The organism is Flavobacterium sp. DSR3-2 (assembly GCF_049896525.1).
In the GTDB taxonomy this organism is placed as follows: Bacteria; Bacteroidota; Bacteroidia; order Flavobacteriales; family Flavobacteriaceae; genus Flavobacterium.
In genome coordinates this window covers 1-115,343 of record NZ_JAFCUM010000001.1, presented here as the reverse complement: position 1 = coordinate 115,343, position 115,343 = coordinate 1, and the positions used below count along the sequence as shown (strand labels likewise).

The window sequence follows — 115,343 nt, the reverse complement described above, 5'->3', positions numbered from 1 at the left end:
GCAGTCGTTGAAAAACACAAATCAGTACACGGTTTTGAATGCCGACAGACAGTCCAGAAGCATGCAGATTGATTTGTATGATTTTGCAACATTAAAAAAAGTAGCTACACTGATAGATACAAAATCCCACAAGGATTTATCAAACGGGATTGACAGTTACACTTTTGACGCTGCGGAGAAAATGATTCTATTGGCTTGCAACACCAATCAAATCTTCCGTCACTCGTTTACTGCTGATTATTACTTGTATGATATTGCCAGAAAAAAACTAAAAAAGTTGTTTGATTTTCAGGTTCAGGAACCTACTTTTTCACCCGATGGAAAAAAGATGGCGTACGCCAAAGAAAATAATCTGTATGTATATGATTTAGCTTCTAATAAATCAACTCCAATTACTACAGATGGAAAGAAAAACAGCATTATAAACGGTATTACGGATTGGGTTTACGAAGAAGAATTTGCTTTTGTGAAAGCTTTCGATTGGAGCGCAGACAGCAAAAAGGTGGCATACATTCGTTTTGACGAAAGTCAAGTTCCGGAATTTTCGATGTCAATGTTTGGAAAAGAGTTATATCCAACAATGCAAACGTTTAAATATCCAAAAGCCGGTGAGAAGAATGCGTTGGTTTCCTTACATATTTATGATGTAAATTCAAATGGGGTTAAAAATATAAATCTCGGTAATTACAACGATTTTTATATTGCCAGAATGAAATGGACAAATGATGCGAATACATTGTCTGCGCAGGTGTTGAATCGCCATCAAAATAATTTAGATTTATTGTTTATCGATGGTAATTCAGGATCTGCAAAAGTAGTTTTGAACGAAAAAGATAAAGCATATGTTGATGTTACGGATAACTTGACTTTTTTGAAAGACAACAGTTTTATTTGGACAAGCGAAAAAGATGGTTTCAATCATATTTATTTATATGATAAAAACGGAAAATTGAAAAATCAACTGACCAAAGGAAAATGGGAAGTGACGAATTATTATGGTTTAGACGAAAAGACGAATACTGTTTTTTATCAGTCGGTGGAGAATGGATCTATCAACAGAGACGTTTACAAAATAGGTCTTGACGGAAAAAACAAAGTGCGTTTATCTCAATATACAGGAACGAATTCGGCAACATTCAGCCCAAATTTTCAACACTATATTAACACGTTTTCAAGTGCGGCTCAACCAACAACATATACGTTGAACGATGCTAAATTTGGAAAACAGGTTCAAGTTATTGAAAATAATGAATCATTGGCTTCAAAACTAAAAAACTATAATTTACCGGCGAAAGAGTTTTTTGTTTTGAAAACGGCAAAAGGGAATGAGTTAAATGCTTGGATGATTAAACCGAAATATTTTGATCCGGCAAAAAAATATCCTGTTTTCATGTACCAATATTCTGGTCCAGGTTCACAACAAGTAAACAATGAGTGGAATAGCACCGATGATTACTGGTTTATGATGTTGTCACAACAAGGGTACATTGTTGCTTGTATTGACGGACGCGGAACTGGTTTTAAAGGAGCTGATTTCAAAAAAGTGACTCAATTGCAATTAGGAAAGTACGAAGTGGAAGACCAAATTGACGCTGCTAAAGTGATAGGAAATTACGCATTTGTGGATAAAGCTAGAATTGGTATATTTGGCTGGTCGTATGGTGGATTTATGTCTTCTAATTGTATTTTGAAAGGAAATGATGTTTTCAAGATGGCAATTGCTGTAGCTCCAGTAACGAACTGGCGTTTTTATGACAGCGTGTACACGGAACGTTACATGCAGACACCACAGGAAAATGCAAGTGGGTACGATGATAATTCACCAATAAATCACGTGGACAAATTAAAAGGAAAATTCCTTTTGATTCACGGTTCAGGAGATGACAATGTGCATGTTCAGAACTCGATGCAAATGATGGAAGCTTTGATTCAGGCTAATAAACAATTTGATTCCCAAATTTACCCGGACAATAATCACGGGATTTACGGTGGAAAAACCAGAATTCAATTGTATACAAAAATGACTAATTTTATCAAAGAAAATTTATAACAGCGCTTTATGACAAACGACGCATTGAACAAGGAAGAATTTTTTGGACATCCAAAAGCGCTTTTTATATTGTTTTTTACCGAAATGTGGGAACGGTTTTCGTTTTATGGAATGAAAGCTTTGTTGATTTTTTATCTGACAAAGTACCATTTGTTTTCGGATACTTCAGGGAATTTACTGATTGGAAGTTACGCTGCTCTCGTATATGCAGTGCCAGTTTTAGGCGGCTTTATTGCGGATCGTTATTTAGGATTTAGAAAAGCGATTGTTTTTGGAGGTATTATGTTGGTGCTGGGTCATATAGGAATGGCTTATGAAGGGAATGCCGCAACAGAATCCATTACTGGAGAAATTACTCGGGACGAAACCGCCTTACAAATATTTTACTTTTCATTATCGTTAATTATTGTCGGAGTTGGTTTTTTGAAAGCCAATATCTCTTCATTAGTGGGAGAATTGTATGAAAAAGGAGATAAAAGAAGAGATTCTGGGTTTACATTGTTTTATATGGGAATCAACTTAGGGTCTTTTATGGCTACGCTGATATGTGTTTGGCTTGGCGAAAAATACGGTTGGAGTTATGGTTTCGGTGCAGCTGGAGTTGGAATGTTTTTTGGATTATTAACTTTTATTTCCGGAAGAAAATTATTGATGGGAAAAGGAGAATCGAAAAACCCATCTTTCTTAGAGAAAAAATCGTTTGGACTTAAAAATGAATGGTTGATTTACATCGGAAGTGTTTTGTCAACGTTATTGTTTTGGCAAATGGTCCAAAATCACGATGCAGTTTCATGGGCTTTAAAAATTGCGGGTGGAATTTCTTTTATTTATATCGTTTATTATGCTGTTACGCAACTCGATGGTAAAGCACGTCACCAATTGATTGCTTTAACTATTCTGATTGTATTTACGATTGTCTTCTGGGCATTGTTTGAGCAAGCGTACACCTCCATGAATTTATTTGCCGACAGAATTTTAGACCGAACTATATTTGGTTACGAAGTATCTGCGGGACAATTCTTAAGTCTTAATGCGTTGTTTATAATTTTATTAGCTCCGGTTTTTGCATGGATATGGCCAAATTTAGGAAAATACAATCCTAATACAGCCGTGAAATTTGCTTTTGCATTAGCTTTCGTTGGTTTAGGCTTTGGAGCATTAGTTATGGGGATAAATCTTTCTGGCGCAGGAAAAGTAGCGGCGATCTGGCTAGTATTAGCTTATTTTTTACATACTTGTGGGGAATTGAGTTTATCACCGGTAGGACTTTCTGCAGTGACAAAGTTATCTCCGGCAAAAATCGTCGGGTTCATGATGGGCGTTTGGTTCTTGGCAACAGCCAGTTCTGAATTTATAGCTTCTATTTTAGCGAATATTGCTTCTGTTGACACTTCAAATGGTACAGCACCGGATTTAAATTTGGCTAAACAGAGTTATTTAGTACTTTTTGAATACTTATTTTACACAGGACTTGGTTTTGGATTGCTACTATTAGTACTTTCGCCACTCATAAAAAAATTAATGCACGGAGTAGATAACGAATTAAACAATTAATAATATGACTCAAAATACTACAGATCAATTTTTTAAAAGCACCGTTTTAGGGCATCCTGCGGGACTATTCGTTTTGTTTTTCACAGAGATGTGGGAGCGTTTCTCATTCTACGGAATGCGTTCTTTATTAATATTATTTTTAACTGCGTCCTTTACAGATGGCGGTTGGGAATGGACTCGTGAAAATGCTTCTGCATTATTTGGTTCGTACGTAGGTTTAGTTTATTTATCAACCATGTTAGGAGGTTATTTTGCCGATAAAGTAATTGGTTTCAGATGGGCTGTTGTTGTTGGAGCCTCTTTAATGACTTTAGGACATGCTTCTATGGCCGTTGAAACTGAATTTTCAATTTATTTAGGATTGGTATTGTTGGTTTTTGGAAATGGTTTCTTTAAACCAAACATGACTTCCATCGTATCTGAAATGTACAAAGACCGTCCTGAAAAGAAAGATGGTGCATATACTTTGTTTTACATGGGTGTAAATGCCGGAGCGTTCTTCGGGATTTTACTTTGTGGTTATTTAGGTGAAAAAGTAGGTTGGACCTACGGATTTGGTTTAGCCGGAATCTTCATGTTCTTCGGAATGTTACAGTTTTGGTTGTCTCAAGATATCTTTGGGGATATTGGTTTGAAACCAAGTAAAGAAAGCAAAGCAAAAGCGGAAGCTTTGGACACTGATAAAAGAAATCCTTTTACTCCAATACAATTAGCAGCAATTGCTTTCTCTTCTATTTTAGCGTTATTGTGGCTTGTAAATGATCCTGCTTCTAAAATATCAGGTGGTAAAGTAAACGTTTTTTCTTTCCTTGGACCGAGTGGAAATGCTATTGCAATTGTCTCAGCATTAGTTGTATTTATCATATTATTGGTTTACAGATTTACTCAATATTCTAAAATTACTAAGGAGAAATTAATTGCAGTTACATTTTTTGCGTTTTTGACTATTTTCTTTTGGGCAATATTTGAACAATCACCAAACAGTTTAACTATTTTCGCCAGTGACTATACGGATCGTGTTTTAACCGGCAATTGGAGCGTAGTGTTTTTAGTCATGAATTCATTGATTACTATTTTACCTTTAGTAATTATTACTTGGGTTTTATTCTTATTATTCAAACAAACATTCAAGTTGTATGCTGTTGCAAATATTATTCTAAGCATCAGTTTTATCATTATCTGGGCAATAGCAATCTGGATGTTGACTAAAGATTATTACACCGCAGGATATTTATCCTTATCAGATGAAACCTTGCAAGCATTGAAAATTGACAAAGTAACCACGGCATTAACGGAAGTTCCTGCTACATGGTTTTCTACTTTAAACTCCTTGTTTATTATTTCATTAGCACCGTTGTTTTCTAAATGGTGGGAAAGTAAATACAATCCTTCTGCGAATTTAAAATACGGAATTGGAATGGGATTATTAGCGCTTGGAATGGCTTGTGTAGCTTTTGGCGCAAGCGGAATTGAAGCAGGTGCCAAAACAGCTTCAGTAAGTATGATTTGGTTGATTTTAGTGTATCTTTTCCATACCATGGCTGAATTGTGCATCTCTCCTGTTGGATTGTCTTATGTGAGTAAATTAGTTCCGGCTCGTATGATTGCTTTCATGTTTGGTGTTTGGTACTTGGCGGTAGCAATTGGTATGAAAGGTGCGGGTATGTTTGGAGAAAACATTGATAAAATCGCCAATGAACACGGATTGAGTTACTTCTTTTGGATGTTGACTAGCATTTCCATCGTGGTTGCTTTATTCTCTGTAGCGATGACTCCGGTTATTAAAAAACTAATGCACGGTGTTCGTTAAACTTTAGGCATCATTTTTGATTTTAAACCAATAAAATTATAAACATGAAGAAAATTATAGTTGCTTTATTACTGTTTGCCGGCTCATTTGCAGCCGATGCTCAAGAACTAGTTTGGGAAACCAATGTCACCAAGGCGATGGAAATTTCGAAGGAAACCAAGAAACCATTATTGTTGTTTTTCACCGGAAGTGATTGGTGCGGATGGTGTATTCGTTTGCAAAAAGAAGTTTTGAAAACACCTGAATTCGCGGTTTGGGCCAAGGAAAATGTAGTTTTAGTCGAATTGGATTATCCAAGGAAAGCGCCGCAGACACCTGACATTAAAAAACAAAATAGTGAATTACAAATGGCTTTTGGAATTCAAGGGTTCCCAACCATTGTACTTGCAAATGCCATCACAAAAGACGGTAAAGTTAATTTTGAAGGTATAGGAAGTACAGGTTATGTAGCCGGCGGACCTTCAGCTTGGTTAGCTGTAGCAAATGGTTTTCTGAAAAAATAAAAATTTTTAATTCAATTTATAAAATCCCTTTTCGGCAGTTGCGTGAAAAGGGATTTTCTGTTTTTTACAACTAGCTTTCCATAGTTTTTGAATGTTTTTAAAGTTTGACGCATCAGCTATAACTAATTTGGGTTTCATTATTTGAATCAAACGGTCTGCGTTTATTTTTGCCGATTGTGTCAATACGACAATATCCGGATTGATGTTTTTTGGATAAATTCCCGAGCTGTCTAACACAAAAATCTTTTTCCCATTAAAGAAGATGAAATTTTGAAGTCGCTTTTTCTGTTGTAAAGTGCTAAAGTTTTCAATGCGATAGGATTTTAATAGATTGTTTCGCTGGGCGGTTTTCAAAATACTGTCATTGGCATAAATTAAAATGTTTTCACCATTTCTCTCCGCAATCAGGGTGCTTTTTCTGCTGTTGAAAACGATAAATTCCTCTTCGGTTTGAATTTTATACGCTATTGTAAAATATGAAAATTGTACAATGAGGATGGAAATCAAGACCATGGCCAATTTATTAAAACTTGGTTTTTTGAACCAAATGATTAACGCAAACAATAGTAAATAAGCGCTAAGCAAAAGATAAAAGTGAAGTGGAATATCCTCAATAATGAACTGTTCCAAGGAGGCAATTGCGTTGATGATTTTATTTAAATAATAAATACTCCATTCCAGCAGTTGAGACAGGAATAAGGGAATTATGTTGAACGCTGCTAAAAGCATTACCAAAACACCTAAAATCATAATGATGCTTAGTATCGGAATAATGATCAGATTAGTGACAAAGAATAAACCGGGAAATTGATGGAAATAATAAATGCTCAGAGGTAAAGTGCCTATTTGTGCCGCAAAAGAAACGGTAAGGATATCCCAAATATATTTAGAAACTTTGTATTTTGGTTTCCAAATGGAAGATAAAAGTGGCTGCAGCCAAATGATAAAAAACAGAGCGATATAACTTAATTGAAAACCAACATCAAACAGGAAAGAAGGTTCGAAAAGTAGAATCAACAATATAGAAACTAATAATGTGTGATAAATATTCACACTTCTCCGAAGATGATTTCCAATCGCTACAAACGAAAACATAGTTACGGAACGAACCACTGAAGGTGCTAAACCGGCAATGATCCCGAACATGGATAATGAGATAAGAATAGTGATTAACTTTATAAAAGAACCTCGCTTGGTATTGGGAATTGGTTTTAGAATAAAGGTTACAAAAAGCAGAATGAATCCAATATGCAATCCAGAAACGGATAAAATATGTACTGCTCCGGCATATTGATAATCCCGAATTATGTCTGGTGAAATATCTTGTTGTTGTCCCATTATTAAAGCAATGGCGACATTCAACTCGGTTTTGTTGAAGTCGTTTTTTTCTAAATTGCGAATAATTCGGGTTCTCAATTTAGAAGAATAATACCAAATGTTTTTTTCTATTTCAGTTCCAATTTTTATTTCGTCAACATCAGCATACAGCTGCGCATAGATTTGTTTGTTTTCAAGATATTTGCTGTAATCAAATTGGTTTGGGTTATTTGGCGGTTTGTTTTTTGTTAAAGTGCCTTTTATCAAAAAAGAATTCCCAACTTCAAGAACGTGATGCAAACTGTCATTTTGAATGTTTAATATGATTCTTCCTGTTTTTTCTTTCTGGTCGATATGATTAATAATGGCTAAATAACGATCGCTAAACGTTGAACTTTTCAGCTTTTCTCTGGTCGTTAGTGAAATGATATGCGGTTGTTCAAAAATTTTCTTGTTGTGAGTGTAGTTGTTTTTTTTGAAAAGATCGGTATGAATGATTTGCGTTGAAAGACCAATAATAACGGAAAGAAAATAAGTTCCGATTCCAAAATAAAGCGAGAATTTACTGTTTTTTTTGGATAAAAAATACAGCATTACAAAAACACTGATGAATATGAAAAGTACAATGAACAGTGCCTTGATTGAGAGCTGGAAATAATGTCCAAAAAGCAAACCGATAACAAACCCGAATGTAATTCTTGCTAGTGGGAATTGTAGTACTTTCATAACTCTAAAGTACACATTTTTAGTAAGAAACAGATATAATTATTTCTAGATTTTTTATAATTTAAAAACTAAATTCTTTCCCAAAAGAGAACTAATTAAAGAACACGGTTGATTTGGACGAAGGTTTTTTTGTAGTAAGGTTCTTTGGTCGAGGAGATAATTACTCCTTTTGAAGTGGAGGAGTGAATGAATTTTATTTCTTCATCGGTTGCTTCAATCACGATTCCAACATGATTAATTTCTTTGTTTTTATTCGTTTTAAAAAAAATTAAATCGCCTTTTTGGGCTTGTTCTTTTTTTGGATTTAAAACAATGCCAATTTTTGATTGTTGAAAGGAATTCCGTGGAAGACTAATATTTTCCGAATTAAAAATGGTGTACATTAAACCCGAACAGTCAAAACCAGCTTTTGTTGTGCCAGCATATTTGTATTTTACACCCAAATTTTCAATAGCTGCATCGATTAATTGTTCGGCTAGTTGATTTGCTTTTCTCCTTTCGGATCGAGTTAATTTCTCTTTTGACTCTCTTTCTTTTGAAGTTACAATGGAGGATGTCGATTTACAAGCGGTAAAAAAGATGCCAAGGCACAGAAGGTATAGTAATCTTTTCAAAAGAGTTTTTTTAGATGATTTTAAAATTTGGAAATAAATTACAGATTATTTTAAATCATTTACAATCAATGCAGCCGTTTTTTCACTGGCTCCAATTCCGCCTAATTGCTCTTCTAGTAACGCATATTTTTTTAAAAGCGTATCGCGATGGTCCGTTTTTAATATTTTTTCGAGTTCTTCCCTAATGCGTTTTGTAGTGCATTCGTCTTGAATTAATTCGGTCACCACTTCTTCATCCATAATCAAATTCACTAATGAAATGTATTTGAGTGTAATAATTCGTTTCGCAATTTGGTACGAAGCCCAACTGCCTTTATAACAAACTACTTCAGGAACTTTAAACAGCGCCGTTTCCAGTGTTGCAGTTCCTGATGTGACTAAGGCTGCAGTTGCATTTCGCAATAAATCATAGGTTTTGTTTGAGGTGAATTTTATGTTTTCCTGCGTGATAAAATTTTGGTAAAAAGAAAATTCCTGACTTGGAGCACCTGCAATTACAAATTGATAGTCCGGAAAATCTTTGACCACACTGAGCATTACAGATAGCATTTTAGTAATTTCCTGCTTTCTGCTGCCGGGTAAAATGGCGATAATTGGTTTGTCGTTTAATTGGTTTTCTTTCCTGAAAAGAACGGGATCAACTGATGAATGATCGTGAATGGCATCAATTAGTGGATGACCAACAAATTCGACTGGAAAATGATGTTTGTCCTCATAAAACTTTTTTTCAAAAGGTAAAATCACATACATTTTATCAATATCGCGCTTGATATCTGTAATTCTGCTTTCTTTCCATGCCCAGATTTGCGGAGAGATATAGTAATGGGTTTTCATTCCCAATGCTTTTGCCCATTTGGCAATTCGCAAATTAAATCCGGGATAATCGATGAATATAAGTACGTCAGGCTGAAATTTAAGAATGTCTTTTTTACAGATATTTATGTTGTTCAGAATTGTTTTTAGATTAAAAATCACTTCGATAAATCCCATAAACGCTAATTCACGATAGTGTTTCACTAATATACCGCCAACATTTTTCATTAAATCACCGCCCCAAAACCGAATGTCAGCATTAGGATCTTTTTTGTATAGCTCTTTCATCAAATTAGAACCATGCAAATCACCTGAGGCTTCTCCTGCGATTATATAATATTTCATGTTTTTTCGATTTGGAATTTTTAAAATCAAACAGACAAAATCATTTTTGCTGCAATCATTTTATTCTGCTGCAAAGATAAACTTAAATAAATAAAGTGAGAATCGCCAAGGCAATGACTGCCAAAACAACACCACGCGCCATCATTTCTTTATTCATTTTGAGTAAAATTCCAAATGTTATCAGCGTCATAATTGATCCCAAAGTGATTATTTTACCTAGGTTTCCCTGTGATTTCATGATTTGAATTCCTGCGATGAATTTGAATTCCGTAAAAATGGTGATAAAAATATAAGATCCAAGCAGCGTAGTTGCAAACCCTAATAAAAATCCAAATAATAAGTCTTTTTTATTCATTCCATTTCCAAGTATTAAGTTGTTGTATGGCGTGGTGTGCGGTCAAGTCAAATTGTACAGGAACGACTGACACAAACCCATTTTCCAAGGCCCATTCATCCGTGTCTTCTCCTTTATCTTGGTTTACAAATTCGCCTGCCAGCCAGTAATAGTCTCTTCCCTGCGGCGTTTTTCTTTTATCGAATTTCTCTACCCAAATTGCTTTCGCTTGACGACAAACCCTAATTCCTTTGATGTCTTTTTGTTCTAATTTAGGAAAATTAACATTCAAAACTACGCCTTCCGGAAGTCCATTTTCAAGAACTTCTACAGATATTTTGCGGATAAATGATTTTATATTCTCAAAATTGGCGTTCCAGTCGTAATCCAATAATGAGAATCCAATAGCGGGAATTCCTTCTATTCCCGCTTCAACGGCGGCGCTCATTGTGCCGGAATAAATCACATTTATCGAAGAATTTGAACCGTGATTAACGCCAGAAACGCACAAGTCAGGTTTTCGTTTCAAAATTTCGTTTACAGCCAGTTTGACACAATCAACTGGTGTTCCAGAGCAACTGTATTCTAAAAAAGGATCTGTGTCTTTTGAAATTTTATTCAAATATAACGTGCTGTTGATGGTAATGGAATGACCCGTGGCGCTTTGTGGTGTATCTGGAGCGACCACAACTATTTCTCCCAATTCTGCCATAACCGAAATTAGGGCTCTGATGCCTGGCGCTGTAATGCCATCGTCATTCGTTATTAAAATTAAAGGTCTTGTTTTTTTCATTATTATTTTGGTAAAAAAAGGTTTGTTTTTATGATTTTAATGGCAAATGTAATTACACAAAATGGGATTAAGTAAAAAAAAGATAAAAATATGTTATCTTGATTCATTTAAGTTAATAAAAAAAAACATTTTTATATCTTTAACAAAAATTTATGGGAGCCCTGCTGACGTTGGCATAGTTTTTACCGTAACTTAGAATAAAAATTGATGAATACTACTCTTAACTTTATGAAAAGAAATTATAAAATTATCCTTGTTGTCGTATTTCTTTCGCTAACATTATTTGCCTTTAAAATGAATGTGTCTAAAGCAGATGATCCTGAAAAGGACAAGCTGCTCTTGGAGTTATTAACTTTTGTAATTGAAAAAGGCCATTATAGTCCAGCGAAAATCGACGATACTTTTTCGAAGGGGATTTACAAAGATTATATTGAAGCTTTGGATCCATCGAAACGATTCTTTTTGCAATCTGATATTGATGAATTTTCAAAATTCGAATTGCAACTAGATGACCAGCTGTTGAATAAAGATTTGTCTTTCTTTAATTTGACTTATGAGCGTTTGATGAAAAGAATGAACGAAAGTACTAAAATCTACAAAGATGTTTTGAGCAAACCTTTTGATTATACTATTGATGAAAGTTTCAATATTGATTACGAAAAAGCGCCATACCCTAAAAACGATGCTGAACTTAATGATAAATGGCGCAAACAAATTAAATTGTCTGCACTTTCGTCTTTAATTGACAAACAAAAATTAGAGGAGGATAAAAAGAAAAATGATGCAAATTATGTTGTTAAATCTTTTAATGTTTTAGAAAAAGAAACTAGAGAAAATTCGGTAAAATCGCTTGATGAGTATTTTGGATTTATAAAAGATTTGGACAGAAACGATTGGTTTTCTGTATACATCAATTCCATTACAGCACGTTTTGATCCACATACAAATTATTTTGCAGCTGAAGAAAAAGAGCGTTTTGATGTAAGCATAAGCGGGAAGTTAGAAGGAATTGGGGCACGCCTTCAAAAGAAAAATGATTTAACGGAAATTTCAGAGCTTATTTCTGGCGGTCCTGCTTGGAGAGGAAAACAATTAGAAGCAGGGGATTTAATAATGAAAGTTGCGCAAGGAAATGGCGAAGCGGTTGATGTAGTCGGAATGCGTCTTGATGATGTAGTGAAGAAAATAAAAGGTCCTAAAGGTTCGGAAGTACGCCTTACTGTAAAAAAAGTAGATGGGACAATTAAGATTATTTCTATTGTAAGAGATATTGTTGAAATAGAAGAAACCTATGCGAAGTCCAGTATCGTAAACAAAAACGGGCTGAAATATGGAGTAATCTATTTGCCAAAATTTTATATTGATTTCGAAAACGCAGATGGTAGAGATGCCGGAAAAGATATTGCTTTAGAAGTGGATCGATTGAAGAAAGCAGGAGTAAACGGAATTGTTTTGGATGTTCGTGATGACGGTGGAGGATCTTTGTCAACGGTTGTTGACATTGCGGGATTATTTATAGAACAAGGGCCAATCGTTCAGATAAAATCTGCGGGTAGAAAAAAAGAAGTGTTGTACGACAGAGATGCAAAAATTGAATGGGACGGACCGTTGGTAATTATGGTGAATAGTTTCTCCGCATCTGCTTCTGAAATTTTAGCGGCAGCAATACAAGATTATAAAAGAGGAATTATTATTGGAAGCAAACAAACCTATGGTAAAGGAACTGTCCAAAATGTAATTGATTTGAACCAATTCGTGCGCAGTAGTTCTGTTGGGGATTTAGGAGCTATCAAAACAACAACGCAGAAGTTTTACAGAATAAATGGAGGTTCTACTCAGTTAGAAGGAGTAAGCAGCGATGTTGTGATGCCGGACCGATATGCTTATCTAAAAATGGGAGAGCGTGATGTTGACAATGCGATGCCTTGGGATAAAATAGATAAAGCTGATTATCAAATATGGAATAATAATTCCAACTTTAATCAAGCAATTACAAATAGTAAAAATAGAATCGCTCAAAACGCACAATTTCAATTAATTGAAGAGAATGCGAAATGGATTGACAGCAGAAGTGAAGAGAATGTGTACAGTTTAAATATTGAAAAATTTAAAATTGCTCAATCAGAGATAGAGGAGAAAGCTAAAAAATACAAACCAATTGTAGATTATAAAAATTCATTCATATTTACTTCGTTGCCTTATGAAACGGATGCCATGAGTAAAGATGTTACTTTAAAAGATAAAAGAGAGAGATGGCATGATGAGTTATCCAAAGATATTTATGTTGAAGAAGCACTTAATGTATTAGATGATTTACAATCTAAAGTAGTTTCTAGAAAGAATATACCAGTAAAAATTAAAAAAGCTAAATTAGCTAAATCGTAAGAATAAGGTTTTCGAACAATAATAAGTAAAACGCCCTATAAATCTAAAAGATTTACAGGGCGTTTTTATTTTGATAACCATCGTTTTCGTTTAAATATAACTTTTGGAGATAATTAAGTAAATTTTAATCAATGTTCTTTGTGTATCATTCAGAGTAATTTAATTTGCCGAAATACATGCAATTAATGAACGGATTTTTGTCAAAGTGCTGTCCGAACTTTCGATTAAGAATTCAGAGCTGTAGGATTTAGTTGAACAGTTAATAGGATAAATACCTTTTTATAATCTTGCTCTATGATCAAAAACTCATAGTTATATTTAACACTTTGGTTGTAATGGATTTCCTTGGCTTAAAGCTGTCAAATTACCATTCGTTCACTTTATTCGCATCCATTTTTATGAATATAAACAATAAGATAGTGAATCCCCAAAGCCCAGAACCTCCGTATGAAAAGAATGGAAGCGGAACCCCAATTGTTGGAAAAATACCTACCACCATCGCAATATTTACAAAGAAGTGTGTGAATAAGATTCCTGCAACACAATATCCATAAACTCTGCTGAATTTTGTTTTTTGTCTTTCGGCTAAGTAAATTATTCTTAGGAATAGACCTGTAAAAAGGGCTATTACGACCAAAGAACCGGCAAATCCCCATTCTTCGCCTACAGTAGTGAAAATGTAATCCGTATGTTGTTCTGGAACAAAGCCACCTTTTGTTTGAGTGCCTTCAAGAAATCCTTTTCCTAACCAACCTCCAGATCCTATAGCAATTTCGGATTGATTGGTATTATATCCAATGCCTTTCAAGTCAACTGTTTTCCCTAAAAGGATATTAAAACGATCCCTGTGGTGTTGTTTAAATACATTGTCAAAAACATAGTCCACAGATAAAACAAATCCTGATAGCAACACAAAAAGAATACTGCTCAAAATGATATTCCTATCGGCTAATCTAGATTTAAAGTGTATGATTAATAGCGCCAACAATCCGATTAGGATTACATATTGAGGTTCTAATACCAGCGTTAATACAAACAGAAGAATGGTTATAAAACCGGTCCATACATACCAAGCCGGAAGTCCTTCGCGGTACAAGACAATGATGAATATGCTGTAAATCAATGCACTTCCAGGATCGGGCTGTGGTAAAATGAGCAGCACGGGTAAAATTATTATCGCAAGTGCCTGCCATTGGCGGGTCACATCTTTTAGATTAATTTGAGTGTCGCTCAGATATTTTGCCAAAGCTAAAGCTGTTGCTGCTTTTGCAAACTCAGAAGGTTGAATGGTAAAACTTCCTACGGCATACCAACAACGTTGACCCGCTATTGTTTTTCCAAATAAAAACAATCCTGCCAACGATAATAGTGAAATTCCAAAAATAATACTAGCGTATTTTTCATAAAATTTCCCATCAACGGAGAGTATTACGAAAATTAAAGGAATAGTTAATACTATAAATATCAACTGCTTCTCGTAAGTATCTTCCATAGAAGATAACGAGGAGGAATAGATGTTAAGCCAGCCCAAAATAACCAATAACGCATAGATGATTATGCTTATCCAGTCAATATTATTTGTTACGCTTTGGTTTTTCATCGGAATTAAATAGCTTGTTTGGTCTCTTTGATAGTGTCAACTTTTGCTTTTACAGTTGAAGGCTTCATTGTTTTCTTTTTCAGAAGAGAATCACTAATTCGTAATTGTAATTTTACTTCTTCAGAGAGGCCACCTAATTTAGCGTATCTACTTTGTAAGCTGGTTGCAAGTATCCTTTTCTCTAAATCAAGTCTTGTGATTTTTTGTCGAAGGTATTTTTCGATCATCAAGCTGGCAATTGGCCCCGCTATTGTTGCGCCATAGCCACCATTTTCCACCATAACTGCAATTGCAATTTTAGGATTGTCTTTTGGTGCAAAAGCAACAAATATGGAATGATCTTCTAGTTTTACTCGTATCCCACCAATTTTCGCAAAATTTTCTGCAGTACCCGTCTTACCGCAAATATCGATTCCTTCCACCTTTAAAGCACTTGCTGTCCCCAGGTTATACACGTCAAATAAGCCACTGATCATCGGTTTGAAGTGTCTTTTGTCAATTGTGGTTACATGTTTGGTAGTGAACTTTTTGTCAATAGTGTGACCTTTAATTCTTTTGATGATATGAGGTGTGTAATAATAACCTTCATTTGCCACTGTTGCCATCATATTAGCCAGTTGTATTGGTGTCATTAAAACTTCTCCTTGACCAATCGAATTAGACACAATAGTGGTACTTCTCCAACCGCCGTTCGGATAAATGCGTTTATACGTTTTTGAATCTGGAACTTTACCTTTTTTACCAATGGGTAAATCGTAACCCATGAATTGTCCAAGGCCAAAGCTTTTTACGTGATTACTCCAAACATCAACCGCTTGAGCTGGTTTGGCATATTTATTTATCGTTTTCATATACGCCGTCGCAAAATAAGAATTACAAGACTCAAAGATACCTCTATGTAACTGAAGTGCACCTCCATGACAGTGACACCCCATAAAACGACCTCTTGCATAACTAAATCCTCGATTACAAAAAACAGTCGTATTTTCATCAATAACACCCTCTTGAAGTGCGACAAGACCAGTCAAAATTTTGAAAGGAGATCCAGGAGGATATTCTGCCAATAAACCTCGATCGTAAAGCGGTTTGGCGATTGAATCGCGATAAAGTTTAGTGTAATTTTTTGATCGTTGCCTTCCAACTAATATTGAAGGGTCATAGGAAGGTGCTGTTACCAATGCTAAAATTTCTCCCGTGCTGGGTTCAATTGCAACAATTCCACCTCTTTTGTTGATCATTAATTCTTCTCCATATTTTTGGATTTCAGCATCTATGGTAAGATTTATATCTTCTCCCTGGACAGCAATAGTATCATATTTTCCATCTTTATACGAACCAATTTCACGGTTGTATTTGTCTTTCTGAAAATATTTTACGCCTTTTACTCCTCGCAAAAGATCTTCGTAGCTTTCTTCAACTCCCTGTCGGCCTATCAAATCGCCACTGTTGTAATATGGATTTTTTTCTACTAGCTTCTCATTTACCTGAGTGATAGACCCGAAAACGTTAGCGCCAAAAGTCACTTCATAATCACGAAGAGAACGCTTTTGAAAATAAAAACCTTCGTATTTTCGTATTTTCTCTTGGAAAGCGGCAAATTCACTTTTATTCAGTTGCGATAAAAAAACAGAGGGCAATCTAGGACTGTATATTTTAGCCTTTTCAATTTTTTTAATAAAATCTTCTTTGGTGATATTCAGTAATTGACAAAATTCTAAGGTATCGGTTTTTTTTACTTCACGAGGTATTACCATGATGTCATAGGATGCCTGATTGGCCACTAATAACTTTCCTTTTCGATCGTAGATGTAGCCTCTTTCAGGATATTCGTATTTTTTTTTAATCGCATTATTTTCAGATTTCAACTTTAATGTATCATCAACAACCTGCAAATAAAATATTCGCATCACGAGTAAAAAAGTAGCAAGAATAATTAAGGAAGGCAACAAGACTTTTCTCATCTTTTGTTTGGCTTAATAAGATAGATTATGATAATGCAAATAATGATTGTAAATATGGTGCTTAATACTATTGTAATCAACGTGTCCAAAATAAAACTTAACTGAAATGCCTCCAATAAAAATAACGTAAAGTGATGAATCACAACGGACAATAATATAAAAGAAAATCGTTGTGGCGTTAAAACATCATTAATTTTTATGGTTTGATATTCATAACTTAAACCAAATGCAAATTTAAAAATAGAAGGTCTGAAATATGCTAAAACTAAACACGCCGTAGCGTGTGTCCCGCCAGAGTTGCTAAACAAGTCCATTATAATTCCAAGTAAAAAACTGGTAACCACAAGTGCTGATTTGTTTCCATTTACGGGATACAAAATTATAAATAAGATGTAAGGAAATGGACTGATGTAGCCCAGAAAATTCATATTATTGAATATTATAATTTGAATGGCCAACAACAGAATAAATCGGAAAATATTGACTAACAAGGCGCTATTCATCTTTTTCTCTTTTTTCTAAATTTATAATTTCTTCACGATCTTTACTTTTTATGATATAAACATGGCCTAAATTAGTCATATCGTTAAAAAGTTTGACATCAAGGGTGTAATAGTTGGTTAGCTTATCTCTGTAAATTTTAGCGATTGTTCCAATGTTGATGTTTTCAGGGAAAATAACCGACTGTCCGCCTGTAACAATAGTGTCACCAATTTTTATTAATGCTAATCGTGGAAGATCTGTTAATTGCACAAAACCAGTACTTTTTCCGTTCCAATTTAGCGAACCGAAATGATTTGATTTTTTAATTTTAGCGTTAATTTGCGATCTTTTGTTCAGAATACTGATTACAGTTGAATAGTTTTTGGAAGTATTCTCAATGATTCCTACAATACCTAAACTGTTGATTACTCCCATGTCGGGTTTTACGCCGTCTAATTCACCTGAATTTAAAGTCAGGTAATTTTCATACATGTTATAGGAGTTTTTAATGACTTTTGAAACAAGTATATCATCAGGTTTAACCCCTTTCAGACTGTCTAGTTTTTTAACAGCAGTTGTATCTTCACGATTAAATAAAAGGCTTTTTAATTTAGCATTTTCAAGTGCAAGTGCGTCGTTGTGAGTTTTTAAGTTTAAATACTCATTTAGATTGTTTACCTTTTCATAAACACCACCACTCAAAAAGTTTGCAGAACTAATTATTTTGCTTCTGTGGAAGGAATGGGATTGAATCGTAAGTGTTAACGATATACCCAAAAGCAGCAAAAACAGTATTCTGTTACTGTTTTTAAAAATAAAATTAAATATTTGCTGCATTGTTTAAAATTGAATATTTAAATAAATCAAAAATCAAATTCTAAATCCCATTTCACTGACAACTTGTAATGAAAAGTAGAATTTAGAATTCATTTTTTTGTTATTTTATAAGGATACTTTTAAATTTAACGATATTTTTAAGCGCCATACCTGTTCCCCTAACAACTGCTCTTAAAGGATCTTCAGCAATGTAAACAGGTAAATCTGTTTTTTGCGAAATTCTTTTGTCAAGACCTCTTAACATTGATCCTCCACCTGCAAGGTAAATACCGGTATTGTAAATATCAGCAGCTAATTCTGGAGGTGTTTGAGATAAAGTTTCCATTACCGCATCTTCGATACGTTGTATGGATTTGTCTAATGCTTTTGCAATTTCTCTATAAGAAACTTCAACTTGTTTTGGTTTACCTGTTAGTAAATCTCTACCTTGAACAGACATGTCTTCTGGAGGAGTTTCTAAATCTTCGATAGCGGCACCAATTTGAATTTTTATTTTTTCAGCAGTAGTTTCTCCAACAAAAAGATTATGTTGGGTACGCATATAATATACAATATCATTCGTAAATACATCACCAGCAATTTTCACTGATTTGTCACATACGATTCCACCTAATGCAATCACAGCAATTTCAGTTGTTCCACCGCCTATATCAACAATCATGTTTCCTTTAGGTTGCATAATGTCTATTCCAATACCGATTGCAGCGGCCATAGGTTCGTGTATCAAATAAACTTCTTTACCATTAACTCTTTCGCATGATTCTTTTACCGCCCTCATTTCCACTTCAGTAATGCCGGAAGGAATACAAACAACCATTCTTAATGCTGGTGTAAACATTCTTTTCTTTAATGCTGGAATGCTTTTTATAAACAAGCTTATCATTTTTTCGGAAGCATCAAAATCAGCAATTACACCATCCTTCAAAGGCCTAATTGTTTTAATGTTTTCATGTGTCTTACCCTGCATCATGCTGGCTTCTTTACCTACAGCAATTATTTTACCAGATATTCTATCGCGGGCAACTATTGATGGGCTGTCAATTACTACTTTATCATTATGTATGATTAAAGTGTTAGCGGTACCAAGGTCTATCGCAATATCCTCGGTCATGAAATCAAAAAATCCCATAAGTTTTTTAAGGGTTAAAATGTTATAAATTTGAAACGAACAAAGTTAAACAAATTAATGTTTAAAATGACGCGTTCCCGTAAATACCATTGCAACTTTATTTTCATTGCAATAATTGATACTTAATTCGTCTTTAATAGACCCACCAGGCTGGATTACGGCCGTAATTCCTGCTTTTTTAGCTATTTCCACACAATCCGGAAAAGGGAAAAAAGCATCACTTGCCATTGAGGCTCCATGCAAATCAAAACCGAAATTTTTAGCTTTTTCAATGGCTTGAAGCAAGGCATCAACTCGTGATGTTTGTCCTGTCCCGGAAGCAAGAAGTGTGCCGTTTTTGGCAAAAACAATCGTGTTTGATTTTGTGTTTTTGCAAATTTTAGAAGCAAATATCAAATCTTGAATTTCTTGTTCTGATGGCGTGTTTATAGTAACGGTTCTTAATGCTTCTTTAGTATCTGTGATGTTATTTCTTTCCTGAACTAAAATTCCGTTTAAGCATGTTCGTACGAGTTTTTGTGGTAATTCAACCTCGTTTTGAACTAATATAATTCGGTTTTTCTTTTCTTGTAAAATGGCTGAAGCTTCTGTATCAAATTCCGGAGCAATAACCACTTCGCAAAACAATTTATTGATTTCGACAGCAGTTGCAACATCAATTTTAGTATTGGAAATCAAAACGCCTCCAAAAGCTGATGTTGGGTCGCAGGCCAATGCGGTTAAATATGCTTCGTTTACTGTTGTTCTAGTGGCTAAACCACAAGCATTATTATGTTTTAATATGGCAAATGTAGGTCCGTCATTTTTGAATTCATTAATCAAATTTACAGCAGCATCTACATCTAATAAATTGTTGTATGATAATTCTTTTCCGTGAACTTTCTTGAACATAGCGTCAAAATCACCAAAGAAAAATCCTTTTTGATGTGGGTTTTCGCCGTATCTTAAGGCTTGGCCATTTGCAATACTTTGTTTATATATTGTTTCATCAGTATTGAAATAGTTGAAAATTGCAGTGTCATAATGGGAAGAAACATGAAATGCTTTTGTCGCCAATAATTTTCTGTCTTCCAGTGTTGTTCCACCGTTTTTTTCTGTAATCATGGCCAGAAGTAAACTATATTGCTCAACCGAAGCAACGATTACAGTATCCTTAAAGTTTTTTGCGGCAGCACGAATTAAAGAAATACCGCCAATATCTATTTTTTCAATGATGTCAGCTTCACTTGCCCCTGATGCAACTGTTTTTTCAAAAGGGTACAAGTCCACGATTACCAAATCAATTTGGGGGATATTGAATTCTTGCATTTGTTGCACATCGCTCTCGTTGTCTTGGCGATTTAATATTCCTCCAAAAACTTTTGGGTGAAGTGTTTTAACTCTTCCGCCCAAAATAGAAGGGTAGGAGGTCACATCTTCTACGGGTATTACGGGAATCCCTAAGTTTTTTATGAAATCCTCTGTACCACCAGTAGAATAAAGTGTAACATTTTGACTATTTAGTTGTCTTACTATCGGTTCCAATCCTTCTTTTGAAAAGACAGAGATTAAAGCAGATTGAATTGTTTTAGTTGTACTCATTGTGTAGTTATAGTTATAAAATGCAAAAATAGTTTTTTAATGTTAAAATAAAGCCATTTGAAATTGAGATAATTGTAATTTTTAATGCTGTTTCATTGGCGGACATAAAATAATGGAGTAGCGCGGCAACGAAATGATTTTTCGTTAGGTTTTTGAATAATATTTATAGAATTTTACTTTAACACAAAACAGATTGTATGTTAGTTTATCTTCGATTATTAAAAGAGAGTTTAGGGTTTGCAATGAATGCATTGCGCAACAATAAGTTACGGACTTTGCTTTCTTTGCTAGGAGTGACGATCGGTATTTTTTCTATCATTGCTGTACTGGCTGCTGTAGATTCTTTGGATAAAAAAATAAAAAAAGATTTGAGCAGTTTGGATAAAAATACTATTTATTTAATGCGATTTTCTTTTGGTCCTTCCGAAATTCCGCAGTGGAAAAGGGAACAGTTTCCGGATGTCAAATATGATGAATATGAATATCTGAAAAGCTCAATGAACAATTTAGATCAAATGGCGTATCAGTTTTTTGTGGGTAGAGAAAGTCTTAAATTCGAATCGGAATCCGTAAGTGATGTGAACGTTGTTCCAGTTTCTCACGAATTTATAGAAATTCAAGGGCTTGAGTTTGAAAAGGGAAGATTTTATAATGAATCTGAATCTAATTCTGGAGCTCCTGTAATCGTTTTAGGATATGATATTGCGAAGAGTCTTTTTGGCGAAAGCGAACCAATCGGGAAAAATATGCGTTTGTATGGGCAGCGTTTCACCGTTATAGGGATGTTGAAAAAACAAGGTGCAGGAATGTTTGGCGATAGTAATGATACGTCAGCATTCATTCCGGTTAATTTTTTAAGGAAGTTGTACGGGGACAATAATGATGCGTTGACGCCGGTAATTCTGGTCAAGCCTGAAAAAGGGGTTGATATGGATGCGTTCAAAGCAGAACTGGCTCAAAAACTACGAAATTATCGAGGTATGAAAATAGATGAAATCGATAATTTTTTCATCAATGTTCTTTCCGGATTTACAGATTTATTAGATGGAATTATTAGTGCCATGCGTGGAGGCGGAATTTTGATTAGTGTTTTTTCGTTTTTAGTTGGTGGATTTGGAGTGGCTAACATAATGTTCGTTTCTGTAAAAGAGCGTACCAATTTAATTGGGATTCAAAAATCGTTAGGAGCAAAAAATAGATTTATACTTTTTCAATTTTTATTTGAAGCCATTATTTTATGCGTTATTGGTGGAGCAATTGGTTTATTGATAGTTTGGTTGTTATCCGTACTTTTAACCAGTGTGTTGGATTTTGAATTCGTTTTGAGTTTTTGGAATATATTGATTGGTTCAGGATTGTCAATTATTGTAGGTGTGATTTCTGGAATTCTTCCAGCTATTTCTGCTTCTAAATTAGATCCTGTTGAGGCAATTAGAACCGGAATGTAAATAAATGTAATTCACTTTCTGGAACGAACTTGCATTCCTTTTTTAGAAATAGATTGTATAGAAATGCAAAAAAAGCAGCTTCCGATATTTTTGGAAGCTGCTTTTTTTGTGTTTAATCTAAAAAAAATTATAAATCAAAAAAACCAATTGCACGGGTTTTCATTTATCGGATAGGATTATTTTGGATCAAATCGATATACAAGTTAATCTTGTCTTTCAATTCTTTTCTTGGCGTGATAAAGTCTAAGAAACCATGTTCAAGGAGAAACTCAGCAGTTTGAAAACCTTCCGGTAAATCTTTACCTGTTGTGTCTCTTACAACTCTTGGTCCTGCAAATCCAATTAATGCGCCGGGTTCAGATATGTTGATGTCACCCAACATCGCGTATGAAGCAGTTGTCCCTCCAGTTGTTGGGTCTGTACATAACGAAATATAAGGCAATTTTGCTTCAGCAAGCTGAGCCAGTTTTACGGATGTTTTAGCTAATTGCATTAATGAATAAGCGGCTTCCATCATTCTTGCTCCACCGGATTTAGAAATCATTACAAATGGCATGTTGTTTTTGATTGCGTGATCAATTCCTCTCGCAATTTTTTCACCTACAACTGCACCCATAGAACCACCAATGAAGGCAAAATCCATACAGCAAATAACTAAATCTTTACCTTTTGATTTCCCAACTCCCGTGCGCACCGCATCCTTGAGTTTGGTTTTTTCCATTACATCTTTCAAACGATCTGCATATTTTTTGGTGTCAACAAAATTCAAAGGATCTTTGGAAGTCATGTTTTTATCTAATTCAACAAATTCATTGTTGTCAAATAAAATGTGAAAATATTCTGTACTTCCAATTCTAACGTGAAAACCATCCTCAGGACTTACGAATAAGTTACGAGCTAGTTCATCGGCATCAATAATTTTTCCAGTTGGAGATTTATACCAAAGTCCTTTTGGAATGTCCATTTTGTCTTCGGTAGCAGTAGTAATCCCTTTTTCTTTTCTTTTAAACCAAGCCATTTCTTTAGTGTTCAGTGTTCAGTAATCAGGTATTCATTGTTTTGTAACCAGTTTTAGTGTTCCATTATCAGCATTTGAGAACTGAACACTAAAAACTGACCACTATTTTTATAATGTATTCACGTTGTTCAAGTCAGCAAATGCTTGTTCAAGTCTTGTGTTGAAAGTAACTTCGCTTTCACGCAACCATTTTCTTGGATCGTAATATTTTTTGTTTGGAGCATCAGCACCTTCTGGATTTCCAATTTGAGTTTTCAAATAGTCGATGTTTTTTACCATGTAATCACGAATACCTTCGGTAAATGCAAATTGTAAATCAGTATCGATATTCATTTTTATTACACCGTAGCTAATACCTTCTCTTATTTCTTCCAATGTAGAACCGGAACCACCATGAAAAACAAAATCTACTGGGTTGTGTCCTGTATTAAATTTGTTTTGAACAAAATCCTGAGAGTTTTTTAAGATTTTTGGAGTCAATTTCACATTTCCAGGTTTGTAAACGCCATGAACATTTCCAAAAGCAGCAGCAATGGTAAATCTTGGACTTATTTTAGAAAGTTCTTCATATGCATATGCAACTTCTTCAGGTTGTGTATATAATTTAGAACTATCCACATCTGAGTTGTCCACACCATCTTCTTCACCACCAGTAATTCCAAGTTCGATTTCCAATGTCATTCCCATTTTGCTCATTCGTTCTAAATAGCCTTTGCAAATTTCGATGTTTTCTTCGATTGGCTCCTCAGATAAATCAATCATGTGAGACGAATATAAAGGTTTTCCAGTTTTAGCAAAATGTACTTCCGAAGCATCTAACAAACCGTCAATCCAAGGCAATAATTTTTTTGCACAGTGGTCAGTATGTAAAATTACAGTAGCTCCATAAGCTTCCGCCAAAGTGTGAATATGTAATGCACCAGCTATGCCACCGGCGATTGCAGCTTTTTCTCCTACATTCGAAAGTCCTTTTCCAGCGTTAAATTGTGCTCCTCCGTTAGAAAATTGAATAATAACAGGAGCATTCAGTTTTGCTGCAGTTTCAAGAACACCATTGATCGTATTTGACCCCGTAACATTTACTGCCGGAAGTGCAAATCCTTTTTCTTTAGCATAATTAAAAATTTCCTGAACCTGATCTCCTGTAGCTACGCCTGGTTTTATGTTGTGTGTCATTGTACTTTTTTTAGTTGTTTTTTTTTAGTTTTTAGTTTTGCAAAAATAAGAATTAATTAGCATTAGAATGGATAATTTATTCCAAAATTTAAAACGGAGTTCGCAAAGTTGTATTCTCTAAACCATCTTTTGTTGGTTTCATTGGCGGGATTGTAGGTTTTAAATCCTAGATCAAAACGAATTACAAAAAAATTCAAGTCGTACCTGATTCCAAATCCTGTGCCCAATGCGATGTCTTTTAGATCGCTGATGTTGGTAAAGGTAGATTTCTCATCCACGACATTATCCAGTACGTTCCAAATATTCCCAGCATCAGCAAAAACAGCTCCTTTCAAACTACCCAAAAGTTTAAATCGAAATTCTCCACTGATGGCAATTTTCATGTTAGCTTCATTAAAATCGTCTAAAGCTCCGCTGCTCCCTGGTCCTAAACCATATGGTTGCCAAGCTCTGTTGTCATTCGATCCGCCTGAAAAGTAACTTCGGGAAAAAGGAATGTAATTTGAATTTCCAAACGGAATGGCGATTCCAAAAAAGGTTCGGAATGCAAAGATTTTTTCTTTCGATAAATCCCAATGTTTGATGTAATCGAATTCTGTTTTTATATATTCAGAATATTCCAGATTGAATATTTCATAATTCCCATTGATATTTTTTTTCTGATTGGTAGTCTTAGCAAAAGCGGATAAAATCGTTCCCGCAGATTCTATTTTCGTTTTGAAAAGGTAAAAATTATTGTCGGCTAAATCGTTTTTAGTTGTTTTTGAAAAAGTAAAACTGGTTGCTAAAATAAAGTCGTTTTCCGTAAGTCTCAATCGTCGCTCTTCAATACTTCTTACCGCCTCAATATCGGCAGGTTTTAATGGTTTTAAAAAGTTGGCGTTACCTGTAAGAACATCATTTGTAAAACCGGCTGTTCCTTGTTCAATCAGCAAATCTTTGTCTATGTAATTGTTATAATAGGAAGAATTTGTGTTATATTCTTTGCTGAGGTCATTTAAAGCATTGTAAGAAGAACCGTAAACATTAAAATAGTTTTTAGGATTTAAATTTCGAACAAACTGAGTGCTGAAAAGATCAAATTTAGCCGTGTGATTTATTTTTGGAGTCCAATTATAAGAAAGCGCGCCGGTAAAATTCTCTTTGTCCAATCCTATGTTTCTTTGTTTTGCAAAACCTACGGTAATTAGAGTAGATGGAATCATGCTTTTGGCAATGATTTTATCGGTATTAAACGGCATGAAAATTCGTGGGATATTTAGTTTTAAATCCAATCCATATTCTGAAACATTGAAAAAATTATTTTTTGGATTCGCTAAATCTTTTGACGCTCCTATGTTTCCACGTGCTGCAATTTCAAGTGTTTCTGCGCCATTGAATACGTTTCTGATTGTTTCAGAAACACTTAAACCAATGCCAAAATCCTGAATGTTAGAATGGGTCACATCCAATGTAGTTCCAAAACTATATTTTTTTCTTGGAGTCAAATATACTTTCGCAATCAATGACTGCGCAGTTGTATCTCTTTTATCAACTTCATATTGTATCGAAGGATAATTGAAAATCTTAAGATTGTTCAAATACCGCGTGGTCAAAACGGTTTTATTATCAGCATACAGGCCTCCTTTTGTAATAAAAATAGCGTTGGTAATTGCTTTTGGTTTGTATTTTAATTTTTCCTGACTGTATAGATTAAAGTTTTTATACGTGGTGCTATCTGTAATGTTTAGCGCGTTATTACTTGGAGAATAATCAGTGTAGATATTTACATCGCTTATTTTATAAATTTTGAAAGGTTCAATTCTAGTTGAATCCCCTTCTTGATAGGAATAATTATTGACGATCAAATTAATGTTTGCCAGATTCACTTTTTTAATGGTGTCAATGTCGAAAGTCACATAATTGGGCTGAAAATAATATACTCCATTGTTTCTGAAATGAGTGGTGATGCGGTTTTTTTCATTTTCAAAATCATCTGTTTTGTATTGATTCCCGGATTTAATGTACGTGTTAGATTTGTTGGTTTGGTACAACGAATCTAAAGCTGGTGTTGCAATAGTAGTCCTTAAAGAATCCAGAAAGTAAGCTTTTCCGGAAGTCACTGCATATTTTATCTTGGCTTTTTTTAGAGCCAACGTATCTATTTTGTAAGCGGCATTTACATTAAAAAATCCATTATTGAAATAGTAATATTTCAAACGCAACAATGATTTGTCGGCTCTGTCTTTATCAATAATTACAGGAGGTTCACCGGTTCTTTTCAAGAAATCATGTATTCCGTGATACCAGAAAGATTTTCCCAGACGGTTCACTTGTTTTTCTGACAACCATTTTGATTTTCGTCTGAATTTTTCCGGATTGTTGGTGAATTTGGCTTGGTATGTTGAATCTGGATTTAGGTTTGCTAAATTGTAAAGATTCAATCGCAATCGGTATCCCAGTAAAGTGCTGTTTGGTTTTTGATACAGTTGATTAAAAACATTTTCATCCTTAATTGTCTTATCATTTACGGTAATTTCGTTTTTCGTAAGCAGCAGTTTTCCGTCTGCAACTCTTTTTACAGCGTTACATGCGGAAATTAGTATTGCAATTACAATAAATGCAGTTATTTTTGTGGAAATTTTTTTCAAGTGTCCTAAAATATTTAATTCAAAAGTACATTATTTTATGGTTAGTAAAAACCAAATAAAGCTTATAACGAGTTTGCAGCAAAAAAAATATAGAATAGCCAATAAATTATTTTTTGCCGAAGGTGTGAAAGGGATTCAGGAACTCTTGGATTCTGATTTTGTATTGGAGCATTTGTATACCACCCAAAATGATTTTGACGCGGTTTCCATGGAAAAAAAAACCATTGTTTCGGAAAGTGATTTAAAAAAATTAACGGCATTGGCTACGCCGAATTCTTGTTTAGCTGTTTTTAAAATGCCACCAGAAAAACCAATTATAGAGACCGGTTTGATTGTTGTGCTCGATTCTATACGGGATCCGGGAAATTTAGGGACTATATTGCGGTTGTGTGATTGGTTTGGAATACAACAAGTTTTGTGTTCAAAGGAAACGGTTGATGTGTATAATCCTAAAGTGGTGCAGGCTACAATGGGTTCTGTAGCGAGGGTCAATATCAATTATATAGATTTAAACGCTTTTGTGGCAACGACTAAATTACCGGTTTTCGGTACGTTTATGGATGGCACGAATATTTATAAATCGGTGTTGCCCAAAGAGGGAATAATTATTATGGGGAACGAAGCGAACGGAATTTCAACCGAACTCGAAAAGTTGGTAACCAGCCGACTCGCAATTCCTCGTTTTGGAAATCTTCAAAAAACAGAAAGCTTGAATGTAGCGACGGCGACTGCTATTTTTTTAAGTGAGTTTCGTCGAGGTTAGTATTCAGTTTTTAGTCATAAATTACAATGAGAACTGAATATTGCAAATGAGAACTGAAAACTATTCGTTAATGGAAAGAAAAGTTGATAAATACAGCTCTAGTTTTTAGAGATTCAATATTTCCTGTCCAAGGGCTGTTTGGATCGTTGTCTCGAATTAATTCATCGTTAATTCCAAAAACACCTCTTATTGATGGTGAAAATATAAAATATTCTGAAAATAGATCAATCCCAAAACCCAATTCGTAGTTTGTAGTCCACGATTTTACACGGAAGCGTTGCTGTAAATTATCATCTATCAGTTTTGAATTACTGGATAAGTTTAAAGTAGCCGATAATCCTCCCAAAGCATAAGGGCGAATATTGCCGGTTCTTAGCGAAGATAACTTTAGTAATAGCGGGAAATGAATGTAAGTACTGTTTACTTCTCTTAACGCATCGCCGCTGTTACTGAAATTCGGATAATATAAATCCCTTTTTGTGTAATAAAGTCCCGGTTCAAAACGCAAGTTGATGTATTCCTGAAGTTTTAAATCACCTATAATTCCCACATTAAAACCTGTGGTTTTATTTACGAGAATGTCTGGTGTTTCCGTTTTGTAATCTATTTTAAAATCGTAAGAATTAAAACCTAAGTAAAAGCCATAATAGACTCTTTTTTTTTGAAAATTTTCTAAATTAACAATAGGGTCTCTGCTAAATATGTTTTTAGATCTTTGAGCATATCCGTTTAGAATAAAAGCAAAAAACAGCAAGACAATTATTTTTTTCATATTATTTTTTAGAAGCTGAATAAATGGTAGCTACACCAAAAGTTTGCGGCAAAGCTACAACATCTATAAACCCAGTTTTTCTCAAAATATTGTTTAACGCTTCGCCATACGGAAATGCGGCAGCTGATTCCGATAAATAACCATAAGCCACGTTATCCTTAGAGAATATTTTTCCTATCAAAGGCAATATGTTTTTGCTGTAAAAATTATATCCTTGTTTATAAGGTGTTTTATCAGGAACGGAGGTTTCTAAAATCACAAAAATGCCATTTGGCTTCAAGACTCTCAAGATTTCAGCTAATCCCTTTTCTAATGTTTCAAAATTACGTACGCCAAAAGCTACGGTAATTGCGTCAAAATAATTGTCTTCAAAAGGCATGTTTTCAGAGTCTCCTAAAATCATTTCAATGGTAGAAGAAAGATTTTTATCGGCAATTTTTTTTTCTCCAACTTTTAGCATTCCAGCAGAAATATCTAAACCAATAATTTTTTCAGCATTAGTTTGCGCCATCAATATGGCTAAATCTCCTGTTCCTGTTGCAATATCCAATATGAGTTTCGGATTGGATTTGGCAACCATTTGCAATACTTTTTTTCGCCATTTTATATCTATACCGAAAGAAATGACACGATTTAGATTGTCATAATTTCCTGAAATAGTGTCAAACATTTGCGCAACTTGTTCTTTTTTGCCTAAGGCAGAATCTTTATAAGGGGTTATCTTTTCTGACATTTTTTTAATTTTTACAAATATATGACAAACTTGATGAACTTAAAATGAGTTTGAGGAATTTGAATTAAGTTTTATTGTAACCCAAATGTCTTTTACTAAATGGACTTAAAACAAGAAAATAAAAAAAAATCATTTTTTTTGAAATATCACTAAAAGTGGGTATTGCATCTCTAAATTTTATTGTACAAATTTGTTCTTTAAGAAATAACCATATTAAATGATTAAAAGAGAGTCAGTGAACCAAATCAAATGGATATTTTTTGCGTTAGTTATCTCATTTGTTCTTGTTAGCTGTTTTGAAAGTGCTGTTTCACAAAGCAGTACCTTAGTTAAAACGCAACATACGTTCTTAGGATTAAATTTGTTTTTGGAAATTTTAATTTTTTTCGTCTTTAGTACCTTCGTGGTATTTGGTATTAAAGGCTTTTTTGAGATGTATTCTCAAAAAATTTCAAATATTATAATCTCCGTATCTGGAGTATTATTATTGTTTGTAATTTTTATTTTATGTTATCAAATACTCTTTCAAGAGTAGTTCATTTCTCTTAATCAATGGTTAAAAAAAAACATCCTGAAAAGGATGTTTTTTTGTTTTATCTTCTAATGTATGTCTGATACGAATAATCGTAGCGATGCTTTTCATCTTTTTCATTAAACTCTGCGTCTGTCATTTCCCATTCATCTTCATTGATCTTAGGGAAATGCGCATCGCCTTCAAAGTTGTGATGTACTCGCGTGATTTCTAACTTATCTGTGTAAGGAAGTCCTAATGCATAAATTTCACCACCGCCAATTATATAGGAATCCTCATCTTTTGGGCAAATTTCAAGTGCTTTTTCTATACTGTCCACAACGATGCAGCCTTCAGCATGATATTCTTTTTGTCGAGTGATAATAACGTGAGTTCTATTTGGTAACGGTTTTACTAAACTTTCAAATGTCTTTCTTCCCATTATAATATGATGTCCTGATGTAAGGGACTTAAATCGTTGGAAATCATTTGGTAAATGCCAAACCATCTCGTTGTTTTTACCAAGCGTATTGTTTTCGGCAGCAGCCGCGATTATTATTATCATAATTTTTTAGCTATTGTTTAAGTTCGTCGTTCGATACTTGTGTTTGCAATTGGTCTAATTTCTTTTTTTGCAAAGCCACAAGGCGATCTATTTGCTCTCTTTCCCAATCTTTATTCATAAAACGATCTGTAATAAAAATTTTTATAAAATGCAATATAAAGAGGAACAACCAAATGATAATAATCCAAAGGTACCAATTGGACACTACGGTGCTATCAAGAAAATTATGTGCCATAAATAGCAGTAAACTCCCTAAAACGAAAACAACAAAATGAAAATACAACCCCTTCTTTTGCTTTATTCTTCTTCTCGCATACTCATATTGTTCGTGCAATTCTTTTTCCATCGATCCGGTTTTAGCTTATAAAGATAAAATTTATTTTGGAAAGTCAGTATTGTGGTTCAGAATTATTCCCTGAGAATACGTTTTCTTTTTTTTTATAGTAAATTTAGCTTTGTTTAAATTGTTAAATTATTTATCGATTAACATATTTTGTGGTTTTTAATTAAATCTTTTAAAGCCTTATTAAAAGTCTGAAATATTTAAGTTGCATTATAACATTAGTTTGTAAATAAACAAGTTATGGAAATGAAACAGCGATTTGCGAAACAAAACCAGTTTGTAAGATTACTTTTTCTGAAGCTGCAAAAAAAGCAAGTCAAGCTTATGTTGTTGGCGATTTCAAAAATCGGAATGTTGCTGAATGTGCTTTTAGTAAATTGAAAAATAGTACTTTCAAAGTTGCGTTCGTTGTCAATAAAGATGCGACTTAGTATTTTAATACGTGATTGACGGTTTATCTGTCAATGAACCGGAAACTACTTTTCTCGAATGGAACGAGTTTGTACGAATTGAAAACAATGTTTTAGCGGGCAGACGAAAAATCCGTTTTGTATTTCATTAAACCGCAACACTTCCTTTTATCAGTGGATGCGGTTCGTAACCTTCAAGGGTAAAATCGTTAAAATCAAATGCGAAGATGTCTTTTATTTCGGGATTCAAAATCATATTTGGCAATGGTTTTGGTTCACGGGACAATTGCAATTCGAGTTGTTCAAAATGATTATTATAAATGTGTGCATCTCCAAAAGTGTGAATAAATTCTCCTGGCTGTAAGTCGCAAACTTGAGCTATCATCATCGTGAGTAATGCGTAAGAAGCAATGTTAAAAGGAACACCTAAGAAAATATCTGCGCTTCGCTGGTACAATTGACACGATAACTTGCCATCAGAAACATAAAACTGAAAGAAGGCGTGACAAGGAGGCAAAGCGGCTTTATTGTCGGCTACATTTTCGTTAAATGATTTTGTAGTGTCTGGTAAAACCGAAGGATTCCATGCTGAAACCAACATTCTGCGACTGTTAGGATTGGTTTTTAATTCTTTTATCAATTCCGAGATTTGATCAATTTCTTCACTATTCCAGTTGCGCCATTGATGCCCGTAAACAGGTCCTAAATCGCCATTGGCGTCAGCCCAAGCATCCCAAATTTTAACGCCGTTTTCTTGAAGGTATTTGATATTGGTATCGCCTTTTAAAAACCAAAGCAATTCATAAATAATAGATTTTAAATGCAGTTTTTTGGTGGTAACCATTGGGAAACCTTCATTCAAGTCGAAACGCATTTGGTATCCAAAGACACTTTTTGTTCCTGTTCCTGTTCGGTCTCCTTTTTGACAACCGTTTTCCATCACGTGTCGCACTAAATCTAAATATTGCTTCATTGTGTCTCTATTCTATTTTGCTGTAAGCCGGTTTAGTTTTTGTATATTTTTCCATCTTTCATTACAAATACAACTTTTTCCAGCGTCTTGATAGTGTTTAAAGGACTTTCATCAACTGCAATAATGTCTGCAAAAAAGTTTTCTTTTATTTGACCTACTTCATTTCCTATGCCTAATAACATGGCATTCGTTATTGTTGCAGATTGAATAGCGGCTAATGCAGGCATTCCGGCTTCAACCATATAGCCAAATTCTTTTGCATTTGTACCGTGGGCAAATACACCTGCATCAGTTCCAAAAGCAATTTTGACTCCTTTTTTGTATGCTTTTGCAAAAGTAGCTTTTAGTTGTGGACCAACTTCTCTGGCCTTTGGAACTACGATGTCAGGATAAAAACCAGTAATTTCTGCATTTTTTTCTACTTCTTTTCCAGCCGTTAAGGTGGGAACTAAATAAGCATCATATTTTTTCATTAATTCCATTGTCTCTTCACTCATAAAGGTGCCATGTTCAATGGTTTTTATACCACCCAATATAGCTCGTTGCATACCTTCATCGCCATGGGCATGAGCGGCAGTGAGCATATTGTAATCTTTGGCAGTTGTTGTGATAGCTTTGATTTCTTCTAAAGAAAACTGAGGATTTTTACCGCTTTTGGCAACACTTAAAACACCGCCAGTAGCTGTGATTTTAATAACATCGGCACCTTCTTTATAACGTTCTCTTACTGCTTTTACTGCCTCTTCAGGAGAATTAATTACGCCTTCATGTGGACCTGGATCGCCTACAAGTTTTCGATTGCTTCCGTTTGTCGGATCAGCATGACCACCTGTTGTGGCGATCGATTTTCCTGCGGTATATATTCTTGGACCTTTTACAATTCCTTTATTAATAGCATTTCTAATGGAGATGTTAACGCCTGTTCCTCCTAAATCACGTACGGTGGTAAATCCGGCCAGTAGGGTAATTTCTGCACAACGTACAGCTTGAAATGCGATGTCAGCCTCGTTGTCTAAATATTTCGACATGTAACTTTTAGTGTCGTGTTCTCCTTCAATATGTACATGTAAATCGATAAGACCTGGTAATACATATTTGTTTTTTAGGTCTATTATAATATCCTCTGGGTTGGATTTAGATACAAACCCATCTTGTATTTTCGTGATTTTGTTTTTAGAAACAACTATGGTTTGGTTGGATAGCTCTTTGCCAGATTGAGTGTTTAGAATTTTTCCGCAGTGTAAATAATAATCTTGAGAAAATACGACTGTAGAAATGAATAAGGTTACGGCAATAAGGACAAATTTTGTTTTCATAGATTAGTTTATAACAGATGTCAATAAAAATATATATTGGAGCGCAGCATTAATTGCAACTGCATTTTTTATGTGGTTAACCGTTTATTTATCAATTAAAGCAACAATGAATATCATAATTAAAGTTATCTTTTAGAGATTTCGTCTCTAATTTTAGCTGCTTTTTCATAATCTTCATGTGAAACTGCTTGATCTAATAATTCATTTAACTCCTGTAAACTATGTTTAGCATAGGTTTCTCCAGATTGATTGCTTTCTTCTGCGCGTCCAAAAGTATCTGGATTAGAAAGCACATCGTCAATTTCTTGAGAGTCTTTATCAGAATCTAAAGGATTTGACTTTAAGTAAATTCCGGCTTTGTCCAAGATGTTTTTATAAGTAAAAATTGGCGCGTTAAAACGTAATGCTAATGCAATTGCATCTGAAGTTCTGGCATCAATAATTTCTTCAATTTTATCTCTTTCGCAAATAATACTTGAATAAAAAACACCATCGACTAATTTGTGAATAATGACTTGTTTGACTACGATGTCAAAACGTTCGGCGAAATTTTTGAATAAATCATGGGTCAGAGGACGCGGTGGTTTTATTTCTTTTTCTAATGCGATAGCAATGGATTGGGCTTCAAAAGCACCAATTACGATGGGTAATTTTCTTTCGCCGTCAACCTCATTCAAGATCAAAGCGTAAGCTCCGTTTTGAGTTTGACTATATGAAATTCCTTTTATGGATAATTTAACTAAGCTCATAATGTTGTTATGGGAAAGTACATGGTACTTTTTTAATAAAAAAAGGGTGCGATCTTAATGAAAAAAAGTACACAAAAAAACTGCACAAAAGCAAAGATACGAATATCTTATTTTTTGGCAGCTATAATTTTTAAAGAGAATTTTTAGAATTAAGAATTCTGAGCTTTAAAAGCTTTAAATTTCTCGATCAATTGTGGAACAATTTCAAAAGCATCGCCTACAACTCCGTAATCAGCCACTTTGAAAAATGGTGCTTCCGGGTCACTGTTGATTACAACTTTAACTTTAGAAGAGTTGATACCTGCAATGTGCTGAATCGCTCCCGAAATTCCAATCGCAATATAAAGGTTGGTAGCAACCGGTTTCCCCGTTTGTCCTACGTGTTCTCCATGAGGTCTCCATCCTAAATCAGAAACCGGTTTAGAACATGCCGTTGCGGCACCAAGTACAGAGGCTAATTCCTCAATCATCGCCCAGTTTTCTGGACCTTTTAGTCCACGACCAGCCGAAACTACAATGTCAGCATCAGCAATAGAAACTTTTCCAGAAACTTTTTCAACTGATTCTACCTTTACACCAAAATCATTGTCTCCAATCGTTGGGTTAAAATCTTCTTCAGTCAATGTTGATGCATTTTCAAAAATACCATACGAGTTTTTAGCAAGTCCAAGAACTTTTACGTCTGTGGCAATTTCAGTTATGTTGAACGCTTTGTTTGAAAAGGCATTTCTTTTTACTTGAAAAGGTGAAGTTGAAATCGGTAGTCCAACCACATTTGATGCATAACCAGCTTCTAATGCTACTGCAACAAGTGACGAAAGGTAAATACTGTCCGTAGTGGATGAAAGTAAAACTAACTTTACGTTTTCTTTTTGAGCTGCTTGTTTGATTACATCGGCGTACGCTTTAGCCGTAAATCCTGATAATTTATCGTTGCTTACTTTTAATACTTTGTCTACTCCGTATTTTGATAATTCCGAAACATCTCCAGCATTAACGGTTACAGCCGTAACAGTAGTTCCTAATGTTTCAGCCACTTTTTTTGCGTAAGAAGCTAATTCGAATGCTACTTTCTTAAATTTTCCTTCTGCGTATTCTGCGTATATTAATATTGACATAATTTTTTATTTTAGTTTTAAAGTTTTAAAGTCCAAAGTCATAAAGGGAAATTAGTGTAAACTTCTATCTTTTTGACTTTCAACATTCGACTTTATGACAGTTAGATTACTTTCGCTTCGTTGTGTAATAAATTGATTAATTCATCTAAATTGTCAGCAGCAATTAATTTCACGGCTGATTTAGGAGCTGGTTTTTCAAATTTTACTGCTTTTGTATTTACAGTGGCTTCGACTGGTTCCAGAATTGTCAATACTTTAGTTCTTGCAGTCATAATTCCTCGCATGTTAGGAATGCGCAAGTCTTTTTCTTCCACTAATCCTTTTTGTCCACCAATGATTAATGGTAAAGTTGTAGCAACGGTTTCTTTTCCACCATCAATTTCACGAACTGCTTTTACGCTAGTTCCATCAATAGTGAGGCTAGTGCAAGAATTTAGGAAATTGTATCCTAAAATTCCGGCTATCATTCCAGGAACCATTCCGCCATTATAGTCTAAAGATTCTTTTCCGGCAATAATTACATCGTAACCGCCGTTTTTGATTACTTCAGCAAGTTGTTTGGCTACAACAAATCCGTCAGTAGGAGTGGCGTTGACACGAATGGCTTCGTTAGCGCCTATCGCCAATGCTTTTCTTAAGGTAGGTTCGGTTTCTGGTCCTCCAACATTTACAACAGTAACGGTTGCGCCTTGTTGTTCTTGAAACCAAATGGCACGTGTCAAACCAAATTCATCATTAGGATTGATTACATATTGAACTCCATTAGTGTCAAATTCAGAATCTCCGTTAACAAAGTTAATTTTTGAAGTAGTATCAGGAACGTGACTGATGCAAACTAATATTTTCATACTTATATATTTAATTATTCGTAATTTCTTTTACAAATTTAAAATATTAATTTGAATAATATACTATGCATGCATAATATTTTTACTTAACTACTACGTTTTCGTAGCCCGGATAGCAGCGGCATCCTTCTTGTGGCGCCTTTAGCCACAGGAAGATACAGCGGAGAGCCGGAAATAGCTCCTGAAAATTAACGTAGTAAATCCTGGATAAATTTTGGATACTTTATGCTTTTAAGTGATATAAAATATTTATTTTTGCTGTTCGGAAATTAGACACATACAACATATAATATGAGAACGATACAATTTAGAGAGGCCATTTGCGAAGCGATGAGTGAAGAAATGCGTCACGATGAGACCATTTATTTAATGGGTGAAGAAGTTGCAGAATATAATGGTGCCTACAAAGCATCTAAAGGAATGCTTGCTGAATTTGGCGAAAAAAGAGTTATTGATACTCCTATTGCTGAGCTTGGTTTTACTGGGATTGCAGTAGGATCAGCAATGAATGGATGCAGACCGATTGTTGAATATATGACTTTCAATTTCTGCTTAGTGGGGATTGACCAAATTATAAACAACGCTGCCAAAATGCGTCAGATGACCGGAGGACAATTTAATGTTCCAATCGTTTTTCGTGGTCCAACGGCTTCGGCAGGACAATTAGGAGCGACTCACTCTCAAGCACTAGAAAACTGGTTTGCAAATACTCCGGGTCTTAAAGTGGTAGTTCCCTCTACGGTTTATGATGCTAAAGGTTTGTTGAAAGCGGCTATTCGTGACAATGATCCTGTGATTTTCATGGAATCAGAGCAAATGTATGGTGATAAAGGCGAAGTGCCGGATGGCGAATATACCATTCCACTTGGAGTTGCTGATATTAAACGGGACGGGACGGATGTAACAATAGTTTCTTTTGGAAAAATTATCAAAGAGGCGCACATTGCTGCTGACGAATTAGCCAAAGAAGGCATTTCTTGTGAAATTATTGACTTGAGAACCGTACGTCCTATGGATTATGAGACGATTTTAACATCGGTTAAAAAAACAAATAGATTAGTAGTTCTTGAGGAAGCTTGGCCTTTTGCAAGTGTCGCTTCTGAAATTACCTATATTGTTCAGGAACGCGCTTTTGATTTCTTGGATGCACCGATTCAACGTATCACGACAGCGGATACGCCTGCGCCTTACTCTCCGGTTTTACTGAAAGAATGGTTGCCAAATGCTGGTGATGTTGTGAAAGCGGTTAAAAAAGTAATGTATAAAAAATAGTCGTTTTGATGAATTTGACTTTAGATAAAAATTAACAATCCAGATTCTAAATATCGAATAATCAAACGTTCTAATTAACTATATTTGAAACTTCATCAATTTTCTATTTGATGAGGTTTTTTTTTGAATGATTATGAAAAAGAATATTTTGTTTCTCTTGTTTTTTTTGTTTGTTACGGCTAACGCAGTTTTTGCACAAACAAAGGTAAGTGGCGTGGTGCTAGACAAATTGAATCAGCCGATTCCTTTTGCTAATGTGGTTTTTAAGAACTCGAGCGAAGGAATTGTTGCCAATGAAGACGGTAAGTTTTATTTGGAATCTGCTAAAGAGTATTTAGTATTATTAATAACTGCAGTAGGGTTTTCCGAAAAAGAAATTACGTTAGAGAAATTAATCAACTACAATTTAAAAATTCAGCTAAACGAAGCCGAGAGTTTAAATGAGGTAGTGATTTTTGCCGGTAAAACCTCGAAAAAGAATAATCCTGCGCTGGATATTCTTCGAAAAATTTGGGAAAGAAAACGTCAAAATGGCTTGTATTTGTTTGATCAATACCAAATGGAGAAGTATGAGAAAATAGAATTTGACATGAATTCTATTGATAGTGCTTTTATGAAAAGTAAACTTTTTAAAGGGATGGAGTTTATCTTTAACCAAATGGATACTTCCAAAATTACCGGTAAAACGTATTTACCCATTTTTGTAAACGAATCGTTAAATGACGTTTACGGAGATAATAAACTGAAAAAACTAAAAGAGAAACTGAAAGCCAGTAAAACGTCCGGTTTTAATGGGAACCAACAAATTTTGACTTTTGTTAAAGATTTATATTCCAATTATGATATTTACAATAATTACTTAACTTTTTTTGACAAAAGTTTCACCAGTCCGTTATCTAAAACAGGGATTGATGTTTACAATTATGTATTGAAAGACAGTGCGTATATTGATAAAAAATGGTGTTTCAATATTGTTTTTTATCCAAGACGTAAAAACGAATTGACTTTTAAAGGAGATTTTTGGGTCAATGATTCCACATTTGCCATCAAGAAAATTAATATGGCGGTGACTAAAAGCGCTAACATCAACTGGGTAAAAGACATTTATCTTGAGCAGGAATTTGAAGTGGTCAGCGATTCCGTTTTCTTATTAACGAAGGATTATTTGATGTCCGACTTTGCTTTAAACAAAAAAGAAAAATCAAAAGGTGTTTATGGAAAACGAACCACTTATTATAGAAATCATCAGTTCAATAACGAAAAACCGATTGCTTTTTATAAAGATGAGGTCAATTACATGGACCCGGATGTTTTCAATAAATCAGATGAATATTGGGACGATAACCGATTTGAGAACTTAACCAAGGACGAACTGGGGGTTTATAAAATGCTGGATACGTTGCAGACGGTCAAAAAATTCAAGCAAATTTACAGTACAGTACAGGTTTTGGCGAGCGGTTTTTTACAGTTTGGGAATTTTGATTATGGTCCTCTTTTTTCAACTTTCGGTTATAACGAAGTTGAAGGGGTGAGATTGCGGGCAGGCGGACGAACGTATTTTGGAACCAACGACACTTGGCGTATTCAAGGTTACACGGCGTATGGTTTTAAAGATGATAAATTTAAATATGGATTTTCCGGAAAATGGATGGTCGATAAGAAAAAAAGAATCATTTTGTCCGGTGGTAACAGGCGCGATATTGAACAAATTGGTGCGAGTCTGACAACAACATACGATATTTTGGGCCGAAGTTTTGCTTCGTCATCTGTATTTTCATCGGGAAATAATGGAAAATTGACAAACATCAACCTGAGTAATATTGCGGTGGAAATAGAGCCCGTTAAAAATTTGATTTTCCAAACCGGAATTTCCTATCGTACCCTTGAATCTGCGTCGCCAACTTTTAGTCTTGATTATTACACAGATATTGCCAATGCTGTCACAAAAAGTGATGTGAAACAATCCGAAGTTAACTTACAGGTTGAATATACTCCGAAGAGAAAAACAATTGGATTTGCTGTAGAAAGAGAAAATGTAGACAGTCCCTACAGTCGCTTTTTTATCAATTACAGTCATGGTTTTAAAGGATTATTGAACAGCGATTTTAAATACGACAAAATACAATTGTATTACAAGCAACCCATCATCATTGGGCCTTTAGGAAGAACCAATATTATTATGGAAGCAGGGAAAACCTTTGGAACAGTTCCCTTAGGATTGATGAGTGTGATTCCGGGTAATCAAACTTTTTTCCTGCTTGAAAACACCTTTAGCAACCTTAATTTCTATGAATTTGTAGCCGATCAATATGCGACTTTGCAGTGGAATCATAATTTTAATGGCAAACTTTTTTCCAGAATTCCGTTTATGCGAAAACTAAATTGGAGGGAAATTGTTTCAGTAAAAGGGGTTTATGGTAGTATATCGGATGAGAACAGAGCCATTAATGCTTCGGGTTTAGTTTACAATGCACCAGAAAAAGTGTATTGGGAATACAGTGCCGGAATTGGGAATATCTTCAAAGTATTTCGAATCGATTTCGCTTGGCGAGGCAATTATCTCAATACGCCGGATACGAATCGTTTTACTGTAAAAGGATCGTTTGGGTTTAATTTCTAGGAGCTATTCCAGCTGTACACTATATCTTTTTATAAGGCGAAAAAAAAATCGCCTTATAAAAAGGATGCCGTTTCCATCTGGGCTAAAAAATATCAGATTATGCAAGAAGCCATCGATTATCTTATAGAAAAAGACACCGTTTTTAAAGCTATTATTGAGCAATACGGAATGCCGGTCATTCCCAAAAGGCCGCAAGGTTTTGAGACTTTGGTATTGTTGATTTTAGAGCAGCAAGTATCTATCGATTCGGCGAAAGCGACTTTTTTAAAAATAAAAGCCAGTCAAAAAACAGTAACGCCGGAAATACTACTTTATCTCTCCGATGCCGAATTTAGGAATCTTGGTGTAAGCCGTCAAAAAACGTCATACATAAAAGCTTTGGCTACAGCTATATTAAATAAAGATCTTGATTTAGAAAGTTTGCCAACTAAAACCGCTCAGCAAGTGCGGGAAGAACTCATCAAAATCAAAGGAATAGGAAACTGGACTATTGATATTTATTTGATGTTTTGTCTGCAAGCCCCGGATTTATTGCCGTTAGGAGACATTGCGGTAATAAATACCATCAAGGAATTGCTGGATATTCATGATAAAGGTGCCATGGAAGCGCACGCAATAAAATGGAGTCCGTATCGTTCATTTGCTACCTATATTTTGTGGCACCATTATTTGAAAAAACGAAATAGAACGGTCGTTTTTTAAAGTACGGTGTGTTAAAATTTAATTAAGAGATAACATAAATTTCGTATTGTGTAATCGTATAGTTTCCTTACTTTTGCAACCATAATTATAGATAAGAAAAACTAAAATGACTGCAGACAAATTAACAACTTTCGATGTTTTAATCGAAATACCGAGAGGAAGTAGAAATAAATATGAATATGATTTCGAAATAAAAAGAATGCGTTTTGACAGAATGTTATTCTCGTCCATGATGTATCCGGCTGATTACGGATTTATCCCGGAAACATTAGCATTAGATGGAGATCCATTAGACGTTTTGGTTTTGGTAAACGAACCAACTTTTCCTGGATGCGTAATGGAGGTAAAACCTATCGGTGTTTTTCACATGGCAGATGATAAAGGACCGGATGAAAAAGTAATTTGTGTACCGGTTTCAGATCCAATCTGGAATTCACTAAATGATTTATCCGATATGAATCCACACTTGTTGAAAGAGATTGAACATTTTTTCCAAGTGTACAAAGATCTTGAAAATAAGAAAGTTGATGTAGGAGGATGGGGCGATGTAAATGAAGCATACGAGATAATCAGAAAATGTACGGAGCGTTTTAATCAAATCGAAAACAAACCAGAAGGATTATTTAGTATTAAATAATTTAACATCATAATTTATACAAAAAGAGCAATATTCTGTAAAGAGTATTGCTTTTTTGTTTAAATTCGTTTTGTTACACTATTAACATTAACCAAAAACCAAACCAAAATTATGAATACAATAATGATTTATTTGCCAATAGCCATGGCATTTATTGGACTGGCATTTATGTTTACAAAACGAGCATGGGTTTTAAAACAAGATCCGGGTGACGGTAAGATGAAAGAGATTTCAGATTATATTTACGAAGGAGCCTTGGCTTTTCTAAAAGCAGAATATAGGTTATTGACTTTCTTTGTAATTGGAGCAAGTATCGTTTTAGCCGGAATTTCATTTATCGTTCCTACTACACATATATTAATAGTTGTTGCTTTTGTTTTTGGTGCTTTTTTCTCGGCGTTAGCGGGGAATATGGGTATGAAAATCGCAACAAAAACTAATGTTAGAACCACTCAGGCCGCACGCACTAGTTTGCCACAAGCACTAAAAGTTTCTTTTGGCGGCGGAACCGTAATGGGATTAGGCGTGGCGGGTTTAGCCGTTTTGGGTTTGACGACTTTCTTTATCTTCTTCTTTCACTTTTTTATGAATGGGATTTGGACTTCTACGGAAGACATGACCATTGTATTGGAAACATTAGCCGGATTTTCGCTTGGAGCAGAATCTATCGCTTTATTTGCCAGAGTAGGTGGTGGAATTTATACCAAAGCGGCCGATGTTGGTGCTGATTTAGTTGGGAAAATAGAAGCTGGAATTCCAGAAGATGATCCTCGTAATCCAGCTACAATTGCGGATAACGTAGGAGATAATGTAGGCGATGTTGCCGGAATGGGTGCTGATTTATTTGGTTCTTATGTAGCGACAGTTTTAGCGGCCATGGTTTTAGGAAATTATGTGATTAAAGACATGGGCGGAAATATTCAAGATGCTTTTGGCGGAATAGGGCCTATTTTATTACCGATGGCAATCGCTGGTTTTGGAATTTTATTTTCGATTATAGGAACAATGGTTGTGAAAATTTCAGATGATAATGCAAAAGAAGCACAAGTTCAAAGCGCTTTAAACATGGGAAACTGGCTTTCAATAGGATTAACCCTAATTGCATGTTATTTTTTAGTTGATTATATGTTGCCAGAAACGATGAAAATGGATTTCTTCGGCGAAGGCACTAAAGAAATTTCATCAATGCGCGTTTTTTATGCTACAATTGTCGGTTTAGGAGTAGGCGCAATCATTTCATCGGTAACGGAATATTACACTGGTTTAGGAACAAAACCTGTTATGGCAATTGTACAAAAATCGTCAACTGGAGCTGGGACTAATGTAATTGCGGGTTTAGCGACAGGAATGATTTCTACATTTCCAACAGTACTTTTATTTGCAGCAGCGATTTGGACTTCGTATGCGTTTGCTGGATTTTATGGGGTAGCTTTGGCGGCTTCGGCGATGATGGCAACAACGGCCATGCAGTTAGCGATCGATGCTTTCGGACCCATATCTGATAACGCTGGAGGTATTGCAGAAATGAGCGAACTGCCAAAAGAAGTGCGTACCAGAACGGATATATTGGATTCAGTAGGAAATACCACTGCTGCAACCGGAAAAGGATTCGCTATTGCTTCGGCGGCATTAACGTCCCTAGCGTTGTTCGCCGCGTATGTAACCTTTACAGGAATTGACGGGATCAATATTTTTAAAGCGCCAGTTTTAGCGATGCTATTTGTAGGCGGAATGATTCCTGTCGTTTTCTCGGCTTTGGCCATGAATTCTGTTGGAAAAGCCGCGATGGACATGGTGTATGAAGTACGCCGCCAGTTTAGAGAGATTCCTGGAATTATGGAAGGAACTGGAAAACCGGAATATGCTAAATGTGTCGATATTTCTACAAAAGCCGCTTTGCGCGAAATGATGTTGCCGGGCATTTTGACTATTGGTTTTCCAATTGCTATTGTACTTTTGGGTAAATTAGTTTATGGAGATAATAATCAGTTGATCGCCGAAATGTTAGGAGGTTATATGGCAGGTGTTACCGTTTCTGGTGTGCTTTGGGCAGTTTTTCAGAACAATGCCGGTGGTGCTTGGGACAATGCAAAGAAATCATTTGAAGCGGGAGTTTTAATCAATGGTGAAATGACCTATAAAGGTTCTGATGCGCATAAAGCTGCCATCACTGGTGATACTGTAGGTGACCCGTTTAAAGATACTTCTGGACCATCTATGAATATTTTAATTAAATTGACCTGTTTGATAGGACTTGTAATTGCCCCGATTTTAGGAAATGGAAGTCATACTATTTCGGATAAAGCACCTTTTCGAGCAACCACTGAAATGGTTTCTAAAGAAGTGATGATCGAAAAAACCAATGTTGATGGAAAAGTAAAAGCTACTATTAAAACAAATATCAACGGCAAAGAAGACATTCAAAATTTTGAAGGAACAGATGAAGAAGTTCAAGCAAAAATTGATTCTTTGAAGTAATCAAACGTTATATAAATAAAATGCCTCGCAATTGCGAGGCATTTTTTGTTTGAAATCATGAAACTATTGTTTTAATGCATATTCTTTGATTAAAGTTGCAGCCGGAATATGAAGGGTTTCTGTTAAAACTCTAATTTGTTTAATAGTTAGAGCTCTTTTGCGTTTAAAAATTTCAGTTACTCTAGAACGACTATTCAAAATGACTCCTAAATCAGCATCTGTAAGTCCGTTTTGTTCCATCATGAACTTAATTGCTTCAATTGGGTCTGGCTCAGGAATAGAATAATGTATTTGTTCATATTTTTCTACAAGAGTGACAAGAATATCTAATTCATCACCTTCATTTGTATTTGGTTTAGCATCAAAAAGAATGTTTATTCTGTTTAAAGCTAAATCATAATCTATTTCTGTTTTTATAGGATTTATTTCCATTTTTATAAGTTTTTAATGTCTTCCAAATTATCATATTCAGGATGAGTTCCAATAAATAAAATATAGACGATTTGTGTTACGTAATTAATTTTTACGATTAATCGATAATGGTTACCACAAATATTAAATACTACTTTGTTATTTCCAATAAAATCAGCTGAACCAAAAATTGCTTTTATAGTATTAGAATTGGTGAAACTATTTTTATCAATAACCTGATACCAGGACAATAATTGCTGTTTTGAACTAGGGTATTGCTCCCAAAAATTTTGTAACGTTCTTTTAGCAATTATTCTCATACATTATTTTCTCTGCCAAAGATAGTCGAAAATTCCCTATTTGGGAAAAATAATTTTTATGTTTTAATTTATACTCATTGAGTTGTAAAACAATTGTAGATTCATGGAAATGTTTGTAAACAAAAATGCCTCGCGATTGCGAGGCATTTTTGTTTATGTGTTTTTTTATCTCCAGTTTCTACTCCCTCTCCTTCGGAGAAGGTTGGGGAGAGGATTCTAAAACAATCCGTTCAATTCAGCATCGATACGGTTAAAAATAGTTCCTAAATCTTCGGGATTGTCAACAAAATTAATGTTGTCAACATCAATGATTAATAGTTTTCCTTTGTCATAGGTCTGAATCCAGCCTTCGTAGCGTTCGTTCAATCGGCTTAAATAATCAATGGATATTGAGTTTTCGTATTCACGTCCTCTTTTATGTATTTGTCCGACTAAATTAGGGATTGAACTTCTTAAATAGATCAATAAATCAGGTGCTTTAACCGTAGATTCCATTAATTCAAAAAGCGAAGAATAATTTTGAAAATCACGATTGGTCATCAAACCCATCGCATACAAGTTAGGGGCAAAAATATGGGCATCTTCATAGATAGTTCGGTCCTGAATGATTTTTTTACCGCTTTCACGGATTTGCATTACCTGACGGAAACGGCTATTCAAGAAATAAATCTGTAAATTAAAGGACCAACGTTCCATTTGATGGTAAAAATCATCTAAGTATGGATTATCGACAACGTCTTCATAATGCGGTTCCCACTTAAAATGTTTTGCTAACAAACGTGTTAAAGTTGTCTTTCCAGAGCCTATGTTTCCTGCTATTGCTATGTGCATTATGGTATTGTGATTTTATAATTTGTAATTCCTGTGGATGTAAAAATAGATAAAATTTGGTCCCTGTAATAGAATTTTTTAAACGTTTTTTCCGAAATTTCAATTTCAGTTTTTTTACCTTTTATTAAATCCTGCAGAAACAAACGGGAGTCTTTTGAATAAATCAACTGATTTTCATTTATGATTGCAATCGATTCAAAATCAGGAATTTTTCCTTTAATTGTTATTCTTCCAAAAATATCACAAGTGTACCAATTGTTTTTTAAGTCAACCCAATGGAAGATATTGAAATCTGAAGAATAGTTCTGTATGCTGTCAGTAAAAGGAACTGAAATGGTTTTGTATTCCTTGTTTAAATAATCATAAAGTCCCAGTTGTTGATTCATGCTGTTGTAAATCCACAACTGATTCATTGCTGCGATTCCAATTGCAGTTGCTACGATTGGAACAATGTTTTCTGAAAAATTTATTTTTTGAAATTCATTCAGTTGATTATCCAATACGATAACAGTATTGAAATTTTCGTAAAACAAAACAATTTTCAATGGGTTTTGCAGGTCAACTTTGGTGATTTTGCCCAAGGAAATGTTTTTATATTCTAAAGAATCTTGAGTGTTAATTTTAGAAAAGACATTGTTTTTGACAGTGTAATAAAAACCAAATGGATCATATCCCAGAAATTGATCTCCATCAAAACGAATAGAATCTATTTTAACAGCTGTTAATTTTTGGTTTTGACTAAAAACAACCGAAAACGAGGCGATAAATAGCATTAGCATTACTTTCTTCATAAAAGCGAAATTACAATTAAACCTTCTACAATTATGAGTGTCTTACTATTATTTTAACAGAATGATTGTAACAAAAACAGTATTTTCCAGTCTTATTCACTAAAATCCAAAAGTATGTACAAAGTAATTTTCACGTTAGTAATAGCGGTCGCATCGTTTATGGGACTTCAAGCTCAGGAATTTCAAGGAATGGCAGTGTATGAATCGAAAACCAGCACCTCCGATTTTAAAACACGAATGGAAGGCAATAAGGACATGACTCCGGATATGCAAAAAAGGATCGAGGAAAGTATGAAAAAAATGTTTGAAAAAACATTCATTCTTAATTTTGATAAATCGGCATCAATATACAAAGAAGAAGAAAAACTGGAAGCTCCAGGTCAAGGTGGTGGCGGAATGCGAATGATGATGTCTATGACTGGCGGCGGCGGAACATATTATAAAAATGTAAAAGAGAAGTCCTATACCGTTGATAAAGAGTTTATGGGGAAAGAGTTTCTGATAAAGGACTCTTTACCTAATTTACAATGGAAAATGGAAGGGGAAACCCGGGTTATTGGGGGCTACAATTGTTTTAAAGCCACCGCTGTACGTGTTGCGAGCAAAACATATTTTAGAAACTTCAGACCAAAAAAAGAAGATGCCGCAGCAACAAAACCAGCTGATGCAGCCAAGAAAACAAGTCTTCTGGATGAATTGGATATGCCAAAAGAAACTATAATTACGGCTTGGTGTACGCCGGAAATTCCAGTGAGTCAAGGGCCGGAAAATTACTGGGGATTACCAGGTTTAATATTGGAAGTAAATGACGGTAAAACGGTTATTTTATGTTCAAAAGTGGTTTTGAATCCTAAAGTTAAAACCGAAATTAGAGCGTCAACAAAAGGAAAAATAACCACTCAGAAAGAATTTGACGAAACCGTTTTGAAAAAAATGGAGGAGTTCAGAGAGATGAACCAAGGACGTGGTGGAAATGGAGGAATGAGAATGAGAATTGGAGGGTAAACTCAAATCAAATTTGTGTGTTAAATAAGTTCTCTATATTTCATCCATAATTTATAAATGAAAAATACAATAGTAGTTGCCCTGTTTTTTATTACCTCACTTTCCTTTGCACAATCCGTTAAATTAGAAGGTCTAATTACCGATTCAAAAGCTGCGGGTCTCGAAATGGCCAATGTAATGGCGGTAAATAAAGCCACAAAAGCAATGGATGCCTACGCCATAACAAATGACAAAGGGAAATTCCTTCTAAATCTAAAACCCAATACAGCATATAATATAAAAATCAGTTATTTGGGAATGCAGAATAAAGAGTTGGAAATCACTACAACTTCAGAAAATAGCATAAAAAACATTGCACTTGAAGAAGGTGGAATTGAATTGGATGGAGTTGAAATTGTTCGTGAAATGCCAGTTTCGATAAAAGGAGATACTATTGTCTACAACGCGGATTCCTTTAAATCAGGAACGGAACGGAAACTGGAAGATATCTTAAAAAAATTACCAGGAGTTGAGGTAAATGCTGATGGTGAAATTGAAGTTGAAGGGAAACGAGTAACTAAATTAATGGTGGAAGGAAAAGATTTTTTTGATGGCGATACTAAATTAGGAGTCAAAAATATTCCGGCAGATGCCATTGATAAAATCCAAGTGTTGCGCAACTACAGCGAAATTGGAGCGCTAAAAGGAGTAGAGAACAATCAGGATAATATTGCAATGAATATCAAACTAAAATCAGGAAAGAAAAATTTCTGGTTTGGGGATATGACCGCGGGAATTGGAGTGGCGCACGAGGAAAGTCGCTTTTTGATTAATCCAAAATTATTTTATTACAGCCCAAAATACAGCATCAATTTAATTACGAATTTCAATAATATTGGAGAATTGCCGTTGACGGTTCAGGATTATTTTAAATTCACCGGCGGTTTTCGTGGGATGATGCAAAAAGGAGGTTCCAGTTTTAATGTATCTTCGAATGATTTAGGAATTTCACTGCTTAGGAATAACCGAGCCAAGGAAATTGAGACTAAATTTGGAGCCACAAATTTTGCCTACAATATAAACAAAGCGTGGACTTTAAGTGGTTTTGGGATTCTTTCCTCTTCGTTAACAGATTTAGAAACATTGTCACAAACAAATATTTTACAACCTAATTCTTCGGAGATTTTTTCTACGGAGAACCGTCAGGAAATTACAAACCAAAAAAGTAATTTAGGATTATTCAAATTGAGCTCCAGCTATAAACCTAGTGCGAGGTTTCAATTTGATTATGATGTTTTAACCAAATTATCGAAACAAGACGAGAATAATTCACTGTTAAGAGAATCTATTGTCAACAATAATTCCAAAATAGAAAAAATTAATACGATAAAAAATCAAAATCCAATTTCGGTAAATCAAAACTTAAGTTTGTATTTCACACAAAGCGACAAAAATATTTTTGCTTTCGAAATGCAACATTTGTTTCAAGAAGAAGATCCTTTTTATAATGCTAATTTGCAATCGCAGCCATTCACTTTTGCGGGATATGTGGCTGGACAAAACAGAAATAACATCAACCAAAGGCGCTTTGTAAAAACTAATAAAATTGACGCTAAATTGGATTATTATTACATGGTCACCCCAAAAAGCAACATTAATGTGACGTTAGGAAATACGTATTCCCATCAAAATTTCAATTCCAGTATTTTTCAGATTTTGGATAATGAAAGAGTCAATAATCTGACTAATAATGCCAACACAAATGATGTGACTTACAATTTCAACGACACGTTTTTGGGGTTGCATTATAAGATTTTGAGCGGGAAATTCACGTTTACTCCCGGAGTAAGTCTGCACAGTTACAACATGACAAATGAGCAATTAGGAACCAGTAACAGTCAAAATTTCTGCAGAGCATTGCCAGATTTGTTGGCGATTTATCAAATCAAAAAATCGGAAACATTAACCTATAATTTTTCGTATACCAATAATTTTACTGATATAAATAGATTAGCAGAGGGTTTTGTTTTCTCCAATTACAATAGCCTGACCAAAGGAAACCGATTTTTAGAGAACGCGACTTTACAAGAACATTCGTTGCGTTACTTTAAATACAACATGTTTAATTTTGAGAATATTACTGCGGTAGCTTCCTATTCTAAAAGAGTGGACGCGATAAAAACTAGTGCCGTATTCAATGGAGTAAATCAAACTTCATCGCCGTTCAACTCTGATTTTGCTGATGAAACACTTTCAGGAACTGGCTCGTACGGACGTTCTTTTTTGAAGAATTACAAAGCCTCTTTGGCAGCTTCTCTAAATTGGTCTAAGTTCAATAACATTCAGAATAATGTGCTGTCAACAAACGAGAGTTTAACCCAAAACTATACTTTTAAAGCATCAACGAATTACAAGAATATGCCTAATCTGGAATTAGGATATAATATGATTACGAATGATTATAATAACGCTACTTTTTATACAGAAAGACCCTTTGCTAAACTGGATTATTTCTTCTTGAGCAGTTTTTCTTTTGTAGCGGAATATGAGTTTTATCATTACTACAACAATGCTAAAACAGTCAATAATGAATATGATTTCTTGAGTGCCAGTTTAATTTATCAAAAGAAAGGCAGCAAGCTAGAATACAAAGTAAGCGGAACAAATTTATTGAATACAACCTCATTAAATGATGATAGTTTTACCCAATTTGCCACCAGAACTTCACAATATACTGTTCAGCCACGCTATGTAATTTTCACTTTAAAGTATAATTTGTAGGAGCTAATCCTGCTGTACATTTCAATCTTTGCTGAAAAAGATTATTTTTCTAAATAAATAAAGGAGCTTCCGTTGGTCGCTCTTTTTTTATAAGAAAAAATGAATCTTTTTCAGCAAAGGATTTCCATTTCCATCAGGGCTAAAAAAAACCCGAAATTCAATTGGATTTCGGGTTTTAGATATAAATATTTTTAGATGATTACAATCCAAAAGCGGTTTTAACTTGGTCAACAAAATCTAATTTTTCCCAAGTAAACAATTCAACAGTAACCGTTTTTTCGTTTCCACCTGGAGCAGAGAAAGTTTTGGTAACCGTTTCTGGAGTACGTCCCATGTGCCCGTAAGCAGCAGTTTCGCTGTAGATAGGGTTTCTTAATTTCAAACGTTGCTCAATAAAGTAAGGTCGCATATCAAAAATAGCTTCAACTTTTTTGGCAATTTCTCCATTAGTCAAATTCACTTTTGAAGTACCATACGTATCGATAAAAATACCCATTGGTTTTGCAACTCCAATGGCATACGAAACCTGTACTAAAATCTCGTCAGCAACACCCGCTGCAACTAAGTTTTTAGCGATATGACGGGTAGCATAAGCTGCACTTCTATCTACTTTACTTGGATCTTTTCCAGAAAATGCACCACCACCGTGAGCCCCTTTTCCACCGTAAGTATCTACAATAATTTTCCTTCCTGTAAGTCCAGTATCTCCGTGTGGCCCTCCAATTACGAATTTCCCGGTTGGGTTGATATGGTATTGAATTGCATCGTTGAATAAATGCGCATGCGCAGGATTTTTTGCAATGATCCTTGGAATCAATATTTCGATAATATCTTTTTTGATTTTTGCAAGCATTGTTGCTTCTTCATCAAAATCATCATGTTGTGTCGAGATTACAATAGCTTCAATACGAGTTGGCTTGTTGTCATCGCTGTATTCTAACGTTACTTGAGATTTAGCGTCAGGACGTAAATACGTAATTTCGTTGTTTTCGCGTCTTAAGATAGCTAATTCCTGCAATAATTTATGAGATAAATCAAGTGCCAAAGGCATGTAATTTTCGGTTTCATTAGTAGCGTAACCAAACATCATTCCTTGATCACCAGCGCCTTGCTCTTCAGGATTTGCTCTGTCAACACCTTGATTTATGTCAGCAGATTGTTCGTGAATAGCAGAAAGGATTCCACAAGAATTGGCTTCAAACATATATTCGCTTTTGGTGTAACCAATTTTTCGGATTACGTCACGAGCGATTTGTTGTACGTCTAAATAGGTATTTGATTTTACCTCACCAGCCAAAATTACTTGACCAGTTGTTACTAAAGTTTCGCATGCTACTTTTGAGTCAGCGTCAAATGCCAAGAAATTATCAATTAATGCGTCTGAAATTTGATCTGCAATTTTGTCTGGATGTCCTTCGCTTACAGATTCTGACGTAAATAAATAGGCCATAATAAATATTATTTTTAAATTAAGCGAGAAAAAATAATTGCTGAAAAGGACTAAAGGAGAGTTCCTGCTTTAGCATTTTTTCTACTGAAAAATTATCAGTATTCATAATGAATTTGTTTCATTATGAAGAGGTTGCAATCAGTTCAAATTTTTCCTCTTGTATTCGGGTGCAAATGTATGAAACCATTTTGAATTGCAAATTAATCTTAACTTTTTTTTGCTGATAAATCTTTTTTTGGTTTAATTAAAGTAAAAAATAACTTCTGGAGCATTACGGCTATTATTTTTTTTGAAACTTATTTGGATATTTAAAAAATAATTTGCAAATTTGATTCTCTAAAAAAGTAAAAATGAAATTTAATATTTACACTATGTTTAAAGTCGCGCAGGACAATTCCTTAGGGTCGCTCATTGCATAATTTTAAATTAAATTATATAGCAAAAGCTTCCCAAATAACGGGAAGCTTTTTTTTTGAATACAACCTAATAATTTTACAGAAATAGTAGCATACATGAACAACCAAAAATTCCAGCATCCAAATAGTTCAACAGTCAATAATGTGATGAATGCAAAGGCCATTATGCGTATTTGCGTCAGTTGATTCCAAAAGTATAAGTTAGTATGATAACTTAAAACCCTTTTGGATATGTATCTAAAAGGGTTTTTTGTTTTTCTGATTTTTTTAAAATTTTAAAATAATAATTATAATGAAATCAAAAATGAGTTTAAAAATTTAATACCTAAAAATTATGAGCGCAACGAAGTATTTTACCAAGACATTTCAAGTACTAAAAAGTATTGACTTTAAGAGGAAAAAGGAAAAAGAGAGCAGTTCTAAAAATGAACTGATTCACCCTAGATTCGAAATTTCAAAAAACGATGCTTTAGCACAAAAAACTGTGCCAAATTCATTACTTTTTCTAATGTATTCCCAAGAGAATGAAGCGCTTTTTATTTAAGAAATCCGAATTTATTTTCGGTTTTGAGATCTTCAAAAAGGTATTTAAAATTGTTGTTTTGGCGAAGTAAAAAATCTAATTAGCTTTATGATACTTCGTCAAAATAACATTTGTATGTTTGTTGCTTTCAGATTTTTATTTAAACGAAACAAAAAATCGATTGCGTACAAAAATTTGGTTATTTCAAAAAATAGTGGTTACTTTGCATCTTTAAGTTCACAAACGTATTGAAATGTTATAAAGAAAGGCAGAGGGATTAGACCCGATGAAGCCTTAGCAACCCTTCGATTTATCGAAGAAGGTGCTGCATTCTACCACGCCAAACGTGGAAAGATAACACTAAGAATTTGTCTAGATAACTCCTAGCTTTCTTTCTAATATTTCCAGACACAAGTCAAAAATCATAAAAGATTTGCAATTGGAAAACAAACCAACATCCATTACATTACAAAATTTCACCACTGAAAGTGGCGCTTTTTATGCTGCCTTAAACTTAAGTTTTCAAGTTTTTGGACCAGAATTGCATACCGCGCCAATCGTTTTGGTAAATCATGCATTGACCGGAAATTCGCAAGTTGTTGGATCAACGGGGTGGTGGAATGATTTAATTGGTGCAAATAAAACTATAGATACCACAAAATATACGATACTCGCTTTTAATGTTCCCGGAAATGGTTTTGATGATTTGATTATCGAAAATTATTCGGACTTTACTACCAGAGATATTGCCAGAATTTTTATTGAAGGGATTAATTTTATTGAAATTAAAAAAACCTATGCTATTATTGGCGGTTCTGTTGGCGGAGGAATCGCGTGGGAAATGGTTGCTTTAGAACCAAAAATTACACAACACTTAATTCCTATTGCAACCGATTGGAAATCGACGGATTGGCTGATTGCCAATTGTTTTTTGCAGGAACAAATTTTGAAAAATTCTTCAAAACCTATTGAAGACGCTCGAACTCATGCGATGCTGTGTTATCGAACTCCGGAATCTTTTGCGGCAAAATTTCAGAGAACAACCAATGAAGAATTAGCAATTTTTAATGTAGAAAGCTGGTTGTTGCATCACGGCGAAAAATTGCAGAAACGTTTTCAGATCTCGTCATATAAAATGATGAATCAACTGTTGAAAACGATCGATATTACCAGAAACCGCGCTTCATTCGAAGAAATAACTTCAAAAATTGAAGCTGATATTCATATTATAGGAATCAATTCAGACTTGTTTTTTACTGCAAATGAAAATATAGCAACTTACGAGGAATTAAAAAAATATAAAAATAATGTAACTTATCAGGAAATTGTTTCCATTCACGGACACGATGCTTTTTTGATAGAATACAAACAATTACACAATTTGCTTCAGGATATATTCTAAGCCAAAAAACAGAACACAATGAAAATATTAAAATTTGGAGGTAAATCATTATCGAATGGCGACGGAATAAATAAGGTGATCGCAATAATAACCGATAAAGTAAATCAGGGTGAAGAAATTGCCATTGTGGTTTCGGCAAGAGGAAATGCTACGGATGAATTAGAAGAAATTTTAAGTATTGCATCTAAAAATGGGGATTATAAACCGCTTTTTGAGGATTTCAAAAAATACCAACAAAACGAATATGAAAGCGTTGATTTGTCTGAGGAATTCACCGTTTTGGAAAAATTATTCGAAGGCATAAGTTTAATTGGCGATTACAGCAATAAAATTAAAGATCAGATTCTGTCAAAAGGAGAGTTGCTTTCTGCAAAATTACTGACCGCTATTCTGTTTGAAAATGGAATAAATGCTTGTTTTGTTGATACTAGAGAATTGATAAAAACCGATTCTCAATTTGGTAATGCGCAACCTTTGGAACAAATTTCTAAGAAAAATGTCATCAATTATTTCAAGCAAAATAACGGAACAACGGTAAATATTATTACAGGTTTTATTGGTTCTAACAATAATAATGATACAACCACTTTAGGAAGAAACGGCAGTAATTATACCGCTTCGTTGATTGCGAATTATTTGAATGCAGAAGAATTACAAAATTATACGCACGTAGACGGAATTTATACCGCTAATCCTGATTTAGTAGTTGATGCAAAGAAAATTGATCATTTATCGTTTAATGAAGCTAATGAAATAGCCAATTTTGGTGCGACCATTCTTCATGCCAAAACCATCATTCCTTTATTGGAAAAAAACATTCCACTTCGTATTTTGAATACATTTAATCACGAAAACAAAGGAACATTAATTACTTCCAATTCTAACAAGGAAGGAATTAAAACGCTTTCAGTCTTGGAGAATGTGTCACTAGTAAACTTAGAAGGAAGAGGATTGCTAGGGAAAACTGGTGTAGATGCCCGTATTTTCAGAGTAATGGGCGACAATGATATTAGCGTAAGCATCATTTCTCAGGGTTCTTCAGAAAGAGGAATTGGTTTAGTTGTGTCCGCGGATAAGGCCACAAAGGCCATGATTGAATTAGAGAAAGAATTCGAGAATGATTTCTATTCAAAAGATGTAAATAAAATCACGGTGACGGATGATGTTTCGGTAATTTCTATCATTGGGCAGGATTTGAGTACGTTTCACAAGCCTTACACGGCGTTGATAAAAAATAAAATTGTCCCAATACTTTTCAATAATACGGTAACTGGTAAAAACGTGAGTTTGGTTGTCAAAAAATCCCAACTGAACAAAGCTTTAAACGTGATTCACGGAGAGATTTTTGGAGTATCTAAGAAAATCAATATCGCTATTTTCGGACATGGATTAGTTGGCGGAACCTTGATTAACCAAATATTGGAATCGGCTGCAACTATTGAGAAAAGAAAAGATATCAAACTGAATGTTTTTGCGATTGCCAATTCAAAAAATGTGTTACTGAATAAAAATGGTGTTACTCCAAATTGGAAAAATGAAATCCAAAATAATGGTTTCTCTTACACTATCGATGATGTAATTGCTTACGCAAATGAGCATCATTTGGAGAATTTGATTGCGATTGATAACACGGCAAGTGCCACATTTGTTGAAAATTACATTCCACTTGCAGTAAGCAGTTTTGATTTGATTTCTTCTAATAAGGTAGCTAATACATTAAGTTATAGTTTTTATAAAAAATTGCGAAAAGTATTAGCGGATAATCAAAAAAGTTATCTTTATGAAACGAATGTTGGAGCGGGATTACCGTTGATTGATACGATTAAATTGTTGCACCTTTCGGGAGAAAATATCACGAAGATTAAAGGCGTTTTCTCTGGGACATTGAGTTATTTGTTCAATAATTTTTCTGCAAAAGAAGCTCCATTTAGTGAAATATTGAAAGAAGCAATTGATAATGGATATACGGAACCAGATCCAAGGGAAGATTTATGCGGGAATGATGTAGGTCGGAAATTATTGATTTTGGCAAGAGAATTAGACTTGCAAAATGAATTTGAAGAAATTGATATTCAAAATTTAATTCCCGAACATTTACGCGAAGGAGATGTTTCTGATTTTTTAAATAAACTGACGGAGTTTGATCCAATTTATGCTAAAATAAAAGCCGACCAAAAGCCCAATCACGTGTTGCGATACATAGGCGAATTGTCAGGCGATTTGCAAAATGACAAAGGAAATCTGGAAGTTAAACTAGTTTCGGTACCATCAGATACTGCTTTAGGCGGATTGAAAGGTTCTGATTCTTTCTTCGAAATTTACACAGAATCGTATGGCGACAGACCAATTGTAATTCAAGGCGCAGGAGCCGGATCAGCAGTAACGGCCAGAGGTGTTTTTGGCGATATTTTGAGATTATCGGATAAAGGGTAAAGATAGTGTTCAATGATCAGTTTTGAGTGATCAGTAAAAAACAACAATTAATATGAATGTTATTTTTATTATAATCGGAATGAATGTTTCAGTTCTATTTTTATTTGATAAAAGTAAATGAGAAAATAAAGAATGGTTTTATAAACTATTAATTTTAAATGTTATATTGTTTTTAATTGCTTTAACAAGTGTTTTAATGGGTTTTGGAATAACACAGCTATTAATTCATTATTTATACCATTGATTGCACAGTTTGTGTATTATTTTTTAAGTACATTATTCTACTTAACATATTCACGAAACAGTGTAGATTCTTTTTGTGCAATGGATAGGTCATTATTTGTAGATGGGTGGTTCAATTATATATTTTGGATAATTTCAATTTTACTGTTTTTGCTTTTATTGTGACGAATAATTAAAATAAAAAAAAACAAAAATCCGCGTTTTTGCGATAGCAAATCCGTTTTATCCGCGTTCAAACAAATATAATTAATTAAAAAGGGACTGCCTCCAGTCTTGGCTCCCTTCCCTTCGGGGAGGGTTGGGGAGGGGAATAATATGAAAATAACATTAAACAGAGTAAACGACAATTTCCACTTTGAATTAAAAAACGACCGTGGGCATATAGTAAACGTAGATAGTCGACCAGAATTTGGCGGTGACGATATGGGCGCAAGTCCAATGGAATTAGTATTGATGGGTGTTGCTGGTTGCAGTGCCATTGATATGATTTCGATTTTGAAAAAACAGCGTCAGGAAATCACTTCTTTCAAAGCTGAAGTCGAAGGAGAGCGTGTACAAGTAGGAGAAGCGAAACCATTCAAGGATATTACTGTAATATTCTTTTTGGAAGGACCTGTCAATGAAGAAAAAGCAGCGAGAGCCGCACAACTTTCTTTCGAAAAATACTGTTCGGTTTCTAAAACATTAGAGCCAACTGCAACCATACATTATAAAGTAGTTTTGAATAATAAACCATTGTAGTTTAACCAAAGTGATTGGATTTAGTGTTCCAACAACTTTGAATCTTAAACTTTAAATTAAAAAAGAATGAACGAACAAGAATTTGGTTTTGAAACATTAGCCATCCGTACCCAATTAGAAAGAACGCAATATTTAGAGCACTCGGTTCCTTTGTACTTAACTTCTAGTTTTGTATTTGAGGATGCCGAAGATATGCGGGCTTCTTTTGCCGAAGAGAAAGACAGGAATATTTATAGCCGTTACAGTAATCCAAACACGAATGAATTTGTTGATAAAGTGTGCAAAATGGAAGGGGCGCCAGCTGGTTTTGCCTTCGCATCAGGAATGGCAGCAGTGTATTCAACCTTGGCAGCTTTATTGAAATCTGGAGATCATATTGTTTCTTCTAGTAGTGTTTTTGGAGCGACACATTCTTTATTTATCAATTATTTTCCAAAATGGAATATTGAAACCTCCTATTTTGATATTAACAAGCCGGAAACAATTGAAAGTTTTATCACACCAAATACAAGGATTCTTTTTGCTGAATCACCAACCAATCCGGCTGTTGATATTATCGATTTGGAACTTTTAGGGACGATTGCCAAAAAACACAATTTGATTTTGATAATTGACAACTGTTTTGCAACACCTTATTTGCAACAACCTATAAAATGGGGCGCGCACTTAGTGGTGCATTCCGCTACAAAGTTAATGGACGGTCAAGGTAGAGTCTTGGGAGGAATAACAGTTGGTGATGCTGAATTGATTCAAAAAATCTATTTATTTTCTCGACTTACAGGGCCTTCCTTATCGCCGTTTAACGCTTGGGTATTGTCGAAAAGCCTTGAAACCTTGGCGATTCGTTTGGACAGACATTGTGAAAACGCCTTGAAAGTAGCGGAGTTTTTAGAGCAGCATCCGAACGTAAATCGTGTAAAATACCCATTTTTGAAATCGCATCCACAATACGAAATTGCTCAAAAGCAAATGAAATTGGGTGGCAACATTGTAGCTTTTGAAATAAAGGGCGGTCTTGAAGCCGGCAGAAATTTTTTGGATAAATTAAAGCTATGCTCTTTATCACCAAATTTGGGGGATACCAGAACAATTGTCACGCATCCTGCATCAACAACACACAGTAAATTATCTGTTGAAGAGCGTTTGGCGGTCAGTATTACCGATGGTTTAGTGCGTGTTTCAGTAGGATTGGAAACTGTAAAAGATGTAATCGCTGATTTGGAGCAGGCCCTTTCGTAAAGATTTCAGTCCTTAAGCTTCTGGATAAGATCAACGATTATACTTTGCAGATTTTCTGTGTGATTATAATCGTTAATCTTCGTTCAAAAAGTATATTTTTGTTGTTAAATTAGGGCTGATTTTGTGATTTCAAATTACTTTTAAATTTGCTATCAAAAATCGTTAACCTTCAATCAAAAATTAATTATGCTTTCAAAGAAAACAAAATACGGAATAAAAGCGCTTACTTTTTTGGCACGCCAAAAAGACAATTCTCCTGTACAAATAGCGGAGATAGCCAAGAGCGAGACTATTTCGATCAAATTTTTAGAAAGTATTTTATTGTTGCTGCGTCATTCAGGTTTTTTAGGAGCCAAAAAAGGAAAAGGCGGTGGCTATTATTTGATAAAAGATCCCAAAGACATCAATATGGCCCATGTGTATCGTATTCTCGAAGGGCCAATTGCATTACTTCCTTGTGCCAGCCATAATTTTTATGAGCGTTGTGTGGACTGTTCGGATGAAGCTACTTGTGCTGTTCGGAAACTAATGATTGAAGTTCGTGATAATTCCCTGAAAATTTTAGAGAGTAACACCTTGGCTGACATTGCATTTTAAAGAATAATCACAAAATAAGTTTTGTAGTTAAGTTAAAAGTTTTACTTTTGCACAATAATCTACTATTCCGATGGGGTACTATATTTAAATAGTAAAAACAGTTGAATAAAAAAAGCATGAGCCAAGAATTGAAAGCCATTAATATTAATGTAAAATCGGAACCGACTTTTAAAGAACGCTTATGGGTTATTATTCCAGTTATTTTATTAGTAGGTTTAATTTCTACATTGGTATACAATCATTACACAGAATTTTCTTGGGATGGTTTTATTGCGGGATTTAATCAGGAATTTTTAATTTTTTTCTGTATCGGTGTTTTTGCACAATTAGTAGATGGAACATTAGGAATGGGGTATGGGGCGACTTCGACTTCTTTTTTATTGGCGTATGGCATTCCACCAGCGATTAGCAGTACAGGTGTTCACGTTGCTGAAATGTTTACAACCGGAGCTTCTGCGATTTCTCATCATCGATTTGGGAATATTAATAAAAAACTAGTGAGACATTTGTTGATTCCGGGGGTTTTAGGCTCTATTGCAGGTGCTTATTTACTTTCGGATGTTATTGACGGTGATGCGATAAAACCTTTTATTGCGGTTTATATGATAGCCTTGGCAATTATAATTATCAGAAAAGCAATGCAAAAAAACATCATTAAAAAGAAAACCAAACGATTGAATATTTTAGCTTCTTTTGGAGGTTTTATGGATGCAGTTGGTGGCGGTGGCTGGGGGCCAATTGTGACCTCGACCTTGCTAGGTCGCGGTAGAAATCCCAGATATACCATTGGATCTGTCAATGCAGCGGAGTTTGCAGTAGCTTTTGCCAGCGGTGTAACATTCATGCTCTTTGGAGGAATTCAAGGATGGCAAGTAATTATAGGGTTGATTTTAGGAGGTGTGATTGCTGCTCCAATCGCCGCTATTTTAGTTAATAAAATAAAGAGAAAACCTATGATGATTTTGGTTGGTATTTTAATTATTATTTTAAGTTTAAAAACACTGTCTAAATTATTATAAAGAGAAACGAAATTATGAGCATAGCAATAACCAATACTTTATTAGAAAAAACAAGAAGCTTATCCATCGAGGAAACACTTGCTTTTTTGGCTAATGAATACAAAGATAAAGTTGTTTTTTCTACTTCTTTTGGACAGGAAGATCAAGTGATTACGGCTTTTATTGCAAAAAATGATTTACCAATTACCATTTTTACCTTAGATACAGGAAGACTATTTCAAGAAACATATGATGTTTTTCACAAGACATTAAAAAAGTATAAAAAGGAAATTAAGGTTTATTTTCCGGAGGCTTCTGAAGTAGAAAATTTGTTAAATCAAAAAGGTCCAAACAGTTTTTACGAATCGGTGGAGAACAGAAAAGAATGTTGTTTTATTCGAAAAGTGGCTCCTTTGACTAAAGCATTGAAAGGAAATTCGATTTGGATTACCGGTTTAAGAGCAGAGCAATCAGAAAACAGAAATGATTTAGACCTTTTTGAGTACGATGAAAAATTCGACATTATAAAATTCAATCCATTATTGAAATGGACTTTAGAAGAAGTTAAAAAATATATTAATGACAATAATGTGCCACAAAATGCATTGCACAAACAAGGATTTGTAAGTATAGGGTGCGCTCCATGTACTAGAGCAATTACTGCTGATGAAGATATACGAGCGGGCAGATGGTGGTGGGAATCAAGTCATAAAGAGTGTGGCTTGCACCAAAAGTAATTATGAATTATAAATTATAAATGATTGTTGGAATCTTTAAATTTTTCAATTATTTAAATTTTTAAATAAAAAAAATGAGTTCAATATTAAAAACAAACGCTTTAGAAAGCGAAGCGATATACATATTTAGAGAAGTGATTTCTCAATTTGACAAGCCAGTTTTACTTTTCTCTGGTGGAAAAGATTCGATCACATTAGTTCGATTAGCACAAAAAGCATTTTTTCCTGCGAAAATTCCTTTCCCATTGTTGCACGTTGATACAGGTCATAATTTTCCGGAAACTATTGCTTTCAGAGATAAATTAGTTGCTGAATTAGGATTGGAATTAATCGTTCGTAATGTACAAGATGCTATTGACGAAGGTAAAGTTGTAGAAGAATCAGGAAAGTATGCCAGCAGAAACAGTTTGCAAACGACTACACTTTTGGACGCAATCGAAGAATTTAAATTTGATGCTTGTATTGGCGGAGCGCGTCGTGATGAAGAAAAAGCAAGAGCTAAAGAACGTATTTTTTCTGTTCGTGATGATTTTGGTCAATGGGATGAGAAAAACCAACGTCCGGAATTGTTTGATATTTTGAACGGAAAAATTGAAAATGGTCAAAACGTTCGTGTGTTCCCAATTTCGAACTGGACTGAATTAGATGTGTGGAGTTACATTGAACAAGAGCAAATCGAAATTCCATCGATTTACTTTTCACACAAACGTAAAGTATTCTGGAGAGACAATATGATTTGGTCCCATTCTCCATTTGTGTACCAGGAAGAAGATGAAGAAATTGAAGAAAGAATTGTTCGCTTTAGAACCGTTGGAGATATGAGTTGTACAGCAGCTGTTGATTCTTATGCAGCAACGATTCAAGAAGTAGTAGGCGAAATTAGATCTTCGACGATCTCAGAAAGAGGTGCCAGAATTGATGACAAACGTTCGGAAGCCGCAATGGAAAAAAGAAAACAACAAGGGTACTTTTAAAATCCCCACCCCTGCCCTCCCCGAATGGGAGGGAGCCATAGCCGGATAAAAAGTGTCCATTGGTTGAGGGTTTTATAAAGTAGTAAAATAGATAAAAAATTGATTTTTTAATTAAATAAATGCCAGACTCGTCTCCCTTTCCTTCGGGGAGGGTCGGGGAGGGGAATACATAACGGTAATATGGAAGTTTTAAAAATAGCAACAGCAGGAAGTGTAGATGACGGAAAGAGTACCTTAATCGGAAGATTATTGTACGATACAAAATCGTTGACTACGGATAAGATTGAAGCAATAGAAAAAAGCAGTAAGCAAAAGGGATACGATTACTTAGATTTTTCATTGGCGACCGATGGTTTGGTTGCCGAGAGAGAACAAGGAATCACGATTGATGTCGCGCATATTTATTTTTCGACTGCTAAGAAAAGTTACATTATTGCCGATACTCCGGGTCACGTAGAATATACACGAAACATGGTTACCGGAGCTTCTACTTCGCAAGTTTCAATCATTTTGATTGATGCTCGTAAGGGAGTTATTGAGCAAACATACCGTCACTTTTTTATCAATAATTTACTGCGAGTAAAAGAGGTGATTGTTGCGGTAAACAAAATGGATTTAGTGGATTATTCGGAAGAAGTTTACAATAAAATAAAAGCTGATTTTCAAGCTTTAAATGCGAAAAGTACTTTCAAAGAGCAAACGGTTAGTTACATTCCGTTAAGTGCTATCAATGGTGGTAATGTCGTTAACAAATCAGATAACATGCTTTGGTATGATGGACAAACGGTTTTGGAACATTTAGAAGCGTTAGAGCCAAAAGATGTGTACGAAAAAGGACAAGCGCGTTTCCCTGTTCAAACAGTAATTCGGCCAAAAACGGCAGAGTATCATGATTTTAGAGGATACGCCGGAAAATTATACGGCGACAATATTAAAGTAGGCGATGCGGTAACTGTCCTTCCATCGTTGACCGAATCTAGAGTAACGAATATTCACTTTTTCGATAAACAGTTTAATGAAGCAACTGTAGGATCTTCTGTTACTATTGAATTAGAAAATGACATTAATGTGACTAGAGGAGATATGATTGTAAAATCAAGTGAGCTTCCAAGAATTGGAAAAGATATTAATACTACAATTTGTTGGATGGACAGCAAAAAGTTAGTTCCGGGAACAAAATATTTTATACAGCACAACACGAATCGAGTTTTAGCAAAAATTGAAAGTGTTAAAAATGTGATTGCAACGGATTATTCGGGTTCAAGTCCGGCAACTCAGTTAGCAATTAATGAAATAGGAGAAGTGAATATTAAGTTGAGTAAGGCTATATATTTTGATACTTACAACGACAACAAGTCAAACGGTGCTTTTATTTTGATAGATGCCGCAACCAATACAACTGCAGGAGTTGGTTTTATAAACTAAACTTAGCTGTTGCTAAAAATATAACAAAGATGCAAAGTTTTAGAACTGAAATAGAAGATCCGATTGTCCAAAGAGAGATTATCGATTTAGAGAAAAAAATTCATTCTTTCCGAAGTGGACAAATTGACGATGAGCGTTTTCGCAGTCTTCGTTTGGCACGTGGTATTTATGGTCAACGTCAAGAAGGCGTGCAAATGATTCGTATTAAATTGCCATTCGGAAAAGTGACTAGTGAGCAATTGAAGCGTATTACTGAAGTATCGGATAAATATTCGACAGGACGTTTGCACATTACCACCAGGCAGGATATTCAGATTCACTATGTGAGTTTAGATAGAACACCCGAGCTTTGGTCTGAGCTGGCCAAAAATGATATCACTCTGAGAGAAGCTTGCGGAAACACCGTGCGTAATATTACAGCAAGTGAATTAGCGGGCGTAGATGTAGATGAGCCTTTTGATGTATCCCCGTATGCACACGCTCTATTCCAATATTTATTGCGTAACCCAATTTGTCAGGAAATGGGACGTAAATTCAAAATATCATTTTCCTCTTCTGATAAAGACACTGCTTTGAGTTATGTGCACGATTTAGGTTTTATTCCAAAAATTGTAAATGGCGAAAAAGGGTTCAAAATAATGTTTGCCGGAGGTTTAGGTTCTCAACCAAGCCATGCTGAATTGCTTTCGGAATTTGTACCGGTTAATCAAATTATTCCAACTGCCGAAGGGATAATCAGGGTTTTTGACCGATTTGGAGAAAGAACAAAACGGTTGAAAGCACGTATGAAATTCTTAATTAAAGACCTGGGTCGTGAGGAGTTTTTACGTTTGGTTGACGAAGAGAAAAAAGCCTTGCCTTTTCATTCTTATGAAATTGACACTACCGCTTTTGAAGGTCCAATTACAGAACCTTTATTGGCAGTGCCAGCAGTCACAATTGATGACGTTGTAGCTTTTGAAGCCTGGAAAAAATCAAATGTGATTATACAAAAACAAACAGGATACGTAGCTATTGGTATCAAAGTGCTTTTAGGAGATTTTTATACAGACAAAGCAAAATTGCTAGCAGATTTGATTAAAAATTACGGAGCGAATGAATTGCGCTTTTCATTGCGACAAAACATCGTTTTGCGTAATATCAAAGAAGAAAATCTAGCGTTCTTTTACCAAGAATTAGCCAAATTGGATTTTGTTACTTTAGGCTATGAAACTATCGGAGACATCACGGCTTGTCCGGGTACCGATACTTGTAATTTAGGTATCGCTAGCAGTACTGGTATAGCAGATGAATTAGAAAGAGTGTTAAAAACGGAATATCCACAATACAGCAACAATCAACAAATCGCCATAAAAATTAGCGGTTGTATGAATGCTTGCGGACAGCATAATATGTCCGAAATAGGTTTCCAAGGAATGTCCATTAATGCAGGAAAGTTGGTAGCTCCGGCTCTTCAGGTTTTATTAGGTGGAGGGAATTTAGGAAACGGAAACGGAAGATTTTCGGATAAAGTAATCAAAATTCCAAGCAGAAGAGGACCTGATGCGTTGCGTTATATTTTAAATGATTTTGAGGCAAACGGAAACGGACAATCGTTCTTGAATTATTATGTTACCAAAGGGGAGAAATATTTCTATGAATTTTTGAAGCCATTGGCTGATATAACAAACCTTACGGAGGCTGATTTTGTAGATTGGGGAAATGCTGATAATTACGTAAAAGCAGTTGGAGTAGGAGAATGCGCTGGCGTTGTCATTGATTTGGTGGCTACTTTAATATTGGAAGCCAAAGATAAAATGACTTTCGCGCAAGAAGCTTTCGAAGATAAAAAATGGGCAGATGCGATTTACTTGGCGTACGCAGGTTTTGTAAACGGTGCCAAAGCAATATTATTGGCTGAAAACGAAAAAACAAATCACCACGCTGGGATTATCGATTTATTTGATACTGTTTTTATCGAAAGCAAAAAAATAGAATTGGATTCAAGCTTCAAAGATTTGGTTTATCAAATCAAATCGAATGAGCCTTCGGCAGAATTTGCACAAAAATACATCCAACAAGGCGTTGCGTTTTTTGATACAATAGAGAAATATAGAGCAAAAGATTTAGCAGATGCTTAAAAATATACAACCAACAGTTACGCTAGTGGGTGCGGGTCCAGGTGATCCGGATCTGTTGACGATCAAAGGTGCAAAGGCACTGGCTGAGGCCAATGTCGTTTTGTATGATGCCTTGGCAAACGAAGAAATTTTAAGTTATGCACCTAAAAAAGCAATTAAAATATTTGTAGGCAAACGTAAAGGTTGTCATAAATATACGCAAGACCAAATCAACCAATTGATTGTAGATAACGCGCTTACGTATGGACATGTGGTTCGCTTAAAAGGTGGCGATCCATTTATTTTTGGTCGTGGCAGTGAGGAAATAGACTTTGTAGAAAGTTTTGGGATACCTACATTTGTAGTGCCGGGAATTTCATCGTCGATTGCCGTTCCTGCTTATCAAGGTATTTCGTTGACCAAAAGAGGTGTTTCCGAAAGTTTTTGGGTAATTACAGGTACAACTTCTGACAGGAAATTGTCAAATGATGTGGCTTTAGCAGCGCAATCATCGGCAACAGTTGTGATATTGATGGGAATGAGTAAGTTGTCTCAGATTATTGAACTATTCCAGAATGAATCCAAAGGAGAGACTCCCGTTGCAATTATTCAAAACGGAACTACGATTCAGGAGAAAATTGGTGTGGGAACAATTAATACAATTCAGCGAGTTGTGGCGGAGAATAAATTAAGTAACCCTGCGATTATTGTCATTGGAGAAGTAGTTAAAGAAAGCAATAAACTGAAAGGATTTTATGAAGAATTTATAGCAAAAGAAATACAATAACATTGGAAATAAACGAATTATATCCTGTTTTTTTAAAATTACACAACCTCAATGTACTTATTGTGGGGGGAGGAAACGTGGGTTTAGAAAAATTATCATTTCTTTTAAAATCAAGTCCAAACGCCAATGTTGAAGTGGTTGCGCCAAAGTTTTTGCCAGAGCTGGAAAGCTTGGCCGCAAAACATCCTTCCGTAAAATTGACCTACAGAAAATTCAATCGGTGGATGCTTCGCAAACGCCACATGGTCATTGCTTGTACAGATGATTTAAACGTCAATAAAAGGATTTATGATTTGTCCCGAAAAAGATATTTGATTTGTAATATTGCGGATACACCGCCATTATGTGATTATTATTTGGGCGGAATTGTAACCAAAGGAAATGTAAAAATAGCAATTTCAACTAACGGAAAATCACCGACAACAGCCAAAAGATTACGAGAGTTTTTTGAAGAAATAATTCCGGACGATATTAATAAAATGGTTGAAAACCTAAATGAATATCGCAAAACACTCAAGGGGAATTTTGAAGAAAAAGTTCAAAAAATGAATGAAATCACTGAGGCGTTAAAAAATAAAGAGCCAAGAGAATAGAATAAACAATAAAGAATTCGACTGATATTTATCATTTATTTTTGAGAGAATCATTCGTTCATTTGTAAAAATAATAATAAGTAAGAATAAGTATAACAAAAGAAACTCTACCAAGTCTCTCCCTCCTTTGGAGGAGGCTGGGGGGAGGAATAAAAGAATATAAAAATGATTAAAACAGACATACTGATAATAGGAGCCGGACCAACAGGTTTATTTGCCGTTTTTGAAGCAGGATTATTGAAATTGAAATGCCATATTTTAGATGCTTTACCACAAGCGGGCGGTCAATTATCTGAATTGTATCCTAAAAAACCTATTTATGATATTCCGGGTTTTCCAGAAGTATTGGCGGGAGATCTGGTGGATAATTTAATGGAACAAATCAAGCAGTTTGAACCGGGATTCACTCTTGGAGAACGTGCAGAAACGATTGAAAAACAAGAGGACGGAAGTTTTATTGTAACGTCAAATAAAGGAAAAAAATTCCATGCTCCAGTTGTTGCGATTGCTGGTGGATTAGGAAGTTTTGAACCCAGAAAACCATTGATAGAAGACATCGAATTTTATGAAGATAAAGGAATCAAGTATTTCATTAAAAACCCGGAAAAATTCAGAGACAAAAGAGTCGTTATCGCTGGTGGAGGAGATTCTGCTTTAGACTGGAGTATTTTCTTGTCGAATATTGCTTCCGAAGTGACTTTAATTCACCGTAGAAATGAATTTAGAGGAGCGTTAGATTCGGTCGAAAAAGTGCAGGAGTTAAAAGATTTAGGGAAAATAAGAATGATCACGCCGGCAGAAGTTGTTGGTTTGAATGGAGCCGAACATTTGGAGTCAATCGATATTGAGGAAAATGGAGCGCATCGTACTATAGAAACGGATTATTTTATTCCGCTTTTTGGATTAACTCCAAAGTTAGGTCCTATTGGAGACTGGGGATTAGACATTGAAAAAAATGCCATCAAAGTAAATAATGCTTTGGATTATCAAACGAATATTCCGGGAATTTTTGCCATTGGTGACGTAAACACTTATCCAGGAAAACTGAAATTGATTCTTTGTGGATTCCACGAAGCGACTATGATGTGTCAGGCAGCCTACCAAATCATCAATCCGGGGAAAAAATATGTATTGAAATATACTACAGTTTCTGGTGTTGACGGATTTGACGGAACTCGTAAAGAAGCTCCAAAAGCCGTGGTTAAAGCCATAGTTTAACAACTTAGTACAAACTAGTTAAAAAATAAAGCGCTAATACTTGCAAGTATTAGCGCTTTGTCTTTACTTTGCACTGTTCCTATATTTATTGAAAGTTATCACGAAAGGCGGAGGGAAAGACCCGATGAAACCTTAGCAACCCTTTATCTTTAAAGAAGGTGCTACATTCTACTTTATACAGAACCAGTTTCAGTATCAAAGATAGATAACACACGAATACTCACCCAGTATTTCTCAAACCTTTTCTTGACAACATATATTTTTAGCCTGCTGAATCATTTTTAGTAACAGGAGCGAACAATTGGCGTTTTTTTTGCCAGTATCGTTCCCGCTTTACGCTATATCTTTTTTTCTGAACACCAGAAAAAAAGGATATCGCTTCAATCGGGGCTAAAGAGTTCATATAGTGAACTTTTGTAATTAATAATCAAAAGTGTAAATCCCGAAATGGATCGTGATTTACAAGAAATAACAAGATATGTCAAGCATTCAAGAAGCCATTAAAAAAAGTATACTCATACTCGATGGAGCTATGGGAACCATGTTGCAACGTTACAATTTCTCTGAAGAAGACTTTCGTGGAGAACGTTTCAAAGATTTTCCACATTCCTTGAAAGGAAACAACGATTTATTGTCAATAACTCAGCCACAAGCGATTCGAGCGGTTCACGCCGCTTATTTTGAAGCAGGAGCGGATATTGTTGAAACCAATACTTTTTCTGGAACCACCATCGGAATGGCTGATTACCATCTCGAAGATATTGTTTACGAACTCAACTACGAATCGGCAAGAATCGCCAGAGAAGTAGCTGATGAATTTACAGCCAAAAATCCAGAAAAACCTCGTTTCGTTGCGGGTTCAATTGGACCTACAAACAGAACAGCGAGTATGTCGCCAGATGTAAATGATCCGGGTTACAGAGCGGTAACTTTTGATGATTTACGCATTGCTTACAAACAACAAGTGGAAGCGTTAATTGACGGAGGAAGTGATTTACTGTTGGTGGAAACTATTTTCGATACCTTAAATGCCAAAGCGGCACTTTTCGCTATTGAAGAAGTCAAAGACGAACGCAATATTGACATTCCCATCATGGTTTCTGGAACAATTACCGATGCATCAGGAAGAACACTTTCTGGTCAAACCGTGGAAGCTTTCTTAGTTTCGGTTTCGCACATTCCGTTGTTGAGCGTAGGCTTTAATTGTGCCTTAGGAGCCGATTTGCTGAAACCGTATTTACAAACATTGGCGCAAAACACTTCCTTCAATGTTTCGGCGCATCCTAATGCAGGATTGCCTAACGCATTTGGAGAGTACGATGAGACCCCGGAGCAGATGCAAGCCTTTATCAAAGAATATTTAGACGATAATTTAGTAAATATCATAGGCGGTTGTTGCGGAACAACGCCGGAACATATCAAGTTGATTGCTGAAATTGCCAAGGAGTATAAACCTAGAGTATCAACGGCGACAATGTAATTAAATTTCCTGCAAGGTTTTTTTCAAACCTTGTAGGTATGTTTAAAAATAGATGTTTGCGAGATGTTACAGTAGTTCAACCTCAGTTATCGCGAGCGGTATGACAAAAAAGAGTATGACGTTGAAGGATTTACTGGATGAGTTTACTTCGTTTCTCGCAATGACGTCAAAAGCACAAAACTGCGTGAGGGATAGTAGTGAAGCTCCTTTTTTTAGGCTTTTTAGCCGAAGGAAAAGAGCGGGAACGAATAGCCCGACCCTTTTGGGTCACGCCCAAATTACAAGAAGAATAAGTTACTCCGATACGGTTTTTAAAACCTTGTAGGATCAAATAAAATAAAAAATGGCACACGCAGAAAAGAGAAGAAACCTTGTATTATCAGGATTAGAGCCTTTAATCATTACGCCAGAAAGCGTTTTTGTAAATATTGGCGAGCGAACGAATGTTACAGGTTCTAGAAAATTCCTTCGGTTAATCAAGGAAGAAAAATACGAGGAAGCACTTAGTATTGCTAAAGAGCAAGTGGAGGGCGGCGCGCAAATCATCGATATTAATATGGATGAAGGAATGCTTGATGGCGAATATGCCATGACAAAATTCCTGAATTTGATCGCTGCTGAACCTGATATTTCGAGAGTTCCAATTATGATTGATAGCTCGAAATGGGATATTATCGAAGCGGGTTTAAAAGTGGTGCAAGGAAAAAGTGTTGTAAACTCGATTTCTTTAAAAGAAGGCGAAGAGCAATTTATTCATCATGCCAAATTGATTAAGCGCTACGGTGCTGCGGCAATTATTATGGCTTTTGACGAAACGGGACAAGCTGATAATTACGATCGTAGGGTAGAAATTTGCCAGCGTTCGTATGATATTTTGGTAAATAAAGTTGGTTTTCCTCCGCAGGATATTATTTTCGATTTGAATATATTCCCTGTAGCAACAGGAATGGAAGAACACCGCGAGAACGCCTTGGATTTCTTTAGAGGAACCAAATGGGTTCGAGAAAATCTTCCGCATGCGCACATAAGTGGTGGGGTAAGTAATGTTTCGTTCTCGTTTAGAGGAAATGACACGGTTCGGGAAGCGATGCACTCGGTTTTTTTGTACCATGCTATTCAAAACGGAATGACGATGGGGATCGTAAATCCAGAGATGCTTTCTATTTACGATGAAATTCCAAAGGAACTTTTGGAACGTGTTGAAGATGTAATTCTAAACAGACGTGATGATGCCACCGAAAGATTGTTGGACTTTGCCGAAAATGTAAAAGGGGATGTAAAGAACAATGAAAAAGCAGTTCAAGAATGGCGTTCAGGTACCATCCAAGAACGATTGACACATTCGCTAGTAAAAGGAGTCGATGAATTTATAGAAATTGATGTGGAAGAAGCCCGATTGGCAGCAACAAAACCTATTGAAGTTATCGAAATTAACTTGATGACCGGAATGAATGTCGTTGGGGATTTATTTGGTTCAGGTAAAATGTTTTTGCCTCAAGTGGTAAAATCAGCCCGAGTAATGAAAAAAGCGGTGGCTTATTTACTGCCTTTTATTGAAGCTGAAAAAGATGGAGTCTCCAGTTTTGCCGGTCGTATATTAATGGCGACTGTCAAAGGAGATGTGCATGATATTGGGAAAAATATTGTTTCGGTTGTTTTGGCCTGTAACAATTATGAAATCATCGATTTAGGGGTTATGGTTACTCCTGAGAAAATTATTGCAGCAGCTATTGAGCACAATGTAGATATCATTGGATTAAGCGGATTAATAACACCTTCGCTTGACGAAATGGTTTATTTGGCCAAGGAATTAGACAAAAAAAACATAAAAATTCCTATAATGATTGGGGGAGCAACAACTTCACGGGCGCATACTGCCGTGAAAATTGCACCACAATATAGAGAAACGGTTATTCATGTAAATGATGCTTCGAGAGCCGTAACGGTTGCCGGAAATTTATTGAACAAGGATAGAAAGATATATGCAAGCGACATCAGGGCTGATTACGACGCTTTTAGAGAGACCTTTTTAAATCGTTCGCGAGACAAAAACTTCTTGACTATTGAGCAAGCCCGTAAAAATAAATTGCAGTTGGATTGGGAGAATTTTACTCCTGTAAAACCAAATGTAATTGGAGAACAAACTATCGAAGTTGATCTGGATGTGTTGGTTCCTTATATTGACTGGACGCCGTTTTTTAGAACATGGGAATTGTTCGGAAAATATCCGGCGATTTTAACGGATACTGTTGTTGGGGAGCAAGCTACTTCCGTTTTTGCGGATGCACAAGAAGTGTTGGAAGTTATTTTGAAAGAAAAGAAACTGACAGCCAAAGGAATTTACGGAATTTTTCCTGCGAATCAAATCAACGATGACGATATTGAATTGAGTGATGAAAACGGAAAAGTGTTGGAGAAATTCTTGACGTTACGTCAGCAATCACAAAAAACAAAAGGTGCTCCAAACATTGCCTTGTCGGATTTTATTGCCCCGAAAGATAGCGGAAAAACCGATTATATGGGCGCATTTTGTGTCACAACCGGTTTTGGTGTTGATGAGTGGGCGGCTGAATTCGAAAGAGATTTAGATGATTACAATTCGATTATGGTCAAAGCATTGGCGGATCGTTTTGCGGAAGCTTTCGCGGAATATTTGCACGAAAAAATCCGAAAAGAAATTTGGGGCTATTCGTCTGATGAAGCTTTAAGTACTGAGGCTATGATTGCCGAAGATTATAAAGGAATTCGTCCGGCTCCAGGATATCCAGCTTGTCCCGACCATTTAGAAAAACCAACGATTTGGAAATTACTGAATGTAGAACAAGAAATAGGAGTGACTTTGACTGAAAGTATGGCAATGTGGCCCGCTTCCTCGGTTTCTGGATATTATTTTGGAAATCCGCAAAGCAAGTATTTTGGACTCGGAAAAATAAAAGAAGACCAAGTTATCGATTACGCCAAACGAAGAAGCGTTTCAACCGAAGTAGCCACGAGATGGTTAAGCCCGAATATAGCAGATTAAAAACACAGTCATAAAGTCAAAAGTCATAAAGTCCAAAGGACGTGACTCTCGACATTTGACATTCAAACTTTAAGACTTAAGATGAAAGTAACACAACATATTGAAGACGCCAAAGGAGAAACGTTATTCTCTTTCGAAATTATTCCGCCTCAAAAAGGCAAAAGCATTCAGGAATTATACGACAATATAGATCCGTTGATAGAATTTAAACCACCATTTATAGACGTTACTACTTCTCGCGAAGAATTTATTTATGTCGATAAAGGGAACGGATTATTAGAAAAAAAATTGACCAGAATGCGTCCTGGAACGCTTGGGATTTGTGCTTCCATAAAACATAAGTATAATGTAGATACAGTTCCTCATGTGCTGTGTGGAGGTTTTACCAAAGAAGAAACGGAGTATTTATTAGTCGATTGTCATTATTTGGGAATTGATAATGTGATGGCCTTGCGAGGTGACGCGATGAAGGATGAGCAGTCTTTTGTTCCTAAACAAGGAGGAAATGATTTTGCCGTTGATTTGGTCAAACAAATTGATCAATTAAATTGCGGAAAGTACTTACATGACGTGATGGATGTTGATAACAAAGCCAATTTTTGCATTGGAGTTGCGGGATATCCGGAGAAACATTTGGAATCGCCGTCATTGATTTCAGATTTAAAAAGACTGAAAGAAAAGGTTGATGCAGGTGCGGATTATGTGGTGACACAAATGTTCTTTGACAATGCAAAATATTTCAAATTTGTTGCCAAAGCCAGAGAAATGGGGATTACCGTTCCTATTATTCCAGGTATTAAACCTATTGCAGTGCAAAGACACTTACAGGTATTGCCACAAATTTTTAGAATCGATTTGCCTGAAGATTTGATTCATGCGGTAGATCAATGCAAAAATAATGCTGACATCAGACAAGTTGGAATCGAATGGGCTATCCAACAATCATTAGAATTGAAAGCTGCCGGTGTTCCCGTGTTGCACTATTATTCTATGGGAAAATCAGAAAATATTCGACAAATCGCGAGTAAGGTTTTTTAGGAGCTATTTCCAGCTATTCGTTACAATCTTTTCTTGTCTCAAAAAATGAGACAAGAAAAGGATTTTTACTGCTATCTGGGCTAGGGATTTGACGGTTATCAATATCGTTATTTATTCCAAATTCTCGTCATTTTGTCATTCCGACGAAGGAGGAATCTCACCGCATGGGATTCCTCCTTCGTCGGAATGACAAATCAAACGGTATAAAAATTATAAATGGCTAGTATTTTTCATCTGCAAACTGCGACTGAACACTGATTACTATTTTTTCGTGATCTCTCTAAAAACAGCCTCTAAATTTTTATTCTTCTGATTGAGCTGCAGCGTTTTTAAACCATTGGCATTGGCAAAATCAAAAACAGCTGGACGCATGTCTTTATCCGCTTTGAAAGTCAATTCCCAAATCATATCATGCGTGTTTTTATAAGAAACAAGATTTTCTATTTTAGAAATAGCTTGTTCCTCTATTTTATAATCAAATTCTACTTCAATAACTTGCTCCTTATCTTCGGAAATTAAATTATCTAGTTTTTTATCGGTAACAATTTTACCGTTATTGATGATAATAACGCGGTCACAAATGGCTTCGACCTCTTGCATAATGTGTGTAGAAAGGAAAACGGTTTTGTCTTTCCCTACATTTTTAATCACATTGCGAATTTCCATTAATTGGTTTGGATCTAAACCAGTTGTTGGTTCATCGAGAATCAAAACATCAGGATTGTGTAATAAAGCGTTGGCAAGACCTACGCGTTGACGGTATCCCTTGGATAATTGTCCTATTTTTTTATGACTTTCGGTACTTAAACCGGTAAGCGTAATTACTTCTTCAATTCTGGATTTTGCGACTTTGTACACATCAGCGTTAAAAGCTAAATATTCACGTACATATAAATCCAAGTACAACGGATTGTGCTCCGGTAAATAACCAATTGAAAGCTGAACGGCTTTTTGTTGGGTGTTTACATCGTTTCCATTTACTAAAGCGGAACCTTCATCGGCACTAATATACGTGGTCAATATTTTCATCAAAGTCGATTTTCCGGCTCCATTTGGACCTAAAAAACCAACAATTTCGCCTTTATTAATGGAAAATGAAATGTTATCCAGTGCTTTTTGGGAACCGTAACTTTTGGATATGTTATTAACTGCTATTGACATGGAATTTTATTTGTTGCAAAAGTAAACAGAAAAAGTATTGATTTGTTGTTTTTGTAACTCAATAAATAAAAGACCTTCGTCAAAGTTTACCATGTAAGATTTTATTCTATTTTAGATTTATATCTTTACCATAAAATATATGAACATGAATTTGAAAACTACACGATCAGACAGTTTCTTGAAAAACTACAAAAGCATTTTATTGCTTCTCGGCGGAATTTTGGCAGGAAGTATATTGGGTTTAGTTTTTGGAAAAGGTGTAGAAGTGATTAAACCTTTGGGCGATATATTTCTGAATTTATTGTTTACCGCAATTATCCCGTTAATATTTTTTACGATTGCATCTTCAATTGCCAATTTAGAAAAATCAGAGAAACTTGGTAAATTGTTTGCAATTGTCATTGGCGTGTTTTTAAGTACAGTATTAATTTCGGCCGTTTTGATGCTCGTTGGCGTATTGTTATTTCCTATTCAGCAAGACATTATAATTTCCAAACTTCCATTGGAAAGCATTCAGGAAAGCACCACAGGTTCACAAATTACGCAGTTGCTTACTGTAAGTGACTTTTTTGAGCTGTTGTCTCGTAAAAATATGTTGGCGCTCATTATATTTTCTTTTTTAATAGGATTTGCCAGTTTGCATTCGGGAGAGAAAGGAAAAGATTTCAGTCGATTTTTGCATTCCGGAAACGAAGTGATGAAACAATTGCTGCATATGATTATGAAAACGGCTCCAATAGGTTTGGGTGCTTATTTTGCGTATCAAGTTGGGATTTTTGGACCGCAATTATTTGGTGCTTATGCAAAACCTTTAGGCCTGTATTATGCGGTTTGTGCTTTTTACTTTATTGTGTTTTTTAGTTTGTACGCTTTTATCGCTGGAGGAAAATTAGGATTTATAGTGTTTTGGAAAAATAACATTACGCCTTCCTTAACGGCATTGGGAACCTGCAGCAGCATTGCAACAATTCCTGCCAATCTGGAAGGTGCCGAAAAAATGAATATTCCTGCACATATTAGAAATCTCGTTATTCCTCTGGGTGCGCCTTTGCATAAAGATGGTTCGAGTATGTCGTCTATTATAAAAATTGCCGTTATTTTTGCAATGTTTGGAAAAGAGTTAACGGATCCTAATACGATACTAATCGCATTAGGAATTACTGTAATTGTTTCGGTAGTCGAAGGCGGCATTCCAAATGGAGGTTACATCGGAGAAATTCTGGCAATAACCGTGTATGGATTTCCAATGGAACAGGCACTTCCTGCAGCGATGATCGTGGGAACCCTTGTAGATCCTATGGCAACGTTACTGAATGCGAATGGCGATTTGGTATCGGCAATGGTAGTAGCGAGAATTTCTGAAGGGAAAAATTGGCTTACTGTAAAATTAGCAGCTTAATTTGAGTTTGTTTTAAAGATGAATTTTTGGAGAAATAATGTTTTGTTTCTTTAAAATCTAAAATGTGGATTAACCAAAAAGGATTTTAAAAGTCTTTTTTTTAAACATTATGTAATTAATAACCAGTTTTTTAGCGAATCCCCTTTTTGTTCAATAAAATCCCCTTTTTTTTTGGCTTAACTGGAAATTATTAATACATTCGCAGAGCAATTAATACAAAAAAACATTGTCATGTTGAGTAACCGATTTTATTTTAGCAACTCTTATTATTTCTTCTGGAAAGTAGAAAGGGATTGTTATATGGTTATTTGATTATAAAATTAAATTGATACTATAAATATACAATCCCGATGAAAATCGGGATTTTTTTTTGCTTAAAAGCGTGTAAAATGAATGAAATAATTGGAATACAAGGTATAACGGGTTCTTTTCACCATCAGGTGGCACAAGAATATTTCAATCAGGAAGTCGTTGTTGATGAATGTTTGTCCTTTGAAGAACTAGTAGATAACCTGCTTTCAGGCAAATCCGATCAGGCGGTTATGGCGATAGAAAATTCTATTGCGGGTCCAATTATCCCGAATTATGCTTTAATTGACAAAAATAATTTGCACATTATAGGAGAACATTATTTAATAATTCATCAAAATTTTATGGCCTTAAAAGGTCAAAAGATGGGAGATATTCAGGAAGTACATTCGCATCCTATGGCTATTTTGCAATGTATGGAATTCCTGAAAAAATATCCAAATATAAAATTAGTCGAAGACAAAGATACTGCTGAAACGGCTCGAAGAATTCAGGAAAAACAATTGAAAGGAATTGCCGCAATCGCCAGTAAAACAGCTTCTGAAATGTATGATTTGGAAATTTTGGCTCCAGAAATTCAGACGATTAATAATAACATGACACGATTTGTTATCATTAATAAAGCTGATAATTTTGTTTCTAAAAATGAAATAAATAGAGCTTCCATTAAATTTGAATTGGATCACAAGCGTGGTAGTTTAGCGGCAGTTTTGAATGTTATGAGCGACTGTAAGCTGAATTTAACTAAAATTCAATCGTTACCAAAAATAGAAACGCCGTGGAAATATTCGTTTTTTGTGGATGTTACTTTCGAAAAATACGAAGATTATGCAAAAGCAAAGTCACTATTGATCATCATGGCTGAGTATTTCAAAGTATTAGGCGAATACAAAAACACAAAATTATAATTAGCGGACAGTTACAAAATTGAAAGTCAAAAGAATTTTAAAATTTACAAATGATTACTACAGCAAAACGTCTCGATATAATTGAAGAATACTATTTCTCCTCAAAATTGAGAGAGGTGAGAAAACTGGCCTCTGAGGGTAAACCAATTATCAATATGGGAATTGGAAGTCCGGATTTACATCCGTCACAAGCGGTTATTGATGCAATAGTTCTGGCTATGCAAGATGAAAATGCGCATCAATATCAGAGTTATCAGGGATTGCCGGAATTGCGACAGGGAATGGCAGATTTTTATCAGAACAACTATCAAGTAGCGTTGGACCCAGCTAATGAAATTTTACCTTTAATGGGTTCCAAAGAAGGAATTATGCATATTTCATTAGCCTTCTTGAATGAAGGAGATCAGGTATTAATTCCTAATCCGGGTTATCCAACGTATACTTCGGTGACAAATTTAGTGGGAGCAGTTCCTATTTATTATGATTTAAAAGAAACTACTAATTGGGAGCCTGACTTTGAAGCTTTGGAAAAACTGGATTTATCGAAAGTAAAAATCATGTGGATTGGTTACCCACACATGCCAACAGGAGCAAGAGGAAGTTTGGAATTGTTTGAGAAGTTGGTGGCTTTCTCCAAAAAGCATAATATTTTGTTAGTAAATGACAATCCGTATAGTTTTGTTTTGAACGATAATCCGATGAGTTTGTTGCAAGTGGAAGGCGCAAAAGACGTGGCTTTAGAATTGAATTCTTTGAGCAAAACGTTTAATATGGCAGGCTGGAGAGTTGGAATGGTTTTAGGAAATGCAGCTTGTATTGATGCCGTGCTGAAAGTGAAAAGCAACATGGATAGTGGTATGTTTTACGGGATTCAGAAAGGAGCTATTGAAGCTTTAAAAAGTGACAAGGCTTGGTTTGAATCGATGAATGCGATTTATAAAAAACGCCGAATTCTTACCGAGCAATTGGCAGAAAAATTAGGTTGTAAAGTTTACAAAGAAGGAGTTGGATTATTTGTTTGGGCAAAATTGCCGAACGGAATCACATCGGCGGAGAAATTCATAGACGAAATTTTATATGACAAATCAATTTTCATTACGCCGGGAACCATTTTTGGAAGTAATGGTGAAGGATATATTCGATTTGCGTTGTGTGTAAAAGAAGAAAAAGTACAGGAAGCTATTGACAGATTTACTTAAAAAAACAGCTGTTTTAGGAAAAATAAACGTTCTAAAAAAACGAGATACCCTAGCCCTGATAGTAGTGGAAATCCTTTGTAGTCCTGAACTTGTTTCAGAATCCTGAAACAAGTTCAGGACTAGAAAGATTGAAACAGATAGCAGGATTAGCTACAAAAAAATAGAAAATGAAAGTATTTGTAATAGGAATAGGATTGATAGGCGGTTCGATGGTATTGGACATTAAAACGCTGCATCCGGAAGCAATAATTTACGGGATTGATAACAACCAAAGTCACTTGGCGGAAGCCATAGCTTTGGGAGTTGTTGATGCTGGTGCAACATTTGATGATTTATTTGATGCAGATTTTGTAATTGTTTCGGTTCCTGTGGATGTTGCATTGCTAGTTTTGCCGAAAGTTTTGGATGTAATCGGGGATAATACGATTGTCTTTGAAGTTGGTTCTACTAAAATGCCCATTTGCGAAGCGGTTGCCAATCACCCCAAAAGGAGGAATTTCATAGCCACGCATCCTATAGCAGGAACGGAGTTTTCAGGACCTTCGGCGGCGATAAAAGGATTGTTTCTGGGGAAAACAAATATTATTTGTGAGGTGGAGAAGACCACTTTTAAATTACAAGAAAGGGCTTTGGAGTTATTTAAAGCACTGGGAATGAGAATTCGGTACATGGATCCAAAATCACATGATAAGCACATCGCGTATGTATCGCATTTATCACATATTAGTGCGTTTATGCTTGGAAAAACGGTAATCGATAAAGAGAAACACGAGCAGGATATTTTTGACATGGCAGGTTCCGGTTTTGAAAGTACGGTTCGTTTGGCCAAAAGTTCCCCGGCGATGTGGACGCCTATTTTTAAACAAAACAGGAAGCAGGTTGTAAAAACATTGGAGGAATACATTTCGAATTTATCAAAATTTAAAGAATTATTAGAAAAAGAAGATTACGAAGCAATTTACAATGAAATGCAAAGTGTCAATAAAATAAAAGAAATATTAAACGGAATTAATGTGAAAAAGTGATCAGTGTTAAGTCACAGTTTACAGTAAAAAATAACAACACAGAATAAAACAATTAAATAGTAACAATCATCCATTTACGGCTCCCTTCCCTTCGGGGAGGGCTGGGGTGGGGAAAAATTAGAAAAGATGGAAAATAAGAAAGAAATGAGAAATTGGTTGAATGAATTCAATTTGACTCATCCATTTGTGATTGCGGGACCTTGTAGTGCTGAAACAGAAGAGCAAGTATTGAAAATTGCCCATGAATTGAAAGATTCAGATGTGAGTGTTTTTAGAGCAGGAATTTGGAAACCTAGAACGCGTCCGGGAGGATTTGAAGGAGTGGGAGAAATAGGATTGAAGTGGTTAAAAAAAGCAAAAGAACAAACCGGATTGCTAATGGGAACGGAAGTGGCAAATGCTGCTCACGTAAAATTAGCTTTGGAATATGATATCGATGTATTATGGATTGGTGCCAGAACGACCGTAAATCCATTTGCAATGCAGGAAATTGCAGATGCTTTAGCAGGAACTAAAAAAATCGTATTGGTTAAGAATCCGGTAAATCCAGATCTTTCGCTATGGTTGGGTGGAGTTGAGCGCTTGTACAATGCAGGAATTGAAAAATTAGGGGTGATTCATAGAGGTTTTTCTACTTACGAAAAAACAAAATACAGAAACATTCCAGAATGGCAGATTCCTATCGAATTGCAAAATAAATTCCCTGATTTGCCTTTAATTATTGACCCGTCTCACATTACGGGAGATCGTAAGATGATTCTTGAAGTAACGCAAGAAGCTTTGGATTTGAATTATGACGGTATGATTATCGAAACACATTATGATCCGGACAATGCGTGGAGTGATGCTGCACAACAAGTGACGCCAGATGCTTTGAAACAAATTTTTATTGATTTGAAAGTAAGAAAAGTAAATGATGCATCTGTAGAATTCACTCAAAAAATGACGAAATTGAGAACGAATATCGACATCTTGGATGAGAATTTGTTAGACTTACTAGGAAAACGGATGAAAGTAGCAGAAGAAATTGGTAAAGTAAAAAAAGACGCTAACGTTGCCATTCTTCAAAATGCACGTTGGAATGAAATCTTGGGAAAAATGATTTTGGAAGGTGAGAAAAAAGGATTGACGGAAGAATTTGTATTGAAAATGTTCAAAGCGATTCACCAGGAAAGTATTGGTCACCAAGAAAAAGTATTGAATGCTTAATTAGTACTTTTTAAAAATAAATAAATCCCTGCAGCTTATTTTTATGTTGCAGGGATTTTCTATTTAAAGACAAAAATAAAAACTTTGCACTTTAGCCTGAAGTGTCGGGATAAACTTAAAACAAAATTTTACCTTTGCACTATGACAGGACTCGTTTACAAATCTACAGGAAGTTGGTACACCGTAAAATCTGAACAAGGTGATTTTATTGAATGCCGTATGAAAGGAAAATTCCGAATAAAAGGAATCAAAAGCACCAATCCTATTGCTGTAGGTGATCTTGTTGATTATGAACTCGAAGAATCATCCGATACTGTTACGGGAACCATTCATAAGATTCATGACAGAAAGAATTATATCGTTCGGAAATCAGTGAATTTATCACACCAAATGCATATTATTGCGTCTAATATTGATCGGGTTTTTTTGTTAGTTACTATTAATAATCCGCCAACGACTTTTAATTTTATTGATCGCTTTCTGGTTACTGCCGAAGCGTATGGAATTGAAACGATACTGGTTTTTAATAAAATCGACACTTTTGATGATGCCACGCTGGATGAACAATTGTACATGCAACATGTGTATCAGGAAATTGGATACAAATGTTTGCGCGTTTCTTCGACAGAAATGAAAGGAATTGAGGAGTTAAAAGCAATGATGATTGGCAAAGTCAGCATGTTCTCCGGACATTCCGGTGTTGGAAAATCGACTTTGGTAAATGCGATGGAACCTTCTTTACATTTAAAAACGAAGACAATTTCTGAAGCAAGCAAGCAAGGACAACACACGACGACTTTTGCAGAAATGTATGATTTATCTTTTGATGCTAAAATTATTGATACACCAGGTATCAAAGGTTTTGGAATTGTCGATATGGATGCAGCCGAAATCAGTGGTTATTTTCCGGAATTTTTCAAATTGAAAGAGCAATGTAAATTCAATAATTGTTTGCATAAAGACGAGCCGCATTGCGCCATCAAAGCAGCTTTGGAAAAAGATGAAATCGCCTGGTCCCGTTACAGAAGTTATCTGAAAATTCTGGAAGGTGATGATGAAAATTACCGCACGGATATTCATAATGAGGATAGAATAATTAGTGATAAAACCAGGGAATAATTATGAATTGTAAATGGTGAATTATGAATTATGGCAAGTAATATTATAAAAATAAAATCATTTGATTTTGCTTTACGAATTGTAAAATTATATCAATTTTTAAGTACTGAAAAGAAGGAATTTGTTTTAAGTAAACAATTATTACGCAGTAGTACTTCAATTGGTGCACTAGGAAGAGAGTCAGAACACGCGTAAAGTAAGTCAGATTTTATTCATAAACTCTCTATTGCACAAAAAGAGGCTAATGAGAGTGATTATTGGATTGAATTATTGTTTCAGTCCGAATATTTAAGTGAGTTTCAATTTAAATCTCTAAATTCTGATATAATGGGGATTAATAAAATCCTAGCTTCCATAATTATTTCAACCAAAAATAATTTAAAAAAATAATCATGAATATTCACCATTCATAATTTATCATTCATAATTTATAATTATTTTGAAAGTAGTAATCCAAAGAGTTTCGTCAGCCTCCGTAACAATCGATAATAAAATTGTTGCCGATATTCAGAAAGGATTATTGGTTTTGGTTGGAATTGAAGATTTAGACAGTCAAGAAGACAGTAATTGGTTAGCTTCAAAAATATCCAACATACGTATTTTTGGAGATGAGAATGACGTGATGAACTTATCTGTCAAAGATATATTCGGCGATATTATTGTTGTAAGTCAATTTACGTTGCATGCTTCCACCAAAAAAGGAAATCGACCTTCCTATATTAAAGCTTCAAAACCAGAAACAGCCATCCCATTATATGAAAATTTTGTACTTCAGTTAGAAAAAGAATTGGGTAAAAAAGTACAAACTGGCATTTTTGGTGCGGATATGAAAGTACTTTTATTAAATGATGGTCCTGTAACGATAGTAATTGACAGTAAAAACAGAGAATAAGTTTTGCTGGAATAGAACCATTAATTTGTACATTTACTCTAATGCTAAAATTAATCGCATTATGTTTGCACCGCGATTATAATTTATGTCTCTGAAAATGAATTCATTAATTAATCATTTTAATTATGACAGCTTACAATAAATATTCTCGAAATCAAATTGATAAATTAGGTAATGCCTTAATTTATTTGATTGAAAATATGGGCATTCTTCCAAAGACAAGTTTGTTAAAACTGATTTATATTTTGGATGAACACTCCGTTAAAAAGAGAGGCTTTCCTATGTTTAATTTGCAATATGAAATCTGGAAATCTGGTCCTGTTTGTCAAGATTTATATATAGAGTTTAACGATGGGGCTTCACTTTTAAAAGATTATATTAAATCTGAAGTTATTGAGAATGCAACGCATATTTCTCCTGTAAACAGTTTCAATGATGATGAATTTTCAGATTCTGATATCGCAATTTTAGACTCAATCGTTACGACTTTTTCAGGGAAAAACAGCAGTTATCTTGTAGATTTCACACATCAAAAAAATTCACTTTGGTATACAACCGCTTCAAGAAATGGAGTGCTTGAAGCTTTGTTGAATGAAGAAATAAATGCCACCGATTATAAAATTGATTTTTCTGAATTAGTTGCTTATGATCAAAACAAATTAGACTTCTATAACGAGCATATAGAATTTCTTAATTTTACGGCCTCTCTAAATCAAAGATAAAAAATGTTCGAAAAAGAAAATTTATTTTACTTTAAAGATTACATTTTTAAAAACGGCAATCCTCCAAAAAATAAATTTTTTCTAGTTTTAAAAACCATTGAAAATGGTTTTATTGCTGCAATTTTGCCTACAAAAGTAGAATCACTACCTGCTAATATTGCAAAAATTCACGGTTGTATTTCTTTTCCTGAAAAATGTATTTGTTGCTATTATATTCCCAAAGACATAGTTGTAACGGATAAAGGATTTTCTTTTCAATTGGATACTTACTTGTATGCTCAATATGTTTTTGATGAAACAGAAACCAATTTGTTTATAACCTATCAAATTGAAGATATCGAATTTAAAGGAAAATTAATTGAAGGTGAGTTTGAGAAAATCATTCAATGTTTTTCAAATTCCACATTACTCCCTAGAAAATTTAGAAAAGACCAATTTAAATTATAAGAAACACCTCACTCAAGGTGTTTTTTTATGTTCCAATTCTTTACATTTGTTCAAATACAACAGAGATGACTTTAGAACAATACATTCAAAATATAAATTCCTCGTATAAAAGAGGCAATGCAACAGAACACACCTATCGTGGTGATTTAAAGCAACTCATTGAAAGTATTGTAACGGATGTTGCCGCAACCAATGAACCCAAACGACAACAATGTGGAGCTCCGGATTATATCATCACTAAAAAAGATATTCCAATTGGGTTTATTGAAGCCAAAGATATTGGCGACAAAGATTTATCAGGTTTAAAGAAAACGGGAAACAAAGAACAATTTGACCGCTATAAAAATTCGTTAAATAATTTAATTTTTACTGATTTCTTGGATTTTCATCTTTATATCGATGGTGTTTTTATAACAAAGATCGCTATTGCAGAAATCCAAGATGGAACTATTGTTCCTTTGCCTGCTAATTTCGCGACTTTTACAAACCTCATTAAAGATTTTTGTGTTCACATCAGTCAATCTATAAAAAGTTCTAAGAAACTGGCAGAAATGATGGCGGGAAAAGCCCGATTGTTATCAGATGTGATTGAACAAGCTTTGACTTCTGACGAAAATAATAGTGAAGACAGTACTTTGAAAGACCAAATGAACGCTTTCAAAGAAATCCTGATTCACGATATTACACCCAAAGGTTTTGCCGATGTCTATGCACAAACCATTGCGTACGGTATGTTTGCAGCGAGATTGCACGACCCAACGTTACCTACTTTTTCCAGACAAGAAGCAGCCGAATTAATCCCGAAATCAAATCCTTTTCTACGCAAATTATTTGGTTATATCGCAGGACCTGATATTGACGACCGTATCAAATGGATTGTAGATTCTTTAGTGGATATCTTCTTAGCATGTAATGTGGAACAAATCCTGAAAAACTACGGAAAGTCAACTAAAATGGAAGATCCAATCATCCATTTTTATGAAACGTTCCTAAGTGAATACGATCCGAAGCTTAGAAAAGCACGTGGCGTTTGGTACACACCAAAACCTGTAGTCAATTTTATCGTTCGTGCCGTTGATGATATCTTGAAAACGGAATTCGATTTGCCCCAAGGTTTAGCCGACAACAGCAAGACCAAAATAAAAATTGACCTTCAAGGTAAAAAAGTAGATCAAGAAGTGCATCGTGTTCAAATTCTGGATCCGGCAACGGGAACCGGAACTTTTCTGGCTGAAGTAGTCAAACACGTTCACAAAAAATTCAAAGGACAACAAGGCGTTTGGAGCAATTATGTAGAAACGCATTTATTGCCCCGATTGAACGGATTTGAGTTGTTGATGGCGAGTTACGCCATGGCGCATTTGCAAATGGACTTGTTATTGACTGAAACCGGATTCAAACCCACTAAAGACCAGCGATTAAAAATTTACTTAACCAACTCTCTCGAAGAAAGTCATCCTGACACGGGAACGTTATTTGCCAATTGGTTGAGTTCCGAAGCCAATGAAGCCAATTTTATAAAACGTGACACGCCGGTAATGTGTATTATTGGAAATCCTCCGTATAGTGGCGAAAGCAACAACAAAGGCGAGTGGATTATGAAATTGATGGAAGATTATAAAAAAGAACCGGGCGGAAAAGAAAAACTGAAAGAACGAAACCCAAAATGGATTAATGACGATTATGTCAAATTCCTGCGCTACGGACAACATTATATCGAGAAAAATGGAAGTGGAGTTTTGGCTTTCATCAACCCGCACGGATTTCTGGACAATCCCACTTTTAGGGGAATGCGTTGGAATTTATTGAAAACCTACGACAAGATTTATACCATAGATTTACATGGAAACAGCAAGAAAAAAGAAACGGCTCCTGATGGTTCTGCCGATGTCAATGTTTTTGACATTATGCAAGGAGTTTCTATTAATATTTTTGTGAAAACAGGGAAGAAAAAACAAAATGAATTAGGAGAAGTATTTCATTATGATTTATACGGAAAGCGTGATTTTAAATATGATTTTCTTTCGGATCATACTTTAAAAAACATTGAATTTAAAGCATTGCCAAATGTTGCTCCGAATTACTTTTTTGTTGCTAAAAATTTTGAAGAACAAAAAGGATATGATAATGGATTTGCTTTAAATAAATTATTTTTGATAAATGGGACAGGAATTGTTAGTAAAAGGGATTCTTTAGCATTTCAAAATTCCAAATTAGAAATCAAAGAAAAAGTACAAGATATTTATAATTTATCTTGTGATGAAATCAAAAAAAAATATAATGAGGTAAGTTGGGAAAGCAGAGATGGGAAAGTAGAATTTGTAAAAGATAATGTTGCTAGTTATGGAATAAAAGATGAGCTATTTGTAAAATATAATTATCGCCCATTTGATGAAAAATGGACATACTACACTGGAGTTTCAAAAGGTTTTATTGGATGGCCGGTAAAACAAGTGATGAAACATTTTTTAAATGGAAATAATATTGGGCTGGTTTCGTCAAGACAAAACGTTGGGAATTGGCAATATATTTTTATTACAAAACTAATAGGAGATTTTAATTTAACTGGGACGGCTGGAAGATTTGGTTCTGGAAATTTCTTTCCTCTCTACCTCTATCCCGAAACGAATGGACAACAACAATCCCTGTCAGGGTTCGAAACCCTGACAGGGTTGAACGAACCTACCGAAATTTTAAAAAGAATTCCCAATCTTAACGTAGAAATCATCAATCAAATCGCCAAACAATTAGGATTGACTTTCGTTGCTGAAAAAGAACCAGAAGGCAATGTTTGTATGGCAAATAATTCCGAAGTTCGTCCTGAATTCAGAGAAACATTTGCACCGATTGATATTCTCGATTATATCTACGCCGTTTTGCATTCGCCAACCTACAGAGAAAAATACAAAGAATTCCTGAAAATAGATTTTCCTAAAATCCCATATCCAAAAGACACAAAAACCTTTTGGGAATTAGTGGAATTAGGTTCACAAATACGTGAAATTCATTTGCTGGAAAGCACAACAGTAGAAGAATTTATTACAGAATTTAATATTGACGGCGATTGTGTGGTAAACAAACCACGATTTGAAAATTCCCCTCCTCCGGAGGGGTGTCCGCAGGACGGGGTGGTAAATAATCTTACCCAACAAATACACTTTATTAATAAAACCCCTATTCAACAAAACCCCATTTTAGAACTCCCTTATAATCCCAAATTAAAAGAAAGAGCCAGAGAACTTCGCCAAGCCGAAAATCTATCCGAAGTACTTTTTTGGATGCAAGTAACCAAAGGAGGATTTCATAAAATAGATTTTGACAGACAACGCATTATAGGAAATTATATAGTTGATTTTTATGTCAAAAAATTTGGTTTAGTAATCGAAATAGATGGAGCAAGTCACGATACCAAAGAAAAATATGATGCTGTTAGAGAAGCCTATTTGATTTCATTAGGATTAAAAGTATATCATATTCCCGTTGTTGAAGTACTACAGAATATGAAAGTCGTAATGAAAAACTTAGAGCTTTTTATAATCAAGGAATATGGAAAACCATCAGAGTCGTCATTGCATAAAAAAGAAGAACCACCCCACCCTTCGGGCACCCCTCCAGTGGAGGGGAATTTAAAAACGGGTTCATGCGGAAGAGTATATATCAACGAAACCCAATATTTCGACAACGTTCCCGAAGTGGCTTGGAATTTTTACATTGGCGGATATCAACCCGCTCAAAAATGGCTTAAAGACCGTAAGGAACGCAAACTGGAATTTGACGATATTGCCCATTATCAAAAAATCATAGTTGCCTTGAGCGAAACCGATCGCTTAATGAAAGCAATTGATACAATAGCAATAGAATAGTTATGGAAGAAAATGTAAAAAAGTTTATTTTATACACCGCACCAAGCGGAGAAATACGTGTTGATGTTTTGCTGCAAAACGAATCGGTGTGGCTTTCGCAAAAAGCAATGGCGTTATTGTTTGACTGCAGTGCAGACAATGTTTCACTACACTTAAAAAATATTTTTGAAAGTAAGGAATTAGAAGAAAATGCAGTTACCGAGGTTTTCTCGGCAACTGCATCAGATGGCAAAACCTACAAAGTAAAACATTACAGTCTTGACGCAATAATTTCTGTTGGTTACAGAGTAAATTCTACCAAAGCTACACAATTCAGGATTTGGGCAACCCAGACTTTAAAAGAGTATATTATAAAAGGGTTTGTTCTTGACGACGATCGTTTAAAACAAGGTCAGGCTATTTTTGGTAAAGATTATTTTAAAGAATTACTGCAACGAGTTCGTTCGATTCGCGCGAGTGAAAGAAGGATTTACCAGCAAGTAACGGATATTTTTGCTGAGTGCAGTATTGACTATGACAGCAATGCCGAAATAACTAAAAATTTCTATGCAACAGTTCAGAATAAATTTCATTTTGCTATAACCGGTAATACTGCTGCCGAAATAATAGCCAAAACTGCCGACGCCAAAAAGGAAAATATGGGCTTGACGACTTGGAAAAATAATCCAAACGGAAGAGTTTTAAAATCGGATGTGCTAGTTGCCAAAAACTATTTGCAAGAAAAAGAAATTAAGCAACTGGAACGTACTGTAACGGGTTATTTTGATTACATAGAAGGATTGATAGAGCGGGAGAATACCTTTACGATGATGCAATTGGCAACAAGTGTCAATAAATTTCTGAATTTTAATGACTATAAAGTTTTAGAAGGTAAAGGTAAAATTTCTAAGCTTCAAGCAGATAAAAAAGCAATCGCTGCCTATGAAGTATTTAATAAAACACAAAAGATAATTTCTGATTTTGATAAAGAAATAAAAAAACTAAACCCATGAACCTTAAAAATTCTCAACTAGACGTTGACACGTGGATCAACGAACACGGCGTTCGATACTTTAATGAATTGACCAATATGGCACAACTTACCGAAGAAGTAGGAGAAGTAGCCCGAATTATAGCCCGTCGTTATGGAGAACAATCCGAAAAAGAAAGCGATAAAAACAAAGATCTTGGCGAAGAATTAGCCGATGTGGTTTTTGTGGTGTTGTGTCTGGCGAATCAAACCGGAATCGATTTACAAGCTGCTTTCGATAAAAAGATGGAATTAAAGTCCGTTAGAGACAAAGACCGTCACAAAAACAATGAAAAACTCAAATAAATTGTGAACCATAAATTATGAATTATAAATGCGGAGTAGTAAATTGCGACTCAAAATTATTTGAGTAGAAAGCTACAGCAACATTTCACAACTCATAACTCACAATTACAAAAATGAATTTAAAATTAAGCACGAATTCACAATTCACAATTGATAATTCACAATTAAATATCACCGGCTCAAAAAGCGAAACCAACCGGCTATTATTATTACAAGCGCTGTTCCCCAATATCACTCTAGCGAATACTTCAAACTCTGATGACAGCGAAGTCATGCAAAAAGCATTGAAAGGAAACGAAGAAATAGTTGATATTCATCACGCTGGAACGGCGATGCGTTTTCTAACGGCTTATTTTGCTGTGAATGAAGGTCGCGAAGTGGTTTTGACAGGTTCGCCGAGAATGCAGGAACGCCCCATAAAAGTTTTGGTGGAAGCCTTGGAACAATTGGGTGCGAAAATCTCTTACGAGAAAGAAATTGGTTATCCGCCTATTCGAATCATCGGACAAAAAATTACAGCTTCTAAAGTTTCTATTCCTGCAAATGTAAGCAGTCAATACATATCAGCATTATTATTAGTGGCGCCAAAACTGGAAAATGGTATCGAAATCACTTTGGTTGGCGACATCACTTCGGTTCCTTATATCCAAATGACATTGGCTTTATTGAATGATCTGGATATTAAAACCAGTTTTGAAGGAAATGTAATTACGGTTTATCCAAAACAGGAAGTGGATTCGAAAGTAATGACCGTAGAATCCGATTGGAGTTCTGCTTCATACTTTTTTAGTTTGGCTGCTTTGTCCGAAAATGCCAAGATTTCACTGACCAGTTATAAAAAAACCAGTTTACAAGGTGATTCGGCTTTAGCTGAAATTTATAAACAAATGAGCGTCGATACACATTTTGAAGGAAACAAAATGACTTTGATTAAACAGTCTGACTTTAAACCTAAAACTTTAAACTTAGAATTAAATAATACACCGGATATTGCCCAAACAATTGTGGTTACTTGCCTTGGTTTAGGAATTGGCTGCCATCTTACTGGTCTTCACACCTTGAAAATAAAAGAAACGGACCGACTTGAAGCACTACGAATAGAACTATCAAAACTAGGAGCGAATATATCGGTTACCAATGATAGCTTAACGCTTGTGGCTTCAGATGAAATTAATCCTAATATTAAAATCGCCACTTATAACGACCATAGGATGGCGATGGCCTTTGCACCATTAGCTTTAAAAGTACCAATAATCATCGAAAATGCAGAAGTAGTTTCTAAATCATACCCGGATTTTTGGGAAGACATGAAGAAGTTAGGATATAATGTGTCTGAAATTTTGTAAATTAAATTTTACGTAGTGCCTTCGCGCCTTTGTGGCAGAGGACTTTTAAAAATAAACAGTAAAACACTTGACAACGCCTATCTCACAATCGTATATTTGCAAACTATTATAATTTATTGAGGCTTAACTCGTAACTTATAATTCATAACTCATAAATTTATCAAATGAAATTATCACATTTTCAATTCGATTTGCCAAAAGAACTTCTTGCCGAATACCCAGCTGAAAACAGAGACGAATCTCGTCTAATGGTTATTGATCGTAAGAAAGGAACTATAGAACACAAAATGTTCAAAGATGTTATCGATTATTTTGACGAAGGCGATGTTTTAATTTTGAATAACACCAAAGTTTTTCCAGCGCGTTTGTATGGAAACAAGGAGAAAACAGGAGCAAGAATCGAAGTTTTTTTACTTAGAGAATTAAACTCTGAGCAAAGACTCTGGGATGTTTTAGTTGATCCGGCACGTAAAATCAGAATTGGGAACAAATTATATTTTGGAGATGACGACTCATTAGTTGCTGAGGTAATTGATAATACCACTTCTCGTGGTAGAACATTGCGTTTCCTTTACGACGGTTCTTACGAAGAATTCAGAAATAAATTAACAGAACTTGGAGAAACTCCAATCCCAAAATACATTTCAAGAGATGTAACTCCCGAAGATGCGGAACGTTACCAAACTATTTATGCGAAAGAAGAAGGATCTGTCGCAGCACCAACTGCAGGATTGCATTTCTCGAAACATTTATTGAAAAAACTGGAAATCAAAGGAATTAAATTTGCCGAAGTAACTCTTCACGTAGGTTTAGGAACTTTTAATCCAGTTGAGGTTGAGGATTTATCAAAACACAAAATGGATTCTGAGGAATTAAAAATCACTCAGGAAGCGTGTGATATTGTGAATGAAGCCAAAGCTAAAAAGAAACGTATTTGTACCGTAGGGACAACTTCTATGCGTGCGGTAGAAAGTTCAGTATCTTCACACAACACCATGAATCCTTTTGACGGATGGACAAATAAATTCGTGTTTCCTCCTCATGATTTCACGATTCCAACATGTATGATTACTAATTTCCATACGCCAAAATCAACTTTATTAATGATGGTTTCAGCATTTTGTGGGCATGATTTAATGAAAAAAGCGTACGCAGAAGCAATCGAAAAAGAATACAAATTCTATTCTTATGGTGATGCAATGTTAATCATTTAATCTGAATTCAGTTCAGATTCTAAATAACAAAATCTCGTCAGTAATGGCGAGATTTTTTTTTATTCTAAGCCAATCCTAATGAGGGTGTGCCCCGCTGAAAAAGCGGGTCGGGCTGTACGCTGTATCTTTATTTTCTTAAAGAAAGAAAATAAAGGATGTCGCTTCCATCCCTCACACAAAACGTCTTGGATATTTGAGGATTTTTTGTATCAGGAAAAGTATTTTAAAACTGTATTTCAATTTTATAGTTGAAATACATTGTATAAGTCGTTCGCATTGTCAAGTCGAGCGTAGTCAAGACTCAACAGAGAGTCTCGATTACTCTCGACTTATCATATATTCTGAAACCTTAAATCTAATTCACTTGATACGCCAATCGCACCGTGATATTAGCTGTTTTGTTTTTGGATTGCGTATTAAACGAACCGCCATAAGAAAAATCTTCCGATGAGTTTTGTCCCGTAATCTGAAAAACTCCCATATCCGATTTTTTTAAGTTCCCTAAACTCGCATCTGCATTTTCAGCGATACTTTTTGCTCTGATGCTGGCGTCTTTTGTGGCTTCGGCAATCATTTTTATTTTTAACTCGGCTAGCTTTGTATAATAATATTCTGGCGGAGACGAATAGAATTCCACACCTGAGTTGATCAACTCACTTGATTGTCGGGATAATTCTTCAATTTTATTTACTTCCTTAGATTGGATGCTTACACTTTGTGTCAATGTAAATCCAGTAAAAATTTGCTGTCTTGTTGTTCCGTTTTCGTTAAAGGTAGTTTCAAAATCCTTGTTGAAATTCACCGCTGAGAAAACCATTTCATTCGGCGCAATTCCTTTGCCTGATAAATAACTTTTTATTTTTTCTCTATCAGCATCAAGTGCCGCATACGCTTCTTTCAACGTCATGCTTTTTTTAGAAAAAGAGCCGCTCCAAACAATCAAATCTGATACAAAATCCTTCTTTCCGGAACCGGTTACACTTATAGTATCGTTACTTTTATTTCGATTCTGAAAAGCATTCGAAAATAAATAGGAGGAAATTACCACTGCGATGGCAATAATAATGACGTTTATACTGTTTTTAAGCATGGCTAAAAATATTAAATTCAATCAAATATAGTCAAATATCGAGTTGTTTCTTAATTCCGGATCGTATTCGATTACTATTTTTTTACACTCGGAATTTTAATTCTTTTATGAGTTGTCAATCGCCTAAAAGTCTTTTATCTATCGGTCATTTTTCACTACTTTTACAAATCAAAATAGAAATCATGACATTCGAAAATACCCTTGAATTTGCAAAAAAACTTGATTTACAAGATCAATTACATAAATACCAGGATGAATTTATTTTCCCGCAGGTAAATGGAAAAAAGGTGATTTATTTCACTGGAAATTCTTTAGGATTACAACCCAAACGAACTAAAGCGTATGTAGATGAAGTGATGGATGATTGGGCAAACCTTGCTGTTGAAGGACATTTTTACAGTGAAAAACCTTGGTGGGATTATCACGAACGATTTGCTAATCCGTTGAGTAAAATTGTGGGTGCTTTACCAAGCGAAGTTACGGTGATGAATACATTGACAGTAAATCTTCATTTGCTGATGGTTTCTTTTTATAGACCTACAAAAACCAGATATAAAATTATTTGTGAAGAAAAGGCTTTTCCTTCGGACCAATATATGTTTCAAAGTCAGGTTCATTTCCATGGTTATAGACCTGAGGATGCAATTGTTGAAATCAAGCGTCGCAACGGCGAACATAACATTCGTTTAGAAGATGTTTTGGCGAAAATCGAAGAAGTAGGCGATGAGTTGGCCTTGGTTTTAATTGGCGGTGTCAATTACTACACGGGACAGGTTTTTGATATGAAAACCATAACGGCAGCTGGTCATAAAGTTGGCGCAAAAGTGGGTTGGGATTTGGCGCATGCTGCAGGAAATGTAAAACTGGAATTGCACGATTGGAATATCGATTTTGCAGCCTGGTGCAGTTATAAATACATGAATTCAGGTCCTGGAAATGCTTCGGGATGTTTTATTCATGAAAAACACCACAACGATAACGATTTGTCAAGATTTGCGGGTTGGTGGGGACATAATAAAGAACGTCGTTTCAAAATGGAACAGACTTTTGATCCCGTACATGGAGCCGATGGTTGGCAAATCAGTAATCTTCCGGTACTTTCTCTAGCACCGTATTTAGCATCAGTAAACATGTTTGACGAAATAGGAATGGACGCTTTAATTGCAAAGAGAGATACGATTACTTCCTATTTAGAATTTATTTTGCATGAAATAGACAAAGAAGTCGATAGTAGTTTCGAAATTATAACGCCTGCGAATCCTGCTGAAAGAGCTTCGCAATTATCAGTATTACTTCATGGGGAAGGGCGTAGTCTTTTTGATTATCTGATGAAAAATGGTGTAATTACAGATTGGCGTGAACCTAATGTAATCAGATTGGCGCCGGTACCATTATACACGTCTTTTGAAGATATGTATATATTTGGTCAAATTTTGAAAGCAGGGATTTTAGAAAAAGCACGTCTTTAAGTACTGTAAATAATAATTGGAAAAATGTAATTATATTTTAACGATTTAGCCGTTCCTTTGTTGAATTACAAATTATAAAAAAATAAAATTATGAAAGCATTATATTTTATACTGATTGCTGCAGTTATTATTTCTTGTCAAAATCAAGGTAAAATGGAAATTGAAAAAGCAAAATTAGCCACCATAGATTCCATGAAAGTTGAAATGGAGAAGCAAAGAATTATTGATTCTATGCAGGTTGAAATGGCTAAAATTGAAGAAGCCAAAATAGAAACTCAAAAAGAAATTGTTGTTGTTAATCGCCAATCGCCAAGTTCTACCACAACGACTACAAGTTCTACTACTACAAAAAAGAAAGGGTGGAGCAGCACCGCTAAAGGAGCTGTAATTGGTGCAGGAGTTGGAGCTGCAACAGGAGCGATAATCAGCAAGAAAAAAGTGCAAGGAGCTATAATTGGTGGTGTTGCAGGTGCCGGAATTGGTGCCGGGACTGGAGCAATTATAGACGGAAGCAAAAAAGAATAGATTTATTTTTTCTACATAGTGAAGAGTGTTTAAGTTCATATAGAATTTAAACACTCTTTTTTTTTGGCTGCTTTTCGTTTAATAGGAATCCATGTTTTTAATAATTTCGTTTGCCTTTACTTTAATTTTATACAATTCTTCGGGATTTATTTTTTTTAATAAATTCAGCATCATTCCCATGCGTTGGTTACCTTTGAAATATTCTTTTTTCTCATCCAGGAAATTCCAGTACAACGTATTAAAAGGACACGCATTGTCACCAAATTTTTCCTTTACATTGTAATGGCATTTGGCGCAATTATTACTCATTTTATTGATGTAACTTCCAGAGGAAACATACGGTTTTGTGGCAATAATTCCACCATCAGCATATTGTGACATCCCGCGGGTGTTGGGCATTTCGACCCATTCAATCGCATCGATATACACTCCCAGATACCATGCGTCTACTTCATCAGGATGAATTTGTGTCAATAACGTAAAATTTCCTATCACCATAAGGCGTTGGATATGATGTGCGTAAGCTTCGTCTAAACTTTGATTGATTGCGTGGCTCATGCAACTCATTTTGGTTTTACCCGTCCAGAAAAAATCAGGTAGCTTGTTTGTGTTTTTTAAGACGTTCTTTTGAGCGTAATTGGGCATTTCTTTCCAATATATTCCCCGAATGTATTCGCGCCACCCCAGAATTTGGCGCACAAATCCTTCTACTTGTGAGAGCGTTATTTCAGCTTCATTTACATGATAAAATGAAATAACGGTCTCGATTACTTCTTTTGGCGAAAGCATTTTACTATTCATGGCAAAAGACAAACGGGAATGGAAAAGAAATTTTTCATCGGTGTGCATCGCGTCTTCATAATCACCAAAATGCTTCAACAGATTTTTACAGAAATATTTTAAAACTTCCAAAGATTGCTCGCGGGAAGTAGGCCAACTGAAATTATCAAGATTGATGTTTCCAAAAGTGATTATTCCGGCTTCTTTTATTTGGGCGACAATTCCGGAAACATTAGCGTGGAAACTTTTTTCCGTCGGAATTGGAACTTCCCCTTTGTATTTTTTGCGATTATCAGCGTCAAAGTTCCATTGATTGCCCTCTGGAATTGCTCCATCCATCAAGACATGATGTTTTTTACGCATGCTGCGATAAAAATTCTCCATCAGTAACAACTTTTTTCCCGCAAAAAAATCGGATAATTCGTGGCGTGTGGTATAAAAATGTTCCGAGTCAAAAGCTTCTGATTCAATTTTCAAATTGGAACAAATCGTTTTTAATTGCTGGTCAAGTCGATATTCATCAGGTAATTGGTATTCGAATTTTTCAATATCATATTTTTCAATGCAAGCGGAAATTAATTTTTCTAAATCCTGCGGATTCTCTGCATCGGTAATTTGAAAATAGACGGCTTGGTGGCCATTTGCTTTTACAGTCGAATAAAAATTTCTCATCGACATGAAAAATGCCACTACTTTTTGAATATGATGTTTTACATAATCCGTTTCCTGACGCATTTCTGCCAGAAGATAAATCGTGCCCTTATTAGATTCCTGAAACCATGAATGTTCTGTATTTAATTGATCGCCAAGGATTAATCGTAATTTTTGCATTTACTATTTTTTAAAAAATGAAGTAGTGGGAATTTCTTTTCGGGCATATTGAAAACGATCCACTAATTTTGGCAAACAATATCCATCAAGTCCGTTTAATGCTACAACATTTCCTCTGTCAATTTGTAACCAGCCGTCTTTATGTTCTAATTCTTCTTCAAAAAATAGATTTTCAATCGAAGCAATCACATGAATTGTGTCGTTTTCTTTAATGTAATATTCATTTAAATATTTGCAATACAATTGCACCGGACTTCCTTTGACGAAAGGGATTTTAATATCATTTTTATATTCTTCTTCCAGATTTGTTTTGTCAAATTCGGAAATGCCCAGTTCATAATTTGCAGAAGTGTGGTGCGCATCCTCAATCATATCAACCGTTATGTGGTTTACGGTAAAGTATCCTGTGTCTTTGATATTCTTGTATGTATCTCTGGGAACAGTTGTGGGGCGCATGATAAATCCAATCATAGCAGGATTGCTTCCCAAATGAGTCACGCTGCTAAAAATTGCAACATTTGATTTTCCGTCAAGGGATTTTGTGGCAAGCAAATTAGCCGATTTATAACCGGTGCAGGAATTGATTAAATTTAATCTTTCGATTTTTTCCATTTGAGAAATAGCGTCTCTAGAAATGTGTTTCATGTGTAGTCATATTTGAAACAAATATACTTTTTGTTTAATTAAATAAGAAATAAATTAAACAAAATATTATAATAATTTATTGACATCGATTTTGAAATATTACATTGAAATAAATAGTTTTAATTCACTTCCAAATCCTATATATTTGTTTTTCAATTTATCCAATGATGAAAATACTTAAAAAATTACTTCTCGTTTTAGTCTCGTTAGTTTTTGTTTTAGTGGTAACGGTTCTTATCTATGGTTTTTATTTAAAACCAAAATATGAAGGTGAGTTGCGCTTGAAAAATATTCAAAATGAAACTACCGTATATTTCGATGAATTTGGCGTTCCCCATATTTATGCGGTTTCTTCAAAGGATGCAATGGTGGCTTTGGGTTATGTGCACGCGCAAGATCGATTGTGGCAAATGGAATTGATGCGGCGTATTGCGCCGGGACGATTATCAGAAATATTTGGTTCGGTTGCACTGAAAAGCGACAAATTCTTTGCGGGATTGGGAATCGAAGAAGCTTCCGCAAAAGCAATCACGGCTTTGGATAAAAACAGTCCAAGTTACCAATTGACAATGGCTTATTTAGATGGGATTAATCAATATATGGATGAAGGAACAACGCCAATAGAGTTCAGTTTGGTGGGCGTTAAAAAAGAAAAATTTACGATTAAAGACGTTTATAATATTTTTGGATACATGTCTTTTAGTTTTGCAATGGCGCAAAAATCTGATCCGTTATTGACTGATATTCGAAACAAATATGGAATGGAATACCTCAAGGATTTTGGAATTGATGGTTCTTTCAATACGACAAAAATTAAAAATTCTAAAGACAGACCTCAAGAATACGCCGCTATTTCAAAATCTGTAGCACAACTTTTAGAGCAATCGCCAATTTCGCCTTTTATAGGAAGTAATAGTTGGGTTATTGCTCCAAAGAAAACGAAAAACGGAAAAGTTATTTTTGCTAACGATCCACATATTGGGTTTTCGCAGCCGGGAACTTGGTATGAAGCGCACATTGTTACTCCGGAATTCGAGTTGTACGGCTCCTACTTAGCGGGAACTCCATATCCGCTTTTGGGGCACAACAGAGAATATGCGTATGGTTTGACTATGTTTGAAAATGATGATATTGATTTGTACCAAGAAGAGAATAATCCAGCTGATGCCAATTCTTACAAAATACTAAACGGCTTCAGGGCCTATGAAATTCGGAAAAAAATAATCAAAGTTAAAGATTCAGCTGACGTTGTTTTGAATGTGAAAATTACTCGCCATGGACCTGTTATGAACGACTTGATTGTTGGTTTACAACAAGACAGACCTGTTGCAATGTCATGGATTTATACGCAACAACCCATTCAAATTCTCGATGCGGTGTATGCACTTTCGCATGCTAAAAATAAAGCGGATTTTCACAAAGGAGTTTCGCTTATCGCTGCGCCGGGATTGAATGTAATGTATGGCGATGCCAAAGGAAATGTGGCTTGGTGGGCAACAGGAAAATTATACAAGCACAAAGAAGGAGTGAATCCTAATTTTATTCTGGATGGAGCCAGTGGCAAAGATGATATAAAAGAATTTTTAGATTTCTCCAAAAATCCTTCGGCGGTGAACCCAAGATGGAATTATGTGTATTCCGCCAACAATCAGCCCGAACCTATTAACGGTTTCTTATATCCCGGTTATTATCTTCCAGAAGATCGTGCCAAACGAATCACGCAATTATTAAATCCAAAATCAGATTGGGATATGGTTGCGGTTGGAAAAATGATTTTCGATAATACATCTTCTGTGGCACCAAAAGTTGTTAAGGATTTAATTTCAAATATAAATCAGCAATCCCTTTCTGCAAATGAAAAACAGGCTCTTATCGTTTTAAAGGACTGGAAAGGATCTAATAATCTCAATGATGTGGCTCCAACAATCTATAATAAATGGATTTTTAATTATTTAAAAAATACTTTTGAAGATGAACTTGGTGCTGAAAATTTCAAGATGTTTTTAGGAACACACATCATGAAGCAAATTATCGCAAAACAAATCACGAATGAAAAATCACTTTGGTGGGATAATGTTAATACTAAAAAGGAGAAAGAAACGAGAAGCCAGATTGTTTCAAAATCATTCAAAGAATCGATAATAGCGTTAGAAAAACAATTGGGAAGTTCTGTTTCGGATTGGACTTGGAATAAAGTGCATACTGTCGAACATCAGCATCCGTTGGGAAAAATAGCGGCCTTAAGGAGTATCTTCAATGTTGGCCCTTTTGAAGTTTCTGGTTCTACGGAAGTAATCAATAACCTGTTTTTTGATTTTACGGATGATGGGAATTACATCGTAAAAGGAGGCCCTTCAACAAGAAGAATTATAGATTTCTCTGATATAGAAAACAGCTGGAGCATACTACCAACTGGACAGTCTGGGAACCCAATGAGCGCGCATTACAGCGATCAAGCGGAGTTGTATAATGCCGGTAAATTCAGGAGGATGAAGCTAAATAAAGAAGAGATTGTCAGAACTGCAACAAAATTGGTTTTTACCCCACGTAAAAAATAATTGTTTTTAAAGTGCCGAAGATAATAATTCAGTAATTTTGCCTAACTTTTTATAAAAAAATAATGCAAACTCCCATAAAAATAGCGGTTGTAGGTTCTGGGTTAGTCGGATCTTTATTAGCTATTTATCTTCGTAAAGCAGGTCATACAGTTCATGTTTACGATAGAAGTCCAGATATTCGTAAAATACAATTTTCAGGTCGTTCCATCAATTTAGCGATGTCTAACCGCGGCTGGAAAGCTTTAGATGGAGTTGAAATAGGAAATGAGGTTCGCAAAATCGCTATTCCTATGGAAAAACGCGCGATTCACTTGGTAGACAAACTTAATTTCCAAAATTATGGTCAAGAGGGAGAATCAATTTATTCTATTTCTAGAGGGCTTTTGAACAGGAAAATGATTGATTTGGCGGAAGCCGCAGGCGCTGAATTCTTTTTTGAGCATAAAATATGGGATGTAACCCTTGATGATGCTACACTTCATATTGGTGAAACAGAACGTGGCGCTTGGGAAGATAAAAAATACGATATGGTTTTTGGCGCTGACGGTGCTTTCTCAAGAATTCGTCACCGTATGCAGCGCCAGAGTATGTTTGATTATTCACAAGAATTCTTGCCTATTGGTTACAAAGAATTAAACATTCCTGCAAATCCTGACGGAACACATAAATTAGATAAAAATTCCTTTCATATCTGGCCTCGTGGAGAATATATGTTGATCGCATTGCCTAATTTAGACGGTAGTTTTACCTGTACTTTGTTTATGCCGTTTGAAGGAGAAAATTCTTTTGCATCATTAAAAGACATAAAATTAGTAGAGGCTTTTTTTGAAAAAAACTTACCGGATACTATTGATGTTATTCCAAAATTAGCGGAAGATTTCTTAAAGAATCCAACCAGTACGCTGGTGACGATGAAATGTTATCCATGGACTTATGAAGATAAAATTGCACTTATTGGTGATGCCAGTCATGCAATTGTTCCTTTTTATGGACAAGGAATGAATGCTGGTTTTGAAGATATTTCGGTGCTTTATGAAATGATGGAAAAGTATGGTGATGACTGGAAATCCATTTTCTCTGAATATCAAAAATCCCGCAAACCTAACGCAGATGCTATTGCGGAACTTTCGTATCGTAATTTTTTAGAAATGAGTTCGAAAACAGCTGATGAAAATTTCCTTTTGCAAAAGAAAATTGAAAAAGCATTCTCAGATAAATACCCTGAAAAATGGATTCCGCTTTATAGCAGAGTTACTTTTAGTGATCGTCCATATGCTGAAGCCTTGGCTATAGGCGATTATCAAAATGCAATTATGGAAGAAGTTTTGAAAATGGAAAACATTAACGAAATATGGGATTCAGAAGCCGTTGAAAATAAAATTCATGAGCTCTTGCAATAATTTTGTAGGCGTTATTGACTTGAATATATTTAGATAATGTTTTCCTTTTATTGAAGTTGTTTATTCCTCGCGATGTACTTTAGTAAAATCGAAGGCAGGTTTGCAGATCGCAATGTATTCACAAGGTTCGTCAAACGGGTTGGAGTACTGAACGCGCGTATTTTTCTCGATTTTTATCGATTGTCCAGCTTTCAAAATGATAATTTCCTCTTCAATGATGAATTGCTTTTTACCTTTTATGACATAGGTGTACTCTTCAAATTCAGGAGTTTGAAACGGTTCACTCCATTTAGGTGGTGCAACCATGTGAGCTATGGAGATTTCCGCATTATCTGTCGAAGCCTTTCCGTGATGTTCTTCGATTAGTTTTCCATCGTTAGTCGGAACAATGAAAGGAGTATTTTGAATGAAATATTTTTTCATGATTGATCTTATTTTTTAAACATTTTTGTTAGCACACCAAATGCACCTCTGATGAACGTAGCGCTAGTCAATACTTTCAAAACTGATTTTCCTACGACGCTAGCTGTACTTGGCTGTTGGTTTTGTTGTTTTTGCGATTCTTGTTTTTGCTCTTGTTCGGAATCTTCTTGTTCTATGATGGTAATTTTTTTATTTAGCATTTCATACGCACTTTCGCGGTCAATCAGTTCGCTATATTTTTTTACCAATTTCGATTTATTGTTGATTTGCTGAATTTCGCTTTCGGTCAAAACATCCATCCTGCTCATTGGGGCACGCATCATCGTTGCAGCGAGCGGTGTAGGAATTCCTTTTTCGTTTAATGCAGTAATGAGTGCTTCGCCAATTCCAAGGCTGGTTAGGATTTCATCAGTTTTGTAATAATCGGATGTTGGATAATTGTCTGCAGTTTGTTTGATGGCTTGTCGGTCATTTGCTGTAAATGCTCGCAAAGCGTGTTGTATTTTTAAGCCTAATTGTGCCAAGACGCCGTTTGGGATATCTATCGGATTTTGTGTTATGAAATAAATTCCGATACCCTTCGAACGAATTAATTTTACAATGGTCTCAATTTGTTCTAATAAAGTTTTGCTGGCTTCATTGAAAATTAGATGAGCTTCATCAATAAAGATTACCAATTCAGGTTGGTCAGAATCTCCTTTTTCAGGCATTTGTTGGTAAATTTCAGCTAATAAACTCAACATAAAGGTCGAGAATAACTTTGGCTTATCTTGTATATCAGTCAATCGTAGGATGTTGATGTATCCTTTTCCATTTTCATCAATTCGAATTAAATCTTCCACATCAAATGACATCTCACCAAAGAATAAATCAGCACCTTGCTGCTCTAACTCAATTATTTTTCGAAGAATAGTGCCAGTTGTGGAAGTAGAAATTTTGCCATAATGTTCTTCTATTTCGTCTTTTCCTTCTTCCGTAATATAATTGATTACTTTTTTGATGTCTTTTAAATCTAATAAGGGCATTTTATTATCATCACAATATTTGAAGATAACTGAAACGACGCCAGCTTGAGTATCGTTTAAGTTAAGGATTCTAGAGAATAATACTGGTCCGAATTCAGATATTGTTGCGCGTAGCCGAACTCCGTTTTGTTCTGATAATGTCATTAATTCAACAGGGAATCGAGCAGTTGAATAAGGAATGTTGATTTTAGTGTGGCGCTCCGTTATAAACGGTTTTTCTTCGCCTTCTTTTGCAATTCCGCTAAAATCGCCTTTGATATCCATCATTAAAACAGGAATTCCAAAAGTTGATAATTGTTCGGACAGGACTTGAATGGTTTTGGTTTTCCCGGTTCCGGTAGCAGCAGCAATTAATCCATGGCGATTAAAGGTTTTCAGTGGGATCTTCACGTGAGCATCTGGGATGGCTTCTCCATCTAAAACAGCACCGCCCAAAATAATGCTTTGTCCTTTAAAAAAGTATCCTTCAGAAATGTGCTTCATGAAATCTTCTTTTCTGCTCATAATAAGTTTGTATTTAAAACATTTGTAAGATATTATATTTTTCTAAAATGAACAAATTTAGTGCATACCGCAGTTTTCCTGCTTTTTTATTGTTAATATCACAAAATAATAGTTTTCCTGCTAAACAGGCTGGAAATGAAATATTGTGTTAATTTTTCTTAAAAAAATATGTTATTTTTTATAAAACGTGCTATTTGTTTGCGTATATTGATATAAATGCAAGAGGGTAATCTGTAAATATGTTTTTGAAATAAATTTAAATATAATATAATAAAAAAAAGTTTTTTTATTTGAACTAAAAATATAAATTTGCTCCACTACAAGTTTAATATAACTAAGATAATTTATTTAAAACTATTAAAATTAAAAAAAAATGGCAAACGTTAAAAAAGAAAAAGCAGCAAACGGAGGAGGAATGATTTCAGGAATCATTATTGTAGCATGTATTTTTGTTGGATGGTTAATTTGGAATTTTATAATGGGTAATGGCGCTAATTTTGAAGGTGGTGTTAATACAGGTCATCCATTACCAGGGAATATGTTGGCAATGGTTTACAAAGGAGGTCCAATTGTACCGGTATTGTTAGGGTTATTATTAATGGTTGTTGTGTTTTCATTTGAGCGTTATGCTGTAATTTCAAAAGCGGCAGGTACAGGAAATCTTGATCAATTTATGACAAGCGTACAAAATGATATCAAAAGCGGTAATATTGAAGGAGCTATTGCTTCATGTGACAAACAAAAAGGTTCTGTTGCAAACCCAATAAAATCAGCTTTATTGAAATATCAAGAAGTGAAAAGAGAAGGTTTAGATAGCGAAGCTGCTGCTGAAACAATTCACAAAGAAATAGAAGAAGTTACTTCATTGGAAATGCCAATGCTAGAAAAACACATGACAATTCTTTCAACTATGGTTTCATTAGGAACACTTGCAGGTTTGTTAGGAACGGTTACAGGTATGATTAAAGCATTTAGTGCTTTATCTGCTGCTGGTACTCCTGATCAAGCTGCACTTGCAAATGGTATATCTGAAGCTTTGATTAATACAGCCACAGGTATCTCAACTTCTGCTTTAGCAATTGTTGCTTATAACTTCTTTACGTCTAAAATTGATACTTTGACTTATTCTATTGATGAGGCAGGTAACACAATTGTAAATACTTACAGACACTTCAGAAGTACACAAAAATAATTAATAATTTAATTTACAAGAAAGTAGTTTCTCTTAATTGGCTTCTATTTTCTTGTAAATTTAAAAAAGAATATTGATGGCTATAAAAATGAAGAAAAAAGCAGGGTCTACGGATATGACTGCTATGTGTGACGTCGCTTTTCTTTTGTTGTCGTTCTTTGTAATGACTGCAACAGCTAAGATACCGGAAGCATTGCCGGTAGATACGCCTGCGTCAACGGTTCAATCTAAGTTGCCAGAAGATAATTTAGCTACTATAACTGTTGGAAAAGGAAAAGTGTTTTATGACTTAAAAGGTAGAGAAGTTCGTAAGGAAGCTCTACAATTAATGGGACAGAAATACGGTGTTGAATTTACTGAAAGTGAAGTTGAAACTTTTGCTTTAATGGAAGGTGTTGGTGTACCAATTTCTAATTTGAAACAATTGATTGGAATGAAAACTTCTGACAGAAATAAAGCTGGTGTTCAACCGGGTGTGCCAAAAGATTCTCTCGACAATCAGTTGAAAGAGTGGATTTACAATTCTCGTATTGCAAACATAAAAGTGAACGATAAAGAATTGCAAATCGCAATCAAAGGTGATGCAAAAGAAGAATATCCTGCAATTAAACAAGTAATGGATATCTTGCAAGATCAGAAAATCAATAGCTTCAATCTAGTTACTGGTTTAAGAGCAACAGAAAAATAACTAAAAAAAATACACTAAAATGGCTGAATTAAATACTGGCGACGGTGATGGCAAAAAAAGTGGTAAAGTAAGAAGTAAAAAATCAAACTCAAAAGTAGATTTAACTGCTATGGTTGATTTAGCTTTCTTGTTGATTACTTTCTTTATGCTAACTACTACGTTGTCTAAACCACAATCCATGCCTTTGGGTTTACCAGATAAGGATGATGACCCTTCTAAAAATAAAGATATTAAAGTTGATGAAAATCGTACTTTAACAGTTTTATTAGGGGATAATGATAAGATGGTATACTACATGGGATTGTTAGCAACTCCTATTGCAGGTCCAAAAGATATTTCTTATGGTAAAGAAGGGATTCGTAAAGAGTTGCTGAAAAGAAAAAAGTCAGTAGTTGAGTATACGGGTAATAAAGATAAAGGTTTAATAGTTATCATCAAACCAAGTAAAAAATCAAATTACCGTAACTTAGTTGATATACTTGATGAAATGGCAATAGTAGGAGTGCCTACGAATGCTATTGTAAATGATTTTTCACCAGAGGAACTAAAATTGTTAGAAGGTAAATAAGGATTTCTTATTACTCAATAACCTAATAATTAAGAAAAATGAAATTAGATATATTCACAAACCAATGGCTTGATATTGTGTTCGAGGGTCGTAACAAAGCTTATGGAGCTTACGAGTTAAGAAAGTCAAATAACAAGACTGCAGTTAGAGCACTTATTTTTGGTGCAATTGTATTTGCAGTAGCAGTAAGTATGCCATTAATATTAAGTTTACTTCCTGATTCTACAGAGGCAGATGAAACTTTAGATACTAAAATCGTTAGTATCAAGTTACCACCAAAAGAAGAAATTAAGAAAAATATACCACCTCCGCCACCACCACCACCAAAAGTGGATCAGGTTAAATTTGTTAAACCTGTGGTTGCAAAAGCAGATGAAGTTACTGAAGAACCGCCAAAAACTGTCGAAATTAAAGATAAGAAATTAGGTGCTGAAACTATAAAAGGAGATCCAGATGCTGTTTTAACTGTTGAACCAGTTGGTACTGGAACTGCCGCAGTAGTAGAAGAGGTTGATAACCAGATTTATAACACTGCTGGTATTGAAGTTAAACCTGATTTTCCTGGAGGTATCGAGAAATTTTACAAATTTGTAGGTAGTAATTATGTAACTCCTGAAGAAGAAGGATTGAAAGGTAAAGTTTATGTAACTTTTGTAGTTGAAAAAGACGGCTCCTTAACTGACATTAAAGTAATTAGAGATATTGGTTACGGAACTGGAAAAGAAGCTATTCGTGTCTTGAAAAAATCACCAAGATGGTCTCCTGGGGTACAGAATGGTAAACCGGTTCGAGTACTTTATTCGTTACCAATAACCATTCAATCTGCAGAGTAATGCTGAGTAACATACTTAATAATATTAAGAAGAAATCGCTTAGAGAGCGATTTCTTCTTGTTTTAGGAATTTTGTTTTTTCTGGTTTATCTTGTTTTAGGTTTATTCATTATCTTTATGAAGAATTTTCCTTTAGATATGCAGCCTATTTATAGAGTCGCTTTTGGTGTTCTGCTGATTGCTTATGCTTCGTTTAGATTCTTTAGGATTATTAATGATAATAATGATTAGATTATGAAAAATTCTGCTAAACTTCCGTATTTGATTTTCTTCTTAGCAATCGCTTTTGTAGTTTCTTGTAATCAAGGAAATAAATCAAAAGAAGAAGAAACTATTTTGAAAGGCTCAGCATCTATCTATGTAGATGAAACTTTAACTCCAATTATTGAAGACCAAGTTGCAGTATTCGAGAATAAATATGAGGCTAAAATTAGCCTGATCTCAAAATCAGAATCGGAAACAGTTAATTCTTTATTTAATAAAAAAAGTGCAATAGCAATTTTATCCAGAAACTTGACGCCTGAAGAACTTGAAATTTTTAAACAAAGAAAAATTAACCCTAAGATTACACCTTTTGGTACCGATGCAGTTGCTTTTGTTGCTAATAGAAATAGTCAAGACTCACTTATAGCTTTAAGCGATGTTATCAGTTTTATGCAAGGAAATCCAGTTTCCTCAATTAAAGGTTTAGTTTTTGATAACTTAAATTCAAGTACGGTTCGTTATTTAAAATCGTTGGCAAGGATTAAAACGATTCCTGAAAAGGGCGTTTTTTCATTTAAGACAAATGATGAGGTTATAAAACATGTTTCAGCCAATGAAGGAATGATAGGTGTGGTGGGCGTCAATTGGCTTTCTCAGCCAAAACCTGATATGCAAAAGTATGTTGATAAAGTAAATACTTTAAGTGTAAAAGGAGTGAACGGAGATAACTACTATATGCCTTCACAAAACAATATCGCAGAAAAAAAATACCCTTTGGCACGTGATTTGTATATAATAAATTGTCAAGGGTACTCTGGATTAGGAATGGGCTTTGCCTCATTTGTTGGTGGAGATATCGGGCAAAGGATAATTTTAAAATCTGGATTGTTACCTGTACGTATTCCTACAAGAAAATTTACAATAACGAAAAGTCAAAATGATGAAAAATAAATTAACTACAATGAAAATGAATAAATTTACAACTTTTAGCGTTGCCTTAATGGCCTCTGCTTTTACGACACAAGCACAAGATATTAATCAAGCTAGAAAAGCTATCGACGCTGAGCAGTTTGAAAGTTCAAAATCGATTTTAAAATCAATTATTAAAGCAAAACCTTCTAATGGAGCGGCTTTCTTTACTTTAGGAAATGTTTACCTTACTCAAAGTGTAGAGGATTCGGCTAAAATTTATTTTCAAGAAGGATTGAATGCGTCTGAGAATGCTAAACTAAATTATATCGGTTTAGGTCAGATGGATTTAAATAAAAATGATCTTACTGGTGCACAAGCTAAATTTGCATTGGCCACCAAAGACATGAGAAAAAAAGATGTTCAAGAATTTGTTTATGTAGCCAGAGCATATATGAATGCAAACAAACCTGATTATAAAGGGGCTATTGCAATTTTGACTCGTGCAGCAATAAACAATTCTCAAGATGCACAATTGCAACTTGCATTAGGTGATGCATATTATGGTGATGGGAAACAAAATGAAGCTTACGTAGCGTATAGAAGTGCTTTTCAATTAGATAATACTTTATTGAGAGCTAAAATGCAATTAGGTGTTTTGTTAAAAGGTGCTAAATCTTATGATGAAGCTTCAAAAGCGTACAATGAAGTAATTGCTATAAATCCCAATTATGGTCCAGTTTACAGAGAATTAGCTGAGACCTATTATAAAATAGCACGTAATAAGCCATCTCAAGCTGCTGTTAATTATAAAGCGGCACTAGGGTATTATGATAAATACATGTCATTAACTGATTACTCTATTAATTCTAGAATGCGTCGTGCCGATTTTCTTATTTTGATAGAAGATTATGTGGCTCTTGAAGCTGAAGCTAATAAAATGATTGAGTTGGACAAAGTTAATCCAAGGATTTACCGTTATTTAGGTTATGCAGCTTATAAAAATGGAAATGTGGATGTTGCTATTAAATCTTTAGAGAGTTTTATCAATGCTCCAGCGAATAAACCGATTGCTTTAGATTATTTATATTTAGGATTAACAAAAATCAAAAAAGGAACTAGTGCTGATGGTTTATCAATTGATCCGGCTGCTTTTAGTGCAGGTTTGACAGATGTGAAAAAAGCCATTGAAATGGAACCTCTAGCGGTCCAAGATTTAAGTGAAGTTGGTAAAAAATTATTTACACAAAAACTTTATAATGAAGCTGCAGCAATATTTGAATTTGGAGCAAATACTAAAGAATCTTCAAATTTCCTTGATGACAATGTGTATTATGGTTTAGCAAATTATTATGCGAACACTAACAAAGGAAAAGATGTAAAAGTTGATGTTGTCGCTTTACAAAAAGCAGATGCAGCTTTCGAAAAAGTTTTGGTAGCTTCACCAACCTATTTAGAAGCTTATCTATACAGAGCAAGAACAAACAGATTGCTTGAAAAAGATGATGCAATGGTAAAAAATTATGAAGATTATGTTGCCAAAACGACTGAGTTAGGAGCAGCGGAGTTAGCAAAACCAGCAGTTAAGACGAAGTTTATCGAATCTTATAATAATATGGCCGCAAGTTTCGCTAACACTGATACAACTAAAGCTAAAGAATATTTTAAAAAAACATTAGCATTAGACCCGGCTAATAGTTATGCTTTAGAATCTTTAAAAATTTTAAAATAATAAAGATTTAAATATTTAAAATGGGAAACCGATAGTCTAGTGGCTATCGGTTTTTTTGTGGTTAGTATTTGAAGGCAGTAATTTTTTGCGATGATTTATATTCTCGTAACTATTGATTTCATTAAGTTGGTAAACTTCTTCGGTGCTTTCAAAGTTTCTTATATTAGTCACTGTTTTCAAATTATCTCTTTTCAAATTAACTATCTTTGCACTTTAAAATAATAGAATGTTATCAAAAGAAATACAGTTAGAAGTTAATAAAGGCGCCATGCTGCCATTAATGGAAGAGTTCTATACCATTCAAGGAGAAGGGTTTCATACAGGTACTGCTGCATACTTCATTAGAATAGGTGGATGTGATGTGGGTTGCCACTGGTGCGATGTGAAAGAAAGTTGGAATGCAGAATTACACCCACCGACAGCAATTGACTTAATTGTAGCAAATGCCAGTAAGTATTCAGAAACTGTTGTGGTAACTGGTGGTGAACCATTAATGTGGGACATGTCTTTGCTGACGAAAAAGTTAAAAGAAAACAATAGAAAAGTTCATATAGAAACTTCTGGGGCGTATCCGCTTACTGGATATTGGGATTGGATTTGTTTGTCTCCCAAAAAAAATAAATTACCAACACAAACGGTTTACGATAATGCACACGAGTTGAAAGTGATTATTTTCAACAAGCATGATTTTATTTTTGCCGAAGAGCAAGCGGAAAAAGTGAATAATAATGCGATTTTATTCTTGCAGCCAGAATGGAGTAAAAAAGAAGAAATGACACCGCTTATAGTAGATTATGTAATGAACAATCCCAAATGGCGCGTTTCATTGCAGACTCATAAATATTTGAATATTCCTTAAAAAAATAAAGAATCCCAAATGCTGTTTAAAACTGTATTTGGGATTTTTCATTAAAAACAAAAAAGTAGACACAAGAATCACCAGCCTTTGTTTTTTTTTAATTCCGTGATATGTGCTAAATGATGGTTGCCATGCCATGCATATGTTCCAATTATTTCCTTTATTTGAAATACCGCGTTTGCATCAGGGTGAATAAAAGATTTTTGTAAATCAGCTTTTGATAGCCCATTCATTAAATACGCCAAGCGAAAGTGTAAACCTTCCAGAAAAGAAAGAGTAGGTTGGATAGGCATGGTTAAATTATCATCTAATTCAGCCCAACGATCTTCGTGATAAAATTTTATTGTTGGTTGATCCTCGGTCAGCGCCCATTTGATTCTAATAAAACAATTCATGTGACTGTCAGCGCAATGATGAATCACTTGTCGAATTGTCCAACCACCTTGACGATAAGGTGTTTCGAGTTGTTCCTCGGTTAAATGAATCACTTCCTTTTTCAATTGTTCAGGGAAACTTGCAATTTCAGCTATTTTAGCAGTGAGATACGTGGTGGAGTAGCTTTCCGGTACGATAAATTTTCCGATGGGATATCGTAATTTTTCTAATGTAATATTTTCCATACTATAAAATATTGTTTAAAATCGAAAGTCTTGCTAAATAGTCATAATGTTCCCCTTCGAGAATTAACTCGCTTTGTAATCCATTGGCGAAAGCCGCGTTTTGCAAAGTGTTGTAATCCATGTAAAGCCAAGGAAATTGGTCCTCTTTTTCGTTTTTATAACGTATTGTAAAAGTCAATTCGCCATAATAACCACTGCTGGGAATCCATTTGCCACCATCTTCATCATTGTCAAACATGTAAATGATATCCGAAGAATCTATAAGAATTTGTCCGTTTGGATTAAGTAAGCTTCTTAGTTTTATTAAAAATTTAGTGGTATCTTTTAGTGTTCCAAATATGCCTGTACCATTCATTAATAATAAAATAGTGTCAAATTTATTTTGAGGATTAGTAGAATCCATTTCAAGAATATTTTGAACTTGAACATTTTTCAATCCACGAAGTTTACAGGCTTCAACTGCATTTTGAGAAATATCAATCGAATGAACATTGAAATTCCTTTCGTTTTGTAAATACAAACTATGACTTCCGGCGCCACAGCCTACATCTAAAATTTTCCCCTTCGCAAGTATTAAGGCTTTCTGTTCTAGTTTTGGCATTTCGGCATAAGAACGAAATAAATATTCAACGCTCATTTCATCTTCTTCTGAAATTGAGGTTTCCGTGATTAAATCTTCTGGGGAATTATCAGTTTGAAAATCAAGTATGGCTTTGCCAAAAAGGTCTTTCATTATAGTTGATGTGTTAATTTAGTTATTTGTTGATTTGTTTTAAGTAATTTCGCGACATGTTTTATCAAATAAACGAAAAAACAAACTCCCGAATGAACACTATTTTAAATAATCTTCCTAAAGAAGCCAAAGATAAGCATATCGAAAATAAAAAGTATTTTGATAAGCTGAAAAAGAAGACGCCAAAGAATTTGGATTACATAATGGAAGATTTGCATACCGCCGAATTCAAGAAAACAGATTGTTTAAAGTGTGCGAACTGCTGTAAAACCACAGGACCATTATTTACAGATGCAGATATTGAACGTGTTTCAAAATATTTGCGTCAAAAACCACAAAAGTTTATTGAGCAATATCTTCGCATCGATGAAGACAGGGATTATGTGTTACAAAGTGTGCCTTGTACTTTTTTGGATAAGGAAAATGCATGTTTGATCTATGATGTTCGCCCAAAAGCATGCAGAGAATTCCCGCATACGGATAGAAAAAAGTTTCAACAAATCACGGACTTAACATTGAAAAACGTAGCTATATGTCCAGCTGCTTTTAATATTGTGGAAGAAATGAAAAAGAAGTTGATTCTTTAAAAATTTTATACATCGTCTTCCTCTTCTTTTAAGAGTACTGGGATGAGGATTAATAAATCAAATATTTCGATCTCATTTCCTTAAACTGAACTAACCCGTTCCTCCAACTTTCTCTTATTTTATTTTCCGGCATTCTTGCTTCGATTTGCAGTTGTAATTTTTTAGTTCCTGCGAGTTTTGTAAAAAAAGGATTGAAGAATTTTGATTTGTCAGTTGTCGACCTGTAGGCTTCAATCAACCATTTTAGTTCCAGTCGATTTACCTTCGCAGTCGCAGATAAATTTTCTCCGTAACATTCGATGCCATTGTAAACGGGATTTTGTGCGCCAAAATTTGGTTTCGGAATAAAACTAAAAGTACTTTTCGGTAAATATGGAGAGCCATAAATTTGAAACTGTAGTTCAGTTCCTCGTCCTACACTTACATTTGTACCTTCAAAAAGACATAAACTTGCATATAAATTAACGGCTTGATCATTTGGAAGATTTGGTGAAGGTTTTACAGGTAAACTATAGCTGATCTTTCGATTATAATTAAGACATGGAATAACAGTCAATTTGCATTGTATACCATTCTTCAGCCATTTCTCACCATTAACCATTTGTCCATATTCTCCAATTGTCATTCCATGAAGCAAGGAAACTGGATGCATTCCCACGAAACTGGTGAATGATTGTTCAAGAATTGGACCGTCAACAATACTTCCGTTAGGATTTGGTCGGTCAAGAATCAAAAGCGGAATATTATTTTCAGCACAGGCTTCCATTATATAATGTAACGAAGAGATATAAGTGTAAAATCGTGCGCCTACGTCTTGCAAATCAAAAACCATAATGTCGATTCCTGAAAGTTGTTGTGGTTTTGGTTTTTTATTGTCACCATAAAGTGAAATAATTGAAAGTCCAGTTTTAGAATCTTTACCGTCAACGACATGTTCGCCCGCATCAGCAGTTCCGCGAAAACCGTGTTCTGGTGCGAATATTTTTTGGATGGCTATGTTTTTTTCTAAAAGAAAATCTACTAAATGTATTTTATTAAAGAGAATACCGGTTTGATTGATTACAATTCCTATTTTCTTCTCCTTTATTAATGGTAAATAGTTGTTGTAATTATCAGCTCCAGTTTTTATTTCTTTATTTGGATATTGTTCAACTTTTTCTAATTCTGATTTTACATTTTCTCTAGTAGCTGTTTTACTGGCAGAACAAGAAGTTGAAATCATTGTTAAAAATATAAAACTTAGCGATTTTCTGAAAAATTGAATCATATATTAGGTTCAAATAAAATTAAGGTCAATTAGTGTAATTCGTGTTTTAGCTGTATTTTTGGCTTAAGCAACGCAGACTGGCGAAGCAAATCCAAATTAGAAAAGTAATTAAATTGAATTTAGAATATTTCATCGCCAAACGTCTTATTACTGCTAAAGATTATAAAAGTAGCATTTCTGCTCCAATTATAAAAATCGCTATTTCAGCAATTGCCATCGGTATGATTATGATGATTGTTTCAGTAGCAACCGGAATTGGGCTGCAGCAAAAAATTAGAGAGAAAGTTTCGGCTTTCAATGGACATATCATTATTTCAAATTACGATAACAATCAATCTGAAGTGACATTAGTTCCAATTTCTAAAAAACAGGATTTTTATCCAAAGTTTACGTCAGTTCGTGGAGTAGAACATATTCAGGCCATTGCCAGTAAAGCTGGTATTATTAGAACCGAAACCACTTTCGAAGGAATTGTCTTCAAAGGCGTGGGAACTGATTATAAGTGGGACAATATTAAGGAATACATTGTTGAAGGTAGAATTCCAAATAACAAAGGAAAGTTAAATGAAGAAGTTGTGATATCTCAGTTTATTGCGAATCGGTTGAATTTAAAAGTTGGTGATGCATTCAACACTTTCTTTATGAAAGAGAAAGGGTATAACCTGAGGAACTTTGATGTTGTTGGGATTTTCAATTCTGGTTTTCAAGAATTCGATGCTACCTATATAATAGGAGATATTCGTCACATGCAGCGTATCAATAAATGGACCCCTGATCAAATAGGTGCTTTCGAGATTTTTGTGGATGATTTTAATGCTATAGAATCAATTGGTGAGCAGGTTAATGCACAAACAGCATCAACGTTGGATACTAAAACTATAATCGAGAAATACAGTTATATATTTGAATGGCTGCAACTATTCGATTTCAACATCGTTGTTATATTAGTAGTTATGATTCTTGTCGCCACAATCAATATGGTAGTAGCTTTATTAGTGCTGATTCTCGAGCGAACCCAAATGATTGGAATTCTAAAAGCGTTAGGGGCTAATAATTGGTTAGTACGAAAAATATTTCTGTACAACGCCTTCTATCTTATAGTAAGAGGACTCTTCTGGGGAAACCTAATCGGTATCTTATTATTGTTAATCCAACAACAATTTGGTATAATCCAACTTCCACCAGAGAACTATTACGTCAATCAAGCGCCAGTTTATCTAAATTGGGGATACATTCTTTTATTAAACCTGCTTACCGTGACCGTTTGTTTCCTGATACTATTAATTCCTTCCTATATAATAACCAAAATTTCACCAGTCAAAGCCATACGTTTCGATTAGATTTTCATTTGGGCGTTACCGTTTATAAAAAAGAGGCTATTATCGATATCGATAATAGCCTCTTTTTTATAAACGGTCGGGCTATTCGCCGCAAGTCCTCGCAAAACTCCATTTCATTTCGTTTTCCTGTGGGCTTTTCGCTGCTATCCCTAACGCGAACCTCGGTAATCTATAACTTGTTGTTGTTTTTACGAATATTATGATACCTTATATATAAGAGTGAAAAAGTAACAGTACAATTTTGTACAATATAATGTATCGGACAAAACCATTAGTTAGCTTAATCATGTTTTTGAATAATAGCACGAAAGTAACATTTGAAGTCGCAAAGGGTACCGATGAGCTACAAATAATGCAATACTGTTTAGATTTTGAAAGATGTACTAAGCAAAGAAATGCTTATGAAGGTAATCTTTCATTAGTGGAATAGGGGATTTTGACAAGAAAACGAGTTTAAGGTATATTTGATTGTAGATTTGTTTAAAAAACTTGTTCTTTCAAAAAACATGATATCAGTTAGTTAAAGATAAAGTTAAGAAAAGGTCAAAAAAAAGTGTTTAAAAAGCTTGAATAACCCAATAAAGGGTGTAGTTTTGCACCCGCAATGACGCAGACGTTCTTTCACAGACTGGCAAGTACAACGAATTAGATTAGAGAATTTATTTTCTAAAAAAGATTCGATAAAGCTTGTGAGAATAGAAAACGAATGTTACATTTGCACCCCGCAAAACAAGCAAAGTTCCTTGACAGATTGATAAGAAAAGCAGAGGCAAATGAGATAAAAATTATTTCAAAAAAAACTTCAAATTTTTCTTGTCAGTTAAAAAGAAAGTTGTACTTTTGCACCCGCTTCCAGAGAGACACAATGTGAATCAAACGAAGAGAAAAGCAGATAAGAACACGTTCCTAGACATATTGAATTGACAGCCGTTTTAAGAGAGATCTTAGAACAAAAGAATAAGAGTAATAGAATCGAGAGATTTG

97 protein-coding genes, 1 pseudogene and 2 riboswitches (1 of these 100 running past the window's edge) are annotated in these 115,343 nt (G+C 34.9%); of the genes and pseudogenes, 61 read left to right on the top strand and 37 right to left on the bottom strand.

The window, feature by feature from the left end; genetic code table 11:
* The 4 genes in view from ACP7AV_RS00490 to ACP7AV_RS00475 are tightly spaced (at most 44 nt apart) and all read left to right on the top strand, a layout consistent with a single transcriptional unit that may run on beyond the window.
* Positions 1-2,050 carry the 3' portion of a S9 family peptidase gene (locus ACP7AV_RS00490; RefSeq protein WP_426090331.1) on the top strand. 122 nt of this gene lie to the left of the window's left edge, so the window shows 2,050 of its 2,172 coding nt (coding positions 123-2,172); the start codon falls outside the window, past its left edge; it ends in the stop codon at positions 2,048-2,050.
* 9 nt (positions 2,051-2,059) lie between these two features.
* A complete protein-coding gene (locus ACP7AV_RS00485; RefSeq protein WP_426090330.1) occupies positions 2,060-3,604 on the top strand; it encodes a peptide MFS transporter in 1,545 nt (514 codons plus the stop codon).
* 4 nt (positions 3,605-3,608) lie between these two features.
* The gene (locus tag ACP7AV_RS00480) at positions 3,609-5,414 is read left to right on the top strand and encodes a peptide MFS transporter (RefSeq protein ID WP_426090329.1); all 1,806 of its coding nucleotides are present in this window, start codon (positions 3,609-3,611) and stop codon (positions 5,412-5,414) included.
* Between the two features lie 44 nt (positions 5,415-5,458).
* Positions 5,459-5,917 carry a thioredoxin family protein gene (locus ACP7AV_RS00475; RefSeq protein ID WP_426064491.1) on the top strand — a complete coding sequence of 153 codons (459 nt, stop codon included), beginning with the start codon at positions 5,459-5,461 and terminating at the stop codon, positions 5,915-5,917.
* A 6-nt stretch (positions 5,918-5,923) separates the two neighbouring features.
* Here the strand turns inward: ACP7AV_RS00475 and ACP7AV_RS00470 are convergent, their stop codons facing one another.
* From ACP7AV_RS00470 to surE, 5 genes are all read right to left on the bottom strand, one after another.
* A complete protein-coding gene (locus tag ACP7AV_RS00470) occupies positions 5,924-7,960 on the bottom strand; it encodes a ComEC/Rec2 family competence protein (RefSeq protein WP_426090328.1) in 2,037 nt (678 codons plus the stop codon).
* A 95-nt stretch (positions 7,961-8,055) separates the two neighbouring features.
* Positions 8,056-8,574, bottom strand: a complete 519-nt coding sequence (locus ACP7AV_RS00465; RefSeq protein WP_426090327.1) for a C40 family peptidase — start codon at positions 8,572-8,574, stop codon at positions 8,056-8,058.
* A 45-nt stretch (positions 8,575-8,619) separates the two neighbouring features.
* Complete coding sequence (gene lpxB / locus ACP7AV_RS00460) at positions 8,620-9,732, bottom strand: lipid-A-disaccharide synthase (protein ID WP_426090326.1); 1,113 nt, start codon at positions 9,730-9,732, stop codon at positions 8,620-8,622.
* A gap of 82 nt (positions 9,733-9,814) precedes the next feature.
* Positions 9,815-10,087, bottom strand: coding sequence for a hypothetical protein (locus tag ACP7AV_RS00455; protein ID WP_426090325.1), 273 nt, complete (start codon positions 10,085-10,087; stop codon positions 9,815-9,817).
* Positions 10,080-10,859, bottom strand: a complete 780-nt coding sequence (gene surE, locus ACP7AV_RS00450; RefSeq protein ID WP_426064486.1) for a 5'/3'-nucleotidase SurE — start codon at positions 10,857-10,859, stop codon at positions 10,080-10,082. Before surE ends, ACP7AV_RS00455 begins: the two co-directional genes overlap by 8 nt.
* Before the next feature lie 207 nt (positions 10,860-11,066).
* Here surE and ACP7AV_RS00445 point away from each other — a divergent pair, with 207 nt between their 5' ends.
* Positions 11,067-13,244 carry a carboxy terminal-processing peptidase gene (locus ACP7AV_RS00445; protein WP_426090324.1) on the top strand — a complete coding sequence of 726 codons (2,178 nt, stop codon included), beginning with the start codon at positions 11,067-11,069 and terminating at the stop codon, positions 13,242-13,244.
* Positions 13,245-13,608: 364 nt separating this feature from the next.
* Here ACP7AV_RS00445 and rodA read toward each other — a convergent pair whose 3' ends face one another.
* The 6 genes from rodA to purH form a co-directional block, all read right to left on the bottom strand.
* Positions 13,609-14,844, bottom strand: a complete 1,236-nt coding sequence (gene rodA, locus ACP7AV_RS00440; protein WP_426090323.1) for a rod shape-determining protein RodA — start codon at positions 14,842-14,844, stop codon at positions 13,609-13,611.
* A gap of 5 nt (positions 14,845-14,849) precedes the next feature.
* Positions 14,850-16,805: a penicillin-binding protein 2 gene (gene mrdA / locus ACP7AV_RS00435; RefSeq protein ID WP_426090322.1), complete on the bottom strand. Its 1,956-nt coding sequence runs from the start codon at positions 16,803-16,805 to the stop codon at positions 14,850-14,852.
* A complete protein-coding gene (mreD, locus tag ACP7AV_RS00430; protein ID WP_426064482.1) occupies positions 16,802-17,308 on the bottom strand; it encodes a rod shape-determining protein MreD in 507 nt (168 codons plus the stop codon). Before mreD ends, mrdA begins: the two co-directional genes overlap by 4 nt.
* Positions 17,301-18,125, bottom strand: coding sequence for a rod shape-determining protein MreC (gene mreC, locus ACP7AV_RS00425; protein WP_426090321.1), 825 nt, complete (start codon positions 18,123-18,125; stop codon positions 17,301-17,303). The genes mreD and mreC overlap by 8 nt, the downstream gene beginning before the upstream one ends.
* 100 nt (positions 18,126-18,225) lie before the next feature.
* Positions 18,226-19,254, bottom strand: coding sequence for a rod shape-determining protein (locus ACP7AV_RS00420; RefSeq protein WP_091204281.1), 1,029 nt, complete (start codon positions 19,252-19,254; stop codon positions 18,226-18,228).
* 54 nt (positions 19,255-19,308) lie between these two features.
* Positions 19,309-20,835 carry a bifunctional phosphoribosylaminoimidazolecarboxamide formyltransferase/IMP cyclohydrolase gene (purH, locus tag ACP7AV_RS00415; protein WP_426090320.1) on the bottom strand — a complete coding sequence of 509 codons (1,527 nt, stop codon included), beginning with the start codon at positions 20,833-20,835 and terminating at the stop codon, positions 19,309-19,311.
* Between the two features lie 197 nt (positions 20,836-21,032).
* On the opposite strand from purH, the gene ACP7AV_RS00410 reads away from it, so the two are divergent.
* Positions 21,033-22,283 (top strand): ABC transporter permease, encoded by a 1,251-nt coding sequence (locus tag ACP7AV_RS00410; RefSeq protein ID WP_426090319.1) that lies wholly within the window; start codon positions 21,033-21,035, stop codon positions 22,281-22,283.
* A gap of 163 nt (positions 22,284-22,446) precedes the next feature.
* Here the strand turns inward: ACP7AV_RS00410 and accD are convergent, their stop codons facing one another.
* The 3 genes from accD to ACP7AV_RS00395 form a co-directional block, all read right to left on the bottom strand.
* Positions 22,447-23,301 carry an acetyl-CoA carboxylase, carboxyltransferase subunit beta gene (gene accD / locus ACP7AV_RS00405; protein ID WP_426090318.1) on the bottom strand — a complete coding sequence of 285 codons (855 nt, stop codon included), beginning with the start codon at positions 23,299-23,301 and terminating at the stop codon, positions 22,447-22,449.
* A gap of 108 nt (positions 23,302-23,409) precedes the next feature.
* Positions 23,410-24,477 (bottom strand): class II fructose-bisphosphate aldolase, encoded by a 1,068-nt coding sequence (gene fbaA / locus ACP7AV_RS00400; protein ID WP_426090317.1) that lies wholly within the window; start codon positions 24,475-24,477, stop codon positions 23,410-23,412.
* A 62-nt stretch (positions 24,478-24,539) separates the two neighbouring features.
* On the bottom strand, positions 24,540-27,107 hold the full coding sequence (locus ACP7AV_RS00395; protein WP_426090316.1) for a BamA/TamA family outer membrane protein: 2,568 nt from the start codon (positions 27,105-27,107) through the stop codon (positions 24,540-24,542).
* Between the two features lie 37 nt (positions 27,108-27,144).
* Between ACP7AV_RS00395 and ACP7AV_RS00390 the strand changes: the two genes are divergently transcribed.
* Positions 27,145-27,870, top strand: coding sequence for a TrmH family RNA methyltransferase (locus tag ACP7AV_RS00390; RefSeq protein WP_426090315.1), 726 nt, complete (start codon positions 27,145-27,147; stop codon positions 27,868-27,870).
* A gap of 67 nt (positions 27,871-27,937) precedes the next feature.
* On the opposite strand, the gene ACP7AV_RS00385 is transcribed toward ACP7AV_RS00390, so the two are convergent.
* From ACP7AV_RS00385 to ACP7AV_RS00345, 9 genes are all read right to left on the bottom strand, one after another.
* The gene (locus tag ACP7AV_RS00385; protein ID WP_426090314.1) at positions 27,938-28,642 is read right to left on the bottom strand and encodes a porin family protein; all 705 of its coding nucleotides are present in this window, start codon (positions 28,640-28,642) and stop codon (positions 27,938-27,940) included.
* 1 nt (position 28,643) lies between these two features.
* Complete coding sequence (gene ubiE, locus ACP7AV_RS00380; protein WP_426064473.1) at positions 28,644-29,375, bottom strand: bifunctional demethylmenaquinone methyltransferase/2-methoxy-6-polyprenyl-1,4-benzoquinol methylase UbiE; 732 nt, start codon at positions 29,373-29,375, stop codon at positions 28,644-28,646.
* Positions 29,376-29,968: 593 nt separating this feature from the next.
* Positions 29,969-30,451 (bottom strand): dihydrofolate reductase, encoded by a 483-nt coding sequence (locus ACP7AV_RS00375; RefSeq protein ID WP_426090313.1) that lies wholly within the window; start codon positions 30,449-30,451, stop codon positions 29,969-29,971.
* A 10-nt stretch (positions 30,452-30,461) separates the two neighbouring features.
* Positions 30,462-30,797 carry a 2TM domain-containing protein gene (locus ACP7AV_RS00370; RefSeq protein WP_426090312.1) on the bottom strand — a complete coding sequence of 112 codons (336 nt, stop codon included), beginning with the start codon at positions 30,795-30,797 and terminating at the stop codon, positions 30,462-30,464.
* Between the two features lie 555 nt (positions 30,798-31,352).
* Positions 31,353-32,177 (bottom strand): thymidylate synthase, encoded by an 825-nt coding sequence (locus ACP7AV_RS00365; protein WP_426090311.1) that lies wholly within the window; start codon positions 32,175-32,177, stop codon positions 31,353-31,355.
* A 32-nt stretch (positions 32,178-32,209) separates the two neighbouring features.
* Positions 32,210-33,493 carry an amidohydrolase family protein gene (locus ACP7AV_RS00360; RefSeq protein WP_426090310.1) on the bottom strand — a complete coding sequence of 428 codons (1,284 nt, stop codon included), beginning with the start codon at positions 33,491-33,493 and terminating at the stop codon, positions 32,210-32,212.
* 125 nt (positions 33,494-33,618) lie between these two features.
* The gene (locus ACP7AV_RS00355) at positions 33,619-34,242 is read right to left on the bottom strand and encodes a bifunctional nuclease domain-containing protein (protein ID WP_426064469.1); all 624 of its coding nucleotides are present in this window, start codon (positions 34,240-34,242) and stop codon (positions 33,619-33,621) included.
* Positions 34,243-34,391: 149 nt separating this feature from the next.
* Positions 34,392-35,360, bottom strand: coding sequence for an electron transfer flavoprotein subunit alpha/FixB family protein (locus ACP7AV_RS00350; protein WP_426090309.1), 969 nt, complete (start codon positions 35,358-35,360; stop codon positions 34,392-34,394).
* A gap of 101 nt (positions 35,361-35,461) precedes the next feature.
* Positions 35,462-36,208: an electron transfer flavoprotein subunit beta/FixA family protein gene (locus ACP7AV_RS00345; RefSeq protein WP_426090308.1), complete on the bottom strand. Its 747-nt coding sequence runs from the start codon at positions 36,206-36,208 to the stop codon at positions 35,462-35,464.
* A 291-nt stretch (positions 36,209-36,499) separates the two neighbouring features.
* Between ACP7AV_RS00345 and ACP7AV_RS00340 the strand changes: the two genes are divergently transcribed.
* From ACP7AV_RS00340 to ACP7AV_RS00320, 5 genes are all read left to right on the top strand, one after another.
* Entirely contained in the window at positions 36,500-37,480 is a 981-nt protein-coding gene (locus ACP7AV_RS00340) for a pyruvate dehydrogenase complex E1 component subunit beta (RefSeq protein ID WP_426090307.1), read from the top strand.
* Positions 37,481-37,613: 133 nt separating this feature from the next.
* Positions 37,614-40,100 (top strand): DUF5686 family protein, encoded by a 2,487-nt coding sequence (locus tag ACP7AV_RS00335; protein ID WP_426090306.1) that lies wholly within the window; start codon positions 37,614-37,616, stop codon positions 40,098-40,100.
* 99 nt (positions 40,101-40,199) lie between these two features.
* Positions 40,200-40,802: a DNA-3-methyladenine glycosylase family protein gene (locus ACP7AV_RS00330; RefSeq protein ID WP_426090305.1), complete on the top strand. Its 603-nt coding sequence runs from the start codon at positions 40,200-40,202 to the stop codon at positions 40,800-40,802.
* Between the two features lie 106 nt (positions 40,803-40,908).
* Positions 40,909-41,439, top strand: a complete 531-nt coding sequence (locus ACP7AV_RS00325) for an inorganic diphosphatase (protein ID WP_091173192.1) — start codon at positions 40,909-40,911, stop codon at positions 41,437-41,439.
* 111 nt (positions 41,440-41,550) lie between these two features.
* The gene (locus ACP7AV_RS00320; RefSeq protein ID WP_426090304.1) at positions 41,551-43,917 is read left to right on the top strand and encodes a sodium-translocating pyrophosphatase; all 2,367 of its coding nucleotides are present in this window, start codon (positions 41,551-41,553) and stop codon (positions 43,915-43,917) included.
* A 63-nt stretch (positions 43,918-43,980) separates the two neighbouring features.
* On the opposite strand, the gene ACP7AV_RS00315 is transcribed toward ACP7AV_RS00320, so the two are convergent.
* From ACP7AV_RS00315 to ACP7AV_RS00300, 4 genes are all read right to left on the bottom strand, one after another.
* Positions 43,981-44,349 carry a helix-turn-helix domain-containing protein gene (locus tag ACP7AV_RS00315; RefSeq protein WP_426064463.1) on the bottom strand — a complete coding sequence of 123 codons (369 nt, stop codon included), beginning with the start codon at positions 44,347-44,349 and terminating at the stop codon, positions 43,981-43,983.
* A 2-nt stretch (positions 44,350-44,351) separates the two neighbouring features.
* Positions 44,352-44,648: a type II toxin-antitoxin system HigB family toxin gene (locus ACP7AV_RS00310; protein WP_426064462.1), complete on the bottom strand. Its 297-nt coding sequence runs from the start codon at positions 44,646-44,648 to the stop codon at positions 44,352-44,354.
* Positions 44,649-44,864: 216 nt separating this feature from the next.
* Positions 44,865-45,479, bottom strand: a complete 615-nt coding sequence (locus ACP7AV_RS00305; protein ID WP_091204248.1) for a deoxynucleoside kinase — start codon at positions 45,477-45,479, stop codon at positions 44,865-44,867.
* A complete protein-coding gene (locus ACP7AV_RS00300) occupies positions 45,479-46,270 on the bottom strand; it encodes a hypothetical protein (protein WP_426090303.1) in 792 nt (263 codons plus the stop codon). Before ACP7AV_RS00300 ends, ACP7AV_RS00305 begins: the two co-directional genes overlap by 1 nt.
* Positions 46,271-46,384: 114 nt before the next feature.
* Between ACP7AV_RS00300 and ACP7AV_RS00295 the strand changes: the two genes are divergently transcribed.
* On the top strand, positions 46,385-47,275 hold the full coding sequence (locus tag ACP7AV_RS00295) for a GLPGLI family protein (protein ID WP_426090302.1): 891 nt from the start codon (positions 46,385-46,387) through the stop codon (positions 47,273-47,275).
* A gap of 57 nt (positions 47,276-47,332) precedes the next feature.
* Complete coding sequence (locus ACP7AV_RS00290) at positions 47,333-50,035, top strand: carboxypeptidase-like regulatory domain-containing protein (RefSeq protein WP_426090301.1); 2,703 nt, start codon at positions 47,333-47,335, stop codon at positions 50,033-50,035.
* Positions 50,036-50,234: 199 nt separating this feature from the next.
* Here ACP7AV_RS00290 and metK read toward each other — a convergent pair whose 3' ends face one another.
* Positions 50,235-51,485, bottom strand: a complete 1,251-nt coding sequence (gene metK / locus ACP7AV_RS00285) for a methionine adenosyltransferase (protein ID WP_426064458.1) — start codon at positions 51,483-51,485, stop codon at positions 50,235-50,237.
* 750 nt (positions 51,486-52,235) lie between these two features.
* Between metK and ACP7AV_RS00280 the strand changes: the two genes are divergently transcribed.
* The 18 genes from ACP7AV_RS00280 (at position 52,236) to metF (ending at position 73,450) form a co-directional block, all read left to right on the top strand.
* Positions 52,236-52,445: a hypothetical protein gene (locus tag ACP7AV_RS00280; protein ID WP_426090300.1), complete on the top strand. Its 210-nt coding sequence runs from the start codon at positions 52,236-52,238 to the stop codon at positions 52,443-52,445.
* A gap of 232 nt (positions 52,446-52,677) precedes the next feature.
* Positions 52,678-52,785, top strand: a riboswitch (SAM riboswitch).
* A gap of 78 nt (positions 52,786-52,863) precedes the next feature.
* Positions 52,864-53,826 (top strand): alpha/beta fold hydrolase, encoded by a 963-nt coding sequence (locus ACP7AV_RS00275; protein ID WP_426090299.1) that lies wholly within the window; start codon positions 52,864-52,866, stop codon positions 53,824-53,826.
* A gap of 18 nt (positions 53,827-53,844) precedes the next feature.
* Entirely contained in the window at positions 53,845-56,259 is a 2,415-nt protein-coding gene (thrA, locus tag ACP7AV_RS00270) for a bifunctional aspartate kinase/homoserine dehydrogenase I (RefSeq protein WP_426090298.1), read from the top strand.
* A gap of 558 nt (positions 56,260-56,817) precedes the next feature.
* Positions 56,818-57,243 carry an OsmC family protein gene (locus ACP7AV_RS00265; protein ID WP_426090297.1) on the top strand — a complete coding sequence of 142 codons (426 nt, stop codon included), beginning with the start codon at positions 56,818-56,820 and terminating at the stop codon, positions 57,241-57,243.
* 66 nt (positions 57,244-57,309) lie between these two features.
* Complete coding sequence (locus tag ACP7AV_RS00260; RefSeq protein ID WP_426064453.1) at positions 57,310-58,482, top strand: trans-sulfuration enzyme family protein; 1,173 nt, start codon at positions 57,310-57,312, stop codon at positions 58,480-58,482.
* Between the two features lie 186 nt (positions 58,483-58,668).
* Complete coding sequence (locus tag ACP7AV_RS00255) at positions 58,669-59,079, top strand: RrF2 family transcriptional regulator (protein WP_426064452.1); 411 nt, start codon at positions 58,669-58,671, stop codon at positions 59,077-59,079.
* A gap of 116 nt (positions 59,080-59,195) precedes the next feature.
* The gene (locus ACP7AV_RS00250; protein WP_426090296.1) at positions 59,196-60,098 is read left to right on the top strand and encodes a sulfite exporter TauE/SafE family protein; all 903 of its coding nucleotides are present in this window, start codon (positions 59,196-59,198) and stop codon (positions 60,096-60,098) included.
* Between the two features lie 14 nt (positions 60,099-60,112).
* Entirely contained in the window at positions 60,113-60,814 is a 702-nt protein-coding gene (locus ACP7AV_RS00245) for a phosphoadenylyl-sulfate reductase (protein WP_426090295.1), read from the top strand.
* Positions 60,815-60,888: 74 nt separating this feature from the next.
* The gene (cysD, locus tag ACP7AV_RS00240) at positions 60,889-61,788 is read left to right on the top strand and encodes a sulfate adenylyltransferase subunit CysD (RefSeq protein WP_426090294.1); all 900 of its coding nucleotides are present in this window, start codon (positions 60,889-60,891) and stop codon (positions 61,786-61,788) included.
* A 180-nt stretch (positions 61,789-61,968) separates the two neighbouring features.
* Complete coding sequence (locus ACP7AV_RS00235) at positions 61,969-63,213, top strand: sulfate adenylyltransferase subunit 1 (protein ID WP_426090293.1); 1,245 nt, start codon at positions 61,969-61,971, stop codon at positions 63,211-63,213.
* 29 nt (positions 63,214-63,242) lie between these two features.
* Complete coding sequence (locus ACP7AV_RS00230; protein WP_426090292.1) at positions 63,243-65,333, top strand: nitrite reductase; 2,091 nt, start codon at positions 63,243-63,245, stop codon at positions 65,331-65,333.
* Positions 65,326-66,099: a uroporphyrinogen-III C-methyltransferase gene (cobA, locus tag ACP7AV_RS00225; protein ID WP_426090291.1), complete on the top strand. Its 774-nt coding sequence runs from the start codon at positions 65,326-65,328 to the stop codon at positions 66,097-66,099. The genes ACP7AV_RS00230 and cobA overlap by 8 nt, the downstream gene beginning before the upstream one ends.
* A 2-nt stretch (positions 66,100-66,101) precedes the next feature.
* Positions 66,102-66,692, top strand: coding sequence for a precorrin-2 dehydrogenase/sirohydrochlorin ferrochelatase family protein (locus ACP7AV_RS00220; RefSeq protein ID WP_426090290.1), 591 nt, complete (start codon positions 66,102-66,104; stop codon positions 66,690-66,692).
* A 165-nt stretch (positions 66,693-66,857) separates the two neighbouring features.
* A complete protein-coding gene (locus tag ACP7AV_RS00215; protein WP_426064444.1) occupies positions 66,858-67,910 on the top strand; it encodes an NAD(P)/FAD-dependent oxidoreductase in 1,053 nt (350 codons plus the stop codon).
* Between the two features lie 92 nt (positions 67,911-68,002).
* Positions 68,003-68,122: riboswitch (SAM riboswitch) on the top strand.
* Between the two features lie 266 nt (positions 68,123-68,388).
* A complete protein-coding gene (locus tag ACP7AV_RS00210; RefSeq protein ID WP_426090289.1) occupies positions 68,389-69,390 on the top strand; it encodes a homocysteine S-methyltransferase family protein in 1,002 nt (333 codons plus the stop codon).
* Between the two features lie 100 nt (positions 69,391-69,490).
* Positions 69,491-69,715 carry a hypothetical protein gene (locus tag ACP7AV_RS00205; RefSeq protein ID WP_426090288.1) on the top strand — a complete coding sequence of 75 codons (225 nt, stop codon included), beginning with the start codon at positions 69,491-69,493 and terminating at the stop codon, positions 69,713-69,715.
* An 18-nt stretch (positions 69,716-69,733) separates the two neighbouring features.
* Positions 69,734-72,412, top strand: a complete 2,679-nt coding sequence (gene metH, locus ACP7AV_RS00200) for a methionine synthase (RefSeq protein WP_426090287.1) — start codon at positions 69,734-69,736, stop codon at positions 72,410-72,412.
* An 81-nt stretch (positions 72,413-72,493) separates the two neighbouring features.
* The gene (metF, locus tag ACP7AV_RS00195) at positions 72,494-73,450 is read left to right on the top strand and encodes a methylenetetrahydrofolate reductase [NAD(P)H] (protein ID WP_426090286.1); all 957 of its coding nucleotides are present in this window, start codon (positions 72,494-72,496) and stop codon (positions 73,448-73,450) included.
* 261 nt (positions 73,451-73,711) lie between these two features.
* Here metF and gldA read toward each other — a convergent pair whose 3' ends face one another.
* Entirely contained in the window at positions 73,712-74,611 is a 900-nt protein-coding gene (gene gldA / locus ACP7AV_RS00190; protein WP_426090285.1) for a gliding motility-associated ABC transporter ATP-binding subunit GldA, read from the bottom strand.
* A 145-nt stretch (positions 74,612-74,756) separates the two neighbouring features.
* Here gldA and ACP7AV_RS00185 point away from each other — a divergent pair, with 145 nt between their 5' ends.
* From ACP7AV_RS00185 to queA, 15 genes and pseudogenes are all read left to right on the top strand, one after another.
* Complete coding sequence (locus tag ACP7AV_RS00185) at positions 74,757-76,010, top strand: dicarboxylate/amino acid:cation symporter (protein WP_426090284.1); 1,254 nt, start codon at positions 74,757-74,759, stop codon at positions 76,008-76,010.
* 389 nt (positions 76,011-76,399) lie between these two features.
* The gene (locus ACP7AV_RS00180; protein ID WP_426090283.1) at positions 76,400-77,227 is read left to right on the top strand and encodes a prephenate dehydratase; all 828 of its coding nucleotides are present in this window, start codon (positions 76,400-76,402) and stop codon (positions 77,225-77,227) included.
* A gap of 50 nt (positions 77,228-77,277) precedes the next feature.
* Positions 77,278-78,426: a pyridoxal phosphate-dependent aminotransferase gene (locus ACP7AV_RS00175; protein WP_426090282.1), complete on the top strand. Its 1,149-nt coding sequence runs from the start codon at positions 77,278-77,280 to the stop codon at positions 78,424-78,426.
* A gap of 167 nt (positions 78,427-78,593) precedes the next feature.
* The gene (locus tag ACP7AV_RS00170) at positions 78,594-79,451 is read left to right on the top strand and encodes a prephenate dehydrogenase (protein ID WP_426090281.1); all 858 of its coding nucleotides are present in this window, start codon (positions 78,594-78,596) and stop codon (positions 79,449-79,451) included.
* A 126-nt stretch (positions 79,452-79,577) separates the two neighbouring features.
* Complete coding sequence (locus tag ACP7AV_RS00165; protein ID WP_426090280.1) at positions 79,578-80,660, top strand: chorismate mutase; 1,083 nt, start codon at positions 79,578-79,580, stop codon at positions 80,658-80,660.
* 141 nt (positions 80,661-80,801) lie between these two features.
* A complete protein-coding gene (gene rsgA, locus ACP7AV_RS00160; protein WP_426064433.1) occupies positions 80,802-81,779 on the top strand; it encodes a ribosome small subunit-dependent GTPase A in 978 nt (325 codons plus the stop codon).
* Between the two features lie 30 nt (positions 81,780-81,809).
* Positions 81,810-82,169 (top strand): annotated as a pseudogene (locus ACP7AV_RS00155) (four helix bundle protein).
* Positions 82,170-82,218: 49 nt separating this feature from the next.
* A complete protein-coding gene (dtd, locus tag ACP7AV_RS00150) occupies positions 82,219-82,671 on the top strand; it encodes a D-aminoacyl-tRNA deacylase (protein ID WP_426090279.1) in 453 nt (150 codons plus the stop codon).
* Between the two features lie 125 nt (positions 82,672-82,796).
* Positions 82,797-83,393, top strand: a complete 597-nt coding sequence (locus ACP7AV_RS00145) for a Panacea domain-containing protein (protein WP_426090278.1) — start codon at positions 82,797-82,799, stop codon at positions 83,391-83,393.
* Positions 83,394-83,396: 3 nt separating this feature from the next.
* On the top strand, positions 83,397-83,840 hold the full coding sequence (locus ACP7AV_RS00140) for a hypothetical protein (RefSeq protein WP_426090277.1): 444 nt from the start codon (positions 83,397-83,399) through the stop codon (positions 83,838-83,840).
* 65 nt (positions 83,841-83,905) lie between these two features.
* The gene (locus tag ACP7AV_RS00135; protein ID WP_426090276.1) at positions 83,906-87,703 is read left to right on the top strand and encodes a type ISP restriction/modification enzyme; all 3,798 of its coding nucleotides are present in this window, start codon (positions 83,906-83,908) and stop codon (positions 87,701-87,703) included.
* Between the two features lie 2 nt (positions 87,704-87,705).
* Positions 87,706-88,695, top strand: coding sequence for a virulence RhuM family protein (locus ACP7AV_RS00130; protein ID WP_426090275.1), 990 nt, complete (start codon positions 87,706-87,708; stop codon positions 88,693-88,695).
* On the top strand, positions 88,692-89,018 hold the full coding sequence (locus ACP7AV_RS00125) for a nucleotide pyrophosphohydrolase (RefSeq protein ID WP_426090274.1): 327 nt from the start codon (positions 88,692-88,694) through the stop codon (positions 89,016-89,018). Before ACP7AV_RS00130 ends, ACP7AV_RS00125 begins: the two co-directional genes overlap by 4 nt.
* Before the next feature lie 113 nt (positions 89,019-89,131).
* Positions 89,132-90,364, top strand: a complete 1,233-nt coding sequence (aroA, locus tag ACP7AV_RS00120) for a 3-phosphoshikimate 1-carboxyvinyltransferase (RefSeq protein ID WP_426090273.1) — start codon at positions 89,132-89,134, stop codon at positions 90,362-90,364.
* 164 nt (positions 90,365-90,528) lie between these two features.
* On the top strand, positions 90,529-91,578 hold the full coding sequence (gene queA / locus ACP7AV_RS00115; protein WP_426090272.1) for a tRNA preQ1(34) S-adenosylmethionine ribosyltransferase-isomerase QueA: 1,050 nt from the start codon (positions 90,529-90,531) through the stop codon (positions 91,576-91,578).
* Between the two features lie 355 nt (positions 91,579-91,933).
* Here the strand turns inward: queA and ACP7AV_RS00110 are convergent, their stop codons facing one another.
* Complete coding sequence (locus ACP7AV_RS00110) at positions 91,934-92,668, bottom strand: SIMPL domain-containing protein (RefSeq protein ID WP_426090271.1); 735 nt, start codon at positions 92,666-92,668, stop codon at positions 91,934-91,936.
* 182 nt (positions 92,669-92,850) lie between these two features.
* On the opposite strand from ACP7AV_RS00110, the gene kynU reads away from it, so the two are divergent.
* Together kynU and ACP7AV_RS00100 are read left to right on the top strand one after the other, a co-directional pair.
* Entirely contained in the window at positions 92,851-94,137 is a 1,287-nt protein-coding gene (gene kynU, locus ACP7AV_RS00105; protein WP_426090270.1) for a kynureninase, read from the top strand.
* A gap of 90 nt (positions 94,138-94,227) precedes the next feature.
* Positions 94,228-94,662 carry a YMGG-like glycine zipper-containing protein gene (locus ACP7AV_RS00100; RefSeq protein ID WP_426090269.1) on the top strand — a complete coding sequence of 145 codons (435 nt, stop codon included), beginning with the start codon at positions 94,228-94,230 and terminating at the stop codon, positions 94,660-94,662.
* Between the two features lie 78 nt (positions 94,663-94,740).
* Here the strand turns inward: ACP7AV_RS00100 and ACP7AV_RS00095 are convergent, their stop codons facing one another.
* Together ACP7AV_RS00095 and ACP7AV_RS00090 are read right to left on the bottom strand one after the other, a co-directional pair.
* Positions 94,741-96,273: a cryptochrome/photolyase family protein gene (locus ACP7AV_RS00095; protein WP_426090268.1), complete on the bottom strand. Its 1,533-nt coding sequence runs from the start codon at positions 96,271-96,273 to the stop codon at positions 94,741-94,743.
* Positions 96,274-96,276: 3 nt separating this feature from the next.
* Positions 96,277-96,918, bottom strand: a complete 642-nt coding sequence (locus tag ACP7AV_RS00090) for a flavin reductase family protein (RefSeq protein WP_091204178.1) — start codon at positions 96,916-96,918, stop codon at positions 96,277-96,279.
* Positions 96,919-97,085: 167 nt separating this feature from the next.
* On the opposite strand from ACP7AV_RS00090, the gene ACP7AV_RS00085 reads away from it, so the two are divergent.
* Positions 97,086-99,476, top strand: coding sequence for a penicillin acylase family protein (locus ACP7AV_RS00085; RefSeq protein WP_426090787.1), 2,391 nt, complete (start codon positions 97,086-97,088; stop codon positions 99,474-99,476).
* 62 nt (positions 99,477-99,538) lie between these two features.
* Complete coding sequence (locus ACP7AV_RS00080) at positions 99,539-100,876, top strand: FAD-dependent oxidoreductase (protein ID WP_426090267.1); 1,338 nt, start codon at positions 99,539-99,541, stop codon at positions 100,874-100,876.
* 60 nt (positions 100,877-100,936) lie between these two features.
* On the opposite strand, the gene ACP7AV_RS00075 is transcribed toward ACP7AV_RS00080, so the two are convergent.
* Together ACP7AV_RS00075 and ACP7AV_RS00070 are read right to left on the bottom strand one after the other, a co-directional pair.
* Positions 100,937-101,299 carry a cupin domain-containing protein gene (locus ACP7AV_RS00075; RefSeq protein WP_091204171.1) on the bottom strand — a complete coding sequence of 121 codons (363 nt, stop codon included), beginning with the start codon at positions 101,297-101,299 and terminating at the stop codon, positions 100,937-100,939.
* Positions 101,300-101,307: 8 nt separating this feature from the next.
* Positions 101,308-102,828 carry a helicase HerA-like domain-containing protein gene (locus ACP7AV_RS00070; RefSeq protein ID WP_426090266.1) on the bottom strand — a complete coding sequence of 507 codons (1,521 nt, stop codon included), beginning with the start codon at positions 102,826-102,828 and terminating at the stop codon, positions 101,308-101,310.
* A 373-nt stretch (positions 102,829-103,201) separates the two neighbouring features.
* Here ACP7AV_RS00070 and ACP7AV_RS00065 point away from each other — a divergent pair, with 373 nt between their 5' ends.
* From ACP7AV_RS00065 to ACP7AV_RS00030, 8 genes are all read left to right on the top strand, one after another.
* A complete protein-coding gene (locus ACP7AV_RS00065) occupies positions 103,202-104,020 on the top strand; it encodes a MotA/TolQ/ExbB proton channel family protein (RefSeq protein WP_091204168.1) in 819 nt (272 codons plus the stop codon).
* Between the two features lie 88 nt (positions 104,021-104,108).
* Complete coding sequence (locus tag ACP7AV_RS00060) at positions 104,109-104,708, top strand: ExbD/TolR family protein (protein WP_396230391.1); 600 nt, start codon at positions 104,109-104,111, stop codon at positions 104,706-104,708.
* A 19-nt stretch (positions 104,709-104,727) separates the two neighbouring features.
* On the top strand, positions 104,728-105,276 hold the full coding sequence (locus ACP7AV_RS00055; protein WP_091204164.1) for an ExbD/TolR family protein: 549 nt from the start codon (positions 104,728-104,730) through the stop codon (positions 105,274-105,276).
* Positions 105,277-105,314: 38 nt separating this feature from the next.
* A complete protein-coding gene (locus ACP7AV_RS00050) occupies positions 105,315-106,109 on the top strand; it encodes an energy transducer TonB (protein WP_091204160.1) in 795 nt (264 codons plus the stop codon).
* Complete coding sequence (locus tag ACP7AV_RS00045; protein ID WP_091204157.1) at positions 106,109-106,339, top strand: hypothetical protein; 231 nt, start codon at positions 106,109-106,111, stop codon at positions 106,337-106,339. The genes ACP7AV_RS00050 and ACP7AV_RS00045 overlap by 1 nt, the downstream gene beginning before the upstream one ends.
* A 3-nt stretch (positions 106,340-106,342) precedes the next feature.
* Positions 106,343-107,263: a PstS family phosphate ABC transporter substrate-binding protein gene (locus ACP7AV_RS00040; RefSeq protein ID WP_426090265.1), complete on the top strand. Its 921-nt coding sequence runs from the start codon at positions 106,343-106,345 to the stop codon at positions 107,261-107,263.
* On the top strand, positions 107,253-108,953 hold the full coding sequence (locus tag ACP7AV_RS00035; RefSeq protein ID WP_426090264.1) for a tetratricopeptide repeat protein: 1,701 nt from the start codon (positions 107,253-107,255) through the stop codon (positions 108,951-108,953). Before ACP7AV_RS00040 ends, ACP7AV_RS00035 begins: the two co-directional genes overlap by 11 nt.
* Positions 108,954-109,179: 226 nt before the next feature.
* Positions 109,180-109,812 carry a 7-carboxy-7-deazaguanine synthase QueE gene (locus ACP7AV_RS00030; protein ID WP_426090263.1) on the top strand — a complete coding sequence of 211 codons (633 nt, stop codon included), beginning with the start codon at positions 109,180-109,182 and terminating at the stop codon, positions 109,810-109,812.
* 77 nt (positions 109,813-109,889) lie between these two features.
* On the opposite strand, the gene ACP7AV_RS00025 is transcribed toward ACP7AV_RS00030, so the two are convergent.
* Entirely contained in the window at positions 109,890-110,432 is a 543-nt protein-coding gene (locus ACP7AV_RS00025) for a YfiT family bacillithiol transferase (RefSeq protein WP_426090262.1), read from the bottom strand.
* Between the two features lies 1 nt (position 110,433).
* Positions 110,434-111,165, bottom strand: a complete 732-nt coding sequence (locus ACP7AV_RS00020) for a class I SAM-dependent methyltransferase (protein ID WP_426090261.1) — start codon at positions 111,163-111,165, stop codon at positions 110,434-110,436.
* Between the two features lie 92 nt (positions 111,166-111,257).
* Here ACP7AV_RS00020 and ACP7AV_RS00015 point away from each other — a divergent pair, with 92 nt between their 5' ends.
* A complete protein-coding gene (locus ACP7AV_RS00015; RefSeq protein ID WP_426090260.1) occupies positions 111,258-111,752 on the top strand; it encodes a YkgJ family cysteine cluster protein in 495 nt (164 codons plus the stop codon).
* A 49-nt stretch (positions 111,753-111,801) separates the two neighbouring features.
* Here the strand turns inward: ACP7AV_RS00015 and ACP7AV_RS00010 are convergent, their stop codons facing one another.
* On the bottom strand, positions 111,802-112,974 hold the full coding sequence (locus ACP7AV_RS00010; RefSeq protein WP_426090259.1) for an exo-beta-N-acetylmuramidase NamZ family protein: 1,173 nt from the start codon (positions 112,972-112,974) through the stop codon (positions 111,802-111,804).
* 158 nt (positions 112,975-113,132) lie between these two features.
* Between ACP7AV_RS00010 and ACP7AV_RS00005 the strand changes: the two genes are divergently transcribed.
* Positions 113,133-114,359 (top strand): ABC transporter permease, encoded by a 1,227-nt coding sequence (locus tag ACP7AV_RS00005; RefSeq protein ID WP_426090258.1) that lies wholly within the window; start codon positions 113,133-113,135, stop codon positions 114,357-114,359.
* The last annotated feature ends 984 nt before the right edge of the window (positions 114,360-115,343 follow it).

What these genes read in the sequence shown, in the direction of transcription:
- ACP7AV_RS00485 (WP_426090330.1), top strand. Translation starts at nt 2,060, where the DNA reads ATGACAAACGACGCATTGAACAAGGAAGAATTTTTTGGACATCCAAAA.
- ACP7AV_RS00480 (WP_426090329.1), top strand. Translation starts at nt 3,609, where the DNA reads ATGACTCAAAATACTACAGATCAATTTTTTAAAAGCACCGTTTTAGGG.
- ACP7AV_RS00475 (WP_426064491.1), top strand. Translation starts at nt 5,459, where the DNA reads ATGAAGAAAATTATAGTTGCTTTATTACTGTTTGCCGGCTCATTTGCA.
- ACP7AV_RS00470 (WP_426090328.1), bottom strand. Translation starts at nt 7,960, where the DNA reads ATGAAAGTACTACAATTCCCACTAGCAAGAATTACATTCGGGTTTGTT.
- lpxB (WP_426090326.1), bottom strand. Translation starts at nt 9,732, where the DNA reads ATGAAATATTATATAATCGCAGGAGAAGCCTCAGGTGATTTGCATGGT.
- ACP7AV_RS00455 (WP_426090325.1), bottom strand. Translation starts at nt 10,087, where the DNA reads ATGAATAAAAAAGACTTATTATTTGGATTTTTATTAGGGTTTGCAACT.
- surE (WP_426064486.1), bottom strand. Translation starts at nt 10,859, where the DNA reads ATGAAAAAAACAAGACCTTTAATTTTAATAACGAATGACGATGGCATT.
- ACP7AV_RS00445 (WP_426090324.1), top strand. Translation starts at nt 11,067, where the DNA reads ATGAATACTACTCTTAACTTTATGAAAAGAAATTATAAAATTATCCTT.
- rodA (WP_426090323.1), bottom strand. Translation starts at nt 14,844, where the DNA reads ATGAAAAACCAAAGCGTAACAAATAATATTGACTGGATAAGCATAATC.
- mrdA (WP_426090322.1), bottom strand. Translation starts at nt 16,805, where the DNA reads ATGAGAAAAGTCTTGTTGCCTTCCTTAATTATTCTTGCTACTTTTTTA.
- mreD (WP_426064482.1), bottom strand. Translation starts at nt 17,308, where the DNA reads ATGAATAGCGCCTTGTTAGTCAATATTTTCCGATTTATTCTGTTGTTG.
- mreC (WP_426090321.1), bottom strand. Translation starts at nt 18,125, where the DNA reads ATGCAGCAAATATTTAATTTTATTTTTAAAAACAGTAACAGAATACTG.
- ACP7AV_RS00420 (WP_091204281.1), bottom strand. Translation starts at nt 19,254, where the DNA reads ATGGGATTTTTTGATTTCATGACCGAGGATATTGCGATAGACCTTGGT.
- purH (WP_426090320.1), bottom strand. Translation starts at nt 20,835, where the DNA reads ATGAGTACAACTAAAACAATTCAATCTGCTTTAATCTCTGTCTTTTCA.
- ACP7AV_RS00410 (WP_426090319.1), top strand. Translation starts at nt 21,033, where the DNA reads ATGTTAGTTTATCTTCGATTATTAAAAGAGAGTTTAGGGTTTGCAATG.
- accD (WP_426090318.1), bottom strand. Translation starts at nt 23,301, where the DNA reads ATGGCTTGGTTTAAAAGAAAAGAAAAAGGGATTACTACTGCTACCGAA.
- fbaA (WP_426090317.1), bottom strand. Translation starts at nt 24,477, where the DNA reads ATGACACACAACATAAAACCAGGCGTAGCTACAGGAGATCAGGTTCAG.
- ACP7AV_RS00390 (WP_426090315.1), top strand. Translation starts at nt 27,145, where the DNA reads ATGGTTAGTAAAAACCAAATAAAGCTTATAACGAGTTTGCAGCAAAAA.
- ACP7AV_RS00385 (WP_426090314.1), bottom strand. Translation starts at nt 28,642, where the DNA reads ATGAAAAAAATAATTGTCTTGCTGTTTTTTGCTTTTATTCTAAACGGA.
- ubiE (WP_426064473.1), bottom strand. Translation starts at nt 29,375, where the DNA reads ATGTCAGAAAAGATAACCCCTTATAAAGATTCTGCCTTAGGCAAAAAA.
- ACP7AV_RS00375 (WP_426090313.1), bottom strand. Translation starts at nt 30,451, where the DNA reads ATGATAATAATAATCGCGGCTGCTGCCGAAAACAATACGCTTGGTAAA.
- ACP7AV_RS00370 (WP_426090312.1), bottom strand. Translation starts at nt 30,797, where the DNA reads ATGGAAAAAGAATTGCACGAACAATATGAGTATGCGAGAAGAAGAATA.
- ACP7AV_RS00365 (WP_426090311.1), bottom strand. Translation starts at nt 32,177, where the DNA reads ATGAAGCAATATTTAGATTTAGTGCGACACGTGATGGAAAACGGTTGT.
- ACP7AV_RS00360 (WP_426090310.1), bottom strand. Translation starts at nt 33,493, where the DNA reads ATGAAAACAAAATTTGTCCTTATTGCCGTAACCTTATTCATTTCTACA.
- ACP7AV_RS00355 (WP_426064469.1), bottom strand. Translation starts at nt 34,242, where the DNA reads ATGAGCTTAGTTAAATTATCCATAAAAGGAATTTCATATAGTCAAACT.
- ACP7AV_RS00350 (WP_426090309.1), bottom strand. Translation starts at nt 35,360, where the DNA reads ATGTCAATATTAATATACGCAGAATACGCAGAAGGAAAATTTAAGAAA.
- ACP7AV_RS00345 (WP_426090308.1), bottom strand. Translation starts at nt 36,208, where the DNA reads ATGAAAATATTAGTTTGCATCAGTCACGTTCCTGATACTACTTCAAAA.
- ACP7AV_RS00340 (WP_426090307.1), top strand. Translation starts at nt 36,500, where the DNA reads ATGAGAACGATACAATTTAGAGAGGCCATTTGCGAAGCGATGAGTGAA.
- ACP7AV_RS00335 (WP_426090306.1), top strand. Translation starts at nt 37,614, where the DNA reads ATGAAAAAGAATATTTTGTTTCTCTTGTTTTTTTTGTTTGTTACGGCT.
- ACP7AV_RS00330 (WP_426090305.1), top strand. Translation starts at nt 40,200, where the DNA reads ATGCAAGAAGCCATCGATTATCTTATAGAAAAAGACACCGTTTTTAAA.
- ACP7AV_RS00325 (WP_091173192.1), top strand. Translation starts at nt 40,909, where the DNA reads ATGACTGCAGACAAATTAACAACTTTCGATGTTTTAATCGAAATACCG.
- ACP7AV_RS00320 (WP_426090304.1), top strand. Translation starts at nt 41,551, where the DNA reads ATGAATACAATAATGATTTATTTGCCAATAGCCATGGCATTTATTGGA.
- ACP7AV_RS00315 (WP_426064463.1), bottom strand. Translation starts at nt 44,349, where the DNA reads ATGGAAATAAATCCTATAAAAACAGAAATAGATTATGATTTAGCTTTA.
- ACP7AV_RS00310 (WP_426064462.1), bottom strand. Translation starts at nt 44,648, where the DNA reads ATGAGAATAATTGCTAAAAGAACGTTACAAAATTTTTGGGAGCAATAC.
- ACP7AV_RS00305 (WP_091204248.1), bottom strand. Translation starts at nt 45,479, where the DNA reads ATGCACATAGCAATAGCAGGAAACATAGGCTCTGGAAAGACAACTTTA.
- ACP7AV_RS00300 (WP_426090303.1), bottom strand. Translation starts at nt 46,270, where the DNA reads ATGAAGAAAGTAATGCTAATGCTATTTATCGCCTCGTTTTCGGTTGTT.
- ACP7AV_RS00295 (WP_426090302.1), top strand. Translation starts at nt 46,385, where the DNA reads ATGTACAAAGTAATTTTCACGTTAGTAATAGCGGTCGCATCGTTTATG.
- ACP7AV_RS00290 (WP_426090301.1), top strand. Translation starts at nt 47,333, where the DNA reads ATGAAAAATACAATAGTAGTTGCCCTGTTTTTTATTACCTCACTTTCC.
- metK (WP_426064458.1), bottom strand. Translation starts at nt 51,485, where the DNA reads ATGGCCTATTTATTTACGTCAGAATCTGTAAGCGAAGGACATCCAGAC.
- ACP7AV_RS00280 (WP_426090300.1), top strand. Translation starts at nt 52,236, where the DNA reads ATGAGCGCAACGAAGTATTTTACCAAGACATTTCAAGTACTAAAAAGT.
- thrA (WP_426090298.1), top strand. Translation starts at nt 53,845, where the DNA reads ATGAAAATATTAAAATTTGGAGGTAAATCATTATCGAATGGCGACGGA.
- ACP7AV_RS00265 (WP_426090297.1), top strand. Translation starts at nt 56,818, where the DNA reads ATGAAAATAACATTAAACAGAGTAAACGACAATTTCCACTTTGAATTA.
- ACP7AV_RS00260 (WP_426064453.1), top strand. Translation starts at nt 57,310, where the DNA reads ATGAACGAACAAGAATTTGGTTTTGAAACATTAGCCATCCGTACCCAA.
- ACP7AV_RS00255 (WP_426064452.1), top strand. Translation starts at nt 58,669, where the DNA reads ATGCTTTCAAAGAAAACAAAATACGGAATAAAAGCGCTTACTTTTTTG.
- ACP7AV_RS00250 (WP_426090296.1), top strand. Translation starts at nt 59,196, where the DNA reads ATGAGCCAAGAATTGAAAGCCATTAATATTAATGTAAAATCGGAACCG.
- ACP7AV_RS00245 (WP_426090295.1), top strand. Translation starts at nt 60,113, where the DNA reads ATGAGCATAGCAATAACCAATACTTTATTAGAAAAAACAAGAAGCTTA.
- cysD (WP_426090294.1), top strand. Translation starts at nt 60,889, where the DNA reads ATGAGTTCAATATTAAAAACAAACGCTTTAGAAAGCGAAGCGATATAC.
- ACP7AV_RS00235 (WP_426090293.1), top strand. Translation starts at nt 61,969, where the DNA reads ATGGAAGTTTTAAAAATAGCAACAGCAGGAAGTGTAGATGACGGAAAG.
- ACP7AV_RS00230 (WP_426090292.1), top strand. Translation starts at nt 63,243, where the DNA reads ATGCAAAGTTTTAGAACTGAAATAGAAGATCCGATTGTCCAAAGAGAG.
- cobA (WP_426090291.1), top strand. Translation starts at nt 65,326, where the DNA reads ATGCTTAAAAATATACAACCAACAGTTACGCTAGTGGGTGCGGGTCCA.
- ACP7AV_RS00215 (WP_426064444.1), top strand. Translation starts at nt 66,858, where the DNA reads ATGATTAAAACAGACATACTGATAATAGGAGCCGGACCAACAGGTTTA.
- ACP7AV_RS00210 (WP_426090289.1), top strand. Translation starts at nt 68,389, where the DNA reads ATGTCAAGCATTCAAGAAGCCATTAAAAAAAGTATACTCATACTCGAT.
- ACP7AV_RS00205 (WP_426090288.1), top strand. Translation starts at nt 69,491, where the DNA reads ATGACAAAAAAGAGTATGACGTTGAAGGATTTACTGGATGAGTTTACT.
- metH (WP_426090287.1), top strand. Translation starts at nt 69,734, where the DNA reads ATGGCACACGCAGAAAAGAGAAGAAACCTTGTATTATCAGGATTAGAG.
- metF (WP_426090286.1), top strand. Translation starts at nt 72,494, where the DNA reads ATGAAAGTAACACAACATATTGAAGACGCCAAAGGAGAAACGTTATTC.
- gldA (WP_426090285.1), bottom strand. Translation starts at nt 74,611, where the DNA reads ATGTCAATAGCAGTTAATAACATATCCAAAAGTTACGGTTCCCAAAAA.
- ACP7AV_RS00185 (WP_426090284.1), top strand. Translation starts at nt 74,757, where the DNA reads ATGAATTTGAAAACTACACGATCAGACAGTTTCTTGAAAAACTACAAA.
- ACP7AV_RS00180 (WP_426090283.1), top strand. Translation starts at nt 76,400, where the DNA reads ATGAATGAAATAATTGGAATACAAGGTATAACGGGTTCTTTTCACCAT.
- ACP7AV_RS00175 (WP_426090282.1), top strand. Translation starts at nt 77,278, where the DNA reads ATGATTACTACAGCAAAACGTCTCGATATAATTGAAGAATACTATTTC.
- ACP7AV_RS00170 (WP_426090281.1), top strand. Translation starts at nt 78,594, where the DNA reads ATGAAAGTATTTGTAATAGGAATAGGATTGATAGGCGGTTCGATGGTA.
- ACP7AV_RS00165 (WP_426090280.1), top strand. Translation starts at nt 79,578, where the DNA reads ATGGAAAATAAGAAAGAAATGAGAAATTGGTTGAATGAATTCAATTTG.
- rsgA (WP_426064433.1), top strand. Translation starts at nt 80,802, where the DNA reads ATGACAGGACTCGTTTACAAATCTACAGGAAGTTGGTACACCGTAAAA.
- ACP7AV_RS00145 (WP_426090278.1), top strand. Translation starts at nt 82,797, where the DNA reads ATGACAGCTTACAATAAATATTCTCGAAATCAAATTGATAAATTAGGT.
- ACP7AV_RS00140 (WP_426090277.1), top strand. Translation starts at nt 83,397, where the DNA reads ATGTTCGAAAAAGAAAATTTATTTTACTTTAAAGATTACATTTTTAAA.
- ACP7AV_RS00135 (WP_426090276.1), top strand. Translation starts at nt 83,906, where the DNA reads ATGACTTTAGAACAATACATTCAAAATATAAATTCCTCGTATAAAAGA.
- ACP7AV_RS00130 (WP_426090275.1), top strand. Translation starts at nt 87,706, where the DNA reads ATGGAAGAAAATGTAAAAAAGTTTATTTTATACACCGCACCAAGCGGA.
- ACP7AV_RS00125 (WP_426090274.1), top strand. Translation starts at nt 88,692, where the DNA reads ATGAACCTTAAAAATTCTCAACTAGACGTTGACACGTGGATCAACGAA.
- aroA (WP_426090273.1), top strand. Translation starts at nt 89,132, where the DNA reads ATGAATTTAAAATTAAGCACGAATTCACAATTCACAATTGATAATTCA.
- queA (WP_426090272.1), top strand. Translation starts at nt 90,529, where the DNA reads ATGAAATTATCACATTTTCAATTCGATTTGCCAAAAGAACTTCTTGCC.
- ACP7AV_RS00110 (WP_426090271.1), bottom strand. Translation starts at nt 92,668, where the DNA reads ATGCTTAAAAACAGTATAAACGTCATTATTATTGCCATCGCAGTGGTA.
- kynU (WP_426090270.1), top strand. Translation starts at nt 92,851, where the DNA reads ATGACATTCGAAAATACCCTTGAATTTGCAAAAAAACTTGATTTACAA.
- ACP7AV_RS00100 (WP_426090269.1), top strand. Translation starts at nt 94,228, where the DNA reads ATGAAAGCATTATATTTTATACTGATTGCTGCAGTTATTATTTCTTGT.
- ACP7AV_RS00095 (WP_426090268.1), bottom strand. Translation starts at nt 96,273, where the DNA reads ATGCAAAAATTACGATTAATCCTTGGCGATCAATTAAATACAGAACAT.
- ACP7AV_RS00090 (WP_091204178.1), bottom strand. Translation starts at nt 96,918, where the DNA reads ATGAAACACATTTCTAGAGACGCTATTTCTCAAATGGAAAAAATCGAA.
- ACP7AV_RS00085 (WP_426090787.1), top strand. Translation starts at nt 97,086, where the DNA reads ATGAAAATACTTAAAAAATTACTTCTCGTTTTAGTCTCGTTAGTTTTT.
- ACP7AV_RS00080 (WP_426090267.1), top strand. Translation starts at nt 99,539, where the DNA reads ATGCAAACTCCCATAAAAATAGCGGTTGTAGGTTCTGGGTTAGTCGGA.
- ACP7AV_RS00075 (WP_091204171.1), bottom strand. Translation starts at nt 101,299, where the DNA reads ATGAAAAAATATTTCATTCAAAATACTCCTTTCATTGTTCCGACTAAC.
- ACP7AV_RS00070 (WP_426090266.1), bottom strand. Translation starts at nt 102,828, where the DNA reads ATGAGCAGAAAAGAAGATTTCATGAAGCACATTTCTGAAGGATACTTT.
- ACP7AV_RS00065 (WP_091204168.1), top strand. Translation starts at nt 103,202, where the DNA reads ATGGCAAACGTTAAAAAAGAAAAAGCAGCAAACGGAGGAGGAATGATT.
- ACP7AV_RS00060 (WP_396230391.1), top strand. Translation starts at nt 104,109, where the DNA reads ATGAAGAAAAAAGCAGGGTCTACGGATATGACTGCTATGTGTGACGTC.
- ACP7AV_RS00055 (WP_091204164.1), top strand. Translation starts at nt 104,728, where the DNA reads ATGGCTGAATTAAATACTGGCGACGGTGATGGCAAAAAAAGTGGTAAA.
- ACP7AV_RS00050 (WP_091204160.1), top strand. Translation starts at nt 105,315, where the DNA reads ATGAAATTAGATATATTCACAAACCAATGGCTTGATATTGTGTTCGAG.
- ACP7AV_RS00045 (WP_091204157.1), top strand. Translation starts at nt 106,109, where the DNA reads ATGCTGAGTAACATACTTAATAATATTAAGAAGAAATCGCTTAGAGAG.
- ACP7AV_RS00040 (WP_426090265.1), top strand. Translation starts at nt 106,343, where the DNA reads ATGAAAAATTCTGCTAAACTTCCGTATTTGATTTTCTTCTTAGCAATC.
- ACP7AV_RS00035 (WP_426090264.1), top strand. Translation starts at nt 107,253, where the DNA reads ATGAAAAATAAATTAACTACAATGAAAATGAATAAATTTACAACTTTT.
- ACP7AV_RS00030 (WP_426090263.1), top strand. Translation starts at nt 109,180, where the DNA reads ATGTTATCAAAAGAAATACAGTTAGAAGTTAATAAAGGCGCCATGCTG.
- ACP7AV_RS00025 (WP_426090262.1), bottom strand. Translation starts at nt 110,432, where the DNA reads ATGGAAAATATTACATTAGAAAAATTACGATATCCCATCGGAAAATTT.
- ACP7AV_RS00020 (WP_426090261.1), bottom strand. Translation starts at nt 111,165, where the DNA reads ATGAAAGACCTTTTTGGCAAAGCCATACTTGATTTTCAAACTGATAAT.
- ACP7AV_RS00015 (WP_426090260.1), top strand. Translation starts at nt 111,258, where the DNA reads ATGAACACTATTTTAAATAATCTTCCTAAAGAAGCCAAAGATAAGCAT.
- ACP7AV_RS00010 (WP_426090259.1), bottom strand. Translation starts at nt 112,974, where the DNA reads ATGATTTCAACTTCTTGTTCTGCCAGTAAAACAGCTACTAGAGAAAAT.